Origin of the sequence: Pseudomonas sp. GM30 (assembly GCF_000282275.2) — a bacterium.
Lineage (GTDB): Bacteria > Pseudomonadota > Gammaproteobacteria > Pseudomonadales > Pseudomonadaceae > Aquipseudomonas.
On the sequence record NZ_AKJP02000028.1, the window covers coordinates 57672 to 173014 of the forward strand.

At 60.7% G+C, this 115343-nt stretch carries 101 protein-coding genes and 1 pseudogene (2 of these 102 cut by a window edge); 45 read left to right on the plus strand and 57 right to left on the minus strand.

The features are described from left to right. From PMI25_RS20025 to PMI25_RS20035, 3 genes are all read right to left on the minus strand, one after another. A protein-coding gene (locus tag PMI25_RS20025; RefSeq protein ID WP_007967767.1) for an NADH:flavin oxidoreductase/NADH oxidase crosses the window boundary here: on the minus strand, positions 1-718 show its 5' portion. The gene continues 389 nt to the left of window position 1, outside the view; 718 of the gene's 1107 nt are visible here — the first part of the coding sequence; it begins with the start codon at positions 716-718; its stop codon lies beyond the left edge, outside the window. 363 nt (positions 719-1081) lie between these two features. Further along, a complete protein-coding gene (gene recJ, locus PMI25_RS20030; protein WP_007967769.1) occupies positions 1082-2791 on the minus strand; it encodes a single-stranded-DNA-specific exonuclease RecJ in 1710 nt (569 codons plus the stop codon). Positions 2792-2846: 55 nt separating this feature from the next. Next, positions 2847-3389 carry a YaeQ family protein gene (locus PMI25_RS20035; RefSeq protein WP_003222001.1) on the minus strand — a complete coding sequence of 181 codons (543 nt, stop codon included), beginning with the start codon at positions 3387-3389 and terminating at the stop codon, positions 2847-2849. A gap of 146 nt (positions 3390-3535) precedes the next feature. Here PMI25_RS20035 and PMI25_RS20040 point away from each other — a divergent pair, with 146 nt between their 5' ends. Both PMI25_RS20040 and PMI25_RS20045 read left to right on the plus strand, forming a co-directional pair. Beyond that, positions 3536-4735 (plus strand): CaiB/BaiF CoA transferase family protein, encoded by a 1200-nt coding sequence (locus PMI25_RS20040; RefSeq protein ID WP_007967770.1) that lies wholly within the window; start codon positions 3536-3538, stop codon positions 4733-4735. Then, the gene (locus tag PMI25_RS20045; RefSeq protein WP_007967771.1) at positions 4683-5642 is read left to right on the plus strand and encodes a TIGR02285 family protein; all 960 of its coding nucleotides are present in this window, start codon (positions 4683-4685) and stop codon (positions 5640-5642) included. The genes PMI25_RS20040 and PMI25_RS20045 overlap by 53 nt, the downstream gene beginning before the upstream one ends. 175 nt (positions 5643-5817) lie before the next feature. Here the strand turns inward: PMI25_RS20045 and PMI25_RS20050 are convergent, their stop codons facing one another. From PMI25_RS20050 to xerD, 7 genes are all read right to left on the minus strand, one after another. Next, positions 5818-6099 carry a DUF3509 domain-containing protein gene (locus PMI25_RS20050; protein ID WP_007967772.1) on the minus strand — a complete coding sequence of 94 codons (282 nt, stop codon included), beginning with the start codon at positions 6097-6099 and terminating at the stop codon, positions 5818-5820. Between the two features lie 162 nt (positions 6100-6261). Then, positions 6262-6669 (minus strand): response regulator, encoded by a 408-nt coding sequence (locus PMI25_RS20055; protein WP_007967774.1) that lies wholly within the window; start codon positions 6667-6669, stop codon positions 6262-6264. A 128-nt stretch (positions 6670-6797) separates the two neighbouring features. After that, entirely contained in the window at positions 6798-8150 is a 1353-nt protein-coding gene (locus tag PMI25_RS20060) for a transporter substrate-binding domain-containing protein (protein WP_007967776.1), read from the minus strand. Positions 8151-8269: 119 nt separating this feature from the next. Beyond that, positions 8270-9679, minus strand: coding sequence for a threonine synthase (gene thrC / locus PMI25_RS20065; protein WP_007967779.1), 1410 nt, complete (start codon positions 9677-9679; stop codon positions 8270-8272). Between the two features lie 66 nt (positions 9680-9745). Next, on the minus strand, positions 9746-11050 hold the full coding sequence (locus PMI25_RS20070; protein ID WP_007967780.1) for a homoserine dehydrogenase: 1305 nt from the start codon (positions 11048-11050) through the stop codon (positions 9746-9748). A gap of 131 nt (positions 11051-11181) precedes the next feature. Beyond that, on the minus strand, positions 11182-11913 hold the full coding sequence (gene dsbC, locus PMI25_RS20075) for a bifunctional protein-disulfide isomerase/oxidoreductase DsbC (RefSeq protein WP_007967782.1): 732 nt from the start codon (positions 11911-11913) through the stop codon (positions 11182-11184). Positions 11914-12213: 300 nt separating this feature from the next. Next, positions 12214-13110 (minus strand): site-specific tyrosine recombinase XerD, encoded by an 897-nt coding sequence (gene xerD / locus PMI25_RS20080; RefSeq protein WP_007967784.1) that lies wholly within the window; start codon positions 13108-13110, stop codon positions 12214-12216. A gap of 108 nt (positions 13111-13218) precedes the next feature. Here xerD and PMI25_RS20085 point away from each other — a divergent pair, with 108 nt between their 5' ends. Next, positions 13219-15027 carry a cation:proton antiporter gene (locus tag PMI25_RS20085; RefSeq protein WP_007967786.1) on the plus strand — a complete coding sequence of 603 codons (1809 nt, stop codon included), beginning with the start codon at positions 13219-13221 and terminating at the stop codon, positions 15025-15027. Positions 15028-15127: 100 nt separating this feature from the next. Here the strand turns inward: PMI25_RS20085 and PMI25_RS20090 are convergent, their stop codons facing one another. The 6 genes from PMI25_RS20090 to ffh all read right to left on the minus strand — a co-directional run bounded on the left by PMI25_RS20090 (position 15128) and on the right by ffh (position 19267). Then, on the minus strand, positions 15128-15541 hold the full coding sequence (locus PMI25_RS20090; RefSeq protein WP_007908981.1) for an acyl-CoA thioesterase: 414 nt from the start codon (positions 15539-15541) through the stop codon (positions 15128-15130). 142 nt (positions 15542-15683) lie between these two features. Next, positions 15684-16034 carry a 50S ribosomal protein L19 gene (gene rplS, locus PMI25_RS20095; protein ID WP_003175895.1) on the minus strand — a complete coding sequence of 117 codons (351 nt, stop codon included), beginning with the start codon at positions 16032-16034 and terminating at the stop codon, positions 15684-15686. A gap of 45 nt (positions 16035-16079) precedes the next feature. After that, the gene (gene trmD / locus PMI25_RS20100; RefSeq protein WP_003221981.1) at positions 16080-16832 is read right to left on the minus strand and encodes a tRNA (guanosine(37)-N1)-methyltransferase TrmD; all 753 of its coding nucleotides are present in this window, start codon (positions 16830-16832) and stop codon (positions 16080-16082) included. Positions 16833-16835: 3 nt separating this feature from the next. Beyond that, entirely contained in the window at positions 16836-17372 is a 537-nt protein-coding gene (gene rimM / locus PMI25_RS20105; protein ID WP_007967789.1) for a ribosome maturation factor RimM, read from the minus strand. Positions 17373-17377: 5 nt separating this feature from the next. Further along, the gene (gene rpsP, locus PMI25_RS20110) at positions 17378-17629 is read right to left on the minus strand and encodes a 30S ribosomal protein S16 (RefSeq protein ID WP_003185073.1); all 252 of its coding nucleotides are present in this window, start codon (positions 17627-17629) and stop codon (positions 17378-17380) included. A gap of 261 nt (positions 17630-17890) precedes the next feature. After that, complete coding sequence (ffh, locus tag PMI25_RS20115) at positions 17891-19267, minus strand: signal recognition particle protein (RefSeq protein WP_007967791.1); 1377 nt, start codon at positions 19265-19267, stop codon at positions 17891-17893. A gap of 195 nt (positions 19268-19462) precedes the next feature. Here ffh and PMI25_RS20120 point away from each other — a divergent pair, with 195 nt between their 5' ends. The 3 genes from PMI25_RS20120 to PMI25_RS20130 all read left to right on the plus strand — a co-directional run bounded on the left by PMI25_RS20120 (position 19463) and on the right by PMI25_RS20130 (position 23199). Continuing rightward, positions 19463-20275, plus strand: coding sequence for a cytochrome C assembly family protein (locus tag PMI25_RS20120; protein ID WP_045122140.1), 813 nt, complete (start codon positions 19463-19465; stop codon positions 20273-20275). A 12-nt stretch (positions 20276-20287) separates the two neighbouring features. Continuing rightward, positions 20288-21520 (plus strand): HlyC/CorC family transporter, encoded by a 1233-nt coding sequence (locus PMI25_RS20125; protein ID WP_007967795.1) that lies wholly within the window; start codon positions 20288-20290, stop codon positions 21518-21520. Positions 21521-21882: 362 nt separating this feature from the next. Next, a complete protein-coding gene (locus tag PMI25_RS20130; protein WP_007967797.1) occupies positions 21883-23199 on the plus strand; it encodes an MFS transporter in 1317 nt (438 codons plus the stop codon). Between the two features lie 118 nt (positions 23200-23317). On the opposite strand, the gene purT is transcribed toward PMI25_RS20130, so the two are convergent. The 5 genes from purT to PMI25_RS20155 form a co-directional block, all read right to left on the minus strand. Then, positions 23318-24499, minus strand: a complete 1182-nt coding sequence (purT, locus tag PMI25_RS20135; RefSeq protein WP_003221968.1) for a formate-dependent phosphoribosylglycinamide formyltransferase — start codon at positions 24497-24499, stop codon at positions 23318-23320. 99 nt (positions 24500-24598) lie between these two features. Next, positions 24599-25066, minus strand: coding sequence for a VUT family protein (locus PMI25_RS20140; RefSeq protein ID WP_007967799.1), 468 nt, complete (start codon positions 25064-25066; stop codon positions 24599-24601). 226 nt (positions 25067-25292) lie between these two features. Continuing rightward, positions 25293-25502, minus strand: a complete 210-nt coding sequence (locus PMI25_RS20145; protein WP_007967801.1) for a DUF1289 domain-containing protein — start codon at positions 25500-25502, stop codon at positions 25293-25295. Then, complete coding sequence (locus tag PMI25_RS20150; protein ID WP_007936184.1) at positions 25499-26023, minus strand: gamma carbonic anhydrase family protein; 525 nt, start codon at positions 26021-26023, stop codon at positions 25499-25501. Before PMI25_RS20150 ends, PMI25_RS20145 begins: the two co-directional genes overlap by 4 nt. A gap of 47 nt (positions 26024-26070) precedes the next feature. After that, a complete protein-coding gene (locus PMI25_RS20155) occupies positions 26071-26670 on the minus strand; it encodes a CoA pyrophosphatase (protein ID WP_007967803.1) in 600 nt (199 codons plus the stop codon). A 146-nt stretch (positions 26671-26816) separates the two neighbouring features. Between PMI25_RS20155 and PMI25_RS20160 the strand changes: the two genes are divergently transcribed. The 7 genes from PMI25_RS20160 (at position 26817) to nagE (ending at position 35742) form a co-directional block, all read left to right on the plus strand. Next, complete coding sequence (locus tag PMI25_RS20160) at positions 26817-27368, plus strand: NUDIX hydrolase (RefSeq protein WP_007967805.1); 552 nt, start codon at positions 26817-26819, stop codon at positions 27366-27368. An 83-nt stretch (positions 27369-27451) separates the two neighbouring features. Continuing rightward, positions 27452-27967 carry a L,D-transpeptidase family protein gene (locus tag PMI25_RS20165; protein ID WP_007967807.1) on the plus strand — a complete coding sequence of 172 codons (516 nt, stop codon included), beginning with the start codon at positions 27452-27454 and terminating at the stop codon, positions 27965-27967. A 457-nt stretch (positions 27968-28424) separates the two neighbouring features. Beyond that, positions 28425-29156, plus strand: coding sequence for a GntR family transcriptional regulator (locus PMI25_RS20170; RefSeq protein ID WP_007967809.1), 732 nt, complete (start codon positions 28425-28427; stop codon positions 29154-29156). A gap of 30 nt (positions 29157-29186) precedes the next feature. After that, a complete protein-coding gene (gene nagA, locus PMI25_RS20175) occupies positions 29187-30293 on the plus strand; it encodes an N-acetylglucosamine-6-phosphate deacetylase (RefSeq protein ID WP_007967811.1) in 1107 nt (368 codons plus the stop codon). Continuing rightward, positions 30274-31296 (plus strand): SIS domain-containing protein, encoded by a 1023-nt coding sequence (locus tag PMI25_RS20180; RefSeq protein WP_007967813.1) that lies wholly within the window; start codon positions 30274-30276, stop codon positions 31294-31296. The genes nagA and PMI25_RS20180 overlap by 20 nt, the downstream gene beginning before the upstream one ends. 181 nt (positions 31297-31477) lie before the next feature. After that, entirely contained in the window at positions 31478-33991 is a 2514-nt protein-coding gene (gene ptsP / locus PMI25_RS20185; protein WP_007967815.1) for a phosphoenolpyruvate--protein phosphotransferase, read from the plus strand. A 35-nt stretch (positions 33992-34026) separates the two neighbouring features. Next, a complete protein-coding gene (gene nagE, locus PMI25_RS20190) occupies positions 34027-35742 on the plus strand; it encodes an N-acetylglucosamine-specific PTS transporter subunit IIBC (RefSeq protein WP_007967817.1) in 1716 nt (571 codons plus the stop codon). A gap of 52 nt (positions 35743-35794) precedes the next feature. On the opposite strand, the gene PMI25_RS20195 is transcribed toward nagE, so the two are convergent. The 5 genes from PMI25_RS20195 to purL form a co-directional block, all read right to left on the minus strand. Continuing rightward, positions 35795-36241: a hypothetical protein gene (locus PMI25_RS20195; protein ID WP_007967820.1), complete on the minus strand. Its 447-nt coding sequence runs from the start codon at positions 36239-36241 to the stop codon at positions 35795-35797. Beyond that, positions 36225-36881 (minus strand): DUF6036 family nucleotidyltransferase, encoded by a 657-nt coding sequence (locus PMI25_RS20200; RefSeq protein WP_007967822.1) that lies wholly within the window; start codon positions 36879-36881, stop codon positions 36225-36227. The genes PMI25_RS20195 and PMI25_RS20200 overlap by 17 nt, the downstream gene beginning before the upstream one ends. A 255-nt stretch (positions 36882-37136) precedes the next feature. After that, complete coding sequence (locus PMI25_RS20205) at positions 37137-37499, minus strand: DUF6124 family protein (RefSeq protein WP_007967823.1); 363 nt, start codon at positions 37497-37499, stop codon at positions 37137-37139. 1011 nt (positions 37500-38510) lie between these two features. Continuing rightward, positions 38511-38822, minus strand: a complete 312-nt coding sequence (locus tag PMI25_RS20210; protein WP_045122142.1) for a Nif3-like dinuclear metal center hexameric protein — start codon at positions 38820-38822, stop codon at positions 38511-38513. A gap of 5 nt (positions 38823-38827) precedes the next feature. Further along, positions 38828-42724, minus strand: a complete 3897-nt coding sequence (purL, locus tag PMI25_RS20215; protein ID WP_007965157.1) for a phosphoribosylformylglycinamidine synthase — start codon at positions 42722-42724, stop codon at positions 38828-38830. Positions 42725-43009: 285 nt separating this feature from the next. Between purL and mltF the strand changes: the two genes are divergently transcribed. Beyond that, the gene (gene mltF / locus PMI25_RS20220) at positions 43010-44470 is read left to right on the plus strand and encodes a membrane-bound lytic murein transglycosylase MltF (protein WP_080593223.1); all 1461 of its coding nucleotides are present in this window, start codon (positions 43010-43012) and stop codon (positions 44468-44470) included. 127 nt (positions 44471-44597) lie between these two features. On the opposite strand, the gene pdxJ is transcribed toward mltF, so the two are convergent. The 8 genes from pdxJ to lptF all read right to left on the minus strand — a co-directional run bounded on the left by pdxJ (position 44598) and on the right by lptF (position 53040). Next, a complete protein-coding gene (gene pdxJ / locus PMI25_RS20225) occupies positions 44598-45344 on the minus strand; it encodes a pyridoxine 5'-phosphate synthase (protein ID WP_007965158.1) in 747 nt (248 codons plus the stop codon). A gap of 39 nt (positions 45345-45383) precedes the next feature. Continuing rightward, positions 45384-46073 carry a DNA repair protein RecO gene (gene recO / locus PMI25_RS20230; RefSeq protein WP_007965159.1) on the minus strand — a complete coding sequence of 230 codons (690 nt, stop codon included), beginning with the start codon at positions 46071-46073 and terminating at the stop codon, positions 45384-45386. A gap of 190 nt (positions 46074-46263) precedes the next feature. Continuing rightward, a complete protein-coding gene (gene era, locus PMI25_RS20235) occupies positions 46264-47166 on the minus strand; it encodes a GTPase Era (RefSeq protein ID WP_003221935.1) in 903 nt (300 codons plus the stop codon). After that, the gene (gene rnc, locus PMI25_RS20240; protein ID WP_024011703.1) at positions 47159-47848 is read right to left on the minus strand and encodes a ribonuclease III; all 690 of its coding nucleotides are present in this window, start codon (positions 47846-47848) and stop codon (positions 47159-47161) included. The genes era and rnc overlap by 8 nt, the downstream gene beginning before the upstream one ends. Positions 47849-48031: 183 nt before the next feature. Continuing rightward, the gene (gene lepB, locus PMI25_RS20245; protein WP_007965160.1) at positions 48032-48886 is read right to left on the minus strand and encodes a signal peptidase I; all 855 of its coding nucleotides are present in this window, start codon (positions 48884-48886) and stop codon (positions 48032-48034) included. A 9-nt stretch (positions 48887-48895) separates the two neighbouring features. Beyond that, positions 48896-50692: a translation elongation factor 4 gene (gene lepA, locus PMI25_RS20250; protein WP_007965161.1), complete on the minus strand. Its 1797-nt coding sequence runs from the start codon at positions 50690-50692 to the stop codon at positions 48896-48898. Between the two features lie 172 nt (positions 50693-50864). Next, a complete protein-coding gene (gene lptG / locus PMI25_RS20255) occupies positions 50865-51926 on the minus strand; it encodes an LPS export ABC transporter permease LptG (protein ID WP_007965162.1) in 1062 nt (353 codons plus the stop codon). After that, the gene (lptF, locus tag PMI25_RS20260) at positions 51919-53040 is read right to left on the minus strand and encodes an LPS export ABC transporter permease LptF (protein ID WP_007965163.1); all 1122 of its coding nucleotides are present in this window, start codon (positions 53038-53040) and stop codon (positions 51919-51921) included. Before lptF ends, lptG begins: the two co-directional genes overlap by 8 nt. Positions 53041-53348: 308 nt before the next feature. Here lptF and PMI25_RS20265 point away from each other — a divergent pair, with 308 nt between their 5' ends. From PMI25_RS20265 to rlmF, 5 genes are all read left to right on the plus strand, one after another. Further along, entirely contained in the window at positions 53349-54839 is a 1491-nt protein-coding gene (locus PMI25_RS20265; RefSeq protein WP_007965165.1) for a leucyl aminopeptidase, read from the plus strand. A 60-nt stretch (positions 54840-54899) separates the two neighbouring features. Continuing rightward, a complete protein-coding gene (locus PMI25_RS20270; RefSeq protein ID WP_007965166.1) occupies positions 54900-55328 on the plus strand; it encodes a DNA polymerase III subunit chi in 429 nt (142 codons plus the stop codon). A gap of 8 nt (positions 55329-55336) precedes the next feature. Beyond that, complete coding sequence (locus PMI25_RS20275) at positions 55337-55723, plus strand: hypothetical protein (protein WP_007965168.1); 387 nt, start codon at positions 55337-55339, stop codon at positions 55721-55723. 252 nt (positions 55724-55975) lie between these two features. After that, positions 55976-58822, plus strand: coding sequence for a valine--tRNA ligase (locus tag PMI25_RS20280; RefSeq protein ID WP_007965170.1), 2847 nt, complete (start codon positions 55976-55978; stop codon positions 58820-58822). A gap of 265 nt (positions 58823-59087) precedes the next feature. After that, positions 59088-60107, plus strand: coding sequence for a 23S rRNA (adenine(1618)-N(6))-methyltransferase RlmF (rlmF, locus tag PMI25_RS20285; protein ID WP_007965172.1), 1020 nt, complete (start codon positions 59088-59090; stop codon positions 60105-60107). Between the two features lie 185 nt (positions 60108-60292). Here rlmF and PMI25_RS20290 read toward each other — a convergent pair whose 3' ends face one another. Continuing rightward, a complete protein-coding gene (locus tag PMI25_RS20290) occupies positions 60293-60574 on the minus strand; it encodes an HU family DNA-binding protein (RefSeq protein WP_003221909.1) in 282 nt (93 codons plus the stop codon). Positions 60575-60970: 396 nt separating this feature from the next. Between PMI25_RS20290 and yejK the strand changes: the two genes are divergently transcribed. Continuing rightward, positions 60971-61975, plus strand: a complete 1005-nt coding sequence (gene yejK / locus PMI25_RS20295) for a nucleoid-associated protein YejK (RefSeq protein ID WP_007965173.1) — start codon at positions 60971-60973, stop codon at positions 61973-61975. Further along, entirely contained in the window at positions 61975-62325 is a 351-nt protein-coding gene (locus tag PMI25_RS20300) for a glutaredoxin family protein (protein ID WP_007965174.1), read from the plus strand. The genes yejK and PMI25_RS20300 overlap by 1 nt, the downstream gene beginning before the upstream one ends. Before the next feature lie 160 nt (positions 62326-62485). Here the strand turns inward: PMI25_RS20300 and PMI25_RS20305 are convergent, their stop codons facing one another. From PMI25_RS20305 to PMI25_RS20325, 5 genes are all read right to left on the minus strand, one after another. After that, positions 62486-63421 carry a glutathione S-transferase family protein gene (locus PMI25_RS20305; protein ID WP_007965175.1) on the minus strand — a complete coding sequence of 312 codons (936 nt, stop codon included), beginning with the start codon at positions 63419-63421 and terminating at the stop codon, positions 62486-62488. Between the two features lie 84 nt (positions 63422-63505). After that, positions 63506-63808, minus strand: coding sequence for a GIY-YIG nuclease family protein (locus PMI25_RS20310; RefSeq protein ID WP_007965176.1), 303 nt, complete (start codon positions 63806-63808; stop codon positions 63506-63508). Positions 63809-63847: 39 nt separating this feature from the next. Next, on the minus strand, positions 63848-64318 hold the full coding sequence (locus PMI25_RS20315) for a nuclear transport factor 2 family protein (protein WP_003221901.1): 471 nt from the start codon (positions 64316-64318) through the stop codon (positions 63848-63850). A gap of 234 nt (positions 64319-64552) precedes the next feature. Further along, the gene (locus PMI25_RS20320; protein WP_007965178.1) at positions 64553-65839 is read right to left on the minus strand and encodes a CynX/NimT family MFS transporter; all 1287 of its coding nucleotides are present in this window, start codon (positions 65837-65839) and stop codon (positions 64553-64555) included. Beyond that, a complete protein-coding gene (locus PMI25_RS20325) occupies positions 65829-66488 on the minus strand; it encodes a FadR/GntR family transcriptional regulator (protein ID WP_007965180.1) in 660 nt (219 codons plus the stop codon). The genes PMI25_RS20320 and PMI25_RS20325 overlap by 11 nt, the downstream gene beginning before the upstream one ends. A gap of 248 nt (positions 66489-66736) precedes the next feature. Here PMI25_RS20325 and PMI25_RS20330 point away from each other — a divergent pair, with 248 nt between their 5' ends. Continuing rightward, positions 66737-68362 carry a S8 family peptidase gene (locus tag PMI25_RS20330; RefSeq protein ID WP_007965182.1) on the plus strand — a complete coding sequence of 542 codons (1626 nt, stop codon included), beginning with the start codon at positions 66737-66739 and terminating at the stop codon, positions 68360-68362. 66 nt (positions 68363-68428) lie between these two features. Here the strand turns inward: PMI25_RS20330 and PMI25_RS20335 are convergent, their stop codons facing one another. The 4 genes from PMI25_RS20335 to PMI25_RS20350 all read right to left on the minus strand — a co-directional run bounded on the left by PMI25_RS20335 (position 68429) and on the right by PMI25_RS20350 (position 72593). After that, entirely contained in the window at positions 68429-69193 is a 765-nt protein-coding gene (locus tag PMI25_RS20335; RefSeq protein WP_003221897.1) for an amino acid ABC transporter ATP-binding protein, read from the minus strand. 13 nt (positions 69194-69206) lie between these two features. Beyond that, positions 69207-70304 carry an amino acid ABC transporter permease gene (locus PMI25_RS20340; RefSeq protein ID WP_007965184.1) on the minus strand — a complete coding sequence of 366 codons (1098 nt, stop codon included), beginning with the start codon at positions 70302-70304 and terminating at the stop codon, positions 69207-69209. Positions 70305-70314: 10 nt separating this feature from the next. Then, positions 70315-71496 (minus strand): amino acid ABC transporter permease, encoded by a 1182-nt coding sequence (locus tag PMI25_RS20345; RefSeq protein WP_007965186.1) that lies wholly within the window; start codon positions 71494-71496, stop codon positions 70315-70317. A gap of 65 nt (positions 71497-71561) precedes the next feature. Beyond that, positions 71562-72593: an amino acid ABC transporter substrate-binding protein gene (locus PMI25_RS20350; RefSeq protein WP_007965188.1), complete on the minus strand. Its 1032-nt coding sequence runs from the start codon at positions 72591-72593 to the stop codon at positions 71562-71564. Between the two features lie 468 nt (positions 72594-73061). On the opposite strand from PMI25_RS20350, the gene PMI25_RS20355 reads away from it, so the two are divergent. From PMI25_RS20355 to PMI25_RS20365, 3 genes are all read left to right on the plus strand, one after another. After that, a complete protein-coding gene (locus PMI25_RS20355; RefSeq protein WP_007965191.1) occupies positions 73062-73718 on the plus strand; it encodes an alpha/beta hydrolase in 657 nt (218 codons plus the stop codon). A gap of 96 nt (positions 73719-73814) precedes the next feature. Further along, complete coding sequence (gene rhlB, locus PMI25_RS20360) at positions 73815-75281, plus strand: ATP-dependent RNA helicase RhlB (RefSeq protein ID WP_007965194.1); 1467 nt, start codon at positions 73815-73817, stop codon at positions 75279-75281. Between the two features lie 136 nt (positions 75282-75417). Further along, positions 75418-76362, plus strand: a complete 945-nt coding sequence (locus PMI25_RS20365) for an ornithine cyclodeaminase family protein (protein ID WP_007965196.1) — start codon at positions 75418-75420, stop codon at positions 76360-76362. Positions 76363-76376: 14 nt separating this feature from the next. Here PMI25_RS20365 and PMI25_RS29995 read toward each other — a convergent pair. Further along, positions 76377-76466, minus strand: a pseudogene (locus PMI25_RS29995) (metal ABC transporter ATP-binding protein); the annotation flags it as partial. 48 nt (positions 76467-76514) lie between these two features. Here PMI25_RS29995 and PMI25_RS20370 point away from each other — a divergent pair. Further along, positions 76515-77642, plus strand: coding sequence for an NAD(P)/FAD-dependent oxidoreductase (locus tag PMI25_RS20370; protein ID WP_007965199.1), 1128 nt, complete (start codon positions 76515-76517; stop codon positions 77640-77642). Positions 77643-77734: 92 nt separating this feature from the next. After that, complete coding sequence (locus PMI25_RS20375) at positions 77735-78361, plus strand: helix-turn-helix transcriptional regulator (RefSeq protein WP_007965200.1); 627 nt, start codon at positions 77735-77737, stop codon at positions 78359-78361. A gap of 109 nt (positions 78362-78470) precedes the next feature. On the opposite strand, the gene PMI25_RS20380 is transcribed toward PMI25_RS20375, so the two are convergent. From PMI25_RS20380 to PMI25_RS20405, 6 genes are all read right to left on the minus strand, one after another. Further along, the gene (locus tag PMI25_RS20380) at positions 78471-79247 is read right to left on the minus strand and encodes an ABC transporter substrate-binding protein (protein WP_007965202.1); all 777 of its coding nucleotides are present in this window, start codon (positions 79245-79247) and stop codon (positions 78471-78473) included. 284 nt (positions 79248-79531) lie between these two features. Beyond that, positions 79532-79984 carry a molybdopterin synthase catalytic subunit MoaE gene (gene moaE, locus PMI25_RS20385; RefSeq protein ID WP_007965204.1) on the minus strand — a complete coding sequence of 151 codons (453 nt, stop codon included), beginning with the start codon at positions 79982-79984 and terminating at the stop codon, positions 79532-79534. 3 nt (positions 79985-79987) lie between these two features. Then, positions 79988-80230 (minus strand): molybdopterin converting factor subunit 1, encoded by a 243-nt coding sequence (gene moaD, locus PMI25_RS20390; protein WP_007965206.1) that lies wholly within the window; start codon positions 80228-80230, stop codon positions 79988-79990. Continuing rightward, positions 80227-80700, minus strand: coding sequence for a cyclic pyranopterin monophosphate synthase MoaC (moaC, locus tag PMI25_RS20395; protein WP_007965208.1), 474 nt, complete (start codon positions 80698-80700; stop codon positions 80227-80229). The genes moaD and moaC overlap by 4 nt, the downstream gene beginning before the upstream one ends. 238 nt (positions 80701-80938) lie before the next feature. Next, complete coding sequence (locus tag PMI25_RS20400) at positions 80939-82333, minus strand: PhoH family protein (protein ID WP_007965210.1); 1395 nt, start codon at positions 82331-82333, stop codon at positions 80939-80941. A gap of 337 nt (positions 82334-82670) precedes the next feature. Further along, positions 82671-83747, minus strand: a complete 1077-nt coding sequence (locus PMI25_RS20405; protein ID WP_007965212.1) for a polysaccharide deacetylase family protein — start codon at positions 83745-83747, stop codon at positions 82671-82673. Between the two features lie 365 nt (positions 83748-84112). On the opposite strand from PMI25_RS20405, the gene yaaA reads away from it, so the two are divergent. The 13 genes from yaaA to PMI25_RS20470 all read left to right on the plus strand — a co-directional run bounded on the left by yaaA (position 84113) and on the right by PMI25_RS20470 (position 102364). Then, positions 84113-84892: a peroxide stress protein YaaA gene (gene yaaA / locus PMI25_RS20410; RefSeq protein ID WP_007965214.1), complete on the plus strand. Its 780-nt coding sequence runs from the start codon at positions 84113-84115 to the stop codon at positions 84890-84892. 811 nt (positions 84893-85703) lie between these two features. Then, positions 85704-87020 (plus strand): nucleotide sugar dehydrogenase, encoded by a 1317-nt coding sequence (locus PMI25_RS20415; protein WP_007965217.1) that lies wholly within the window; start codon positions 85704-85706, stop codon positions 87018-87020. 106 nt (positions 87021-87126) lie between these two features. Next, positions 87127-88608: a glycosyltransferase family 2 protein gene (gene alg8, locus PMI25_RS20420; RefSeq protein WP_219738132.1), complete on the plus strand. Its 1482-nt coding sequence runs from the start codon at positions 87127-87129 to the stop codon at positions 88606-88608. A 35-nt stretch (positions 88609-88643) separates the two neighbouring features. After that, positions 88644-89813, plus strand: a complete 1170-nt coding sequence (locus PMI25_RS20425) for an alginate biosynthesis protein Alg44 (RefSeq protein WP_007965221.1) — start codon at positions 88644-88646, stop codon at positions 89811-89813. A gap of 9 nt (positions 89814-89822) precedes the next feature. Continuing rightward, positions 89823-91334: an alginate biosynthesis TPR repeat lipoprotein AlgK gene (gene algK / locus PMI25_RS20430; protein ID WP_443200892.1), complete on the plus strand. Its 1512-nt coding sequence runs from the start codon at positions 89823-89825 to the stop codon at positions 91332-91334. Beyond that, positions 91331-92812 carry an alginate export family protein gene (locus tag PMI25_RS20435; RefSeq protein WP_007965223.1) on the plus strand — a complete coding sequence of 494 codons (1482 nt, stop codon included), beginning with the start codon at positions 91331-91333 and terminating at the stop codon, positions 92810-92812. The genes algK and PMI25_RS20435 overlap by 4 nt, the downstream gene beginning before the upstream one ends. 26 nt (positions 92813-92838) lie before the next feature. Further along, complete coding sequence (gene algG / locus PMI25_RS20440) at positions 92839-94425, plus strand: mannuronan 5-epimerase AlgG (protein ID WP_007965224.1); 1587 nt, start codon at positions 92839-92841, stop codon at positions 94423-94425. A gap of 10 nt (positions 94426-94435) precedes the next feature. Next, positions 94436-95896 (plus strand): alginate O-acetyltransferase, encoded by a 1461-nt coding sequence (locus tag PMI25_RS20445; protein ID WP_024164482.1) that lies wholly within the window; start codon positions 94436-94438, stop codon positions 95894-95896. An 8-nt stretch (positions 95897-95904) separates the two neighbouring features. Then, positions 95905-97029 (plus strand): mannuronate-specific alginate lyase, encoded by a 1125-nt coding sequence (locus PMI25_RS20450; protein WP_007969544.1) that lies wholly within the window; start codon positions 95905-95907, stop codon positions 97027-97029. Positions 97030-97277: 248 nt separating this feature from the next. Further along, a complete protein-coding gene (locus tag PMI25_RS20455; protein WP_007969546.1) occupies positions 97278-98843 on the plus strand; it encodes an MBOAT family O-acyltransferase in 1566 nt (521 codons plus the stop codon). A 10-nt stretch (positions 98844-98853) separates the two neighbouring features. Continuing rightward, entirely contained in the window at positions 98854-100026 is a 1173-nt protein-coding gene (locus PMI25_RS20460) for an alginate O-acetyltransferase (protein WP_007969548.1), read from the plus strand. 15 nt (positions 100027-100041) lie between these two features. After that, the gene (locus tag PMI25_RS20465) at positions 100042-100698 is read left to right on the plus strand and encodes an alginate O-acetyltransferase AlgF (RefSeq protein ID WP_007969549.1); all 657 of its coding nucleotides are present in this window, start codon (positions 100042-100044) and stop codon (positions 100696-100698) included. 214 nt (positions 100699-100912) lie between these two features. Further along, positions 100913-102364 (plus strand): mannose-1-phosphate guanylyltransferase/mannose-6-phosphate isomerase, encoded by a 1452-nt coding sequence (locus tag PMI25_RS20470; protein WP_007969551.1) that lies wholly within the window; start codon positions 100913-100915, stop codon positions 102362-102364. Between the two features lie 74 nt (positions 102365-102438). Here PMI25_RS20470 and PMI25_RS20475 read toward each other — a convergent pair whose 3' ends face one another. Then, positions 102439-105291, minus strand: coding sequence for an RHS repeat domain-containing protein (locus PMI25_RS20475; protein ID WP_007969552.1), 2853 nt, complete (start codon positions 105289-105291; stop codon positions 102439-102441). Between the two features lie 178 nt (positions 105292-105469). On the opposite strand from PMI25_RS20475, the gene PMI25_RS20480 reads away from it, so the two are divergent. The 3 genes from PMI25_RS20480 (at position 105470) to PMI25_RS20490 (ending at position 108321) form a co-directional block, all read left to right on the plus strand. Continuing rightward, positions 105470-105934, plus strand: a complete 465-nt coding sequence (locus PMI25_RS20480; RefSeq protein ID WP_007969553.1) for a hypothetical protein — start codon at positions 105470-105472, stop codon at positions 105932-105934. A gap of 36 nt (positions 105935-105970) precedes the next feature. Continuing rightward, a complete protein-coding gene (locus PMI25_RS20485; RefSeq protein ID WP_007969554.1) occupies positions 105971-106795 on the plus strand; it encodes an SDR family oxidoreductase in 825 nt (274 codons plus the stop codon). Positions 106796-107031: 236 nt separating this feature from the next. Next, positions 107032-108321 carry a hypothetical protein gene (locus tag PMI25_RS20490; protein WP_081755226.1) on the plus strand — a complete coding sequence of 430 codons (1290 nt, stop codon included), beginning with the start codon at positions 107032-107034 and terminating at the stop codon, positions 108319-108321. Between the two features lie 50 nt (positions 108322-108371). On the opposite strand, the gene PMI25_RS20495 is transcribed toward PMI25_RS20490, so the two are convergent. Continuing rightward, positions 108372-109253 carry a LysR family transcriptional regulator gene (locus PMI25_RS20495; protein ID WP_007969556.1) on the minus strand — a complete coding sequence of 294 codons (882 nt, stop codon included), beginning with the start codon at positions 109251-109253 and terminating at the stop codon, positions 108372-108374. Positions 109254-109362: 109 nt separating this feature from the next. On the opposite strand from PMI25_RS20495, the gene PMI25_RS20500 reads away from it, so the two are divergent. Both PMI25_RS20500 and PMI25_RS20505 read left to right on the plus strand, forming a co-directional pair. Continuing rightward, entirely contained in the window at positions 109363-110733 is a 1371-nt protein-coding gene (locus PMI25_RS20500; RefSeq protein WP_007969557.1) for an MFS transporter, read from the plus strand. Further along, positions 110730-111128 (plus strand): hypothetical protein, encoded by a 399-nt coding sequence (locus PMI25_RS20505; protein WP_007969558.1) that lies wholly within the window; start codon positions 110730-110732, stop codon positions 111126-111128. Before PMI25_RS20500 ends, PMI25_RS20505 begins: the two co-directional genes overlap by 4 nt. A 130-nt stretch (positions 111129-111258) precedes the next feature. On the opposite strand, the gene PMI25_RS20510 is transcribed toward PMI25_RS20505, so the two are convergent. The 4 genes from PMI25_RS20510 to PMI25_RS20525 all read right to left on the minus strand — a co-directional run. Further along, positions 111259-112125, minus strand: coding sequence for an efflux RND transporter periplasmic adaptor subunit (locus tag PMI25_RS20510; RefSeq protein WP_007969560.1), 867 nt, complete (start codon positions 112123-112125; stop codon positions 111259-111261). A 10-nt stretch (positions 112126-112135) separates the two neighbouring features. Then, entirely contained in the window at positions 112136-112336 is a 201-nt protein-coding gene (locus tag PMI25_RS20515; protein ID WP_003221811.1) for a DUF1656 domain-containing protein, read from the minus strand. Beyond that, complete coding sequence (locus PMI25_RS20520) at positions 112326-114518, minus strand: FUSC family protein (protein ID WP_007969562.1); 2193 nt, start codon at positions 114516-114518, stop codon at positions 112326-112328. Before PMI25_RS20520 ends, PMI25_RS20515 begins: the two co-directional genes overlap by 11 nt. Positions 114519-114689: 171 nt before the next feature. Next, positions 114690-115343, minus strand: the 3' end of a protein-coding gene (locus tag PMI25_RS20525; protein ID WP_007967518.1) for an efflux transporter outer membrane subunit. It continues 846 nt past the right edge of the window; the window shows 654 of its 1500 coding nt (coding positions 847-1500); its start codon lies beyond the right edge, outside the window; it ends in the stop codon at positions 114690-114692.

Sequence of the window (115343 nt, forward strand, 5' to 3'; positions counted from 1 at the left end):
CGTCTTCGACCCAATCAGTGGCCGACACCCGAACAAACACCGGCAGCTCTTGCGGCCAGACCTCGCGCACGGCCTCGGTGACTTGCAACACCAGCCGAATACGATTTTCGAACGACCCACCGTATTGATCGCGGCGCTGATTGCTCAGCGGCGACAGAAACTGATGCAGCAGATAACCGTGGGCGGCATGCACCTCGACCACACTGAAACCCGCGGTCAACGCGCGCTTGGCGGCGGCAACGAAGGCCTGTATGACTTCAGCGATTTGCGCTTCATCGAGCTGTTTCGGTTGCGTGTGTTGCGGGTCGAAAGCGATTGGCGAGGGTCCGACCGGTACCCAACCGCCATCCTCCGGTTTGACGCTACCGTGTTTGCCGATCCAGGGCCGATGGGTGCTGGCCTTGCGCCCGGCATGGGCCAATTGAATCCCGGCGACAGCGCCCTGGGCGGTAATGAAACGGGTGATGCGTTGCAGCGGTTCGATCTGTTCGTCGTTCCACAAACCGAGGTCTTCGGCGGTGATACGCCCATCGGCAGTGACTGCCGTGGCCTCGGTGAAAATCAGTCCGGCACCGCCCACCGCGCGGCTGCCCAGGTGCACCAGATGCCAGTCGTTGGCCAGACCGTCGACGCTGGAGTACTGGCACATCGGTGAGACGGCGATGCGGTTGGGCAGGGTCAGTTGGCGAAGGGTAAAGGGTTCGAGCAGCAGACTCATGGGGCACCTCTCAAATCAGTGGGCAGGCTCCAGGGTTCTGTTTGAAAAGTCGACGAGTGACAGGAAAAGGTGCAGTACCCGCCCCCGCGGGCAAAAAATTCGACAAGACGTCACAAGGCCAATCAAGCAGTGCTTAGAGCCTAGTCGACAACCGGGGATGAGGGAGGGTTCAAGACGTTTTCTGTGAGTGCCACCGAACCTGTGGCGAGGGAGCTTGCTCCCGCTCGGCTGCGCAGCAGTCGTAAAACCCTGCACTGTGATTTTCCGGTAGCAACCCGTTTGCAGGGTCTGGGGCCGCTTCGCAGCCCAGCGGGACGGTGCGACGACTCGACAAGCTCCCTCGCCACAAAAGCACGCAGGGGGTCAGCGCGGCTCGATGTGGGCAATCATCAGTTGCACCGTCTCGTTGCCCCGAAACTCGTTGACGTCGAGCTTATAGGCAAGTTCGACCCACTGAATGGTCGGGTTCGGCCACACATCGCGGTCGATACCGAAGGCAATGCCATCGAGCTTCACCGAACCGCACTCGCTTTTCAGCACCACTTTGAGATGCCGCTCGCCGACCACCCGCTGCTCGACCAACTGAAATACGCCGTGGAACAGTGGCTCCGGGAAATGCTGGCCCCAAGGCCCGGCATGACGCAATGCGCGAGCCAGTTCCAGATGGAACTCCTCGACCGCCAACGTACCGTCCGTGAGCATGCGCCCGGTCAGGTCTTCTTCACGAAGTTGCCGACGCACTTCGGCATCGAAAGCCTCGGCGAACAACGGAAAATTCTCTTGCGGCAAGGTCAGACCGGCCGCCATCGCGTGACCACCGTACTTGGCGATCAGGTTCGGATGCTGCGCCGCCACCACACTCAAAGCATCGCGAATGTGAAAGCCCTGTACCGAGCGACCCGAGCCCTTGAGCAGGCCATCACCGGCATCGGCGAAAGCAATGGTCGGGCGGAAATAGCGCTCTTTCATCCGCGAGGCAAGAATGCCGATCACGCCCTGGTGCCATTCGGGATCGAACAGGCACAGGCCGAACGGCATCGATTCCACCGGCAAGTCCTTGAGCTGGGCCAACGCCTCGCGCTGCATGCCCTGCTCGATGGATTTGCGGTCCTGATTCATGCCGTCCAGTTGCGCAGCCATTTCCCGGGCCAGATTGGCATCGGCGGTGAGCAGGCATTCGATCCCGAGGCTCATGTCGTCCAGGCGCCCCGCCGCGTTCAGGCGCGGGCCGACGATAAATCCAAGGTCGGTGGAAGTGATTCGCGCCGCGTCACGCTTGGCCACTTCAAGAATTGCCTTGATCCCCGGTCGTGCACGCCCGGCGCGAATCCGCTCCAGCCCCTGATGCACCAGAATCCGGTTGTTGGCGTCCAGCGGCACCACGTCGGCAACGCTGCCAAGCGCCACCAGATCCAGCAACTCGCCGATATTCGGCTGCGGCTTGCTCTCGTACCAACCGAGGCTGCGCAGGCGCGCGCGCAAGGCCATCAACACGTAGAAAATCACCCCGACCCCGGCCAGCGCCTTGCTCGGAAACTCGCAACCTGGCTGGTTCGGATTGACCAGCGCATCGGCCAGCGGCAGTTCATCACCGGGCAAGTGGTGGTCGGTGATCAAGACTTTCAGCCCTGCGCGCTTGGCGGCCGCCACACCTTCGACGCTGGAGATACCGTTGTCGACGGTGATCAGCAACTGCGGCTCACGCGTCAGGGCGACTTCGACGATTTCCGGGGTCAGGCCATAGCCGTATTCGAAGCGGTTCGGCACCAGATAATCGACATGCGCCGCGCCCAGCAGACGCAAGCCGAGCACGCCGACCGTACTGGCCGTCGCGCCATCGGCGTCGAAGTCACCGACGATCAGAATCCGCTGACGCTGCTCCAGCGCCGTCACCAGCAGATCCACCGCCGCCTCGATGCCCTTGAGCTGCTGGAACGGAATCAGCCGCGCCAGACTTTTATCCAGCTCCGCCTCGGACTGCACACCCCGTGCCGCGTACAAACGGGTCAGCAAAGGTGGCAGGTCACCGAGAAACGGCAGCGTGGCAGGCAACGGGCGAGGATCAATACGCATGGGCTAACGGAAACTTCTCTTGAGTACGTGGGATTAATCAGCCGACGGCGCGGGATCAGCCGCGCTCGCCTGCCAGCCATTCCAGTTGGACTTCGTGCTGACCGCGGTCGTCGGTGACGAAGATCGTGCCTTCGCTGATCATCACGTCCCACTTGATGACACGCGGCATGTCCTTGGCCAGGGTTTCCAGCACTTCCTGCGGCACGGCGGCGATGTTGACGTTTTTCAGGTTCTTGGCCACCGGTACGACTTTGCCTTCCCACACACGCAGGCTGCCATAAGCCAGCAGGCTGGTGCGTTCGGTGCGACGCGAGCACCAGGTCAGACGATCGGCGTCCGGCTGGCCGACTTCGATCCAGTGCAGAACGCGGTCATCCAGGCTTTTTTCCCACAGTGCAGGTTCATCCACATCCGACAGACCACGGCCGAACGACAGCAGTTCGTTGTACCAGAGGGCGTAGGCCAGCAGCCGCACGGTCATGCGTTCTTCGGTTTCCGAAGGGTGACGGGCGATGGTCTGCTTGACGCTCTCGTAGACGCTGCGGTCGAGGTCGGTGAGGTTCAGTTCGAATTTGTAGGTGGTAGACGGCTGGGCCATGGACGGGCTTCTTGATACGAGGAAAGTCGGCAAGTCTAACCGATGCGGTAGGCAATCATCGAATTGATGGCGATCAACCTGCGGCGTCTGACAGCCGGCTATGTTAAAACGCTGTATCCGCTCAGCCTTGTCCTACAGGATTCAGTATGCCGTTCGCCAACAAACCGCTCAGCGGTGTGAAAGTCATTGAATTGGGTACGTTGATTGCCGGGCCGTTCGCCTCGCGCATTTGCGGCGAGTTCGGCGCCGAAGTGATCAAGATCGAATCGCCCGACGGCGGTGATCCGCTGCGCAAGTGGCGCAAATTGTATGAAGGCACCTCGCTGTGGTGGTTCGTTCAGGCACGCAACAAGAAGTCGCTGACCCTGAACCTCAAGCATCCGGAAGGCCTGGCGATCCTGAAAAAACTGCTGGGCGAAGCCGACATCCTGATCGAAAACTTTCGCCCCGGCGTGCTGGAAAAACTCGGGCTGAGCTGGGAAACCCTGCACGCGCTGAATCCGAAACTGGTGATGGTGCGCCTCTCGGGCTTCGGCCAGACCGGGCCGATGAAAGATCAACCGGGCTTCGGTGCGGTCGGCGAGTCCATGGGCGGTTTGCGCTACATCACCGGTTTCGAGGATCGGCCACCGGTGCGCACCGGGATTTCCATCGGCGACTCGATTGCCGCGCTGTGGGGCGTGATCGGTGCGTTGATGGCGCTGCGTCATCGTGAGGTCAACGGTGGTCTCGGCCAAGTCGTCGATGTCGCGTTGTACGAGGCGATTTTCGCCATGATGGAAAGCATGGTGCCGGAGTTCGATGTGTTCGGTTTCATCCGCGAGCGCACCGGCAACATCATGCCGGGCATCACGCCGTCATCGATCCACACCAGCGCCGATGGCAAACATGTGCAGATCGGCGCCAATGGCGACGCGATCTTCAAGCGCTTCATGCTGATCATCGGCCGCGAGGATCTGGCCAACGACCCGACACTGGCGAGCAATGACGGGCGCGACACCCGCCGCGACGAGTTGTATGGCGTGATCGACCGCTGGGTCAATTCGCTGCCGCTGCAAAGCGTGCTCGATTTGCTCAACCAGGCGGAAGTGCCGGCCAGCCGGATCTTCAGTGCCGAAGACATGTTCAGCGATCCGCAGTACCTGGCTCGGGAAATGTTCCTGCAGGCGCAACTGCCGGACGGCAAGCCTTTCAAGATGCCGGGCATCGTGCCGAAACTCTCCGAGACACCGGGCACTTCCGAATGGGTCGGGCCGCAACTCGGTGAACACAATGCGCAGGTACTGCACGATCTTGGCTACGACGAACAGCAGATCGCCCGCTTGCGCGCAGACGGAGCTATTTAAGCTGAAACATTGGCAGACATCGGACGCCAACCGCGCTCACCATTGGTGGACGTGGCGGCTGTTCGGCCTGCTGTTTCTGCTCGCCCTGCCCGCCTGGGCGCAAGCGAAACCCACGCTGGTCTGGCTGTTGCGCGACCTGCCGCCCCTGACCATCTTCGAAGGCCCGAAAAAGGGCCAGGGCGTGATCGATCAACTGCTGCCGATGCTGATCGCCGGCATGCCGCAATACGAACACACGCTGATGCGGGTCAATCGCGCCCGGGGCATGCAGATGCTGCATGAGCCGTCCTTCACCTGCGACCCCTCGCTGATCTGGAGCAAGGAGCGCACGCAATGGATCGCGTTCTCTATCCCGGCGTTTCGCGCTGTCAGTAATGGTCTGGTGGTGCGTCAGAAAGATCGCAACGTACTGGCGCCGTTCCTGATCGACGGTGAAGTCGATCTGACGGCATTTCTGGCCAACGGCGAAACCAAAGTCGGAGTGGTCGCCGAGCGCAGTTACGGCGAGTATCTCGACACGCTACTCAAGCAGGCCCCGGACGGTGCGCTGACGCCGCATTATGGCAACGACGCCCTGAGCAGCCTGCTGTCAATGCAACGCCTGGGGCGTCTGCAAGTAGTGTTGGGTTACTGGCCGGAGATCCGCTATCAGGCGCATCAGGCGCAAATTGCCGAAGATGAGCTGGTGTTCTATCCGATTCGTGGCACCGGCAAGTATCTGTCTGGCTTTGTCGGGTGTTCCGATACCCCCCAGGGCCGTCAGGCGATCAGCGAGATCAACCAACTGCTGCGGACCCTGCCCCATGAGCAAATGAACCAGTCGTACGCCGACTGGCTGGACCCCGAAATGCGCACGGATTACCTGCAACAGGCGCGGAATTTTTTCCAGCAACAGGCCGCGCCATAAAACCTGCGGGCAAAAAGAAACCCCGAGAAGTGGGGAGACGACTCGGGGTTAAACGCGGTCTACATAAAGACCCGTAGCAGCAAGCGACAAGCACCGGAGCACAATGCTTGATCCTGCTGTTATGGGGTCTGACTGACGGGGACGCAGGAAGGTTCCCTCAAAAAATATTTCATCTTCACAATGCTGCACGCTTATCGAGTGCTGCGTTGCGCAAGGCCGCGATCACACAGGGTTCCAGTCGCCCCTCGGCGATCAGGACGTCGCGGTGCAAACCGTCGACCACATCGGTCAGCAGGCGCTTGTCGCTCAACTGCGCCTGATTGAATTCGCGCTCCACTACGAGGGCGCCGCTGCTGTTCTTGAGCGTCACCAGGCATTCGCCATGGGCGCCACACGGAGTCAACGTCACCTGATACGGGCTCAGAGCCTCACCGAGCAATAGACTGATACTTTCCATCTCGATCTCCACTCAATAGTCCGAAAACATTGTGCCTGGGGCGTGTTCACCATAAATGACCACCGGCCCGAGAAGAAAGTTCTGAATACCGCGCTGCTCCCGGAGCAGTGAGCGGTCTGTCAGAGCATGCACGGTGAAGATGACAGAAACATAACCATCGGCTCAAGCCCCCGCCGTATGGGCTGCCGCTTGCAGGTAAGTGTCCAGCAGCCCGCGCATCAGCACTGCCGAGACCGGCGTCTGCAGGCGCCCCAGCAGCGTCAACTCCTGCTCGTGCAGCAGGCTTTCGAGATCGCTCAGCAGACCCGGTGCTACTCGCCCCAGCAGAATGAGCGCGCTGGCCTGTCGTTCGGACGCCAGATGGCGGATCAGCGCCAGGCCTTCCCCGCCTTTCAGCTGCGGATCGCAGATCGCGATGTCGACCCGGGTGCGCCGCTCCAGCGAGCTGCGTGCCGAGGCCAGCGATGGTGCCGTGAGTACGTCATAAATACCGACCGCGTTGAGCATCTGGTGCAACGCCATCATTCGATAAGGATCAGGTTCGAGAATCAGGACTTTGAGCGAGCGCATGGGCGACCTCGGAAACGGCAATCGCGGACGCGTCCGCAGTTGCTGCCCACTTTAGGGCAGCCTCCTTCAGTCCCCCATCGGAAAAAGAGGCGCGTGACATAGGAAATTTCCCTATATCGATGCGGACACTATCCCGCCGCCGCATCACGCTGGGTGATATCCGTCCAGCCCCCGAGCAGACCGCGCAATTCCCCATTGGCGCTGTAGAACGGGACGGTCCACTGGTAGATTTCCCGATTGCCATCGCTGAATTGCAAACGGCGTCGGCTGAAGCGGGTCCTGCGTGTTCTCAACTGAATCATGAACTCAGCATGCAGCATGTCGGCGGTGGCTCGCGGTAGCGCATCGACGTCGATCAAGCGGCATCCCTGCACCTGCTCAAAGCGAAGCGACAATGCCTCTTCGTAACTTTTGTTGCACAGGATCAGGCGCCCTTCCAGGTCACGGACAAATACCGGATCAGGCATGGCATCAATCAATGCGCGCTGGAAGACCAACTGATCGCCGAGTTCGCCTTGCACGTCCCGATGCTGTTTGATCACGGCCGCCATGCGCCGATTCCATAACAGCGACATCACACAAAAGCCGCCCACCAACACCACCCCCCAGCAGCTTGAGCGGAGCCAGTGCTGCCAACCGGCGGCGGCCGGTTTCGGCCCGATGCCGCCCAGCCATTTCAGGCGAATGGCTCGCAGTTCGGAGGCCGGGAACGCTTCGAGCGCCTTGTTCAGAATGCTCAGTAATTGCGGCTGGCCTCTGCGCACCGCCAAAAGATCGGCTTCCCATTTGCCTTCCAGCAGTTCGCCGACCTGGAGCAGGCCTGAGGGATAGAGCTGCGCACCGATTTCATTTTCGATGGTGGCATAGGCCTCACCGCTTTCGACCAGCGCCCGCGCCTCGGCATAGGTTTTCACCGAACGTAATTCGATGGACGGATAATCGCGTCGGATCACCCCCTCCAGGGCATGCCGACCCGGCAATACCAGTACCCGTTTGGCCAACTGCTCCAGCGATTGCACCCCCGGCTCGCCGGCGCGGCCGACAAAAACCCAGCCGGCACCGCCAAAGGCATGACTGAAATCCAGACTCAATCGGCGCTCATCATTCATCGCCAGGGTCGTGCTCATATCGGCGGCACCGGTCTCCAGGCGCTCGAGCATTTGCGCGGTGGAAAACGACTCGCGGTAAACGAATTGCAACCCGGTCATGGCACTGATGCGTTTGAGCACATCGTTGTTCAAGCCGCTCCAATGACCATGCTCATCCAGAAACAGGTACAACGGGTACTGCTCCGCCGCCACGATCACCGTCGGGTTATCGCGAACCCATTGCCGCTCGGCTTCATTCAGCACAACGGTGCCGATGTTCAACTGCTCTTCATCATGCGCCAGATGCGCCGCAACGCCCACGCGCCAGCCAACCAACAGGTACAGCAGAAAAACCCGCTTCAGGGTGTGTTTCCATCCTCTTTCAAACAGCATTGCCACTTCCTTCGAGATCGACTCACCCGTCCTTCATGGGCGAAAACCCGAGCAGTGTGGCAGCACAAACAAAAAAGCCCGTCAGGAGACGGGCTTCAAAATGTGACAGCTTTTTCGGCTTACAGCGGCTTGCCACGGTTGCCATGCTGGCTGACAAAGGCCTGTACGGCTTTCAGTTCGTTCGGCAAAACGGTGCAGCGCTCGTTTCGCTCAAACAAATCAGAAAGATGTGCAGGCAGTTCGAGAGCTTTTCCTACACCCGCTTTCTCCACTGCATCCGGGAATTTCACTGGATGGGCAGTGCCCAGGATCACCATCGGGATGTCCAGGCTGCGACGGCATTCGCGGGCAGCACGCACGCCAATGGCGGTGTGCGGGTCCAGCACTTCGCCGCACTGCGCGTAGACGTCGGCGATGGTTTCGCAGGTTTGTGCATCGTTCACGGCCAGCGAGTCGAACAGTTTGCGCGCTTCGGTCCAGCGCTCTTGCTCGACGCTGAAACCACCGCCCTGCTTGAACGAATCCATCAAACCGGCGATCGCCGCACCGTTGCGACCGTGCAGGTCGAACAGCAGGCGTTCGAAGTTCGACGAGACCATGATGTCCATCGACGGCGACAGCGTGGCGTGCAGGGTTTCCTTGACGTACTGGTTGCCGCTCATGAAGCGGTGCAGGATGTCGTTGCGGTTGGTCGCGACGATCAATTGGTTGATCGGCAGGCCCATGTTGCGCGCCAGGTAACCGGCGAAGATGTCGCCGAAGTTGCCGGTCGGTACCGAGAACGCCACCGAACGCGCCGGGCCGCCCAGCTGCAGGGCTGCGTGGAAGTAGTAGACAATCTGGGCCATGATCCGCGCCCAGTTGATCGAGTTCACCGCCACCAGACGCGTGCCTTTGAGGAAGCTCTGGTCAGCGAAGCTGTTCTTGACCATTTCCTGGCAGTCATCGAAGTTGCCTTCGATGGCGATGTTGTGGATGTTCTCGCCGACAATCGTCGTCATCTGCCGACGCTGCACTTCGGACACACGTTTGTGCGGGTGCAGGATGAAGATGTCGACGTTTTCGCAGTGCTTGCAGCCTTCGATGGCGGCTGAACCGGTGTCACCCGAGGTGGCGCCGACGATGACCACGCGCTCGCCGCGCTTTTCCAGCACGTAGTCGAGCAGACGACCGAGCAGTTGCAGGGCGAAGTCCTTGAACGCCAGGGTCGGGCCGTGGAACAGCTCCAATACCCATTCGTTGCCGTTGAGCTGACGCAGCGGCGCAACGGCGCTGTGCGAGAACACACCATAGGTTTCTTCGAGAATCTTCTTGAAATCGGCGTCCGGGATGCTGCCAGTGACAAACGGGCGCATCACGCGGAAGGCCAGCTCGTGATACGGCAGGCCGGCCCAGGAAGCGATTTCTTCCTGGGTAAAACGTGGCAGGTTTTCCGGGACGTACAGACCGCCGTCAGTGGCCAGACCGGCCAGCAGGACGTCTTCGAAATTCAGGGCCGGTGCCTGGCCGCGGGTACTGATGTAACGCATGACTGACTCCAATGGAGAGTGTGCACAACAGTGGCCCCTTTCACGGGGCCATTGCAGGCCAACGACTTAGTTCAGGTGCTCGACGCGGATCCGTACAACCGGACCATTCACGCCGGCCAGGGCTTCGAGGGCGGCGATCGCATCGTTGATACGCTGCTCGACCACGCGGTGAGTCAGCAGGATCATCGGTACCAGACCGTCGTGTTCCTCGACTTCCTTCTGCATGATCGACTCGATGTTGATGCCGCGCTCCGATAGGATGCTCGCCACCTGAGCCAGAACGCCCGGATGGTCCTTGGCCTGGATGCGCAGGTAGTAGGCGCTTTCGCAGGCTTCGATCGGCAGGATCGGATGCGCCGACAGCGAGTCCGGCTGGAAGGCCAGGTGCGGCACGCGGTTTTCCGGATCGGACGTCATGGCGCGAACCACGTCCACCAGATCAGCGATCACCGACGAAGCGGTCGGCTCCATGCCGGCGCCGGCGCCGTAGAACAGGGTCGAACCAGCAGCGTCACCGTTGACCATCACCGCGTTCATCACGCCATTGACGTTGGCGATCAGACGATCGGCCGGGATCAGCGTCGGGTGTACGCGCAGCTCGATACCGGCAGCGGTGCTGCGCGCCACACCGAGGTGCTTGATGCGGTAGCCCAGCGCTTCGGCGTAGTTCACGTCAGCGGTGGTCAGCTTGGTGATGCCTTCGGTGTAGGCCTTGTCGAATTGCAGCGGAATGCCGAACGCGATCGACGCCAGAATCGTCAGCTTGTGCGCCGCGTCGATGCCTTCGACGTCGAAGGTCGGATCGGCTTCGGCGTAGCCCAGCGCTTGCGCTTCGGCCAGCACGTCTTCGAAGGTGCGACCCTTCTCGCGCATTTCGGTGAGGATGAAGTTGCCGGTGCCGTTGATGATCCCGGCGACCCAGTTGATGCGGTTGGCGGACAGGCCTTCACGGATCGCCTTGATCACCGGAATGCCACCGGCCACAGCCGCTTCGAACGCCACGATCACGCCTTTCTCGCGTGCCTTGGCGAAAATCTCATTACCGTGAACGGCGATCAGTGCCTTGTTCGCGGTGACCACATGCTTGCCATTCTCGATGGCCTTGAGTACCAGCTCGCGGGCAACGGTGTAGCCGCCCATCAGCTCTATGACGATGTCGATCTCAGGGTTCGTGGCCACTTCGAAGACATCGTTGGTAATCGCAATACCGGTCGTCTGGAACTGAGGCTTTGGCGTGCGCGTGGCAATTTGTGCCACTTCAATCCCACGCCCGGCACGACGAGCAATTTCCTCGGCGTTGCGCTGAAGTACGTTGAAGGTACCGCCACCGACGGTCCCTAACCCACAGATGCCTACTTTGACCGGATTCACTGTGAACTCCCCATGAAACGGCCGACGCAAGGTCGGCCGGAAAACAACCGCGTGTTCGCGGCTCTCTATTAATGGCCCGGCGAAGTTACCGCCGGACCATGATCGTCAACGGCGTACCGTGACGATGCGAATTACTTGGCGCCCAGCGCCAGTTTGGCGACTTGTGGCGCCGGCTGGTAGCCCGGAATGACTTGTCCGTCGGCCAAAACGATGGCCGGTGTGCCGTTTACGCCGATCGACTGACCCAAAGCGAACTGTTTGGAAACCGGGTTGGCGCACTTGGCGGCCTTGATTTCCTTGCCATCGACCATTTTGTCCATGGCGGCTTTCTTGTCGGTCGAGCACCACACGGCCTGCAGTTGTTCGTCACCCGGCGAGCCGAGGCCCTGACGCGGGAACGCCACGTAACGCACTTCGATGCCGCGCTTGTTCAGCTCAGGCACTTCGGCGTGCAGCTTGTGGCAGTACGGGCAGGTGGTGTCGGTGAACACGGTGATGTGCGATTTGGTCTCGCCCACGGCAGGGTAAACCACGGTTTCGGCCACCGGAATGGCATTGATCAGTTTGGAGATGCCCAGGCGTTCGGTCTTCTCGGTCAGGTTGACCGGTTTGCCGTCCTTGAGCTGAAACAGGTAGCCCTGAACGATGTACTGGCCGTCGGCGCTGGCGTACAGCACACGGCTGCCCTTGAGCTTGACTTCATACATGCCCGGCAACGGGCTGGCACTGATGCTTTCTACCGGAACCTCGAGTTCGAGTTTTTCCAGGCTTTGACGAATGGCTTTGTCGGCCGCGTCATCGGCGACGGCAAAGGTGCTGACCAACGCAATGGCTGCGGCGGCGAAAATCTGGGTCAGACGCATGAGAACTCCTGAAGGCGGACAAATGAAACGGTCAGAACGCCCGTGCCGGAACACCGGGTCATAACCGTCCATCGTGCAAACCGGCAAAGCCTAACACATAAGGCCCGCATGGCCGAATGCGCCTGTCGCCAGACACTCACTGCAGGGGATGACTCGAATTTCCCTGTGGCGAGGGAGCTTGCTCCCGCTCGGCTGCGCAGCAGTCGTAGATATTGCACAACCGATGCGACTGACAGATTTTGGGGGCGCTTCGCACCCCAGCGGGAGCAAGCTCCCTCGCCACAAAAAGCTGACTTTGCATCAGCCTCTTGGGTGGTGTTTGGCGTGCAGGTCCTGCAGGCGGGCGCGGGCCACATGGGTGTAAATCTGCGTGGTCGACAAATCACTGTGCCCCAGCAGCATCTGCACTACCCGCAGATCGGCGCCGTGGTTGAGCAGGTGCGTGGCGAAGGCGTGACGCAAGGTGTGCGGCGACAGCGATTTGCCGATCCCGGCGACCTTGGCCCAATGCTTGATCCGGTGCCAGAAGGTCTGGCGGGTCATCTGCTCGCCGCGCTGGCTGGGGAACAGCACATCGCTGGGGCGTCCGCCGAGCAGCTCGCTGCGGCCATCGCGCATGTAGCGCTCGACCCAGACAATCGCCTCTTCGCCCATCGGCACCAAGCGCTCCTTGCTGCCCTTGCCCATCACCCGCAGCACGCCCTGACGCAGGTTGACCTGCTCCAGGGTCAGGCTCACCAGTTCGGTCACCCGCAGGCCGCAGGCGTACAGCACTTCCAGCATGGCGCGGTCACGCTGGCCGATGGCTTCGCTCAGATCCGGTGCCTTGAGCAGCGCCTCGACGTCGGCTTCCGACAACGATTTGGGCAACGGCCGACCGAGTTGCGGCATGTCAACACGCAAGGTCGGATCGACCGTAATCAGCTTTTCCCGCAGCAGATAGCGATAAAAACCACGCACACCGGAAAGAAATCTGGCGGTGGAGCGCGGTTTGTAGTTCTGCTCCAGGCGCCAGGACAGGTGATCGAGGATCAACTCGCGACCGGCATTGATCAGCTCGAGATTTTTCTCCTGCAGCCAGCCGTTGAACAGCGCCAGATCGCTGCGGTAGGCGCCGCGGGTGTTGTCGGACAGGCCTTTTTCCAGCCACAGGGCGTCGAGGAATTGGTCAATCAGTGGGTGGTCGATGGCAGGCATGGGCGCTCAAGACACACAACCTCCGGGGCTGTGCGCAAATGTAGAGTGAACTGTAGGAATGGCCGCTAGTCTTTCATAGCCCGCTATTTCAAGGAACAGGGAGCTTCAATGAACGAGCAGCAAATTCTCTTGGCATTTGGCGGGATCGGCGTCGCTGCGCTGGGTTGCCAGTGGCTGGCGTGGCGCCTGAAGCTGCCGGCGATTCTGTTTCTGTTGCTGACCGGGATTCTCGCCGGGCCGGTGCTGGGCTGGCTCGACCCGCAGGAAATGTTCGGCCCGCTGCTGATGCCGCTGGTGTCGCTGGCGGTAGCGCTGATCCTGTTTGAAGGCAGTCTGACCCTGCACCTGTCGGAATGGCGCGAGATCGGCAGCGTCGTGCATCGGCTGGTGACCCTCGGTGCGCTCGTCACCTGGGTGGTAATCGCTGTCGCGACCCACTTCTTGCTCGGCTTCGACTGGCTGCTGGCGATCCTGTTCGGCAGCCTGACGCTGGTGACCGGGCCGACGGTGATCGTGCCGATGCTGCGGGTGGTGCGACCGAAAGCCTCGATCGCCAACATCCTGCGCTGGGAAGGCATCGTCATCGACCCGATCGGCGCCCTGCTCGCGGTGGTGGTCTACAGCTTCATCATCGCCCGCGCCGAGGGCAACGGCCTCGAACAGAGCCTGCTGACCTTCGGCGGCGTGATTGTCTGCGGCAGCGTATTCGGGATGGTCGGCGGCTGGGTGCTGGGCACCGTCATCCGTCGCCAGTGGCTGCCGGAATACCTGCACAACCTTGCCTCGCTGGCGGCGGTGCTGGGGATTTTCATTGCGTCCAACCAAGTGATGCACGAGTCCGGCCTGCTGGCGGTGACGCTGATGGGCATGTGGCTGGCGAACATGAAGGGCGTGGATGTGCGGCACATCCTGCACTTCAAGGAAAACCTCAGCGTGCTGCTGATTTCCGGACTGTTCATTCTGCTCGCGGCGCGCCTGGATCTGCATGCCTTGATCGGCCTCGGGCCGTTGGTGCTGATTCTGTTGCTGGTGATTCAGTTGATTGCACGCCCGTTGAACGTGCTGTTGAGCACGGCCGGCTCCAGCCTGAGCTGGCGTGAACGCGCCCTGCTGTGCTGGATCGCCCCGCGCGGGATCGTGGCGGCGGCAGTGTCGGCGATTTTCGCGATTCGTCTGGATCAGGCCGGGCACGAAGGTGCGCTGCTGCTGGTGCCGCTGACCTTCGCGGTAATCATCGGCACCGTGGTGCTGCAAAGTGCAACCGCTCGACCACTGGCACGCTTGCTGAACGTCGCTGAACCGGCGCCTAGCGGCTTCCTGATCGTCGGCGCCAACGGTCCGGCGCGCCTGCTGGGCAAGTCGTTGCAGCAACTGGGCAGTCGAGTGCTGTTGACCGATTCGAGTTGGGAAAACATTCGTGCGGCGCGCATGGAAGGTTTGCCGACGTATTTTGGCAATCCGGCTTCGCAGCATGCCGATGCGCATCTGGATCTAGTGGGTTTGGGGCACTTGCTGGCGCTGTCGCCTTCAGGCGAGCTGAACACTTTGGCGGCCATGCGTTTTCGTCATGACTTCGGTCATCAACGGCTGTTTGGTCTGGCCAGCGGTCAGGAAAGCCGTCGCAGTGACAAGCACCGGGCGAGTCTTGAGCATCGCGGCAATCAGCTGGGGAGCGAGGCCCTGACCTACGCCAAGCTGGCCAGTCTGATCAGCAACGGTGCCGAGCTCTACAGCACGACGTTGACCGATGGGTTCGGTTGGGAGGATTACCAGGCATTGCATGGTAATCGGGCGACCTTGCTGTTCATGCGCGATGACAGTGGCTGGGTGCATGTGGTGACGCCGGAGACTGCTTTGAAACCGGGATCCGGGTGGACGTTGCTGGCGTTGATTCAGCCTGAGAGCAGCGGCGCCTGAGCTGACGCATTCGCGAGCAAGCTCGCTCCCACAGTGTCCGGGGTGAACACAAAACCTGTGGGAGCGAGCTTGCTCGCGAAGGCCGCGACTCGGTTTCGGATCAGGCTGCAAACCCAGGCAACACCGGTACCGGCCGCTTGTCATCATCAATAGCGACAAAGCTGAACTGCCCATGAATCGCCTTCTCGCGGCCATCACAACTCATGCTCTCGACAAACACTTCCACCTCGACCTTGAGGCTGGTGTTGCCGACCTTGATCACTTTGCCGACCAGCTCGACGATGGAACCGGCCGGGATCGCATGATTGAAGTCGATGCGGTCGGTTGAAACAGTCACCAGCGGCAAACGGCAGAAGCGCGTGGCGGTGATGAACGACACTTCGTCCATCCATGCCAGGGCGGTGCCGCCGAACAGGGTGTTGTGGTGGTTGGTGGTCGGCGGGAAGACGGCTTTGGTTACGCGGGTTACCGAGAGTTCGGTGCGGCGCTGGATTTCCTGGTCGCGGGTGGTCATGAAGAATGGCTCTGATTTCTGGCTCCCGAAACACAAGCAAGATCAAAAGATCGCAGCCTTCGGCAGCTCCTACAGGGGGGTTAAATTACAGGCAACAAAAAAGCAGCCCGTAGGCTGCTTTTTTCTGCATCGGAAGCTGGACTTAAGCCAGTTTTTCCTTGATGCGAGCTGCTTTACCCGACAGGTCGCGCAGGTAGTACAGCTTGGCTTTACGTACGTCACCGCGACGTTTAACAGCCATGCTGTCGATCTGCGGGGAGTAGGTCTGGAAAGTACGCTCTACGCCAACACCGTTGGAGATTTTACGAACGGTGAACGCACTGTTCACGCCGCGGTTGCGCTTGGCGATTACAACGCCTTCGAACGCTTGCAGACGGGAACGATCGCCTTCCTTCACTTTCACCTGAACGACAATGGTGTCGCCCGGGGCAAAGGTAGGGATTTCTTTGGTCATCTGCTCTGCTTCGAGTGCAAGGATGATTTTGTTGGTCATGCTGTGCTCCTAAGGTAAATCAACTGATCTACCATCGATACGTTGTTAACTATCGTCCCGCTCGCGGATGTATTCCTCGAGCAGCTTCTTCTCTTCTCCAGAAAGCGAGCGGCTTTCCAGAAGATCGGCGCGTCGTTCATAGGTCCGACCAAGGGACTGCTGTAAACGCCAACGCCGGATATGCGCGTGATTGCCACTTAGCAACACGTCGGGAACACGCTGATCCGCATACACCTCAGGTCGGGTGTAGTGCGGGCAATCCAGCAGACCATCCGTAAAGGAATCTTCCTCAGCGGAATCCGCATGCCCTAAAGCTCCGGGCAGCAGTCGTGTAACCGCATCGATCATGACCATGGCCGGCAGCTCGCCGCCAGACAGTACATAGTCACCAATCGACCACTCTTCATCGACATGAGCCTCAATAAAGCGCTCGTCAATGCCTTCATAGCGGCCGGCAATCAGGATCAATGCATCTGATTTTGCCAACTCGCGTACCGCCGACTGAGTCAGTTGACGGCCTTGGGGGGACAGGTAAATCACCTTCGCCGCCTCCCCGGCTGCTGCCTTGGCCTGAACCAGAGCATCTTCCAGGGGCTTGATCTTCATCACCATGCCCGGACCACCGCCAAACGGGCGATCGTCCACAGTGTGATGCCGATCCGTCGTGTAATCCCGCGGATTCCAACAGGTCAGCTGCAACAGCCCCTGTTTGACCGCACGACTGGTAATGCCGTACTCACTGATGGCCGAGAACATCTCGGGGAACAACGTTATGACGTCTACGCGCAGGCTGGCCATTGCTTAGAAGTCCGCGTCCCATTCCACCCGCATCACGCCTGCTTCCAGGTCGATTGCCAGCACGCATTGCTCTGTATAGGGCAACAACCGCTCGCGATCATCCAGGCTGCCCGCGCAGGGCTTGACCACCAATACATCGTTCGCGCCGGTCTCCAACAGGTGATCAACCTTGCCGAACAATTGCTCGTCCTGGTTGATGACGCTCAGACCCTGCAACTGGTACCAGTAGTACTCGTCGCCTGTCAGGTTGGGCAAAAGGCTTCGCGAGATGCAAATCTCGTAACCGCTCAGAAGACGGGCTTCATCGCGATCGTCGAGGCCTTTGAGCTTGGCAACCAGATCCTTTTGAGTGGATCGGCCGCTGACCAGCTCGACCTGTTTCACCACGCCTTCGCGCCGAAGCGTCCAGTTGCGGTAGTTCAACAGGTTTTCAATCGGATCGGTAAAGGAAAAGACCTTCACCTCGCCGCGAACGCCGTGAACCGAAAAAATCTTGCCGACAACGATCAGGTCATCAGCTTTTTCTGGCGTCGCGCTCATACTGCTCAGGCTGCAGCCTTGGCAGATTCCTTCAGCAACTGAGCAACACGCTCAGAAGGCTGTGCACCAACGCTCAGCCAGTAGGCTACGCGCTCTTGGTTCACGGACAGACGGATTTCCTGACCACGGGCAACAGGGTTGAAGAAGCCAACCTGTTCTTTGTGGGAGCCGTCACGCGGGTTACGCGAGTCGGTTACGGTCAGGTGGTAAAACGGGCGCTTTTTGGAGCCGCCAAGGGCAAGACGGATTGTTAGCATGTGAACATCGTTCCTGTAGTCGGTGCTGCAAATCTAAATGCACAGCGGGCATGGGTGCCCGAAAGGCCGCATATTCTAAGGAATATCCGGACTTTTGCAAATGACTTTTTCCGGCGCCTATGGCATGCCGTGCGGATTTGCATATAGAGCCGTCGATGAAAACGGCCAGTCAGCTCCCGCCGAGTGCGGGTTTGCTGTTGATCCTGCGTCTTTGCAGGGTCTGCGCCGGTGCGACGACCGGCGAAGTCATGGTGTCCTGAATCACATCTTCGGCATGCCGCCGCCGGGCAACATACCGCCCATGCCGCGCATCATTTTCGCCATTCCGCCTTTGGCGGTGAATTTCTTCATCATCTTCTGCATCTGCTTGTGCTGCTTGATCAAGCGACCGATGTCCTGCACCTGAGTGCCGGAACCCATGGCGATCCGGCGTTTGCGCGAACCGCTGATCAGTTCAGGGTCGCGGCGCTCGGCCGGGGTCATGGAGTTGATGATGGCTTCCATCTGCTTGAACTGCTTCTCTGCGGCGTTCTGGGCATTGCCCATCTGCGACAGGTTGACGCCGCCGATGCTCGGCAGTTTGTCCATGAGGCCGCCGAGGCCGCCCATGTTCTTCATTTGTTGCAGCTGATCGCGGAAGTCTTCGAGGTCGAAGCCCTTGCCCTTCTTCAGCTTCTTGGCCAGTTTGTCGGCCTTGTCCTTGTCGAGGGTCGCTTCGGCCTGTTCGATCAGGCTGAGCACGTCGCCCATGCCGAGGATCCGCGAAGCGATACGCTCAGGGTGGAACGGATCGAGCGCTTCGCTCTTCTCGCCCATACCGATGAACTTGATCGGCTTGCCGGTGATCGCGCGGACCGACAGTGCGGCACCGCCACGGGCATCGCCGTCGACCTTGGTCAGGATCACACCGGTCAGCGGCAGCGCATCACCGAAGGCCTTGGCCGTGTTGGCGGCGTCCTGGCCGGTCATGGCGTCAACCACGAACAGGGTTTCCACCGGGTTGATCGCGGCGTGCAGCGCCTTGATCTCGCCCATCATCTCTTCGTCGATGTGCAGACGACCGGCGGTGTCGACGATGACCACGTCGATGAATTTCAGTTTTGCTTCTTTAATAGCCGCATTGGCGATGTCGACCGGCTTCTGGCTCAGATCGGACGGAAAGAACGTCACGCCGATGTCGTTGGCCAGGGTTTCCAGCTGTTTGATCGCAGCCGGACGGTAGATGTCCGCCGACACCACCATCACCGACTTCTTCTTGCGCTCTTTAAGGAAGCGCGCGAGTTTGCCGGCGGTGGTGGTTTTACCGGCACCCTGCAGACCGGCCATCAGAATCACGGCGGGCGGCACGGCGCTCAGGTTCAGGTCTTCGTTGGCCGCGCCCATCAGGCTTTCGAGTTCGGCCTGGACGATCTTCACGAATGCCTGGCCCGGCGTCAGGCTGCGCGACACCTCGGTGCCGACAGCGCGCTCCTTGACCGAATTGACGAAGTCCTTGACCACCGGCAGGGCGACGTCGGCTTCGAGCAACGCCATGCGCACTTCGCGCAGGGTGTCTTTGATATTGTCTTCAGTCAGCTTCGCCTTGCCGGTGACATGGCGCAGCGTCTGCGAGAGACGGTCGGTTAAGTTTTCAAACATTGCGCGATCCTTTCAGGCCCTGTGTAGACCGGGATAATGGCGGCCCAGACCGGATTCAACATGTGCTCGGCGAGCCTGCGGCGTGGGCAGGTCGCGGATTATAGCGAAGACTGCGTCGGGCGGACACCTCGCACTTTCGTGGTGTGGCGGTTCTATGCCAAACTCAGCGCCTTTCGGGCCTGCCTAACAGGATTTATGCTCCCCTTGTCACCCAGTTTGCTGACTACCATCGCCGCCGCGCTTCTTTATGCCGCTGCGACCCTTTATCAGGGCACCCGCCTGGCCTCCGGTGCCAAGGCGAACAAGCGCCTGCTGGTTACGCTCGGCATCCTCGCCGTGCTGGCCCACAGCGCCAGCCTGCTCACTCACCTGCTGACGCCGATCGGCCTGGGCCTGGACTTCTTCAGCGCCGCCAGCCTGATTGCCGCGGCAGTCATCGCCCTGACGCTGCTGGCCTGTTCGCGGATCCCGGTGGAAAACCTGCTGGTGCTGCTGTTCCCGCTCGGCGCGGCGACGGTGCTGCTGGCGCAGTTCGCCCCGGCCGGCACGGTGCAGATCATTGACGAAGAGCCGGGCATCCTCGCCCACATCCTGCTGTCGATCCTCGCCTACGGCATGTTCACCATCGCGGTGTTCCAGGCCTTGCTGCTGCTGGTGCAGGATCACCAGCTCAAGCACAAGCACCCTTCGGGTCTGATCAAGAACTTCCCGCCGCTGCAAACCATGGAAAGCCTGTTGTTCGGCTTCCTCTGGGCCGGCTGGACGCTGCTGTCGCTGTCGCTGATCTCCGGCTGGCTGTTCGTCGAGAACCTGTTCGCCCAGCATCTGGTGCACAAGACCCTGCTGGCGTGCCTGGCCTGGGTGGTGTTCAGCGTGCTGCTGTGGGGCCGCAATCGCCTCGGCTGGCGCGGCCACAAGGCGATTCGCTGGACCCTCGCCGGTTTCTGCCTGCTGATGTTGGCGTATTTCGGCAGCAAACTGGTTCGTGAATACATCCTGCACATCTGACGGGCGGCATAAATGGACGGTTTGCCCATAGGGCCGATGCTCGCGGTATTTGTCCTGCTGATTTTATGGTCGGGGCTGTTTACAGCCGTCGAAATCGCGCAGCAGCACTTGCTCGCGCAACGCACCGCCTCGCGTGCCAGCGATAAGCCGCTGGCGAAGCTGAGCTTTCCGCTCGACAGTCTGATCCTGTGCAACACTCTGTGCCGCGCCCTCGCGGTGGTCATTGCCACGCTGCTGGCGATCTTTCTTTGCGAAGAAAACGGCCCGTGGGCCGCCTGCCTCGGCGCTGGCGCCGTGTTGCTGGTATTTGCCGATTACTTTCCGCGCACCGTGGCCCAGCGCTACCCGGATGCCGTGCTGTCGTTCGGCAATACCTTGCTGGCCGTACCCCTGAAGATCCTTTACCCGCTGGCCTGGCTGCTGAGCCGCATCAGCGGTCTGTTGCTGCGCCCCTTCGCGCGCAAACCCCAGGTGGTGCAGCAAAGCGAAGACGAAGAACCTGCCGACCCGAACGACGACCCGGAACATCCGTCTCGCACCCACCCGGTTTCCGGGATCCACGCGCTGGACAACATCACGGTCAACGACATTCTGGTGCCGCGCAGCGATGTCGACGGCATCAACCTCGACGACTCGATCGAGGAGATCGTCGAACAACTGCGCCACAACAAGCGCACGCGCCTGCCGGTGTTCCATAGCGACATCAATCAGGTCGAAGCGGTGCTCAACACCCGGCAGATCCGCCATCTGCTCAACGACGGCCAACTGAGCCGCGAAGCGCTGCTGGCCGCCAGCTACGAGCCGTACTTCGTCCCGGAAAGCACGCCGCTGCAACTGCAACTGCTGAACTTCCACAAGCAGCAGCGCCGCCTGGGCATGGTGGTGGATGAGTACGGCGAGGTGCTGGGCATCGTCACCCTGGAAGACATTCTCGAAGAAATCGTCGGCGAATTCGAAAGCGAGCACAGCCTCGACAACCCGCACATCCATCCGCAGGCCGACGGGCGCATGGTGATCGACGGCACCGCGTCGATCCGCGAACTGAACAAATGCCTGGGCTGGCATTTGCCGAGCGACGGACCGAAAACCCTCAACGGCCTGGTGACCGAGGCGCTGGAGACCATTCCGGACAGCGCGGTGTGTTTGAAGATCGGGCGTTATCGACTGGAGATTCTCGAGACCGAGGACAACCGGGTGAGCAAGGTGCTGATCTGGCATACGAGCGCGGTGCCCGCCAAGGTTTAAGCGCTTTTGTGGCGAGGGAGCTTGCTCCCGCTGGGTTGCGAAGCAGCCCTGGCTTTTGATTTACCCACAGATTCATGCGGCCGCTGCGCGCCCGAGCGGGAGCAAGCTCCCTCGCCACAGAAAGCCCGACAGCAGCGATCTTTGCTCTTGTTCATTCGTTACCCCCCTTCCTATAATCGAGCCGCTTACCCAAGCGCTGCCGAGCCCTGTGCTTACCCCGCACTGAAGCGGTTTCGGCCATTTTCCGCATCACCCCGACGACTGTTCCTACTCGAAACAGCGCTCGCGTCTCATCCCACATCCCTGGGTGCTCGACCATAATAATTCGCTCCAACGGAGCCATGACTGTCAGGGATCACCGCATGACGACCAGTACCGCTTACAGCGCCACCGCGCCTGCCCAGCCGACCAACTCCGCCACCCGCGTGGCGACGGCGAGCTTCATCGGCACCGCCATCGAGTTCTACGACTTCTATGTCTACGCCACCGCCGCTGCGCTGGTGATCGGGCCGGTGTTCTTTCCGCAGACCTCTGGCACCGCGCAGATGCTCTCGGCATTTCTCACCTTCGGCATCGCCTTCCTCGCCCGACCGCTGGGGTCGGCATTGTTCGGTCACTTCGGTGACCGCATCGGGCGCAAATCGACGCTGGTGGCCTCGCTGTTGCTGATGGGCGTGTGCACCACGCTGATCGGCGTGCTGCCGGGTTACGACAGCATTGGCGCCTGGGCACCGATTCTATTGTGCGTATTACGCTTTGGTCAGGGGCTGGGCCTGGGCGGCGAATGGGGTGGCGCGGCGCTGCTGGCGACGGAGAATGCGCCTAAGGGCAAACGAGCGTGGTTCGGCATGTTTCCGCAGCTTGGCCCGTCGATTGGGTTTCTCGCGGCCAACGGCCTGTTCCTGACCCTGGCCATGACCCTCAACGACGAGCAGTTCCGCAGCTGGGGCTGGCGGATTCCGTTTCTGCTCAGCGCGGTGCTGGTGATGGTCGGCCTGTACGTGCGCCTCAAGCTTCATGAAACGCCAGTATTCGCCAACGCCATCGCCCGTCAGGAGCGAGTGAAGGTGCCGTTGGTCGAGCTGTTCAGCCAGTACTGGGCGCCCACCCTGCTCGGCGCGGCGGCGATGGTGGTGTGCTATGCGCTGTTCTACATCTCGACGGTTTTTTCCCTGAGCTACGGCGTGTCCACCCTCGGCTACAGCCGTGAGACGTTCCTTGGACTGCTGTGTTTTGCCGTGCTGTTCATGGCCGCCGCAACGCCGTTGTCCGCCTGGGCCAGCGACCGCTACGGGCGCAAGCCGGTGCTGATCGTCGGTGGCGTGCTGGCAATTCTGTCCGGGTTCCTGATGGAGCCGTTGCTGACGCAAGGTTCGACCTGGGGCGTGGCGCTGTTCCTGTGCATCGAGCTGTTCCTGATGGGCGTGACGTTTGCCCCGATGGGCGCGCTGCTGCCGGAACTGTTTCCGACCCACGTGCGTTATACCGGCGCATCGGCCGCTTACAACCTCGGTGGCATCGTCGGCGCCTCGGCGGCTCCGTTCTTCGCGCAGAAACTGGTGGCGATGGGTGGTTTGAGTTATGTCGGCGGGTATGTGTCGGGGGCGGCGGTGCTCAGCCTGATTGCTGTGCTGTGCCTGAAGGAAACGCGTGGCAACGATTTGAATCAGGTTGCCTGACGGAAGATCAAAAGCTTCGCGAGCAAGCTCGCTCCCACAGTGTCCGTGCATTACACAAAATTTGTGAACACCGCCGAACCTGTGGGAGCGAGCTTGCTCGCGAATGCCGCGCCTCGGTTTACAGCTCTACAACAACAGCCTGAGCAGCCCGGGTCGCCTTGGCACGCGCAGCCTCGATCGACTCATCCCGCGCCAACGCCACGCCCATTCGGCGCTGACCGTTGACTTCAGGCTTGCCGAACAGACGCAGTGCCGTATCCGGCTCGCTCAGCGCAGCACCAAGGTTGGCGAACGCAGTCTGGGTCGACTGCCCTTCCACCAGAATCACCGCCGAAGCCGACGGACCGAACTGACGGATCAGCGGCACCGGCAGACCGAGAATGGCGCGGGCGTGCAGGGCAAACTGCGACAGATCCTGAGAAATCAGGGTCACCAGACCGGTGTCGTGCGGGCGCGGCGAGACTTCGCTGAACCACACCTGATCGCCCTTGATGAACAGCTCGACACCGAACAGACCGCGACCACCCAATGCCTCGGTCACAGCCTTGGCCACGCGCTCGGACTCAGCCAGGGCAATCGGGCTCATGGCCTGCGGCTGCCAGGACTCCTGATAGTCGCCCTTCTCCTGACGGTGACCGACCGGTGCGCAGAACGTGGTGCCGCCGATGTGGCGCACGGTCAGCAGAGTGATTTCGTAATCGAAATCGATGAAGCCTTCGATGATCACCCGACCTTTGCCGGCGCGACCGCCCTCTTGCGCGTAATCCCAGGCTTTCTGCACGTCATCGGCGCTGCGCAGCAGGCTCTGGCCTTTGCCCGACGAGCTCATGACTGGCTTGACCACGCACGGGAAGCCCAGGTCCTGAACGGCTTTGCTGTAGTCCTCGAAGGTGTCGGCAAAGTGGTACGGCGAGGTTGGCAGGTCCAGCTCTTCAGCGGCCAGACGGCGGATGCCTTCGCGGTTCATGGTCAGTTGCGCGGCGCGCGCGGTCGGGATCACGGTAAAGCCTTCGGCTTCCAGCTCGACCAGCGTGGCGGTGGCGATGGCTTCGATTTCCGGCACGATGAAGTGCGGCTTCTCGGCTTCGATGACTGCACGCAAGGCCGCGCCGTCGAGCATGTTGATCACGTGGCTGCGGTGCGCAACCTGCATGGCCGGCGCGTTGGCGTAACGGTCGACGGCAATCACTTCAACGCCCAGGCGTTGCAGCTCGATCACCACTTCCTTGCCCAACTCACCACAGCCACACAGCAATACGCGGGTCGCGGTTGGCGACAATGGAGTTCCGATACGGGTCATCTCAGGTCCTCAAAGAAGCGGATCATCGAGGAAAGCAACGCCAGACGCGCTTTCCATGGGGAGAAAGCGCGGCATTTTACATGAACCGCAGGGTTTGGCTCAGCTGGCGACAGCCTGTTTACGCTCGCGCCAGGCCATGATCAGCCAAACGGCAGTGACGCCAGCGAACTTCGAGACCAGCGCGGTGATGATCACCGGTGGCGTCATCAGGTCGATCATGCCGAAAAAGATGAAGGTATCGAGGGGAATGCTCAGCGCCGAGCTGATCCACAGGCGGTCGCGCAACGGCCGTTTGGTGACGCTGAACACCAGCCAGTCGATGATTTCCGACACCGCGAACGCCGTGGCGCTGGCCAGGGCGATGGATGGATCGGAAGTGACGTAGGACAACACCAGCGCCGCCAGCATCGCCACGAGCGCACCGTGGCCGAAGCGGGTTTGCACCATGTCGCGCAACACGAACACCAACCCGCCCCAGGCCGACCAGATGATGTCCAGATGTGGCGCGGTGGAGAAAGCGAAGTTGATCAGCACGACGCTGCTGATGTAGGCGATGAGGAAAATCATGGCGGCGACCTGTCAGATTGGCGCACAGGTTACTTGAGGAGGAGAGTTCGGCCAAGTCGGCAAGCGAACTGTATACAACCGTCGAGCCAAGCGACTTATCTGTGGCGAGGGAGCTTGCTCCCGCTGGGGCGCGAAGCGGCCCCTCTCTTGATGTTGAAAAGCGAGGTCTGCTGCGCAGCCCAGCGGGAGCAAGCTCCCTCGCCACAAAAGCTGTTCAGCCGATCCATCAGCGCTTGGCCGGGATCATCCACACCAACCCACTGGCCTTCGCCCGTTCATGACACAACCCCAGCACCACCCGCCGCTCGTCATTGGTCATCCGCCCCCAGCGCGTTATCTCCGCAACCGTGCGCTGGCAGCCGGTGCAGATATCGTCCTCATCCAGTGCGCAGATATTCACACACGGCGAGGCAACCGGTCTCTCGGGCGTGTTCATTGTTCCTGCTCGACCAGATCACGCGCATAACGCTGCGAGTTATGCACATAGTGCGCAGCACTGGCCTCAAGCATCTTCTTCTGCGGCTCAGTCAATTCACGCACGACTTTGCCCGGCGAGCCCATGACCAGCGAGCCATCGGGGATTTCCTTGCCTTCGCCGATCAGCGAATTGGCGCCGATGATGCAGTTCTTGCCGATTTTCGCGCCGTTGAGGATCACCGCGTTGATGCCGATCAGGCTGTAGTCGCCGACCGTGCAGCCGTGGAGCATGGCGTTGTGGCCGATGGTCACGCCGGTGCCGATGGTCAACGGGTAGCCCATGTCGGTGTGCATCACCGTGCCGTCTTGAACATTGCTGTTCTTGCCGATCAGGATCAGCTCGTTGTCGCCGCGCAGCACAGCGTTGAACCAGACGTTGGCGCCCTCTTCGAGCTTGACCTTGCCCACCAGCACGGCATTGGGCGCAACCCAGCTCTGTGGGTGGGTTTCGACGCGGGCGTCGCCCAGGCGGTATTTCATCTTGTTTTCCTCAGGGCTCACGATGACGGGCCATTCGAACGATGGCTTCAGGTATTGATATAGCTTTTGGGGGGGTGATGCAGGCTGATCTGTTCGTCATAGAGCAGATTGATCAGCTCGACGATCATGATAGCGGTCAAACCCCAGATCTTGAATTCGCCGTAACGATAACTCGGCACGTACCAGCTACGGCCTTGATAGTCGATGCGGTGCGTGTGTTCGCGCGGGTCTTTGCGGAAGAACTCCAGCGGCACATTGAATACCGCGGCGATCTCGGCATCGTTGGCCTGGTATTCGACGAAGTCGGGGATCACCCCGACATACGGCGTAACCTTGATGCCGTGCAGGGAGATCAGCGGGCTGAGCGGGCCGATGACCTCGACCAGCCCCGGTGGCAGGCCGATTTCTTCCTCGGCTTCGCGCAGGGCGGTGAAGATCAGGTCGGGGTCTTCCGGGTCACGGCGTCCGCCGGGGAAGGCCACTTCGCCACCGTGGGTCGAGAGGCCGCTGGCGCGCAGGGTCAGCACCAGCTCGGGCTCGTCACTGCGGGTGATCGGCACCAGAACAGCGGCCTCGGGGAAACGTTTATCGGTCTCCAGCGTGCGCGGTGTGTGGTTGCTTACCCTATGCAGTAGCTCGTCCAGCATGAGTGATCTCGATCTGTGCCTTACCCTGCATCATGCACCAATCATTGCAGCCGCCCAACCCCCTCGCCGGGCCATGTCGCGAAACGACAACTTGCCGACCGGCACCGCTGCACGCCAAGATAGGCGCAGCATTCAGGAACCCCAGCATGAAATTTTGCAGCCAGTGCGGCAACCCGGTGACCCAGCGCATTCCCGAAGGCGACTCGCGGCTGCGATTTGTCTGCGACAGCTGTCAGACCATTCACTATCAAAACCCCAATATCGTTGCCGGTTGCGTCGCGACCTGGGGCAGCAAAGTGTTGCTCTGCCGCCGTGCCATCGAGCCACGCCTCGGTTACTGGACGCTGCCTGCCGGTTTCATGGAAAACGGCGAAACCATCGAGCAGGCCGCCATCCGCGAAACCGCGGAGGAAGCCTGCGCCCGAGTGCGTAATCTGAGCATCTACACGCTGATCGACGTGCCGCACATCAGCCAGGTACACGTGTTCTTCCGTGCCGAACTGGCGGATCTGGACTTTGCCGCCGGCCCCGAAAGCCTTGAAGTGCAACTATTCGACGAAGCCGACATTCCGTGGGACGAGCTGGCTTTCCGCACCGTGGGACGTACCTTAGAATGCTTCTTCGCGGATCGACGGGTCGAGGCGTATCCGGTTCGTTCGGAATCGATTCCGCCGTTGGTCCAGCCTGCCATCAGCTGACTCAAAAAAATCAAAGATCAAAAGATCGCAGCCTGCGGCAGCTCCTACACTTAACATTGCGTCACTCTTGGGGAATCGTTTCAATGCGCTGGTTGCTTGCCCTGCTTTGCCTGTCGTTCGTCACGGTCTCACAAGCCTCCTTCGTGACCACCGTCACGCCGTCGAATACCCCGATGATCGAAAAAATCCTGGTGCTCAAATCGGCGCATCAATTGCAGCTGATTGCCGACGGCAAGCCGATCAAGACCTATCGCATCTCGCTGGGCAAGGGCGCGAAAAAGGGGCCGAAACTGATTGAAGGCGACAAACGCACGCCCGAAGGTTTCTATTGGATCGACTGGCGCAAGGTCAGTGAAAAATTCAACCTGGCGATGCACATCTCCTACCCGAACATCAGCGATTCGGCCCGCGCCCGCCGCGAAGGCGTCGAGCCTGGCGGGATGATCATGATCCACGGCACCCCGGATTCGGAAGAAACTCCCGAAGACCTGTTCCACACCCTGGACTGGACCGACGGCTGCATCGCCATGCGCAACATGGACATGCGTGAAGTCTGGGGGCTGGTGCCGGACGGGACGATGATCGAGATCCGCCCTTAGGCTGACCGAAAACCTGTGGCGAGGGAGCTTGTCGAATCGACGCACCGTCCCGCTCGGCTGCGCAGCAGTCGTAAAAGCCGAACGCGCGGTATGTCAGACAGTTAGCGGAGATAGGGTTTGGGGCCGCTTCGCAGCCCAGCGGGAGCAAGCTCCCTCGCCACAGATATGAGCACTACCGCTACCTTTGGTCGCTCTCGAAAAAATAAATCAAAAGATCGCAGCATGCGGCAGCGCCTACAGGGTTGATACCACTTCCCACTGTAGGAGCTGCCGCAGGCTGCGATCTTTTGCTTTTTAAAGCCCACCACTAATACCACTTCAATACATCACACTTGAAAGCCGCCATTTCATTGGGCTGCACGCCAATTCCCCGCGTTGACATGGTATTCAAGTGGTATTAATTTCCGCCCCACAAGCGAGCCACAACAATCCTATACTCGCGTCGGAAATGACCTACATGAACGACCTCCAGGCCCTACGCCCAGATGACTCCCAGCCGACGCCGCTGTACCTGCAGCTGGCGCGCAATCTGGAATCGGCGATCCATTCCGGGCAGTGGAAGGCCGAGCAGGCCATGCCCTCCGAGCGCAATCTCAGCGAGCAACTCGGCATCTCCCGGGTTACCGCGCGCAAGGCACTGGAAGTGCTGCTCGATCAAGGTCTGATCCGCCGCCTGCAAGGTTCCGGCACCTTCATCACCCCCCGTCTGGAACAACCGCTGTCACGCCTCTCGGGCTTCAGTGAAATGCTGCGCCTCAAGGGTTTCGTGCCCAGCTCAAAGTGGCTGGAGCGTGAAGTCACCCTGCCGACCCACGAAGAACTGATCCGCCTGAGCCTGTCGCCCAACGACAAGGTCGCGCGCATGAAACGCCTGCGCAAGGCCGACGACACGGTGATGGCCATCGAGATGAGCACCCTGCCCGCCTCGATCATGCCCAAGCCGCACCTGGTCGGCGATTCACTCTACGAATACCTCGACGGCATCGGCAAACCGATCGTCCGCGCCCTGCAGCACATCCAGGCGATCAACGCCTCGGACGAGTTCGCCGCGCTGGTCGGCATCGCCCCCGGCACCGCCATGCTGCTGATGACCCGGGTCGGCTACCTGGAAGACAACACGCCGATCGAAGTCACCGACACCTATTGCCGCAACGACTACTACGACTTTGTTGCAGAGCTTCGCCGCTGATCAGCAGCCAGGCCAAACGAGAGAAGCGAAATGTCCGAAGACAACATCCTCACCGCCAGCGGCTGGGTTCGCGGCCGGCTGATCCACGAACACGGCAAAGTCGTGTCGATCGAAGGCGTGCCCTGCGATCCGGCGGACAATGACCTGCCCTACCTGCTGCCGGGATTCATCGACCTGCACGTCCACGGCGGCGGCGGCAAAGACATCATGGAAGGTGCCAGTGCCTTCGAGACCATCACCAAAACCCACGTGCGCTTCGGCACCACTTCGCTGCTGGCCACCACCATGACCGCGCCGAGCGCCGAGATCTCCAGCGTACTGAAAGAGGTCGGCGAGTTCTGCGAACAACGTCCGCACGGCACCGCCCGAGTACTCGGCGTACACCTCGAAGGCCCGTACATCAACCCCGGCAAACTTGGCGCGCAACCGAATTTTGCCCACACCGCGTTGATGGCCGAGGTCGAGGAATACCTGGCGCTGGCGCCGATCCGGGTGATCACCATCGCCCCGGAAATCGCCGGCCACGACGGCTTGATTCGTGAACTGAGCAGCCGCGGCATCCGCATGCAAATCGGCCACACCCTCGGCAGCTACGAGGAAGGCGTTGCCGCCCTCGATGCCGGCGCCACCAGTTTCACCCATTTGTACAACGCCATGAGCCCGCTGCATCACCGCGAACCGGGGATCGTCGGCGCCGCGTTGGCACATGCCAAATTCGCCGAACTGATCCCGGACTTGCTGCACGTGCATCCCGGTGCGATCCGCGTGGCCCTGCGTTCGATCCCGTGCCTGTACTGCGTCACCGATTCGACCGCCGCCGCCGGCATGCCCGACGGTGAATACAAGCTCGGCAGCCACACCGTGACCAAATGCCTGGGCGGCGTGCGCCTGCCCGACGGCACGCTGGCCGGCAGCACCCTGACCATGGATCAGGCGCTGCGCAACCTGGTGAAGATCGGTCTGCCGATCGCCGAGGCTTCGCAGCGTCTATCGCAATTTCCCGCCGACTACCTCGGCATCACTGAACGCGGGCGCCTGCAACCGGGGGCCTGGGCCGACTGCGTGCGCCTGGATCGCTCGCTCACACTGACCGCCGTCATGGTCGAAGGAGAAGACATTGACTTCAAAAATGCTTGAAGAGGCGCTGTCCTCGTTCGAGGCCGTGCAAGCCCAACTGCAACAGCTCGACCCGGCAATGATCGAGATCGCCGGACGCCTGCGCCGTCAGCCGCCGCAAGTGGCGATGACCGTCGCGCGCGGCAGTTCCGACCACGCGGCGAGCTACTTCGCCTATCTGACCATGCAGCAACTGGGGGTGCCGGTGGCGTCGCTGCCGATGTCGGTGGTGACCATGCAGCAGGCGCCGTTGAAGGTCAGCGGCCAGGTGGCGTTCGCCTTTTCGCAATCGGGTCAGAGCCCGGATCTGGTCAACAGTCTGCGACTGCTGCGCAAGCGTGGCGCGCTGAGCGTGTCGATGGTCAACGCCGCCGATTCACCACTGGAAGCCGCGTGTGAATTCAGCCTGCCGCTACTGGCCGGCACCGAAAGCAGCGTCGCCGCGACCAAGAGTTTCATCGCGACCCTCAGCGCCAGTGCCCGCCTGATCGCGCACTGGAAAGAGGACAACGAACTGTTGGAGGCGCACAACTCCTTGCCCGAAGGCCTGCGCGAAGCAGCGAAACAGGACTGGAGCGTGGCCATCGAAGCGCTGCGCGATTGCGAACGCCTGATGGTCATTGGTCGTGGCGCCGGTTTTGCCATCGCTCAGGAAGCCGCGCTGAAATTCAAGGAAACCTCGGCAATTCAGGCCGAAGCCTTCAGCAGTGCCGAAGTCCGTCACGGCCCGATGGCGCTGATCGACGAGCACTACCCGCTGCTGGTGTTCGCCCCGCGCGGTGCCGAACAGGCGGGTCTGATCAGCCTTGCGGCAGAGATGCGTCAACGCGGCGCCCGTGTGCTGCTGGCCGCGCCGGACGACATCCTCGAACGCGACCTGACCCTGAGCCGCGCCGAGCACCCGGCCCTCGATCCGATTCTGGCGATCCAGAGCTTCTACGTGATGGCCGCAGGTTTAGCCGTGGCCCGCGGCATGGACCCGGATCAGCCGCGCCACCTGAGCAAAGTGACCCGTACGCACTGACCACTGCTGAACGATGCACAACCCTGTCGACGGACGCGAAACCGTTGATTGATGCAAACCTCTGCAGGCGCTGCCGCAGGCTGCGATCTTTTGATTTTGACGTTGAAAAAAACAGGATCAAAAGATCGCAGCCTGCGGCAGCTTCTACAGGGGACAGCGAAATTACTGATGAGACCGAGCCATGCACAACAACAATAAAGAGCTGACCCTCAGCGCCCCGCTCAGCGGCCCGGTGCTCACGCTCGCCAAAGTCCCGGACGCGGTGTTCGCCAGCGGCGCGATGGGTGACGGCATCGCCATCGACCCGCTGAATGACACCCTGTGCTCGCCCTGCGCCGGGGAGATCATCCATGTCGCCCGCACCGGCCACGCCCTGACCGTGCGCGCCGACAACGGCGCGGAAATCCTCCTGCATCTGGGCCTGGACACCGTTGAACTGAACGGCGAAGGCTTCTCGATGCTGGTCAAGCAAGGCACCCGGGTCAGCAACGGCCAGCCGTTGTTGCGCTACGACCTGGACAAGGTAGGCCAGCAGTGCAAAAGCCTGGTCAGCCTGTTGATCCTGACCAACAGCCAGGATTTCCAGGTGCGCCCGATTACCCTAAAGGCGGTGAAAGTCGGCGAGCCGTTATTGCACATCGTCGCGCGCAGCAGCTCTGCGGCGACTGCCGAAGCGGTTGGTGGCCCAGAGGTTCAGGGTCAGGTATTGGTCGCTCATCGCGGCGGCTTGCATGCGCGCCCGGCCGCGCTGATTCGCCAGACCGCACAAGGCTTCAAGAGCCAGTCGTATCTGCACTTCGCCGGCAAATCGGCGCCATGCAACAGCCTGATCGGGCTGATGGGCCTGGCCATCGGCGAACAGGATCAAGTACAGGTCAGCTGCCAGGGACCGGACGCCGAAGCCGCGCTGCAAGCGTTGCTCAATGCGTTGGCGACCGCCCTGCCCGACGATCATCACGCCGCTGCTCCGGTCCGTGCCGCACCGCAAAAACGCCCGGCCGAAGCTGGCGTGCTGCAAGGGGTGTGCGCCGCACCGGGCCTGGTCGGCGGGCCGCTGTTTCGCCTGAACGCGATCAGCCTGCCGGCAGATGCGGGCAAGCATGATCCGCTGGTGCAACAGCAAGTGCTTGAGTCGGCGCTGAATCAGGTTCGCAGCGAAATCAACGCGACCCTCGCCCAAGCGAAAAAGCACAGGAACAGCGACGAAGAAGCGATCTTCGCCGCGCATCTGGCCCTCCTCGAAGACCCGGCCCTGCTCGATGCCGCGCAGCATGCTATCGACCAAGGCACGGCGGCGACTCATGCCTGGAGCCAGTCGATCGACGTGCAGTGCGAAGTGCTGCAACACACCGGCAGTGCGCTGCTGGCCGAACGCGCCAACGACCTGCGCGACCTCAAGCAACGGGTGCTGCGCGCCCTGCTCGGCGAAGGCTGGCATTACGACGTGCCGGCCGGCGCCATTGTCGCTGCACATGAACTGACGCCGTCGGATCTGCTGCAACTCAGCGCGCAGGGCGTCGCCGGGTTGTGCATGGCCGAAGGCGGCGCGACGTCGCATGTGGCGATTCTGGCGCGAGGCAAAGGCTTGCCGTGCCTGGTGGCGCTGGGTTCGGTTCTGCTCGATCAGCCACAAGGTCTGTCGGTGGTGCTGGATGCCGATGGCGGCCGCCTCGAACTGACGCCGAATACCGAACGACTGTCCGAAGTCCAGCAGGCGCAAATCGACCGTCAGCAACGCCGCGATGCGCAACAGGCCAACGCTCACTTGCCCGCCGAAACCCGCAACGGTGTGCACATCGAAGTGGTTGCCAATGTCGCCTCCAGCCATGAGGCGGCGGACGCCTTTGCCAACGGCGCCGATGGCGTAGGCCTGCTGCGCACCGAGTTTCTGTTCGTTGATCGCCAAACGGCGCCGGATGTCGAAGAACAGCGTGCCGCCTATCAAAGTGTGCTCGATGCCATGGGCGATCACTCGGTGATCATCCGCACCATCGACGTCGGTGGCGACAAGCAACTCGACTACCTGCCGCTGCCCGCCGAAGCCAACCCGGTGCTGGGCCTGCGCGGCATTCGTCTGGCTCAGGCCCGCCCGGAAATCCTCGATCAGCAACTGCGCGCGCTGCTGCAAGTCAGCCCGCTGTGCCGTTGCCGGATCCTGCTGCCGATGGTCACCGAAGTCGACGAACTGCTGCACATCCGCCAACGGGTCGATGCGCTGTGCCTGGAGCTGGGCATCAGCCAGCGCCCGGAAATCGGCGTGATGATCGAAGTCCCGGCCGCTGCATTGCAGGCCGAACAACTGGCCGAGCACGCCGACTTCCTCTCGATCGGCACCAACGACCTGTCGCAATACACCTTGGCCATGGACCGCGACCACGCAGGTTTGGCCGCCCGCGTCGATGCCCTGCACCCGGCGCTGCTGCGGCTGATCGCCATGACTTGCGCAGGTGCGGCGGTGCACAAGCGCTGGGTCGGCGTGTGCGGCGCCCTCGCCTCCGATCCGCTGGCAACCCCGGTGCTGATCGGCCTCGGCGTGACCGAACTGTCGGTGAGCCCGGTGCAGATCGGTGAAATCAAGGATCGCGTGCGCCAGTTGCACGAGGCCGAATGCCAACGCCTCAGCCACGACCTGCTGAAACTCAACAGCGCTGCTGCGGTACGTCAGGCCTGCCACCAGCATTGGCCTCTGCACTAACAACAAGCTCTGTATAAAGAGCAGGGAGAACCACCATGTACCAACTCTTCATCGAAGGCCTGCAACGCCTCGGCCGTGCGCTGATGCTGCCGATCGCGATCCTGCCGATTGCCGGCCTGCTGCTGCGTCTGGGTGACACCGACCTGTTGAACATCGCGATCATTCACGATGCCGGCCAAGTCATTTTTGCCAACCTGGCGATGATCTTCGCCATCGGCATCGCCGTCGGTTTCGCCAAGGACAACAACGGCACCGCCGGCCTGGCCGGGGTGATCGGTTATCTGGTGATGATCTCCACGCTCAAGGTGCTCGACCCGAGCATCAACATGGGCATGCTCGCCGGGATCGTCAGCGGCCTGATGGCCGGCGCACTGTACAACCGCTTCAAGGACATCAAGCTGCCGGAGTACCTGGCGTTCTTCGGCGGCCGGCGCTTCGTGCCAATCGTCACCGGTTTCGCCGCCGTCGCGCTGGGCGTGTTGTTCGGCTACATCTGGCCGCCGATCCAGCACGGCATCAACAGCTTCGGCGCCTTGATGATGGAAAGCGGCAGCATCGGTGCGTTCGTCTTCGGCGTGTTCAACCGCCTGCTGATCGTCACCGGCCTGCACCACATCCTCAACAACATGGCGTGGTTCGTGTTCGGCAACTTCACCGACCCGACCACCGGGGCGCTGGTCACCGGCGACCTGTCACGCTACTTCGCCGGCGATCCAAAGGGCGGCCAGTTCATGACTGGCATGTTCCCGATGATGATCTTCGGCCTGCCCGCCGCATGCCTGGCGATGTACCGCAACGCCCTGCCGGAGCGCCGTAAGGTCATGGGCGGGATTTTCCTGTCGATGGCGCTGACCTCGTTTTTGACCGGGGTGACCGAGCCCATCGAATTCGCCTTCATGTTCCTCGCCCCGCTGCTGTATTTGCTGCATGCGCTGCTGACCGGGTTGTCGATGGCAATTACCAATGCGCTGAACATCCACCTCGGTTTCACCTTCTCCGGCGGCTTCATCGACATGGTGCTCGGTTGGGGTCGCTCGACCAATGGCTGGCTGGTGATTCCGGTCGGGCTGGCGTACGCCGTGGTGTATTACGCGGTGTTTGATTTCTGTATTCGTCGCTTCAATCTGAAGACGCCGGGGCGTGAGGATGTGGCGGCGGCTGACAAGGCAGTTCTCACCGAGAACGAGCGCGCTGCGGCTTACATCAAGGCACTCGGTGGTGCGGAGAATCTGGTAACGGTGGGTGCCTGCACCACCCGCCTGCGTCTGGAAATGGTCGATCGCAACAAGGCTTCCGATGCTGACTTGAAGGCACTGGGTGCGATGGCCGTGGTACGCCCGGGCAAGGGCGGCAGCTTGCAGGTGGTGGTCGGGCCATTGGCCGACAGCATCGCCGACGAAATCCGCCTCGCCATGCCGGCGCTGGGGCGTGCGTTGGTGGCAGCGCCTGCGGTGGTGGTCGAGGAATCGAAAGCCGTATTGGTCACAGCACCGGAAGCCCAACAATGGCTGACTGCCTTGGGCGGTAGCGAGAATGTGCTGCAGCTGGACTGCATCGCGCTGACGCGTATTCGCCTGCAATTGGCCGATGGAAAAGCGTTGTCCGAGGCTCAGTTGAAAGAGTTGGGTTGCCAGGGTGTAAGCCCGTTGGAGGGTGGGGTCTGGCATTTGTTGATTGGTGAGAAAGCGGCGAGTTTGAGTGGGGCGATTGAGGCGTTGGTTAATCGGAGTGAGGTCAGCGCCAAGGTTTAATCAACACAAAAAAACCGGCTCAGGCCGGTTTTTTATCGCTGACACGTTCGGCTCAGGGTAAATGCTGTTCTGCCTGGTAATGGCGAGTCTGGAATGGCATCAGCGTTTGAACCTTCAATCCAAGGCTTTCTGCTAACCCCCAAGAGACGGCTAATTGATCCTTGCGATTTCGTAACGAAACCATCTTTGGAGGTGCAACATCCTGCTTCGGCGTCGAGTGCGCGAAAAGCTGCAACGCATGCAGCGTTTCCAGCACGCGACTATCAGACACACAAGAGAAGCGCGTAAACCGCTCCAACAGGTAAGCCGCGCGACGGCGTTCTATATCGTCACTGTGATTTTTCAGAAACGCCTTAACCTCGCTTTCAACACTAGAATTCGAGTACCACACTTCTTTCGCAGCGTTCACCAGCGCGACGTCATCGGCCTGATTGAGAGGGCTCCTGACGAGAGTATCCAACGCGGATGAGAGGACGTGCGCGTCATTCACCTTCGTCATCTCCCTTCTCCAGATAGTCTTGCAATATGTTAGTCAGAACCGAAGTCGGCGGCTCTTTGTTGCCAACATATACATCAATGGCCTGCAATGCCAGACGCCGAAGCTCGCTGGTCAGTATGAATCCAAACCTGAGAAGGGCATTGATGTCGGCGATATCGTGATCGGTAGCCCTGCCCAGTTTTGTAATGGCTATGTCGACGGGTGCAGCAATATGTACACGGAGAGGGGACACCCGCGAAAACTCTGGCATGGGAATACTTCGAGACCAATAATCTTCGTGAATCGGGCCAAAGCTAGTGTTGTATTGCAAGTCGTAGTTCAACTCCATCTTTCGCGCAGAACGCTCATCGACAAACGGCTCCGGCACCTCGGCAAGCAGCGTACGCAGGTCGAATCCTGCCGGAATACAAGCCTCATAGATTTCCGCGTCGACGTCCAACGATATGCGGTGATTGGTGTAGAGGTGAACCGCGCATCCTCCAAACACGATGATCTTGACCGCCCCCGGCGCAGCGTTCTCTTGAATCAGTTCCGCCTCGACTGACTTGAACATCGATACCAGCGCCCGCCCCAACGCGGTGTTCGTGTTGATACGGGGCGTAACGACGGGAAGCAATTCCAATTTAAACCTCAGAGTCATAGCGACGGCTCAGTGAAAAGAGCAACATCCCGTTTTCGGTCTATTGCCAAGTTCGCTGTTTGCCAGAGACAACCCAAGGTAGAGAGGCTGCTTCCGAGGGACAACCTGAAAACCCGGTAGGAAAAATCTACTAATTGATGAGGTACAGGAAGTATTCCGACAGCTAGGAAAATGCTTTCGCGAGCAAGCTCACTTTCACAGTGAAGCATTTCAAATGTGGGAACCAGCCTGCTGGCGATGAACGATGGGCGCTCGTCAGGTTTGTGGATCGACCCGATCCAGCGCCCGGTTTACCGCGAGTTCGGCGAGCATGACGATTTGCTGGATCGCCAGTGCGGTGCTGCGTTGCAGGCCGCTGAGTTCGCCGGCGAAGTTGCTGGCCATGGCACTGGCGCAGGCCAACGATTCGTAGGCGTGGGCCAGCAGGGTTTCGGTGTCGATGCTTGGGTTGACCAGGAACATCGTGCTGGGCTGATGCGCCTCAGCGGGTTGCGGGGTGAAGTAGAAATCGACAGCGCGCTTGATGGCTTCACGGTCTTTCGTCAGGTCTTCGACGCGGATGGCGTCTACGGGTGGTGCTGTGGTTTCGTTGGGTGGGTCGGGGATCAGTTTGTCCAAAATTCAACTCCTGCTACGGCGTGTGAAGATGCCATCGTTCGCCGGATCTCACGCGGCAAAGAGGTGGCAGCTATGTGCAGGGTGAGATCCACCGGAGCAGGCAACCGGCCAGACCGAAGTCTGCCCGCACACAGCCGCCATAAAGCAGGCAGCAGATTGAGCTGGCGCCAATTATCGTGGTGTTGGCGCTAGTTGCAAGCATTCCGGGGATCTCACGCCCGGTCGCTGAATTGGCAGCGACAGACAAAGCCTAGAGACCGGGCGTCCGAGGGACAACCTGAAAACCTTGTGGGAAGGTTCTGGTAATTCCCCACACTCTTAAACACAAAACATCCCGTGTAGGAGCTGCCGAAGGCTGCGATCTTTTGACTTTGGCTTTCACAATTCAAAAGCAAGATCAAAAGATCGCAGCCTTCGGCAGCTCCTACAGGAAGTTCGGGTTTATTCAGTTGGAGACCGGTCGGCTGTCAGGCCGCCATCGCTGGCAAGCCAGCTCCCACAGAAGAGCAAAAGCGAACCGCGTCCGCTTCTCACCACTCAATGGTCGAGTGTCAGCTCGCCGAAAGCTCTTGATCTTGATCCACGGGCGACGTCGGAAGGCTGAGTGGAGGGATTGATCCGGGGGTGGGAGCGCAGCGACCGTTTGGCGCAGCCAAACACAGCGAGAGGAGGTGCAGCGAAGCAAACCGTAGGCGCTGCCCCCGGATCAATCCCGCAGCGAAGGGACCCCGAGCCCCAGCGAGCGGGCCGAACGCAGGAGCAAGCGTTTTTTTGCTTACTTTTTTTTGGCGTTTGTAAAAAAAGTGAGTCGCCGTAAGGGCGAAACCCTAAGAAGCCGTTACCGCAGCAACGGATATGTACCCGGTCAGCCAGAACATCATTGCCTGAAACGGCGCCTTCGCGAGCAAGCTCGCTCCCACATTGGAACCCCATCACCCGGAAAATCGCAGCCAACAAAAAACCCGCAGACAATCACTCATCTGCGGGTTTCCCGTTCCAGCGGCAAAAAGATCAGAAATCCTCCAGCCGCCACACCTCATAAGCCGGCGTCTCGTAAGGGTGACTCAACTTCAAAGCCGCCACCACATCACCAATCAACGCGTCACAAACCACAAGCTCAACCTTCCATTCCTCAACCCGCTCAACCCGCCCCGCCTCGCCAATAAACGGCTGACTGCCATCCAACGGTCGAAACTGACCCAAGCCAAGCACCTGCCACGCACAGTGGTCATAGTCCCCGATCCGCCCACCACCGGCAGCGAATACAGCGTCCTTGACCACCTCGACATGACTGTCGGGAACAAAAAACGCGAGCTTGTACACAGGCCTCAGTTCACCCAGACGCGCGCGTTACGGAACATGCGCATCCACGGTGCATCCTCGGTCCAGTCTTCCGAACGCCACGAGTTCTGCACCGCGCGGAACACACGCTCCGGGTGCGGCATCATGATCGTCACACGACCGTCGCGGCTGGTGAGACCGGTAATCCCGCGCGGCGAACCGTTCGGGTTGGCCGGGTAGGCTTCGGTGACCTTGCCGTGGTTGTCGACGAAACGCATCGCCACGCAACCCGACAGATCGGCTTCCAGCAAGGCTTCTTCGCTGGAGAACTCGGCATGGCCTTCACCGTGCGCGATGGCGATCGGCATACGCGAACCGGCCATGCCTTGCAGGAAGATCGAGTTCGATTCCTGGATCTGCACCATCGCCACGCGCGCTTCGAACTGCTCGGAGCGGTTGCGCACGAAGTGCGGCCAGAACTCGCTGCCCGGGATCAGCTCGTGCAGGTTGGACATCATCTGGCAACCGTTGCACACGCCGAGGGTGAAGCTGTCGTTACGTTCGAAGAAGCCCTGGAACGCATCGCGGGCACGGCTGTTGAACAGCGCCGACTTGGCCCAGCCCTCACCGGCGCCGAGTACGTCGCCGTAGGAGAAACCACCGCAGGCCACCAGGCCTTTGAACTCGTTCAGGTCGACGCGGCCAGCGAGAATGTCGCTCATGTGCACGTCGATCGCGTTGAAACCGGCGCGGTCGAACGCGGCGGCCATTTCCACCTGACCGTTGACGCCCTGCTCACGCAGCACGGCCACCTGTGGGCGGATGCCTTTCTTGATGTAAGGCGCGGCGATGTCCTGGTTGACGTCGTAGCTCAGCTTGACGCTCAGGCCAGGGTTGTCTTCTTCCAGCAGCGCGTCGAACTCTTGCTCGGCGCAGTCGGCGTTGTCGCGCAGACGCTGGATCTGATAGCTGGTCTCGGCCCACTGACGTTGCAACAGACGACGCTGACCTTCGAACACCGTGTCACCGTTGAAGGTGATGTTGATCTGGCCATTGTTGATCGGCTGACCGATCACCGACACGCAGTCGCCCAGACCGGCGGCGCTGAACTGCGCGAGGATGTCCGGAGTGGCGTCCTGACGAACCTGAATCACCGCACCCAGTTCTTCGTTGAACAGGATTGCGGCGATTTCGGCCGAGTTTTCGGCAACGCTGTCCAGGTTCAGGCTCAGACCGCAGTGGCCGGCGAACGCCATTTCCACCACGGAGGTCAGCAGACCACCGTCGGAACGGTCGTGGTAAGCCAGCAGGTGACCATCGGCGTTGAGGCCCTGGATCACGGCGAAGAAGGCTTTCAGGTCTTCGGCGTCATCGACGTCCGGAGCCTGCTTGCCGAGCTTGCCGTGCACCTGCGCGAGGATCGAGGCACCCATGCGGTTCTGGCCGCGACCGAGGTCGATCAGGATCAGGTCGGTGGTGCCTTTGTCCATGCGCAGTTCCGGGGTCAGGGTCTGACGGATGTCAGCCACTGGGGCGAAACCGGTCACGATCAGCGACATCGGCGAGGTCACGGTTTTTTCTTCGCCGTTGTCGTTCCAGCGGGTGGCCATGGACATCGAGTCCTTGCCGACCGGAATGGTGATGCCCAGCTCAGGGCACAGCTCCATGCCGACCGCTTTCACGGTGTCGTACAGACGCGCGTCTTCGCCCGGGTGACCGGCAGCGGACATCCAGTTCGCCGACAGTTTGATGTCGGAGATCTTGTTGATGCGCGAAGCGGCAATGTTGGTCAGGGTTTCGCCGATGGCCATGCGGCCCGACGCCGGAGCGTCCAGCAGCGCCAGCGGAGTCCGCTCGCCCATCGCCATCGCTTCACCGGTGTAGACGTCGAAACTGGTGGCGGTGACGGCCACGTCGGCCACCGGAACCTGCCATGGGCCGACCATCTGGTCACGGGCCACGAGGCCGGTGATGGTGCGGTCGCCGATGGTGATCAGGAAGCTTTTGCTCGCCACGGCCGGGTGATGCAGGACGCGCTCGATGGACTCGCTGATGTCGAGGTTCGACGGATCGAAGTCATCGCCCAGCTCGGCTTCGCGAACCACCGAACGGTGCATGCGCGGGGCCTTGCCCAGCAACACTTCCAGCGGCATGTCCACCGGGTTGTTGCCGAAGTGGCTGTCCGTCACGGTCAGTTGCGGCTCGGCAGTGGCTTCGCCGACCACGGCGAACGGGCAGCGCTCACGTTCGCAGATCGCCTGGAAGCGCTCGAAGTCGGCCGGGCCGACCGCCAGAACGTAACGTTCCTGAGATTCGTTGGACCAGATTTCGTGCGGGGCCATGCCCGGCTCGTCATTTGGAATGTTGCGCAGTTCGAAACGGCCACCACGGTCGCCGTCGTTGACCAGTTCCGGGAAGGCGTTGGACAGACCGCCCGCACCCACGTCGTGGATGAAGCTGATCGGGTTCTTGTCGCCCAGCTGCCAGCAACGGTCGATGACTTCCTGGCAGCGACGCTCCATCTCAGGGTTTTCACGTTGCACGGAAGCGAAGTCGAGATCCGCCGAGCTGGTGCCGGTGGCCATCGAGGAAGCGGCGCCGCCGCCCAGACCGATCAGCATCGCCGGGCCGCCGAGCACGATCAGCTTGGAACCGACCAGAATCTCGCCTTTCTTGACGTGTTCTTCACGGATGTTGCCCATGCCGCCCGCGAGCATGATCGGCTTGTGGTAACCACGAACTTCGTCACCGTGCGGGGTGCTGATCGATTGTTCGAAGGTACGGAAGTAGCCGGTCAGGGCCGGACGCCCGAATTCGTTGTTGAACGCGGCGCCGCCGAGCGGGCCTTCGATCATGATGTCCAGCGCGGTGACGATGCGCTCAGGCTTGCCGTACGGCACTTCCCACGGCTGTTCGAAGCCCGGGATCTGCAGGTTGGACACGGTGAAACCGGTCAGGCCGGCCTTTGGCTTGGCGCCACGACCGGTTGCACCTTCGTCGCGAATCTCGCCACCGGAACCGGTGGACGCGCCCGGGAACGGGGCGATCGCGGTCGGGTGGTTGTGGGTCTCGACCTTCATCAGGATGTGCACCGGCTCCTGCACCGCGCCGTACTGGCGGGTTTCCGGGTCCGGGAAGAAGCGGCCGGCGACGTTTCCGACGATCACCGAAGCGTTGTCCTTATAAGCGGACAGTACGCCTTCGTTGTGCATCTGATAGGTGTTCTTGATCATGCCGAACAGGCTTTTTTCCTGGCTCTCGCCGTCAATATCCCAACTGGCGTTGAAGATCTTGTGGCGGCAGTGCTCGGAGTTGGCCTGGGCGAACATCATCAGTTCGATGTCGTGCGGGTTGCGCTTGAGACCGTTGAAAGCGTTGACCAGATAGTCGATCTCGTCTTCGGCCAGGGCCAGGCCCAGCTCGGTGTTGGCTTTTTCCAGCGCGGCGCGGCCGCCACCGAGGATGTCGATCGCGGTCAGCGGCTTCGGCTCGGCGTGACTGAACAGACCGGCGGCCTGTTCCAGATTGTTCAGAACGATCTGGGTCATGCGGTCATGCAGCAAATCGGCAATCTGCTGGGCTTCGGTGTCGCTGAACTGGCCGGCGACGTAGAACGCGATGCCGCGCTCCAGGCGCTGGATCTTGCTCAGGCCGCAGTTGCGGGCGATGTCGCTGGCCTTGCTCGACCATGGCGAGATGGTGCCGAACCGCGGCAACACCAGAAACAGACGACCGGTCGGCTCTTGTACCGGAACGCTTGGGCCGTACTTCAGAAGGCGCGCAAGCACCTGCTGTTCGTCGCCGGTCAGGACGCCGGTGACTTCGGCGAAGTGAGCGAATTCAGCATACAGGCCACTGACAGCTGGAACCTTCTGGCTCAGTTGCTCAAGGAGTTTGCTGTGGCGAAAGGCAGAAAGGGCAGGAGCGCCGCGCAGGATCAACATCTTCGGGACAGCCTCGGGAAGGGGTGTGCTTTGAGGCCGTGCATTCTAGCCTAAACCGCCCTCAACATCACCCGAAACGCTACGCACGGTTGCACTCGGATATCAATCTGTGTTTCTGCCTTTGAAGTCAAATTTCGAGGGTATGCGGGCAGCGCTTATTTTTTCTGTCACAAAATGCCGTTCAGCCCCATTCCTGCGGGGTTTCGTGCAGTTTTGTGATCTCTAGCAGACAAGCCCCTCACTGTCGAGATATGGCGCCCGCAGCCGTTTGCGTATACTGCGCAGATGTTTTTCCCAACGGCTTTGCGTCCGCGATACGCCAAATGGCTGATCGCAACCGGACTCTTCCTGATGCTCGGTGGCTGTGTTGATAAACCCAACACACTCGAGCGCGTAAAGGAGGATGGTGTGCTGCGGGTGATTACCCGTAACAGCCCCGCCACCTACTTTCAGGATCGCAGCGGTGAAACCGGCTTCGAATACGAGCTGGTGAAGCGCTTCGCCGACGATTTGGGTGTTGAACTGAAGATCGAGACCGCCGACAACCTCGACGACCTGTTCAACCAGATCGGCAAGCCGAACGGCCCGGTGCTGGCGGCGGCGGGTCTGGTCAGCAGCGAGGAGCGCAAGAAACAGGTGCGGTTCTCCCACTCCTACCTCGAAGTCACCCCGCAGATCATCTATCGCAACGGCCAGTCGCGCCCTACCGACCCGGCTGATCTGGTCGGCAAGAAAATCATGGTGCTCAAGGGCAGCACCCACGCCGAGCAACTGGCGGAGCTGAAAAAGAAGTTTCCGGGCATCGAGTACGAAGAATCCGACGCCGTGGAAGTGGTCGACCTGCTGCGCATGGTCGATGAAGGCCAGATCGACCTGACGCTGGTCGACTCCAACGAAGTGGCGATGAACCAGGTGTACTTCACCAACATCCGCGTGGCCTTCGACCTCGGCGATGCGCGCAGCCAGAGCTGGGCGGTGGCCGCCGGCGAAGACAACAGCCTGCTCAACGAAATCAACGCCTACCTCGACAAGGTGCAGAAGAACGGCACCCTGCAACGCCTGAAAGACCGTTACTACGGCCACGTCGATGTCCTCGGCTACATGGGCGCCACCACCTTCGCCCAACACTTGCAGCAACGCCTGCCCAAATACGAACAGCACTTCAAGACCTACGCCAAGAAAGAGAAAGTCGACTGGCGCCTGCTGGCGGCCATCGGTTATCAGGAATCGCTGTGGCAACCGGCGGTCACCTCGAAAACCGGCGTGCGCGGCCTGATGATGCTGACCCAGAACACCGCGCAGGCCATGGGCGTGTCGAACCGTCTCGATCCCAAGCAAAGCATCATGGGCGGCGCCAAATACCTGGCTTATATGAAGGATCAGCTCGACGAATCGATTCAGGAGCCGGACCGCACCTGGTTTGCGCTGGCGGCGTACAACGTCGGCAGCGGTCACCTCGATGACGCGCGCAAACTGGCGTCCCGCGAAGGCCTGAACCCGGACAAGTGGCTGGACGTGAAGAAGATGCTGCCGCGCCTGTCGCAGAAGCAGTGGTACAGCAAGACCCGCTACGGCTACGCTCGGGGCGGCGAGCCGGTGCATTTCGTGGCCAACATCCGTCGCTACTACGACATCCTGACCTGGGTGACCCAGCCGCAGCTTGAAGGCGATCAGGTGGCCGAAGGCAATCTGCATGTGCCGGGGATTGACAAGACCAAGCCGGCGCAGGAGCCAGCCCCGCTCTAACCAAGACCCAAAAAACAAATGTGGGAGCGAGCTTGCTCGCGAATGCAGTGTGCCAGTCAACGAACAGGTTGGCTGACACTACGCCTTCGCGAGCAAGCTCGCTCCCACAGGGGTCATGCGCTGACCTTTAGCCTTTCAACGCGGCAGCCAGAATCAGCGCCTTCATCTCGGACACCGCAGACTTGAACCCCACGAACAACGCATGCGCCACCAGCGCATGGCCGATGTTCAGTTCGTTGATGCCCTTGATCGCCGCCACGGCTTCGACGTTGTGATAATGCAGGCCATGCCCGGCATTGACGATCAGGCCCTGCGCCAGACCAAACGCCACACCGTCCGCCACACGCTTCAACTCTTCAGCAACTTCGGTCGGGGTTTCGGCATCAGCGTAGCGCCCGGTGTGCAGTTCGATGGCCGGCGCACCAACGCGCGTCGACGCAGCGATCTGGCGTTCATCGGCATCGATGAACAGCGACACTTCGCTGCCGATCTTCGACAGGCGCTCGACCGCTGCCTTGATGCGCTCTTCCTGCCCCGCTACATCCAGACCGCCTTCAGTGGTCAGTTCCTGACGGGTTTCCGGCACCAGGCAGATATGCGCCGGCCGGATGCGCTCGGCGAACGCCATCATTTCTTCGGTGACGCCCATTTCGAAGTTCATGCGGGTCTGCAGCACATCCTTGAGCAACAGCACGTCGCGCTCCTGGATGTGCCGGCGGTCTTCGCGCAGGTGCACGGTGATGCCGTCGGCGCCCGCCTCTTCCGCGTCCAGCGCTGCCTTGACCGGATCCGGGTAGCGTGTGCCACGGGCCTGACGCAGGGTGGCGACGTGGTCGATGTTCACGCCAAGAAGAATGCGATTGCTGGTGGTCACGGATGCGCTCCTGAAGGGAAAGATTCGGCGCACAGCATATCAGGGCTTGCGAAATAGCTCGCGACTGACGAGGGGACGGCCACCGAGATGCACGGCCAGTGCCTGGCGCATCAGACGCTTGGCCGCCGACAGCGCGCCGGGCGCTGTCCAGTCGGCTTCGGCCATGGCCAGCAGTTCGGTGCCGTTGAACAGCCCCGGCTGCAACAGAAACACCCGTTCAAGCCCGGCGTCCACTTGCAGACGATACAGGCCGTCCGGCGCGACCGGTTCGCTGTGGATATCGGTATTCAGGGAGAAGCCGTAACCGAGATCGTCCAGCAGGCGCCATTCGAACGAGCGCAACAACGGCTCCAGCGGGCGACCTTCGGCCAGGGCCAGCAGTGTTGCAGCGTAATGATCAAACACCGCAGGGTGCGGGTCTTCGGCGGGCAGCAGGCGGATCAGCAATTCGTTGAGATAGAGGCCGCTGAACAGCGCCTCACCGACCATCCAGGTCGCGTTGCCGGCACTTTCCATGCGCCCGACGTTCTTCAGTTCACCCTTGCCACGAAACTCGACTTCCAGCGGCACGAACGGCCGAGCCAGTGTCCCGGCCTTGCCCCGCGCACTGCGCAACACCGCCCGCAGCCGCCCTTGCGGCGTGAGGAAGTCGACCAGCGCGCTGGTTTCGCGGTAGGCGCGCGAATGCAGGACGTAGGCGAGTTGGGCGGGAGGTGGGGTTTGCGACATAAGCCGAAAGATCTCTGAAGATCATCAATTGTGGCGAGGGAGCTTGCTCCCGCTGGGTTGCGAAGCAGCCCCAAGATCAGCGATTTGGTGTGTCAGGCACACCGAGGCGCCCGATTTCACGACTGCTTCGCAGCCGAGCGGGAGCAAGCTCCCTCGCCACAGAAGCCCGCTCGCACAGTGAAACCAACGTTTACAGGTCGCCGTAACCCAGCGAACGCAGTGCACGCTCGTCGTCGGACCAGCCGCCCTTCACCTTCACCCACAGGTTGAGCATGATCTTGGAGTCGAACAGCAGCTCCATGTCCTTGCGCGCTTCGGTGCCGATGCGTTTGATGCGCTCGCCCTTGTCGCCAATGATGATCTTCTTCTGACCGTCACGCTCGACGAGGATCAGCGCGTGGATGTGCAGGGTCTTGCCCTGCTGCTTGAACTCTTCGATCTCGACGGTGATCTGGTACGGCAGCTCGGCGCCCATCTGGCGCATGATTTTCTCGCGCACCAGTTCGGCGGCAAGGAAACGGCTGCTGCGGTCGGTGATTTGGTCTTCCGGGAAGAAGTGATCGTTCTCCGGCAGGTGATCGGCGATGACCTTTTCCAGCGCGTCGAGGTTGTGCCCATGCTGCGCGGAAATCGGGATGATCTGTGCGTTCGGCAGTTGCTCCTGCAACCACGACAGGTGCGGCATCAGCTCGGCCTTGTCTTCGATGCGGTCGGTCTTGTTCAGTGCGACGATCAGCGGGCCGGTCACGTACTGCACGCGCTCCAGAACCATCTGGTCTTCTTCGGTCCACTTGGTGCGGTCAACCACGAAGATCACCACGTCGACGTCTTTCAACGCTGCCGAAGCGGTTTTGTTCATGTAGCGGTTCAGCGCCTTTTCGCCACCCTTGTGCATGCCGGGGGTGTCGACGTAGATCGCCTGCACGTCCCCCTCGGTCTTGATCCCGAGCATGTTGTGACGGGTGGTCTGCGGCTTGCGCGAGGTGATCGCCAGTTTCTGGCCGAGGATGTGGTTCAGCAGCGTCGACTTGCCGACGTTGGGACGGCCGACGATGGCAACGTAGCCACAGCGAGTTGCGTTTGTATCAGTCATTGCCATTCTCCACGCCCAGGGCAATCAGTGCTGCGGCGGCCGCTACCTGTTCGGCAATACGACGGCTCACACCCTGACCTCGGCTTTTTTCATTCAATAAGACCACTTCGCACTCGACGAAGAAGGTACGGCAGTGCGGCTCACCCTGGATATCCACGACTTCATAGCGTGGCAGTTCGCAACCGCGCGATTGCAGGTGTTCCTGCAGGCGGGTCTTGGGATCCTTGTTGGTGTCGACCAGCGTCAGGCCTTCGAACTCACCGGCCAGCCAGGCCAGTACGCGCTCGCGAGCGACGTCCATGCCGGCATCGAGGTAGATCGCACCGATCAGCGCTTCGAGGGCATCGGCCAGAATCGATTCGCGGCGGAAGCCACCGCTTTTCAGTTCGCCCGAGCCCAGACGCAGGTAGTCGCCCAAGTCAAAACCACGGGCCAGCACGGCCAGTGTCTCACCCTTCACCAGACGTGCGCGCAAACGCGACAATTGGCCTTCGCGGGCCAGCGGGAAGCGATCGAACAGCGCCTCGCCGGCGACGAAGTTGAGGATCGCATCGCCGAGGAATTCCAGGCGTTCGTTGTTACGCCCGGCAAAGCTGCGGTGCGTGAGGGCCAGCAGCATCAGCTCCTGATCCTTGAAGGTGTAACCGAGCTGGCGCTCGAGACGGCTTAGAGAAACGCTCACGGTTTACCCACGCTGAGTTCGTGGCTGGATTCCACTGCCATCGCCGGGGTACGGCGCAGGCCTGGGACAATTAACGCTGTGTTCAAAAATGACGTCCTGAATATCGTGGCTTCATGCCCTGGTGCCGATTTGTGGCGACTCCAGAAATGCATTCGGCGCTGTGGTCAACAGCGCCGTGATTGATTACTTGATCAGGCCAACCCGCGAGAAATTCGGCAGGTGGCTGAGTTTCGGTTCCGGCCAGCTCATCCAGACAGCGAAGGCTTTGCCGACGATATTCTGGTCGGGAACCATGCCCAGCAGATCCTTGGGAATGTTCGGATCATCCCAGTAGCGACTGTCGTTGGAGTTGTCGCGGTTGTCGCCCATCATGAAGTAATGGCCGGCCGGCACGGTCCAGGTATGGTCCGGGGTAGCACGGTAGCGGCTCATTTCCTTGCGGATCAGGTGCTCGGCAGCGCCGAGTTTTTCCTTGTAGAGCTCCGCGCTGCCCAGCGTGCCCGGCTCGGAGCCGACCAGTTGCTCGGCAATCGACTCGCCATTGACCAGCAGACGCTTGTCGGCGGTGTAACGCACCGTGTCGCCCGGCAGGCCGACTACACGCTTGATGTAGTTGACGTTCGGGTCGCTCGGGTAGCGGAACACCATCACATCGCCACGCTGTGGATCACCGACTTCGATGACTTTCTTGTCGATCACCGGCAGGCGGATCCCGTAAGAAAACTTGTTCACCAGAATGAAATCGCCAACGTCCAGGGTCGGTTTCATCGAGCCGGACGGAATCTGGAACGGCTCCACCAGAAACGAACGCAGCACCAGCACGATGAACAGCACCGGAAAGAACGACTTGCCGTATTCAACCAGCAACGGCTCTTTGTTCAGCTTCTCGACCACCACGGGCTCGGGCTGGCTGACACTGCCTTGATAGGAGGCAATGGCAGCACGCCGACGCGGTGCCAGGAACAGCAGATCGAGCAACGCCAACAGGCCGCAGACGAACACGGCGATGACCAGCAACAGCGGGAAATTTAGTGACATAGGACCTGACTATTCCAACCTGAGCACGGCAAGGAAGGCTTCTTGTGGAATTTCCACGTTGCCGACCTGCTTCATGCGTTTCTTACCGGCCTTTTGCTTTTCAAGCAGTTTTTTCTTACGGCTTACGTCACCGCCGTAGCATTTGGCCAATACGTTCTTTCTGAGTGCCTTGACGGTTGTCCGGGCAACGATCTGACCGCCAATGGCCGCCTGGATCGCCACGTCGAACATCTGACGAGGAATCAGTTCTTTCATCTTCTCGGTCAACTGGCGACCTTTGAAGTGCGAATTGTCACGGTGCACGATCAACGCCAGGGCGTCGACCTTGTCACCGTTGATCAGCACGTCCAGTTTCACCAGATTAGCCGATTGGTAACGATCGAAATGGTAATCCAGCGAAGCATAGCCACGGCTGGTGGATTTCAGACGGTCGAAGAAGTCCAGGACCACTTCGTTCATCGGCAGGTCGTAGGTCACTTGTACCTGATTGCCGAGGAACAGCATGTCGACCTGTACGCCGCGTTTCTCGATGCACAGGGTGATGACGTTGCCCAGGTGTTCCTGCGGAACCAGGATGTTGGCCCGCACGATCGGCTCGCGCATGTCTTCGATTGTCGACACATCCGGAAGCTTGGATGGGTTGTCGACGTAAATCGTTTCACCGGTTTTCAGCACCAGCTCGAAAATTACCGTTGGCGCGGTGGTGATCAGATCCAGGTCGTATTCGCGCTCGAGGCGCTCCTGGATGATCTCCATGTGCAGCATGCCGAGGAACCCGCAACGGAAGCCGAAGCCCAGGGCGTCGGAGCTTTCCGGGGTGTACTGCAGCGACGAGTCGTTCAGGGTCAGTTTCTGCAGCGCTTCGCGGAAGTCTTCGAAGTCGTCGGAGCTGACCGGGAACAGACCGGCGTAAACCTGTGGCTGGATGCGTTTGAAACCGGGCAGAACCGGCACATCCGGAGTCGAGCTCAGGGTCAGGGTGTCACCGACCGGTGCACCGTGAATGTCCTTGATGCTGGCGATGATGAAGCCCACTTCGCCGGCCTTGAGGTCAGCGGTGGCGGTGTGCTTCGGGTTGAACACACCGACGCTGTCGACCAAGTGAATCTTGCCGGTGGATTTCACCAGGATCTTGTCGCCCTTCTTCACGCGGCCATGACGCACGCGCACCAGGGAAACGACGCCCAGGTAGTTGTCGAACCAGGAGTCGATGATCAGCGCTTGCAGCGGATCTTCGATGTTGCCGGTCGGCGCAGGAATGGTCGCGACCAGACGCTCGAGCACTTCGTCGACACCCAGGCCGGTCTTGGCGCTGCAGGTGACGGCGTCGGTGGCGTCGATGCCGATGATCTTCTCGATCTCGTCCTTGACGCGGTCCGGCTCGGCCTGTGGCAGGTCGATCTTGTTCAGCACCGGCATGACCTCGAGGCCCTGCTCGATGGCGGTGTAGCAGTTGGCCACGGACTGGGCTTCAACACCCTGACCGGCATCGACCACCAGCAACGCACCTTCACACGCGGCCAGGGAACGGCTGACTTCGTAGGTGAAGTCGACGTGGCCCGGGGTGTCAATGAAGTTCAGCTGGTAGGTGACGCCATCTTTGGCTTTGTAATAGAGGGTAACGCTGTGGGCCTTGATGGTGATCCCGCGTTCGCGCTCCAGATCCATGGAATCCAGTACCTGGGCTTCCATTTCACGCTCGGCCAGGCCACCGCACATCTGGATGAAACGGTCAGCCAGCGTCGACTTGCCATGGTCAATGTGGGCGATGATGGAGAAATTGCGGATATGACTCAAATCACTCACGGATCAACACTCAAAAAGGCTGCAGGCTTGGCCCGCCGAAAAATAGCCGGGAATTGTACCTGATACACGGCGCAAGCGTCACGTTCGCCTGTCACCCCGATTGCATACGAAAACGCCCCGATCTGTCGACCGAGGCGTTTTCGCGGTTAAAGCGTTGGCAACAACGCGGCCATCAACCGGCCCGTCGCAGCAACCAGACACCCGCCAATGCACAGACCGTGGCCGGCACCAGCACCGCGAACAGCGGCGAGAAACCGAACACCAAGCTCGACGGGCCAAGCAGATCCTGGACGATGCGGAAGGTGAAGCCCACCAGCACGCCGGTGAACACTCGCTGACCGAGGGTCACCGAGCGCAACGGACCGAAGATGAAGGAGATCGCCATCAGCACCAGCGCAGCGGTGACCAGCGGCTGCAACACCTTGACCCAAAATGCCAGCCAGTAACGGCCATTGCTCAGGCCTTGATCCGCCAGATAGTGGATATAGCCCCACAGACCGGAAATCGACAGCGACTCAGGCGCCATCACCACTGTGTTGAGCAATTGCGGGCTCAGCGACACGTCCCACTCCTCGCTCGGCGCATTCACCACTTCGGTGCTGCGCTCGTGGAACACCGTGGTGGTCACGTCGCTGAGCAGCCAGCGCTTGCCGTCGAACTCCGCACGCTTGGCGAAGCTGGAACTGAGCAAGTGACGCTCTTTGTCGAAGTGATAGCGGGTCACGCCATACAACAGGCCGTCGGGTTGCACGGCGTTGATATGGATGAATTCCTCACCCTGACGGTGCCACATGCCGTGCTTGGCGCTCTGCGCGTCGCCACTGCCTTGCGCCAGCGAGCGATTGGCCTGGGCCATGCTTTCGGTGGCCGGGGCCACGTATTCGCCGATCAGCACGCCGGCCAGCATGAGCACCAGCATTGGCTTCATGACCGCCCAGACGATGCGTCCGATGGACACACCCGCGGCACGCATGACCGTCAGCTCGCTGCTGCTGGCCAGACTGCCGAGGCCGATCAGACAGCCGATCAGTGCGGCCATCGGCAACATTTCATACAGGCGACGCGGCGCGGTGAGCAGGACGAAGCTCAGCACATCGGTCAATGTGTAGGTATCGCTGACGTCGCTCATCTCGTCGATGAAGGCGAACAGGGTCGCCAGACCCAGAATGATCGCCAGCACGGCGATGATCGCCACGAATACGCTGCTGCCGATGTAGCGGTCGAGTTTAACCACGGGCCACCTCCAGCGCAGCGCTGCGACGGCTGGCCAGCTTCAGGCGCATAGGCTCCCAGTACAGCAGGCCGAGACCGATGACCAGGAAGATCCCGTGCACCCACCACAGGCCAAGGGCCGGCGGGATCTTGCCTTTTTCGAGGGCGCCGCGGGCGGCAATCAGGATAGTCAGGTAAGCCATATAAAGAAGAATCGCCGGCAACAGCTTCAGGAAACGGCCCTGACGCGGATTGACCCGCGACAGCGGCACCGCCATCAGGGTCACGATGAAGACCAGCAACGGCAACGAAATTCGCCATTGCAGCTCGGCCCTGGAACGCTCGTCGTCGGCGCCCAGCAGGGTCGCAGTCGGGATCGCGTCACGGTCGGTGACTTCGTCACTGGCATCGGGTTTTGGCAGCAATACGCCGTAGGTGTCGTATTTGATCACGCGGTAATCGGCCTGCCCCGGGCTGCCGTCATAGCGATAGCCATTGTGCAGGATCAGGTAGCGGTTGCCGTCCGAGTGGATCTCCTGACGGCCCTTTTCGGCCACCAGCACGGAAATCCCGCGGTCCTTCTGATTGGCCCCGAGATTTTTCTGCGAGATGAACACGCCGCCGAGGTTGACGCGGTCGTCGGTCAGGCTTTCGGTGTAGGTCACCCGAGTGCCGTCACGCAAAGCCTGAAAACGGCCAGGCTCGAGGGTATCGAACTCGGTCAGGGCGTCCTGCTTGTTCAGCAGCAACTGAAACTGGTTGGCGCCTTGCGGGGCCAGACTCAGGCTCAGCCACGCCACCACCAGTGCCACCAGCGTCGCCGGGAACAGGGTCATGCGCAGCAGACGCTGCTGACTCATGCCGGTGGCCGAGAGCACGGTCATTTCGCTTTCGAGGTACAACCGGCCGTAAGCCAGCAGGATCCCGAGAAACAGGCCCAACGGCAGGATCAGCTGCATGAAGCCCGGCAGACGGTAACCCATGATCAGGAACAGCGATCCCGGATCGAGTTGGCCCGCAGCGGCCTGGGCAAGGTATTTGATGAAGCGACCGCTCATGATGATGACCAGCAGCACGGCGCTGACGGCGCTCAGGGTCAACATCACTTCACGGGACAGATAACGGAAGACGATCAAACCAGACACTCCAGGGTTGTCAGGCTAAGGCGGCCAAACAAGCAAACGTTTCGAGCGACCCGCAAGGCAGAGCCGTCGAAAAAAGATGCGGCATTATCCTGTGATTGAGGGCGCCTGTCACTGCGCACACTCACCCAAGCGTAGATTCCGTTGAAGATCGCACAACCGAGGGTTGTCAGGCGCGGTGAGCGAGGTTCAAACTGCCGCCTTCGTCGCAGGCACAGACCTGCGCCTCTTCTATCTATAAGCAGGCGACTGCGGACACCGTCGAGCGCCTGTGTGTTGACCATTCATTCAGGGATCCGGACATGGAACTGGTTGTAAAAAGCGTTAGCCCAGAAACGTTGAAAACCGCCACCCTGGTGGTTGCCGTCGGCGAAGGCCGCAAACTCGGCGTGGCCGCCAGACAGGTCGACGAGTTGAGCGGTGGCGCGATCAGCGCCGTGCTCAAGCGTGGCGATCTGGCCGGCAAGGTCGGTCAAAGCCTGCTGCTGCATAGCCTGCCGAACCTGAAAGCCGAGCGCGTGCTGCTGGTCGGCGTGGGCAAGGATGAAGAACTGGGCGATCGTCCGTTCCGCAAAACCATTGCCGGCATCCTCAACACCCTGAAAGGTCTGGGTGGCAGCGACGCCGTGCTGGCCCTGGATGAAATCATCGTCAAGAACCGCGACAGCTACGGCAAGACCCGCCTGCTGGCGGAAACCCTGGTGGACGGCGAATACACCTTCGACCAGTTCAAGAGCCAGAAAGCCGAACCGCGCGCCCTGAAGAAAATCACCCTGCTGACCATCAAGGCTGCTCAGGCCGAAGTGCAGCGCGCCGTGAACCACGCGACCGCGATCGCCAACGGCATGGCTTTCACCCGTAATCTGGGCAACCTGCCGCCGAACATCTGCCACCCGACGTTCCTCGGCGAGCAAGCGAAGAACCTCGGCAAAGAGTTCAAGGATCTGAAAGTCGAAGTCCTCGACGAGAAGAAGATCAAATCCCTCGGCATGGGCTCGTTCTACGCCGTTGGCCAGGGCAGCGCCCAGCCGCCGCGCCTGATCGTCATGCAATACAACGGTGGCAAGAAATCCGAGAAGCCTTACGCGCTGGTCGGTAAAGGCATCACCTTCGACACCGGCGGCATCAGCCTGAAGCCGGGCGCCGGGATGGACGAAATGAAGTACGACATGGGCGGCGCTGCCTCGGTGTTCGGTACCCTGCGTGCCGTGCTTGAGTTGAAGCTGCCGATCAATCTGGTGTGCATCCTCGCCTGCGCGGAAAACATGCCGAGCGGCAATGCCTCGCGTCCGGGCGACATCGTCACCACCATGAGCGGCCAGACCGTGGAAATCCTCAACACCGACGCCGAAGGCCGTCTGGTGCTGTGCGACGCCCTGACCTACTCCGAGCGCTTCAAGCCGCAGGCAGTGATCGACATCGCCACCCTGACCGGTGCCTGTGTGGTTGCACTGGGCGCCCACACTTCGGGCCTGCTGGGCAACAACGACGAGCTGATCGAGCAACTGCTCAGCGCCGGCAAAGCCGCTGATGACCGCGCCTGGCAGCTGCCGCTGTTCGACGAATACCAGGAGCAATTGGACAGCCCGTTCGCCGACATCGCCAACATTGGCGGGCCGAAGGCCGGCACCATCACTGCCGCGTGCTTCCTGTCGCGCTTCACCAAGAACCTCAACTGGGCGCACCTGGACATCGCGGGCACCGCGTGGACCAGCGGCGGCAAGGACAAGGGTGCCACTGGCCGCCCGGTTCCGCTGCTGACCCAATACCTGCTGGACCGCGCCAAAGCCTGAAACCGATGAACCTGGGCGGCGTCACTCTACGGTGACGCCGCTCAAGGCTCAGGAACCGCAATGACCAAAGTCGACTTCTACATCCTGCCCAGCGCCGACCCCTCGGCTCGCCTGGACTTTGCCTGCAAGCTCACCGAGAAAGCCTGGCGCATGGGCCACCGCATCTACCTGCATTGCAGCGATGCCGCTCAGCGTGACGATCTCGATGCGCGCCTGTGGGCGTTCAAGGGCGAAACCTTCGTGCCCCACGGCCCTGCCGAGAGTGAAGCGGACGGTTTGATCGTGCTGGGAACGGGCGCTGACTGCGGCGGACATCAGGATCTGCTGGTCAACCTCGACCTGAAAGTGCCGGCCTTCGCCAGCCAATTCGCCCGCGTGGCGGAAGTGGTGGTGGAAGATCCGACGATCCGCGCGGCGGCACGGGAGAGTTTCCGTTTCTACCGCGAACAGGGCTATCCTCTGCAAGATCACCGTTTACAGCGACTCTGAGTACGCCGATGGACACTCCAAAACCGCTGCAAAAGCCTGCACACCTGTTGGACGATCTCGAATCGATCCGCCAGTTGCTCGGCGATGACAACCTGCAACCGCCACTGCTGACCGACACGGTCGAGGACGGCGAACAGGAACAGATTCCGATGTTGTTCGAGGCCGTCGACGCCACGCCGCCCGCCATCGAACCACCCCCCGCTCCGGCCCCGGCACCTGCTGTTGCGCCTGTGGATAAAGGCCCGGACGCCCTGCTGCACCTCGATAGCGAACTGCGCGCCGCCGCGCAATTGATCATGCAGGACGTGCTCGACGACTTCGCGCCGCACATCGAAACCGAAATCAAACGCCGCCTCGAGGCGCGGATGGAACGGTTGCTCAGCCAGTACGAATAACCCGGATGGATCTCCTTGTGGCGAGGGGATTTATCCCCGATCGGCTGCGCAGCAGTCGTGAACCCTGCAAATACGCAGCGTGATTGAAATATCGGGGCTGGTGCACGGCCCATCGGGGATAAATCCCCTCACCACAAAGGTTCCTCCCCAACATTAGTGTCCGCCCAGACTCCCCCCCGCTCGCCCTCGGCCCCATGCCCCGCTATACTTCCCGGCTTTTCCTGAATAAATGCCAATAGGGTCCCGCCGCGCATGGATAAGACCTACCAGCCGCACGCCATTGAAACTTCCTGGTACAACACCTGGGAGTCCGAGAACTATTTCGCACCGCAAGGCGCGGGCGATTCCTACACCATCATGATCCCGCCGCCGAACGTCACCGGCAGCCTGCACATGGGTCACGGTTTCAACAACGCGATCATGGACGCCCTGATCCGATTCCGCCGCATGCAGGGTCGCAACACCCTGTGGCAGCCGGGCACCGACCACGCCGGTATCGCCACGCAGATGCTGGTGGAGCGTCAACTGGAAGCCACCGGCCAGAACCGCCACGACCTGGGCCGCGAGAAATTCCTCGAGAAAGTCTGGGAGTGGAAGGATCAGTCCGGCGGCAACATCAGCCGTCAGATCCGCCGCCTCGGCTCGTCCGTGGACTGGAGCCGCGAGCGCTTCACCATGGACGACGGTCTCTCGGAAGCGGTCAAAGAAGCCTTCGTGCGCCTGCACGAAGACGGTCTGATCTACCGCGGCAAGCGTCTGGTCAACTGGGACACCAAGCTGCACACGGCGATTTCCGACCTCGAAGTGGAAAACCACGACGAGAAAGGTTTCCTGTGGAACCTCAAGTACCCGCTGGCCGACGGCGCGAAAACCGCTGAAGGCAACGATTTCCTGATCGTCGCGACCACCCGTCCGGAAACCATGCTCGGCGACTCCGCCGTCGCGGTTAACCCGAACGATGAGCGCTACAAAGCCCTGATCGGCAAATTCGTCGAGCTGCCACTGGTTGGCCGCCGCATCCCGATCATTGCCGACGATTACTGCGATCCTGAATTCGGCACCGGCTGCGTGAAAATCACCCCGGCCCACGATTTCAATGACTACGAAGTCGGCAAGCGCCACAACCTGCCGCTGCTGAACATCTTCGACAAGAACGCCAACGTACTGCCCGCAGCCCAGGTGTTCAACCTCGACGGCACGCTGAACGACAGCATCGACGGCAAGATCCCGGCCGAGTACGCCGGTCTCGAGCGTTTCGAAGCGCGCAAGCAGATCGTTGCCGCGTTCGACGCCGCCGGCCTGCTGGTCAGCGTCGACGATCACAACCTGAAAGTGCCGAAAGGCGACCGCTCCGGCACCGTGATCGAGCCGTGGCTGACCGACCAGTGGTACGTTTCCACCAAGCCGCTGGCCGAGCCGGCGATTGCTGCCGTTGAAGACGGCCGCATCCAGTTCGTGCCCAAGCAGTACGAAAACATGTACTTCTCGTGGATGCGCGACATCCAGGACTGGTGCATCAGCCGTCAGCTGTGGTGGGGCCACCGGATTCCGGCCTGGTACGACGAGTCGGGCAAGGTCTACGTCGGTCGCGACGAAGCCGAAGTGCGGGCCAAGCACAACCTCGGCCCGGACGTGGCGCTGCAACAGGACAACGACGTACTCGACACCTGGTTCAGCTCGGGTCTGTGGACGTTCTCCACCCTCGGCTGGCCGGAAAAGACCGAGTTCCTGAAGAAATTCCACTCCACCGACGTGCTGGTCACCGGTTTCGACATCATTTTCTTCTGGGTTGCCCGGATGATCATGCTGACGATGCACCTGATCAAGAACGAGGACGGCACCCCGCAGGTGCCGTTCAAGACCGTTTACGTGCACGGTCTGGTGCGTGATGGCCAGGGCCAGAAGATGTCCAAGTCCAAGGGCAACGTCCTTGACCCGCTGGACATCATCGACGGTATCGAGCTGGAAGCCCTGGTGCAGAAACGCACCTCCGGCATGATGCAGCCGAAACTGGCGAAGAAGATCGAGAAGCAGACCCGCGACGAGTTCGCCGACGGCATCGCCAGCTACGGCACCGACGCCCTGCGCTTCACCTTCTGCTCGCTGGCGTCCACCGGTCGCGACATCAAGTTCGACATGGGCCGCGTCGAAGGCTATCGCAACTTCTGCAACAAGATCTGGAACGCCGCGCGTTATGTTCTGGACAAGGGCGAAGACTGCGGTCAGAACGGCGAAGCCTACGAGCTGTCGCTGGCGGATCGCTGGATCATCTCGCAACTGCAACGCACCGAAGCCGAAGTGACCCGTCAACTGGATCAGTTCCGTTTCGACCTTGCCGCGCAAGCGCTTTACGAGTTCATCTGGAACCAGTACTGCGACTGGTACCTGGAACTGTCCAAGCCAGTGCTGTGGGACGAAAACGCGCCGGTCGAACGTCAGCGCGGCACCCGTCGCACGCTGGTGCGCGTGCTGGAAGTGGCGCTGCGTCTGGCGCACCCGTTCATGCCGTTCATCACTGAAGAAATCTGGCAGCGCATCGCGCCGCTGGCCGGCATTCAGGGCAAGACGATCATGCTGCAACCGTGGCCGGTGGCCAATGAAGAGCGCATCGATCCGGCCGCCGAAGACGACATCGAATGGCTCAAAGGCCTGATGCTCGGCACGCGTAACATCCGTGGCGAGATGAACATCGGCCCGGGCAAACCGCTGCCGATCTACCTGAAGAACGTCAGCGCTGAAGACCAGCGTCGCCTGACCGAGAACGAGGCGCTGCTGAAGAAGCTGGCGCGTCTGGAATCGATCACCGTACTCGCCGCTGGTGAAGAAGCGCCGCTGTCCGCCACCGCGCTGGTTGGCGAGATGGAAGTGCTGGTGCCGATGGCTGGTCTCATCGACAAGGGCGCCGAACTGGCACGTCTGGACAAGGAAATCCTGCGTCTGCAGGGCGAAGTCCAGCGAGTTGGCGGCAAGCTGTCGAACGCCGGTTTCGTTGACAAGGCCCCGGCCGAAGTCATCGAGAAGGAACGCGCCAAACTGGCCGAGGCTGAACAGGCCCTGGGCAAACTCGCCGAGCAGCACGCGCGGATTTCCAGCCTGTAAGGGCAATTCGCAATGATAAGGCGCGCCACCCGATTGGGTGACGCGCCTTTTTTTGCCTGATTCCTCTCATCCACCGCCAATCCCTGTGGGAGCGAGCTTGCTCGCGAAGAGGCCGGGTCAGGCGAAAGTGATGCTGACTGAGAGGACGCTTTCGCGAGCAAGCTCGCTCCCACAGAGATCGGTGGTGTTGCTGATATTGAGTTCACAGCGGCTGGATGTGGGACAATACCCGCCACTTTCAGCCATACCCGAATCGATCACACCCATGAACGCCCCCCGCACACCCAAACCTGCGCGCAAGAAGCCTGATGCCGCGACCCCGGCCAAAGCCGTCGAGCCGCGTGAAAAGGCCAGCCTGCACCCGCGCAATCGCCACCAGGGTCGCTACGACTTCCCGGCGCTGATCAAGACCACGCCGGAACTGGCGAAATTCGTGATCACCAACTCGTACGGCAAGGAAAGCATCGACTTCGCCAGCCCCGATGCGGTGCGCGTGTTCAACCGGGCGCTGCTCAAGGTGTTTTATGGCATCGAGCATTGGGACATTCCGGCCGATTACCTCTGCCCGCCGGTGCCGGGCCGTGCCGATTACGTGCACTTCCTCGCGGATTTGCTGGCGAGCATGAACGACGGCAAGGTGCCGCGTGGTGCAATCGTCAACGTGCTGGACATCGGCATGGGCGCCAACTGCGTGTATCCGCTGATCGGTAACAGCGAATACCGCTGGCACTTCCTCGGTTCGGAAATCGATCCGACCGCCGTGGCTGCCGCCCGAGCCATCGTCCAGTCCAACGGGCTGAACAAGGTGATCCAGCTACGCCAGCAGGAAAACCGCAAGCACATCCTGATCGGTTTGCTGGAGCCGGGCGAGCGCTTTGACCTGACCATGTGCAACCCGCCGTTCCACGCATCCATGGAGGAAGCGACCAAGGGCAGCGAGCGCAAATGGCGCGCACTGGGCAAGGCCGATCCAAAACGCAAACTGCCAGTGCTGAACTTCGGTGGTCAGTCCGCCGAGCTGTGGTGTGAAGGCGGCGAAGCGCGTTTCGTGACCCAACTGATCGCCGAAAGCGCGAACTTCCAGCACAAGGTGCTGTGGTTCAGCACCCTGGTGTCAAAAGCCTCGAACCTGCCCGCCATCGAAACCGCCCTGAAAAAGGCCGGCGTGCTGGAGAGCCAGGTTGTGGAGATGTCGCAAGGGCAGAAACAGAGCCGCTTTGTGGCATGGACCTTCCAGACCAAATCCGAGCAGCAGATCTGGCGTCGCGAGCGCTGGGTGCGCTAACACTGAGCTACTTGTGGGAGCGGGCTTGCTCGCGAAAGCGGTATATCAGCCGACATCAAGGTGACTGACACACCGCTATCGCGAGCAGGCTCACTCCTACAAAGGTTCGAGGTGCATCGCCAAATCGCAGGCACAAAAAAACCGTGCCCGGATCGCTCCGGTGCACGGTTTTTTTTCGCTGCGTCTTACTTGTTCACAGCGTCGGTCAGGCCTTTGGCCACAACCAGCTTGATCACTTTCTTGGCAGGGATTTCGATGGCAGCGCCAGTCGAAGGGTTACGGCCAGTGCGGGCAGGACGCTCGGTCACTTTCAGCTTGCCGATACCTGGCAAGGTGATTTCGCCGCCATTTTCCAGCTGATCGGCAACGATTTGGCCCAGTTGGTCCAGAGCGTTACGCGCGGTGGTTTTCGGCGCGTCGATAGCTTCAGCGATGTCGGCGATCAGTTGGTCTTTAGTAAGAGCCATGTAGTGTTCCTTCCCTATCAAATTCATATGGATTGCAGAGTGCAGTGTCAGCCATCGAGCCCGATCTTCTGGATCTGGCACCCTCGGCGATAACCACGACGAGTCGGGGTTATAGATGCCGAAATCAGGGTTTGGTTCGACCTGACAAATGCTGAATGCACGCTTAACGCAGTGACTTCGCGTAAGACCGGGCAAAACTAGCACAGAGACGGGGAAATATCCGCCTCTAGCTACCCATTTGGTCAGCTTTATTGCTCTAAATCGGTAAAAAACTGCATAAGGGCGCCCACCCGCCCTGGATTTGCCCTTCACCCCGCGCCAAAACCAGTGGTTGCGGTACACTGGGCGCTTTTTCGGGGGAGCCTGCCCTCCTCCCTTCCACCAGCCGAGAAGCCCATGCCGATCCGTCATTGCATCGTCCACCTGATCGACAAAAAACCCGACGGCACGCCCGCAGTTCTGCACGCCCGTGATACAGAGCTCGCTGAATCCGCGGCCATCGAGAACATGCTCGCCGACCTCAACGAGAGCTATAACGCCAAACAGGGCAAAGCCTGGGGTCTGTTCCATCCGGAATCCGGCGCGTTTCCGTTCAGCGGCTGGCTGAAGGACTACATGGAAGGCGGCAAGGACTTCACCGCGTTCAGCAAAGTCGCGGTCGAGCATCTGCAGAAACTGATGGAAGAATCGAACCTGTCAGTCGGCGGCCACGTGCTGTTCGCCCACTATCAGCAAGGCATGACCGATTACTTGGCGATCGCCCTGTTGCACCACAGCGAAGGCGTGGCGGTGACCGATGAGCTGGACGTGACCCCGTCGCGTCACCTCGACCTCGGCCAGTTGCACCTGGCGGCGCGGATCAACGTGTCCGAGTGGCAGAACAACAAGCAGTCCAAACAGTACATCTCGTTCATCAAGGGCAAGAACGGCAAGAAGGTTTCGGAATACTTCCGCGACTTCATCGGCTGCCAGGAAGGCGTCGACGGCCCGGGCGAGACTCGCACCCTGCTCAAGGCCTTCAGCGACTTCGTCGAGAGCGAAGACCTGCCGGAAGACTCCGCCCGCGAGAAAACCAAGACCCTGGTCGATTACGCCAGCAGCCAGGCCAAGCTCGGCGAGCCGATGGGTCTGGAAGAGCTGTCGGAGCTGATCGACGAAGAGCGGCCGAAAGCCTTCTACGATCACATCCGCAACAAGGACTATGGCCTGTCGCCGGAGATTCCGGCAGACAAACGCACCCTCAACCAGTTCCGCCGCTTCACCGGCCGTGCCGAAGGTCTGTCGATCAGCTTTGAAGCGCACCTGCTGGGTTCGAAGATCGAGTACGACGAGGAGGCCGGCACCTTGATCATCAAGGGCCTGCCGACCTCGCTCACTGATCAGCTCAAGCGCCGCAACTGATGCTCGGCAATGTGCTGAAGAAGGTAGCGCTGGTTCTGCTGGTGGTGGTGATCTATCAGAACTGGGGCAAGATCGAGCGGGTGTTCAACCCGTCGCAGATGGTCTCTGAGCAGGTTCGCGCCAACGCCCATGTCGTGCTGTATGCCACCGACTGGTGCGGCTACTGCAAGCAGACCAAGCGCTTTCTCGACAGCAAGGGGATTCCCTTCAAGGAGTTCGACATCGAGAAGGACGCCGAGGCGCGCAAGGCGTATGAGGCGCTGGGTGGACGCGGGATTCCGTTGATCGACGTGAATGGCACGTTGATTCGTGGGTTCGACCCGGACGAAATTCTCGCCGCCCTGAAGTAACACAGCTCCTCTGTGGTGAGGGGATTTATCCCCGATCGGCGGCGAAGCCGTCGCAAAATCTGCCTGGTAGGGCGTGCAGTTTTTTGGGGGCGCTTCGCGCCCCATCGGGGATAAATCCCCTCACCACAATTGCCCCCTCCAAGCAAAGGCCGCTTGCTGATCAGCGAGCTTCGATACGGAAACCAAAGCGCGGGAAGTGCACATGCACCACGCCGCCACGCGGGTCTTCGCGACGCAGGATCAGCTCTTCGCGGCCAGCAAACAGCAACTCACCCACCACCGGGTCAACCCCGTAGTCTGTCGCGGCAATCGCCACCTGCTGCCCCGCCTTGAAGCCGTTCGGATCGACAAACTGCTCATCCGGCAGCGCCGCCGGCGTGGAACTGCGCGCGACTTCCAGCGCCTCCTCGGCAGTCATCGCACTCGCTGCACCATGACCAAAGCCCAGCACACGCCCCAGCCATGCAGTCACGGCCGGATATTCATCGACCAACGGCGCAGTGACGTGCGTCGCCTTGAGGAACCACAGCGGATGCGCCAGGGCGAAGTCGGCAATCGACGGCTCGCCGAACAGGAAGTCGCCCTGCTCGCGCTGCAACTGCTGCTCCAGCCGCGCCATGAGCGTTGGCCATTGGTGCTTGGCCTGCTCGGCGGACAGTTTGGTTGCCGTGCCACCACTGAACAATCCAGCACGGTCAGCAATGAACGCCTTGATCGCTTCCGGCGGCAACTTGCCGAAACGCACCGCCACCGATTCTGGCTGGAACACCAGGCTGACCGCGTGCTGGAACACCACCGAATCGGCCCACGCGGCGAAGCTGGCGCTGGTCATTTCCTGGCCTTCCGGGAAAAACGCCGGCAGGGCTTTTTCCTGCTCCAGACGACGGGCAATCAACGATGTGTCGCAATAGATGTCGGCGCCGATCTGCAACACCGGGGTCTTGCGGTAGCCGCCAGTCAGCGCGGTCAGATCCGGCTTGGGCATCACCGGCGAAATGTGCACCGAGCGCCAGGAAAGCCCCTTGAAGCCCAACAGCAGACGAGCCTTTTCGGCAAATGGAGAGGTCGGGTAATGATGCAGAATCAACTCGGACATGCTCGGCTCCGCCGCACAGAAAGTGAGTCCGCAGCTTAGCGTGCATTTGATTAGCAGCCTACAGATCTGCCTGATGGGAACCGATCAGTCAGATTGATAAGACGCGACCAGGCATTCCTTGGCGCTCTTGCGCAGCTTTTTGATCAGCCGTTCCTGGCGCAGCGCGTCGCTCTTGTCGCGGCAACGCTCGGTGTAGACCAGCGCCATCGCCGGGCTGGACAGGAAGAACCGCGCACCCTTGCCGCTTTGATGCTTGGCGAAGCGGCGCACCGGGTCGTTGCTGATCCCGCAGTACAGCGAGCCATTGGCCGCGCGCACGAGGTAGACGAACCAGGATTTGCTCACTGGCTCGACGACTTCAACCGGTTTTTCGCTGAGGCTGGTCACTTCGGGATCTGGACGTGTAGGAAACAGGCCGCGATCTTATCAGCGACCGGCCTGAAATGCCTTCAGCCCTTTCAGCGCCTGCGCCCGGACCGCGTTGCGCACCAGCGGTGTCCAGCCCAGCAGCAGGCCCTTGAACCCCAACGCCTGACGCGACCAGCGCCACAGGTCGAAGTGATCATGGTGCTCGCAGATCTTGCCGTCGCGAAAGACGAAGCGCGCCTGAATGTCGTTGATTACCACGTTGCCGGTCTGGCTGAACAGATACGTCGCCACCCAGTGCGCACCACCGCTGCGCTCGTCGGCGCGGACATTGTCGAAAGTCAGGGAGAAGTCCTTGGCGCGGGTGGTGAGCATGCGCCACATGTCGCCGGCATCGCGCCCGCGCAGCTCACCGAAGGCCGGATCGCTGAACACCACATCGTCGGTGTAGCACGCGGCCATGGCCTCGGCGTCGAGGCGCTGGAAGGCCTGGTAGAAGCGGGTGATCAACGCGGCGTGGGCTTCGCTCATGGGCAAACTCCGGGAAATGGACAGATTGCCAGCACGATAAGCTGAAGGCCGCAGAAACACTATCGGCATTCTCACAGCGAATACCACGCAAGATTTAAAGCACCGCAAAAACTGTGGGAGCGAGCTTGCTCGCGAAGACGCCGGCACATTCAACATGATCTGTGTCTGAACCACCGTCTTCGCGAGCAAGCTCGCTCCCACATGGGATATCACGCCCCAAAAAAGGGTTACGTGTCAGATCTTCTCGCTTTGCACTTGCACGTACAACGCCCGGCCGGCACCCAGCCCGGCAATGATCGCACCCGCGCCAATGATGCCGAAGATCCAGCCCACGGCATTCCAGCCGCCGGTCCAGTCATGCACCACGCCGACCGCGAACGGTCCCATCGACGCCAGGGTGTAGCCGAAGCCCTGGGACATGCTCGACAGGTTCGCCGCGACGTGCGAATCCCGTGAGCGCAGCACGATCAGGGTCAGCGCCAGGCTGAACGTACCGCCCTGCCCCAGCCCCAGCAGAATTGCCCAGCCCCACAGCCCTTCAATCGGCGCATACAGGCAACCGAACAGACCACCGAGGGTCAGCGCCATCACCAGCACGATCGCCAGACGCTGATCCTTGCCCCGGGTCGCCAGCCACGGTGCAGCCAGCGAACTGGCGAGCTGGATGATCACCGAACCGGACAGCACCAGCCCGGCCTGAGTTGGAGTCAGCCCGCGACCGATGAGGATCGACGGCAACCAGCCGAACACGATGTACGCCAGCGACGATTGCAGGCCCATGTACAAGGTCACTTGCCACGCGAGCGGATCGCGCAGCAAACCGCGCACCCGATAGGCGACGTTGTGCGCGCCGTGTTTCTGCCCGACTTGCGGCAACCAGAAGACCGCCGCCACCAACGCAGGGATTACCCAGAAGCCCAGGCCCAGCGCCCAGCTGTGGTCGAAGTGCTCGCTCAACGGCACAGTCGAACCCGCCGCCATCGCCGCGCCCAGGCACAGGGCCATGGTGTACACGCCGGTCATGGTTCCGGCGTGTTTGGCGAAGTCGCGTTTGACGATGCCCGGCAGCAGCACACCGATGATGCCGATGCTCGCACCGCCAAGCACGCTACCTGCAAACAGCCCGATCTCACCGAAGTTGCTGCGCACGATGATCCCCGCGGCCAGGGTCAGCAGAATCCCCAACACCACCCGCTCGGCGCCGAAACGTCGCGCCAGAATCGGCGCCAGCGGCGCGAACAAGCCCAGGCACAGCACCGGCAGCGTGGTCAGCAGACCGGCCTGCGCCGCAGACAGACCAAGGCTTTTCGACACTTCACTGAGCAGCGGCGCCATGCTCGACAGCGCCGGGCGCAGGTTCAGTGCGACCAGAATCAGCCCCAGCAGCAACAGCCACGGCCGGCGCACCAGCGGATGGCTTTGCTGCACTTGCTCGTCGTCGGCCTCGGCGTCGATCAGCAATTCTTCAAGCTCGGCAGTTCTTTTGGGGATGGACAGGTTTTTTTCGCTTTCAAGGTTCATTGATCAACTGCCTCGATATGGCTTTGGCCCGTTCCGGGTCGCGTTGTTCGACGGCATCGAGCAACTCGATGTGCAGGTCGAACACTTCCTGACGGCGCGGGACGATGTTCAGCGTCTGGCGCAATTGCGCGCCGACGATGCTGGAGAAATAGCGATACAACTCGCTGAGGGTCGGGTTGTGCGCGGCGTCCACCAGACGGCGGTGGAACACCAGATCGCAGGCAATGTAAGTGTCGAGATCGCCGTGGTAGTGGCTACCGCTGGTGCCGAGCGCTTCGCGCAGGGCGAGCAGGTCTTCATCGGTGCGACGCAGCGCGGCCAGGCCGATCGCTTCCACTTCGAGAATGTGCCGGGTCTCGCGCGCCTGCTCCAGCGAGCAACGGGACAACGCCTTGAGCGTGTCCATCGGATCGACCACCGCCCGCAGGTAACTGCCATCGCCCTGACGGATTTCGATCAACCCGGAAAACGCCAGCACGCGCATGGCTTCGCGCACGGTGTTGCGACTGATGCCCAAATCGGCGCACAGCTCAGGCTCCGTCGGCAGCCGTTCGCCGACCTGCCACACGCCATCGGTGATGCGTTGGCGCAACTGATCCAGGGCCTGATCGACCAGGGATCGCTTGATCAAAGGTGAGATGTCTGTCATGAAATTCGCCCTTTCATCCAATCATAGGATGAATTTTTTGACATGGTATTCAGCTGAGATGCCGCACACAACCCCAACCGCGGCATAAATCCTACTTGCCGAGCTGTAAAAACTGCTGACAGGCGAGGTGATTTCCCACAATCGCCTGGAATACTGCCGACATCTCTTGCAGACGCTGGACTGCAGACTTTGGACATTGATCCAGGGGCGTGTTGCCCCGTCATTATCCAAAGGAAGATGCACCGCTCATGGTAGAAGTCAATTTCGGCAAGCAGCACGACCGCCCTTTTGTTCTGCAGAAAAATCGCCAGTTGCTGGCAGTCCGCAGTCATGCGGGAACGCAGTTGGAGCAAACGCTTTGCTGCGAATCTGCTCACGCAGCGCTGGAAGGTTGCGAGCTGTTGCTGCATGTCGAGGACGCTGATGTGCAGATTTTCAAACTGCCCGGGCACTCGGACGCATCGCAACGCAAGGCGCGGTTACGCGAATTGCCCGACGTGCGCTTCGCGGGCAGCGTGCTGGTGGATCCCATCACTCAGGAGCCGGTGCTCTATACCGAAAATATCTTTTTGAAGTTCATCGACTCGCTGAGAGCCACTGAGTGCATGGTCATACTTGAAGAGCTGGGCCTGATGATCAAACAAGAAGTGCCGTATGCCAAAAATGCCTTTTTCGTCCATCACCCCGCCACCCATGGCATCGATATCTGCACCCTCACGAGTAAATGGCTGGAACGCGACGAAATCGAGTACTGCCACCCGGAGCTGCTGCGCCAGGGTCAACGCCGAGCGATCCATGCCAATCAGTGGCACCTGAAGAAAACCACCGTGACCTATCAGGTGGAAATCGATGCCAGCGCCAACGTCGAGGCCGCACATGAGCTCGCGCAGGGCGAAGGCGTCGTGATAGCGGTCATCGACGATGCATTTGATATCGACCATCCCGAGTTCGCCGGAGAAGGCAAAATCGTCGGCGCGCAGAACTTCGACCGGCGTAACTCGAAACAGGGCCCACGGCCGAAAAATGCCCAGGAACGTCACGGCACAGCCGCCGCCGGCGTGGCCTGCGCCAATGGTGAGGACGGCGCCAGCGGTGTCGCCCCCAAAGCCAGCCTGATGCCGTTGAAACTCACCAAACCCTTGGGCGCCCGCGCCGAGGCCGACGCCTTTTTCTGGGCTGCCGATCAGGGCGCCGACGTCATTTCCTGCAGTTGGGGGCCGGCTGAAGGGCATTGGGCCGACCCGGCGGACCCGCGCCACACGCAAGTATTCCCCCTGGCTGCCAGCACACGTCTGGCAATCGAATACGCCGCCACCAAGGGCCGCAATGGCAAAGGCTGTTTGATCTTTTTTGGCGCGGGAAACGGTAACGAATGTGCCGACAATGATGGCTACTCCAGCCATCCCCATGTGATTGCGGTAGGTGCCTGCAACGACCAGAACCGGCGCAGTGCCTACAGCGATTATGGCAAGTCACTCTGGTGCTGCTTTCCCAGCGGCGATCAGCAACACCCCGACCCGACGTTCAAACCTGCAACTTCTATCCCGCAGACCCGGGGCATCCGCACCACTGATTTGAGCACACAGTTTGCCGCAGCAAATTTGCCGGCCTACACCGACACCTTCAGCGGCACCTCCAGCGCATGCCCCGGCGCCGCGGGCATCGCTGCGCTGGTGCTCGGCGTCAATCCGGAGCTTGATCGCTCTGCGGTACGCCAGATCCTTGCCGATTGCTGCGACAAGATCGGCCACCCCGATGACGGGCCGCTCGGTCAATACGATGAAAACGGCCACAGCCACTACTACGGGCATGGGCGCCTCAATGCATTGCGGGCAGTGCAAATCGCACTGGAGCTAAAGGCCCGTGCGGTTTGATTCGCAGCATGAAAAAAGCCCCGCCGGGTATCCCGGTGGGGCTTGGTTCACTCAGCCGCTAAGCCATCAATGCAGGATCTGGCTCAGGAACAGCTTGGTACGGTCATTCTGCGGATTGTCGAAGAAGTCATTCGGTGCCGCCTGCTCGACGATCTCGCCCTTGTCCATGAAGATCACCCGATTGGCCACGGTGCGGGCGAAGCCCATTTCGTGGGTCACGCAGAGCATGGTCATGCCGTCTTCGGCGAGGCCGATCATGGTGTCCAGTACCTCTTTGACCATCTCCGGGTCGAGGGCCGAGGTCGGTTCGTCGAACAGCATGATTTTAGGTTTCATGCACAGCGCACGGGCAATCGCCACACGCTGTTGCTGACCGCCGGACAGTTGCCCCGGGAATTTATGCGCCTGCTCCGGAATGCGTACGCGCTCCAGGTAATGCATGGCGATTTCCTCGGCCTTGCGCTTGGGCATCTTGCGCACCCACATCGGCGCCAGCGTGCAGTTCTGCAGGATGGTCAGGTGCGGGAACAGGTTGAAGTGCTGGAACACCATGCCGACTTCGCGGCGGATCGCTTCGATCTGCTTGAGGTCGTTGGTCAGCTCCACACCATCGACGACGATGCGGCCCTGCTGGTGTTCTTCCAGACGGTTGAGGCAGCGAATGGTGGTCGACTTGCCGGAACCCGACGGGCCGCACAGGACGATGCGCTCGCCCTGTTTGACGTTGAGGTTGATGTCTTTCAGCACGTGGAACTGGCCGTACCACTTGTTCACGCCCTGCATCTGGATAATGCCTTCAGGGCCGACAGGCTTTTTGATTGCTTCGCTCATTTACAGAGAACTCCTAACGCTTGTGGCCAGTGTCGAGCTTGCGTTCCAGATGCATGGAATAGCGCGACATGCCAAAACAGAAAATCCAGAACACCAGGGCGGCGAACACGTAGCCTTCGGTGGCCATGCCCAGCCATTTCGGGTCGGCAGCGGCTTGCTTGACGCTGTTGAGCAGGTCGAACAGGCCGATGATGATCACCAGGCTGGTGTCCTTGAACAGCGCAATAAACGTGTTGACGATGCCGGGGATTACCAGCTTCAAGGCTTGCGGCAGAATCACCAGGCCCATGGCGCGCCAATAACCGAGGCCCATCGCCGCTGCCGCTTCGTACTGACCTTTGGGGATCGCTTGCAGACCGCCGCGCACTACTTCGGCGACGTAGGCCGACTGGAACAGGATCACCCCGATCAGCGCCCGCAGCAGCTTGTCGAAGTTCATGCCTTCGGGCAGGAACAGCGGCAGCATCACCGAGGACATGAACAGCACCGTGATCAACGGCACGCCGCGCCAGAACTCGATGAAGGTCACGCAGACCACACGAATCGCCGGCATGTTCGAGCGCCGGCCCAGCGCCAGAATGATCCCCAGCGGCAAGGCGCCGGCGATACCCACGGTGGCGATGACCAGGGTCAGCATCAGACCGCCCCACTGGCTGGTCGCCACGGCGTCGAGGCCGAACACGCCACCGTGCAGCAGGCACCAGGCGACAATCGGGTAGATCACCAGGAAGCTCAGGCCGTACACCGCTTTACGCGGGAAGCGCGAGATGAACAGCGGTGCCACACCGATCACCGCCAGCCACACGGTCAGGTCGACGCGCCAGCGCAGGCCGGTCGGGTAGTAGCCGTACATGAACTGGCCGAAACGCTGCTGAATGAACACCCAGCAGGCGCCGTCCTTGGTGCAGTCGGCGCGGGTGGTGCCGACCCAGTTGGCATCGAGAATCGCCCAACTGAGGATCGGTGGTACCACGAGGTAGATCAGATAAAACGCAAACAGGGTCAGCAGGGTGTTGAGCCAGCTGGAAAACATGTTCGCGCGTATCCATGCCATCGGGCCGAAAACCTTGGCCGGCGGTGGCATGTCGGGTTTGAAAGTATGGGTCGTCATGCGCGTTTCCTCACCGCTCGATCAGCGCAATGCGCTTGTTGTACCAGTTCATCAGCAGGGAAATGCTGATACTGATCGCCAGGTACACGCTCATGGTGATGGCAATGACTTCGATGGCCTGACCAGTCTGGTTGAGCACGGTGCCGGCGAACAGCGAAACCATTTCCGGATAACCGATACCGGCGGCCAGCGACGAGTTCTTCGCCAGGTTCAGGTATTGGCTGGTCAGTGGCGGAATGATCACCCGCAGCGCTTGTGGAATGATCACCTTGCGCAGGGTCGGGCCGTTGCGCAGGCCGAGCGAACGCGCCGCCTCGGTCTGGCCATGGCTGACCGACTTGATCCCAGAGCGAACGATTTCCGCAATGAACGCGGCGGTGTACACGGTCAGCGCCAGGGTCAGCGCCAGCAGTTCCGGGATCAACACCCAGCCGCCGACGAAGTTGAAGCCCTTGAGCTGCGGCAGCTCCCAGTGCAGCGGTGCGCCGAAGATCAGCGCGCACAGGGTCGGGATCACCAACAGGATCGCCAGGCCAGTCCAGAACTTGTGGAACGGTACCCCGGTGTCTTCGAAACGCTTGTTGGCCCAGCGGCACATCAGCACGATGGCAACGATGGCCAGCACCACACTGATGACGAACGCCCAGAAGCCGTCAGCCATTTGCGCGGCCGGCATGTTCAGGCCCCGGCTGCTGACAAAGAAGGTGTCGCCGAAGTTGTGGCTGTTGCGCGGTCCCGGCATGGTCAGGAACACCGCGAAGTACCAGAACAGGATCTGCAGCAGCGGCGGAATGTTGCGGAACACTTCCACATACACGGTCGCCAGTTTGCTGATGATCCAGTTCGGCGACAGCCGCGCCACGCCGATGATGAAGCCCAGCAGGGTCGCCAGGATCACGCCGATAACGGTCACCAACAGGGTGTTGAGCAGGCCGATCACGAACACCCGGGCGTAGCTGTCCGCTTCGGTGTAGGAAATCAGGTGTTGAGCGATGCCGAACCCGGCACTGCGCTCCAGAAAGCCGAAACCGGAGGTGATGCCCCGGTGTTGCAGGTTGGTCTGGGTGTTGTCGAACAGATACCAGCCCATGGCGACGACCGCCACGACGGTGATGATCTGAAACAGCCACGCACGCACTCGCGGATCGCTGAGGCTGAACCTCTGCTTTGGTGCGCCGATTGAATTTTGCATGAAGTGCCCCGGAAAAAATGGAACAGAACATCACCCGGCGGTTGGCCCGCCGGGTGACAGAACCATTAGCGCACTGGTGGTGCGTACTGAATGCCGCCGTTGGTCCACAGCGCGTTCAGGCCACGGTCGATTTCCAGCGGAGTGCTCTTGCCGAGGTTTTTCTCGAAGATTTCACCGTAGTTACCGACCTGCGAAACGATCTTCACAACCCAGTCCTTCGGCAGTTTCAGGTCCTTGCCGTATTCACCGTCAGCACCCAGCAGACGGGCGACGTCCGGGTTCTTGGTGGACTTGGCTTCTTCCAGCACGTTTTTCGAGGTCACGCCGGCCTCTTCGGTGTTCAGCAGCGCGTAACCCACCCAGCGCACGATCGCCAGCCACTCGTCGTCGCCGTTACGCACGACCGGGCCCAGCGGTTCTTTGGAGATGGTTTCCGGCAGCACCACGTAGTCTTTTGGCGAGGCCAGTTTGCTGCGCTGTGCGTACAGCTGCGACTTGTCGGAGGTCAGCACGTCGCAACGACCGGATTCCAGCGACTTGGCGCTTTCATCGGAGGTGTCGAAAGTGATCGGGGTGTACTTCAGGCCGTTGGCGCGGAAGTAGTCGGACACGTTCAACTCGGTGGTAGTACCTGCCTGGATGCAGATGGTTGCACCGTCCAGTTCCTTGGCACTTTTCACGCCCAGCTTGTTGTTGGCCAGGAAGCCCACGCCGTCGTAGTAAGTGATGAAGCCCGGGAATTTCAGACCCATGCCGGCGTCACGCGAACTGGTCATGGTGGTGTTGCGCGAGAGCAGGTCGATTTCGCCGGACTGCAGCGCGGTGAAGCGCTCCTTGGCGTTCAACTGGCTGAACTTGACCTTGTTGGCGTCGCCGAATACGGCAGCGGCCACAGCGCGGCAGACGTCAGCGTCGATCCCGAGGATCTTGCCCGAAGCGTCCGGCACCGAGAAACCCGGCAGACCGTCGCTCACGCCACACTGCACGAAACCTTTCTTCTGCACGGCATCCAGGGTTGCACCCGCCTGAGCGAACCCGCTGACGCCGAGTACTGCTGCTGCAGTCACGACCGCCAGAGTGGATTTCAACATCTTCATTCAAACCTCCAGTTTTGCTCTTGTTGTGTCGGAGCTTGAGTCCAGTCGCACCCTTTTGAGGCGTTGTTGACCCGTGTTGGCTTTTTTTGGGGTCAACCGACGTAAGACCTTCGCTATGAGTCTAGTAGGAGAAAATCCACATCATGGACAACTCACTTCTCACCAATCGGCCGAACGGGCTGTAGCCCTTTCACGTTCGCTTTGCCCGTAGCGGCCATTGGCGAACATCCATCACCGGATTCTTTGCAATCCCGCCGCAAGACGTACACTGATAGTGTTACCGCAAGGCGTAGGACGCTTCGTACAGAATCCTCCATAGCAAAGCCCGTACCACACCGCTTGCTGAAGCGATTGCGCGACAGGTCAATAGCAAAACTTGTAGCCTTGCGACATCTTGTTAACGGATCGACCGGGCGCGCACGCAAATCACGCACTTATTGAGAGCGCCCGCACATTTTTGGAGCAGCCATGACCGAGCCCCTGATTCTTGAACCCGTAAAGCCTGCAGACGCCTGCGTTATCTGGCTGCACGGCCTGGGCGCTGACCGCTATGACTTTTTGCCGGTGGCCGAAGCGCTGCAGGAAAGCCTGCTGACGACACGCTTTGTCTTGCCGCAGGCGCCGACCCTGCCCGTCACCATCAATGGCGGTTATGCGATGCCAAGTTGGTACGACATCAAGGCCATGAGCCCGGCGCGGGCGATTGACCGTGAGCAGTTGGAAGCATCGGCGGATCGCATCATTGAATTGATCGAAAAGGAGCGCGCCAGCGGAATAGACGCTTCGCGGATTTTTCTCGCCGGGTTTTCCCAGGGGGGCGCCGTTGTTCTGCACACCGCTTATATAAAGTGGCAAGGTCCGCTGGGTGGCGTACTTGCCCTGTCCACCTACGCCCCGACCTTCACTGACGAGATGGAGCTTTCAGCCAGTCAGCAGCGCATTCCAGCGCTGTGCCTGCACGGCCAGTTCGATGGCGTGGTGCAGAACTCGATGGGCCGCAGTGCTTACGAGCATCTGGTGAAGCATGGTGTCACCGTGACATGGCAGGAATACCCAATGGAGCACGAAGTGTTACCCGAAGAAATTCGCGACATTGGCGTCTGGCTGAGCGAACGCCTGCGTTGATTCGGCCGCTTGGCGGACCGCTTTGATCATCCCACTACGCCGCGCCCGTTTCTTGCATTACACTGGCCGGCGTACATTCCTTAACCAATTGATGAGATGACCGTGCTCGAAGCACTCAAGAAAATGTTCGGTAAAAGCGAGGCTGAGCAGCTCGCGCCAGTCCCCAGTGCGCCGTCGCACGCCCCCGGCCCTCGCAGCGATGCGCCCAAGGCTGAACGTCCGGCTCCGGTAGCGACACCCCAGCCCGAGCCGAAACCCGCCACCGAACCGGTCCGCGCCGAAGCGCCGAAACCACCCCGGCCGCGCCGCGAACCGAAGCCCAAGGCACCGGTCATTCCCTGGAAACTCGAAGACTTCGTCGTCGAGCCACAGGAAGGCAAAACCCGCTTCCACGATTTCAAACTCGCTCCGGAACTGATGCACGCCATTCAGGATCTGGGCTTCCCGTACTGCACGCCGATCCAGGCGCAGGTGCTGGGTTTCACCCTCGCCGGCAAAGACGCCATCGGCCGCGCGCAGACCGGCACCGGCAAGACCGCCGCGTTCCTGATCTCGATCATCACCCAGTTGCTGCAGACGCCGCCGCCGAAAGAGCGCTACATGGGCGAACCCCGTGCGCTGATCATCGCGCCGACCCGTGAGCTGGTGGTGCAGATCGCCAAGGATGCGGCCGACCTGACCAAGTACACCGGCCTCAACGTGATGACGTTCGTTGGCGGCATGGACTTCGACAAGCAGCTCAAGCACCTCGAAGCACGCCACTGCGACATTCTTGTTGCCACCCCGGGCCGTCTGCTCGACTTCAACCAGCGCGGCGACGTGCACCTGGACATGGTCGAAGTGATGGTGCTGGACGAAGCCGACCGCATGCTCGACATGGGTTTCATCCCGCAAGTGCGGCAGATCATTCGTCAGACCCCGCCGAAGTCCGAGCGCCAGACCCTGCTGTTCTCCGCGACCTTCACCGAAGACGTGATGAACCTGGCCAAGCAATGGACCACCGATCCTGCGATCGTCGAAATCGAAGTCACCAACGTGGCCAACGAAAACGTCGAGCAGCACATCTATGCGGTGGCCGCGGCTGACAAATACAAACTGCTCTACAACCTGGTCAACGACAACGGCTGGGAGCGGGTGATCGTGTTTGCCAACCGCAAGGACGAAGTGCGTCGCATCGAAGAGCGCCTGGTGCGCGACGGCATCAACGCCGCGCAACTGTCCGGCGACGTGCCGCAGCACAAGCGCATCAAAACCCTTGAAGGCTTCCGCGAAGGCAAGATTCGCGTACTGGTGGCCACCGATGTTGCCGGTCGCGGCATCCACATCGACGGCATCAGCCACGTGATCAACTTCACCCTGCCGGAAGTCCCGGACGACTACGTGCACCGCATCGGCCGCACCGGTCGCGCGGGCGCTGACGGTGTATCGATCAGCTTCGCCGGTGAGGACGACTCCTACCAGTTGCCGTCGATCGAAGAGAAGCTCGGTCGCAAGATCAGCTGTGAAACACCGCCGACGCACCTGCTGCGCGCGGTGGAACGCAAGCGTCCGCAGCCGCAGTAAGCGACCCGTAACGCAAAAAGCGCAGCCGGCAACGGACTGCGCTTTTTTTTGCCCGGCGTTTCAGCAGGTGCTTGCGATAGACAACTAAAAGTCCATAATAGACAAATTAGTTTATTTCCAGATGGTGGAGCCTGACATGTCCAGTACACCCTGCGTGATCGACCAAACCCAGGCCCGCGAGCTGCTGGCGCGCATCGACGTGCCGCAGATCCTGCGCAAACTGTTCCGCGACCTCGCCGCCGGTCACGCCGTGCAACCGGCGCAGCAATTGGTGGAGTTTCCGCAGGGCGTCGGCGACTTCATCAACTATCTGGGGGTGCTGGCCGAAGACGGTGTGTACGGCGTGAAAACCTCGCCGTATATCGTGCGCGAGCAAGGTGCACTGGTGACAGCGTGGACACTATTGATGTCGATGAAAACCGGCCAACCGTTGCTGCTGTGCGATGCCGGCGAACTGACCACCGCCCGTACCGCCGCGACCACTGCGGTGGCGGTCGATGCCCTCGCCCCGCTGAATGCCTCGCGACTGGCGATCATCGGCAGCGGCAAGGTCGCTCAGGCGCATCTGCATTATGTGAAAGGTCTGCGCGACTGGCAGCGCATCAGCGTGTATTCGCCGAGCCTGTCTGAAGACGCTGAAACCCGTGCGCAGTTGCACGAGATATTCCCCGGGGTGCAGATCGCCGACCGCCGCGAAACCGCCGTGCACGATGCCGACGTCATCATGCTCTGCACCTCGTCCGCCGGCCAGGTGATCGATCCGGCGACCTTGAGCAAACCGGCGCTGATCACCTCGATCAGCACCAACGCACCACGCGCCCATGAAGTGCCGCCGCAGCGCCTGGGCGACATGCAGGTGTACTGTGATTATCGGCTGACCACACCGGGTTCGGCGGGTGAGATGTTGATCGCGACCGAGCAGCATGGCTGGAGCAAGGATTTGATCGTCGGTGACCTTGCCGATCTGCTCAGCGATAAAGTGCCGCGTCCCGGTTACGACCGTCATGTGTTTTTCCGTTCAATTGGCCTGGGCCTGGAAGACATTGCGCTGGCCAATGCGGTTTATCAATTAAATAACTGACACCACACATCCCATTGTGGGAGCGAGCCTGCTCGCGAATGCGGTCTGACATTCACCGAAGATGTCGACTGATACACCGCTTTCGCGAGCAAGCTCGCTCCCACAGTGGACTAGTGAACGCCTTGATATTGCGTAAACACCGGAGACCTTTCATGAGCCAGGCAGACTTCATCATCATCGGCGGCGGGATTGCCGGCGCTTCCACCGGTTTCTGGCTGTCGCCCCACGCCAAAGTGATCGTGCTCGAACGTGAGTCGCACCCGGCCTATCACTCCACCGGACGCTCGGCGGCGTTGTACACCGCGGCCTACGGCACACCGCAAGTGCGCGCGCTGACTCTGGCCAGCCGTGAGTTTTTCGACCATCCGCCCAGCGGCTTCTGCGAGCATCCGCTGCTCACGCCGCGCGGCGAAATGACCGTGGATTTCACCGGTGATGCCGCCGAACTGAACAACCAGTACCTCAGCGCCAAAGCCACGGTGCCGGAGATGCAGTTGCTCAGCGCTGACGAAGCCTGCGCTCGCCTGCCGATCCTGCGTCGGGAAAAGGTCCACGGCGCAATCTACGACCCGACCGCCAGCGACATCGACACCGACGCCCTGCATCAGGGTTACCTGCGCGGTATCCGCCGCAACAATGGCGAAGTGCACACCGATTGCGAGGTGCTGGGCTTGAGTCGCGACGCCGACGGCCTCTGGCAGGTGCAAACCAACGGCCAGACCTTCAGCGCGCCGGTCGTCATCAACGCCGCCGGAGCCTGGGCCGACCAGATCGGTGCACTGGCCGGCGCGCAAGCGCTGGGCCTGCAACCCAAGCGCCGTGCGGCGTTCATTTTCGCCGGCCCCGAGGGCGTGGACATTCATCACTGGCCGATGCTGGTCAGCCTCGACGAATCGTTCTACATGAAACCCGACGCCGGCATGTTCCTCGGCTCGCCGGCCAACGCCGACCCGGTCGAACCCCATGACGTGCAGCCGGAAGAGCTGGACATCGCCATGGGCATCTACCAGATCGAAGAGGCCACAACCCTGACCATCCGCCGCCCTACCCGCACCTGGGCCGGACTGCGCAGTTTCGTCGCCGACGGTGACTTGCTCAGCGGTTTCGATCCGCAGGTGCCGGGGCTGTTCTGGGTCGCCGCCCAGGGTGGCTATGGCATTCAGACCTCACCGGCCATGGGCCAGGCCAGTGCGGCGCTGGTACGCGGTCAGCCGTTGCCTGAGTCGTTGCAGCAGTTCGGTCTGAGCAGCGCCATGCTCTCTCTTTCACGACTGCGCTGATGGCCCCTGCGGATGACGCGCCCAACGGATTGCGGCACACTCGCAGCGCCCCCGTGCACGGGGGCGCTGACGCCGCCTGGAGCTCCACAATCATGACCGCCCCCGAATTCGATCCGGCACTGGATAACTTCCGTGCCATTGCCGACGCCATCGCCACGCTGTTCTTTCCCCACGCCGAAGTGGTGCTGCACGACCTGCGGACGCAGAAGGTCGATTACATCGCCAACAACCTGTCCAAGCGCGAGATCGGCGACGATTCATCGCTTGAAGACATGCTCAGCGAGGACGTCAGCGAGCGGAACATCGGCCCTTATGAAAAACTGAATTGGGACGGCCAGAAGATCCGCAGCCTGAGCACCGTGCTGCGCGACAGTGAAGACCGGCCGCTGGCGGTGCTGTGCATCAACCTGAATATTTCGTTGTTCGAGAATGCCAAGGCCGCGCTGGACCTGTTCCTGTCGCCGAGCAAACTGATCCCGCAACCGGATTCACTGTTTCGCGATGACTGGCAGGAACGCATCAACACCTTCCTCCACGCCTGGCTGCGCGAGCGCCAGCTGAGCCTGAATCTGCTGACCCGCGATCACAAGCGCGAACTGGTGCTGGCGCTGCACGCCGAAGGCGCGTTCAAGGGCAAGAGCGCCTCGAACTATGTGGCCAATGTGCTGAACATGGGGCGGGCGACGGTGTACAAGCATTTGAAGGAACTGAAGGGCTAGAGGTTTTCATCGGTAGTTCCGGCCTCTTCGCGAGCAAGCTCGCTCCCACAGGGATTTGTGAATGCCATAGATCCAATGTGGGAGCGAGCTTGCTCGCGAAAGCGGTAGATCAGTCGCCGTAGATGTCGGACTTGAAATACTTCTCGGAAATCTTCTGATATTCGCCGCTGGCACGAATCCCGTCGATGGCCGTGTTCAACTCACTGACCAGCTCGGTATTGCCCTTGCGCACCGCAATCCCCGCGCCCTCACCCACGTACTTGGGATCCTTCAGCTCCGGCCCGACAAACGCATAGCCCTTGCCGCGTGGCATCGACAGGAAGTCGGTCAGCGGAATGGTGTCGGCGAAAATCGCATCGAGCCGGCCGGCCGCCAGGTCCATGTAGATTTCTTCGTTGTTGCCGTAGCGCTTGACGTTGATGCCCTTCGGTTCGAACACTTCGGTGGCATAACGGTCGGTGGTGGTCGCGCGCTGGACGCCGACGGTCTTGCCCTTGAGGCTGGCGTACTGGTCATCGACCGTGGCGCCTTCCTTCATCACCAGCCGCGACGAGGTGAAGTAGTACTTGTGGGTGAAATCCACCGACTTTTTGCGGTCTTCGTTGATGGTCATCGACGACAGCGCCATGTCGATTTTCTTCACTTTCAGCGAAGGAATCAGGCCATCGAACTCACCCTCGACCCACACGCACTTGGCCTTCATCTGCGCGCACAGGGCGTTGCCGATGTCGTAATCGAAACCGACGATTTCGCCCTTGTCGGTTTTCGAAGCGAACGGTGGATAAGCGGCCTCGATGCCGATGCGCAGGGTTTTCTCGGCGGCAAACGAGCTGGTGCACGCCAACAGGCTCAGGGCCAGACCGGTGATCAGGGGGAGTTTCTTCATGTTCGTTCTCTCGCGGGTTGTTGTTGGTTTGGCAAGACGAAGAAGAGCAGCTGGGAGCAGGGAGCTACGAGCGGCAAGATTGACGTTTTTTTGTACTTATAAATCCATATTGGACTTATAGGTACAATTCGTCAATTAGGGAAGAGAGTGTGTCTGCGAGGTTTTTGGTGTTACAGATGGCCCCTTCGCGAGCAAGCTCGCTCCCACATTGGATTTGGGAACGACACAGATCCAATGTGGGAGCGAGCTTGCTCGCGAAGGCGTACTGAGGGGCGCTAAAGAAATTACTTCTTCCAGCGATCCGCAGCGGCATGATCACTGTCACGCCCTTCGACCCAACGCGGGCCGTCGCTGGTGTTCTCTTTCTTCCAGAACGGCGCGCGAGTTTTCAGGTAGTCCATGACGAAAGCGCAGGCGTCGAACGCCGCCTGGCGATGGGCGCTGGCAGCGCCGACAAACACGATCGGCTCGCCCGGCTCCAGCGCGCCGATGCGGTGCAGCACTTCGAGCTTCAGCAGCGGCCAGCGCTGCTCGGCCTCGACGGCGATCTTGCCCAAGGCTTTTTCGGTCATGCCCGGATAGTGTTCGAGGAACATCCCGGCCACATCCAGCCCGTCATTGAAGTCGCGCACGTAACCGACAAAACTCACCACCGCGCCGACACCGACATTCGCCGCATGCATCGCGTTGACTTCAGCACCCGGGTCGAATGCCGTGGACTGCACACGAATCGCCATGGCTCAGCCTCCGGTCACGGTGGGGAAAAACGCCACTTCGTCGCCATCGCTGACCGGCTCGTCGAGCTGGCACAGGTCTTCGTTGCGCGCGCACATCAGGTTCTGTTCGCTCAGCACTTCGGCGCCATCGCGCTGTGCGAGCAGCGCACGCACAGCGTCGACCGTGGCGAAATCGCCTTCGACCTCGACCGCGTCCACGCCCAGCGCTTCACGATAACGGGCAAAGAATTTAACCGTCAGCTTCATGGCTGCTCCGCCTGAAAATGCCCGCTCTTGCCGCCGACCTTCTCCAGCAGTTTCACGCTTTCGATGGTCATGCCGCGATCGACGGCTTTGCACATGTCGTAGAGGGTCAGGGCGGCAACACTGGCGGCGGTCAGCGCTTCCATCTCCACACCGGTCTGCCCGGACAGTTTGCAGCGGGCGACGATGCGCACGCTGTCGTCACCTTCGGCGCTGAGTTCGACCTTGACCCCGGTCAGCATCAGCGGATGGCACAGCGGGATCAGATCACTGGTTTTCTTCGCCGCCTGAATGCCGGCAATGCGCGCCACGGCAAACACGTCGCCCTTGGGATGGCCGCCGCTGACGATCATCTGCAGGGTTTCGGGGAGCATGCGCACCAGCGCTTGAGCCGTCGCCTCACGGAACGTCACGGCTTTTTCGGTGACGTCGACCATGTTGGCGCGACCTTGGGAATCGAGATGAGTCAGCACGGGATTACTCCTGATCAGGAGCGTGGATTGTAAACCTGCGGGTCAAATTTCCGCATCACTGATTATGAATTCACCGTTGCCCCTGTGGGAGCGAGCTTGCTCGCGAAGGCGGTGCATCAGGCTACATCGATGGTGACTGACACACCGCATTCGCGAGCAAGCTCGCTCCCACATTGGGTTGTGTATCTATCCATAAAAAAACCGGGCGGCTTTTGGGCCGCCCGATTTGTGGGAAGGGTTACAGATGCGATTCGGCGTATTCGGCCAGAATCGAGCGTGGCACCCCTTGCAGGGTGATGTGCACCCCGTTGGGGAAATCCTTGAAGCGTTCGGTCAGGTAGGTCAGTCCGGAACTGGTCGCGGACAGGTAAGGGGTGTCGATCTGTGCCAGGTTGCCCAGGCACACCACTTTGGAACCGGCGCCGGCCCGGGTGATGATGGTTTTCATCTGGTGCGGTGTGAGGTTCTGGCATTCGTCGATCAGGATCAGGCTCTGCTGGAAGCTGCGACCGCGAATGTAGTTGAGCGATTTGAACTGCAACGGCACTTTGCTGAGGATGTAATCGACGCTGCCATGGGTGTTTTCATCATCCATGTGCAAGGCTTCGAGGTTGTCGGTGATGGCGCCCAGCCAAGGCTCCATTTTTTCCGCTTCGGTGCCGGGCAGGAAGCCGATTTCCTGGTCCAGGCCCTGCACGCTGCGGGTCGCGATAATGCGGCGATAGCGTTTGCTGACCATGGTCTGCTCGATCGCAGCAGCCAGCGCCAGAATGGTTTTACCGGAACCCGCTGCACCCGACAGGTTGACCAGGTGAATGTCCGGATCCAGCAACGCATACAACGCCAGACTCTGGTAGATGTCCCGTGGTTTGAGGCCCCAGGCTTCCTGATGCAGCAGTGGCTCCTGGTGCAAGTCGAGGATCAGCAGCCTGTCTTCCTGGATTTCCTTGATCCAGCCGACAAAGCCTTGTTCGTCAATGATGAACTCGTTGATGTGCACCGCCGGCAGGTTGTCGATCAACTGCACCTGATGCCAGGTGCGGCCGTGATCCTGACGGGTTTCGACTTTGCTGACGCGGTCCCAGAAGGAGCCGGTCATGTTGTGGTAGCCGTTGGGCAGCAGGGACACGTCATCGACCAACTGGTCGGTGCTGTAGTCCTCGGCATCGATGCCGCAGGCGCGCGCCTTGAGGCGCATGTTGATGTCTTTGGTGACCAGCACCACGGCCTTCTTCGGATCACGGGTGTGCAGGTCGATCAACTGGTTGATGATTTTGTTGTCGTTCAGATGCTCGGGCAGAATCAGGTTCGACTCGGCCTGTTTGCTCATCAGAATTGACAGCAAGCCCTTTGGCCCGCCCTTGCCGCGCTGGATCGGCACACCCAGCTCGACGTCCTCGGGGGAGGCATCGCCCAGGGTCTTGTCGATCAGCCGGATCGCCTGGCGGCATTCGGCAGCAACGCTGTGATGGCCGCTCTTGAGCTTGTCCAGCTCTTCGAGCACGGTCATCGGGATCGCGACGTGGTGTTCTTCGAAATTCAGCAGGGCATTTGGATCGTGAATCAATACGTTGGTATCGAGTACATAAAGGATTGGCTGGTTGGAAGAAGGGCTACGTCCGTGATCATCCATACTCGGTCACCTTTGTGGGAGCCATTCGACGCAATACCTGGGCGGTGCTGCGCCTCGAAGTGACTGCCGAATTCATCCACGAGGGCCTGGATGAACTGCACACAAAAGGAGTCTTGGAAGACGCCACCTGTGTTGCAGGTTTCGGCGGTCTGTCTTCGTAATACTCCAAAACCCATGACATAAAAAAGCACTTTGACGGTTTTTTTAAGTTTATTTTGCAGAGTGACGAAAAGCCCTTGGCGGACCGTCCAGACCCCGCTAAAGTCGGAAGTCCGCCTGCATCGAATTTTCTAAAAAAATCGCCCAAAGCCCAATGTTTCCGGGCTTTTGCCGTTTGTCAGCGAAACCCGTCCTGACAGTCTTCAAAGCCGATGCCGCTTTGCGCAGTTTGCGTGATCAGCCACGGCAACGCGGTCTTCACCGCGTCCTGTTTCATGTTGAAATTGATCACTCCGTGACGCCACAGCAGCATCAGGGTCAGCACCCGCTGCGCGCTCTGTGCGCCCTTGAGCTTGCCGGCGCCGTCCTGTGCATCGATATCCCACAGCGCCACTTGCAGGCCCTGACTGCGGAAGAAGCTGCCGGCATCAGGGCGGCGCTGCCCCTCCGGCGGACGAAACAGCGGCACATAGTTCTCCGGCAACTTGTTCTTCACCAGATCGGCGCTGCGGCGCACCGAGTCCTGCCAGTCCTGCCAATAGCTGTGGGAACGGAACTCCCAACCCTGCACGCCCACACACTGTTTCGAGAACTCCGATTGCAGGTTGCTCACCGAGCGATCCGCCAGCCGCGCCTGCACATCCTTGCCCAACAGGAAGAACGTGCCGCTCAGGTTGGACTTGCGCAGGTAATCGGCGATCCAGTCGGTGTTGTCCGGCTGCAGATTGGCGGCGCTGTCGAAACTCAGCAGAAACAGCCGGTCGTGCATCTCGTCGCCGTTGCGCTCGTAGTCGCCAAAACGATCGACTTCGCTGCTGGTCTGCGGCGACAGCGCGGCCTTGCGCATCAGCTCGTCCAGGTACTGCAGATGAAATAGCCGGCTCGGCTCGGCCCACTTGGTGTAATAGCTGTCGTCGCTGACCACGAACTTGGCGGCCTGCTCGCGCAGGGTCGGCAGGTCTTCGACGAGGAAGCAGAACGAGGCATCCTGATCGCAGCTCTGCTGGGCGAAGTTGTAGTTGGCCAACAAACGCTCCCAGAGCCGCTGACGCAGGCTGCTGATCGCGTCGACGTTGATCGTGCGCAGCCCCAGACGCTGGGCCAGCGCAGCCTCGTCCAGCGCCTCGGTGCCCAGCAGCCCACGGGCGAACATGAGTATTTCCGCGCGCGAGGCGACGTCGAACAGCGTCGGGCTGCTCAGTTGTTCAGGCCAGGTGCTGCGATCCAGCGTCGCCACATCACCCGGCGCCGCCATGGCCCCGAAGCTCAACAGCCACGCGGTGAATAAAAGAACAATGCGCAAAGGGGTGTCTCCATAACCAAACCCGCGCGGCACTATAGCTGAAATGCTCCCCACTCCTCCTGAGGGATGACGCATTCTGTGGCGAGGGAGCTTGCTCCCGCTGGGTTGCGCAGCAGCCCCAAGTGCAGCAATCGCATGCGTCCAAGAAAAATGCGTTTAACGGGTTTGCGAGCGCTGCGCACTCGAGCGGGAGCAAGCTCCCTCGCCACAGGGTTATCAGTGAGATGCTTTTGCCGTCGATCACCTATGGGCTTGATAGCTGGAGTCAACCCGGCCAACCCCCTAGAATCGCCCCCACGATTAAAGGAGACGACTTCATGCTGATGGTGATTTCCCCCGCCAAGACCCTCGATTACGAAACACCGCCGGCGACCCAGCGCTTCACCCAGCCGCAATACCTCGATCATTCCCAGGAGTTGATCCAGCAGCTGCGCGAACTGAGTCCGGCACAGATCAGCGAACTGATGCACGTGTCCGACAAGATCGGCGGCCTGAATGCCGCGCGTTTCGGCAGCTGGACGCCCGCCTTCACCCCGGAAAACGCCAAGCAGGCGCTGCTCGCGTTCAAGGGTGACGTGTACACCGGCCTCGATGCGCAATCATTCAGCGAAGCCCAGTTCGACTACGCGCAAAAGCACCTGCGCATGCTCTCGGGCCTTTATGGCCTGCTGCGTCCACTTGACCTGATGCAACCCTATCGTCTGGAAATGGGCACCAAACTGGCCAACGCCCGTGGCAAGGATCTGTACGCGTTCTGGGGCACGCGCATCAGCGAATGGCTCAACGAAGCGCTGGCCGAACAGGGCGATGACGTGCTGCTGAACCTGGCCTCCAACGAGTATTTCTCGGCGGTCAAGCGCAGCGCGCTGAACGCGCGAATCATCAACACCGATTTCAAGGATCTGAAGAACGGTCAGTACAAGATCATCAGTTTCTACGCGAAAAAGGCCCGTGGCCTGATGAGCCGTTTCGTGATCCAGGAAAAAATCAACGATCCCGCCCTGCTCAAGCAATTCGATGTGCAGGGTTATCGCTACAGCGCCGAGCAGTCGAAACCGGACAATCTGGTGTTTCTGCGCGACCACGCCCCGGAATAAAGCATGCCCATTGCACGACTCTTTCTATCGAGAGTCGTGCAGCTCGCACGACGTCAAAAATCCCTCGTCACATTTCGCCGCTTTATTGGCGCCATAAAATCGTCCTCCCCGATTCTAATTTTAGTTTCACTCGACAGCCGCACTTTTTTTCAGTAGTGGCACGTAAATTTTTTTTTGGTAGTGGCACAAAACTATCTAGCTCGATTTCGCATCGATTTATAAAGGCCCAAATCGAAAGTGCTATCAAATTGAGACCAGTGCCATCTTTGTCAATATTTCAAAAAATTTCAGATTTCGCGATGAGCGGGTAGGAACTATGTCCAAATGCATAGCTCATACCACCGGTAACGATTCTCGCCGAGTTTGTACGAGATAACTTACGCAGAGCGGAGAACCATGTAACCAAGTTGTCACAGCAACTTGCCTAGATGGTTCACTCATCTGATCGATTAACGATGGATAGGTGATACGCACCATAAACATCCTCTACAAGGCCAAGGCTGCGCCCCTGTAAACGTGCTCGCCTGAGCACCCAACCCATTGATCTACGGGCGTTATGTCCGACATCAAGCGGACAAGACACATGCACCAGAGTCTTCCACAAAGAAGATCCGCTGCATAACAGGGCAAGTCATAACAACTAAGGCCTAGTTGCGCACATCTTGAGTGCACTTATTTAGACACTCGGAACTTAGTATGCCTGCACACGGCATTGTGGCGCCTGTATGCCGCACTTTCGAGTGCACTATGACCGCTGAACACCATTAACTCCGGCCATCTAATGGCTTGATAAAACACAGAGGTAATTGCGATGCGCATCAGCATATTTGGTTTGGGTTACGTTGGCGCAGTGTGTGCCGGTTGCCTGTCTGCACGGGGCCATGACGTGGTTGGCGTCGATGTTGCCAAAGACAAGATCGACATGATCAACGCCGGCAAGTCGCCGATCGTTGAACCGGGTCTGGGCGAACTTCTGGCTCAAGGTATCGAGACCGGTCGTCTGCGCGGTACAACCAACTTCGCCGAGGCGATCCGTGACACCGACCTGTCGATGATCTGCGTCGGTACGCCGAGCAAGAAGAACGGCGATCTGGAACTGAACTACATCGAGGCGGTGTGCCGCGAGATCGGTTTCGTGCTGCGTGAAAAAACCACCCGCCACACCATCGTGGTCCGCAGCACCGTGTTGCCGGGCACCGTCGCCAACGTGGTGATCCCGATCCTCGAAGACTGCTCGGGCAAGAAGGCCGGTGTCGATTTCGGCGTCGCGGTCAACCCGGAATTCCTGCGTGAATCCACCGCGATCAAGGACTACGACCTGCCCCCGATGACCGTCATCGGCGAGTTCGACAAAGCCTCGGGCGACGTTCTGCAATCGCTGTACGAAGAACTCGACGCGCCGATCATCCGCAAGGACATCGCGGTCGCCGAGATGATCAAGTACACCTGCAACGTCTGGCACGCGACCAAAGTGACCTTCGCCAACGAGATCGGCAACATCGCCAAAGCGGTCGGCGTCGATGGCCGTGAAGTGATGGACGTGGTCTGCCAGGACAAGACTCTCAACCTGTCCCAGTACTACATGCGCCCGGGCTTCGCCTTCGGCGGTTCGTGCCTGCCCAAAGACGTGCGCGCCCTGACCTACCGCGCCGGTTCCCTGGACGTCGAAGCGCCGCTGCTCAACTCGCTGATGCGCAGCAACGAATCGCAAGTGCAGAACGCCTTCGACATCGTTGAAAGCCACGACAAACGCAAAGTCGCCCTGCTCGGTCTGAGCTTCAAGGCCGGTACCGACGACCTGCGCGAAAGTCCGCTGGTGGAACTGGCCGAAATGCTGATCGGCAAGGGCTACGACCTGAGCATCTACGACAGCAACGTCGAGTACGCCCGTGTTCACGGCGCGAACAAGGACTACATCGAGTCGAAGATCCCGCACGTGTCGTCCCTGCTCAACTCGGACTTCGATTCGGTGATCGACAACTCCGACGTGATCATCCTCGGCAACCGCGACGAGAAATTCCGCTCGCTGGCCCAGGAAGCACCGCAAGGCAAACAGGTCATCGACCTGGTCGGCTTCATGGCCAAAGCCACCAACCCGGGTACTCGCACCGAAGGTATCTGCTGGTAAGTCAGCCTTCCGGCCGGGGGATTTGAACCCTCGGCCGGTTCTTCGCCTGCCTTAACCCCATCGGGCCACCCGACAGGCTCGCCCGAGATAGAGACGGATGCAGATTATGCACAGGCTAAAGCACGGCCTACTTCAGGCCGCCGGTTGGCTGTTTTACCTCAGTTTGTTGTTGGGCCTGGCCTTGATGCTGCCCACGTCCACGTTCGACTCCGAGTCGAAGGACTTTATTTTCCTGATTGGCGCCGTGGGTATCTGGCGCTACTCGATGGGTGCAACGCACTTTGTGCGCGGCATGATTTTTCTCTACATCGTTTACCCGCATCTGCGCCGCAAAGTGCGCAAGCTGGGTAAGGCGGCGGATCCGTCGCATGTGTTTCTGATGGTCACCAGTTTCCGTATCGACGCGCTCACCACCGCGCAGGTCTACAGCTCGGTGATCCGCGAAGCCATCGACTGCGAACTGCCGACCACCGTGGTCTGCTCGATCGTCGAAATGTCCGATGAGCTGCTGGTCAAAGCGCTGTGGGCGCGGATGAATCCGCCGGACCGCGTGAAGCTCGACTTCGTGCGCATTCCCGGCACCGGCAAGCGCGATGGCCTGGCCTACGGTTTCCGCGCGATCTCTCGCCACCTGCCAGACGACCGCGCCGTAGTGGCCGTGATCGACGGCGACACCGTGCTCGGCGAAGGCACCGTGCGCAAGACCGTGCCGTGGTTCCAGCTGTTCGGCAATGTCGGCGGCCTGACCACCAACGAGTTCTGCGAAGTGCGCGGCGGCTACATCATGAGCGAATGGCACAAGCTGCGTTTCGCCCAGCGCCACATCAACATGTGCTCGATGGCCCTGTCCAAGCGCGTGCTGACCATGACCGGGCGCATGTCGGTGTTCCGCGCCACCGTGGTGACCGATCCGGAGTTCATCGCCGACGTCGAAAGCGACTCGCTGCAGCACTGGCGCCTGGGCCGTTTCAAGTTTCTCACCGGCGACGACAAGTCGAGCTGGTTCAGCCTGATGCGCCTGGGTTACGACACCTTCTACGTGCCGGACGCCGCGATCAACACCGTTGAGCATCCGCCGGAAAAGAGCTTCATCAAGGCCAGCCGCAAGCTGATGTTCCGCTGGTACGGCAACAACCTGCGCCAGAACTCGCGAGCGCTGGGCCTGGGTGTGAAACGCCTCGGCGCCTTCACCTCGGTGGTGCTGTTCGACCAGCGCGTGTCGATGTGGACCTCGCTGCTGGGCCTGACCGTGGCGATCATCGCCAGCTTCAAGTACGGCGGTGCGTTCATCCTCGCCTACCTGCTGTGGATCGGCATCACCCGCCTGATTCTGACCTTGCTGCTGTCGTGCTCCGGTCACCGGATCGGCCCGGCCTATCCCGTGATTCTGTATTACAACCAGATCGTCGGTGCGCTGGTGAAGATCTATGTGTTCTTCCGCCTCGACCAGCAATCCTGGACGCGCCAACCCACTTCCCTGACCCGTGATCTCGCCAGCTTTCAACGTTGGTTCAACACCTGGTCGTCTCGGACCATGACCTTCTCCGCCGGCAGCATTTTCGTCGCCGTGCTGCTGATGATGGTCTGACCTGCCCCTATTGAATTAACAAGGAAATCGCCCCCATGAATACCGCCGTCAACGCCAACGTAGTGCATGAATCCGAAGCCCAGCGTCAGCACGCCCGAGTGAAAATCCCGGCCAAACTGCGCTTCTTCGGCCCGGACCGGACGCCGGTCGAAGCGCGGGTCCTGGACTTGTCCGCCGGTGGTCTGGCGTTCAACGCCGGGCAACTGCCGCTGACCCTCGGCGAGGTGTACAAGGCACGTCTGCAATTCGTCATCGACAACCTCGGTCTGGCCATGGACGTCGAACTGCAAGTGCGCTCCTACGACCGCCAGACCGGCCGCGCCGGTTGCCAGTTCCAGAACCTGGAGCCGCAGGACATCTCGACCCTGCGTCACCTGATCACTTCGCACCTGGCCGGCGACATCGTGAGCATGGGTGAAGTGCTGGCGACCCTGCAGCGCGACAACTTCACCAAGGCGCGCAAGGTCAAGGACGGCGGCAGCGGCATGACTCCTTTCGGGCGTCTGAAAGCCGTGACCTTCAGCGCCGGCATTTTCGCCATCGGCCTGGTGGCGTTCGGTTTCGTGTTCAAGTCGGTGTACGGCATGTACTTCGTCAGCCATGCACAAGCAGGCCTGGTCAGCGTGCCGGGGATGAACATCACCATGCCCCGTGACGGCACTGTGCAGAGTCTGGTCAAGTCCGACGGCGTCGCTGCCAAAGGCGCCCCGCTGGCGACCTTCAGCACCAGCATGCTCGACGTGCTCAAGGGCCATCTGGACGAAGACCAGTTGCAACCGGCCAAGGTTGAAGAACTGTTCGGCAAGCAGATGACCGGCACCCTGACCTCGCCGTGCGATTGCACCGTGGCCCAGCAACTGGTGGCTGACGGTCAGTACGCGAGCAAGGGCGACGTGATCTTCACCCTGGTGCCCCGCAACACCCAGGCCACCGTCGATGCGCGCTTCTCTTATCGCCAGTTCGGCGACGTGCGTCCGGGTACGCCAGTGAGCTTCCAGATCGCCGGCGAAGACCAGACCCGCACCGGCAAGATCGTCAGCAGCACCAGCCTGAAAAGCGCCGACCTGTCCTCCGACATCCGCGTGCAGATCCAGCCGGACGAACCGCTGGACAGCAGCTTCGCCGGCCGCCCGGTGGAAGTGAACAGCGACCGTGGCCCGAACCTGAACTGGCTGATCGACAAAGCCATGGCTGCCGGTCTTTAAGTCGAGGACATGCCTGTGACTACTCCACCCATCTCGAGCACACCACAATCCCTGTGGGAGCGAGCTTGCTCGCGAATGCATTCTGACATTCAGCCTCAGTGCCGACTGACACACCGCTTTCGCGAGCAAGCTCGCTCCCACATGGGTTCAGTGTGTGCCTTGGCGCTGGCGGTGAGCCTCGCCGGATGCGCCGGCCTGCCCGACCAGCGTCTGGCCAACGAAGCGCTCAAGCGTGGCGACACCGCCACCGCCGCGCAGAACTACCGTGCGCTGGCGGATCTGGGTTACAGCGAGGCGCAAGTGGGCCTGGCCGATATCCAGGTCGACAGCCGCGACCCCGAGCAGATCAAACAAGCCGAAGCCACCTACCGCGCTGCCGCCGATGTGTCGCCTCGGGCCCAGGCCCGTCTCGGTCGCCTGCTGGTGGCCAAACCGGGCTCCACCGAGGCCGAGCACCACGAAGCCGAAAGCCTGCTGAAAAAAGCCGCCGCCAATGGCGAAGGCAACACGTTGATCCCGCTGGCGATGCTGTACCTGCAATTTCCGCACAGCTTCCCGAACATCAACGCGCAGCAGCAGATCGATCAGTGGCGCAAGTCCGGCTACCCGGAAGCCGGTCTGGCGCAGGTGCTGCTGTATCGCACCCAGGGCACTTACGACCAGCATCTGGATGACGTGGAAAAGATCTGCAAGGCCGCGCTCAACACCACTGACATCTGCTACGTCGAATTGGCCACGGTCTATCAGAAACGTGCGCAGCCTGAGCAACAGGCCGAGCTGATCAAGCAGATGCAGGCCGGTTACAGCCGTGGCACGGTCAGCGCGCAGCGCGTCGATTCGGTGGCCCGCGTGCTGGCCGATTCGACCCTGGGCAAGACCGACGAGAAAACCGCGCAGTCGCTGCTTGAGCCAATCGCTCCGGGCTACCCGGCATCGTGGGTGACCCTCGCGCAATTGCTGTACGACTTCCCGGAACTGGGCGACGTCGAGCAGATGATGAAGTACCTGGACAACGGCCGCGCCGCCGACCAGCCGCGCGCCGAACTGTTGCTGGGCAAGCTCTACTACGAAGGCAAACTGGTGCCGGCCGACGCGAAAGTCGCCGAAGAACACTTCCAGAAAGCCGTCGGCCGCGAAGTCGCCGCCGACTACTACCTCGGCCAGATCTATCGCCGTGGTTACCTGGGCAAGGTCTACCCGCAAAAGGCTCTCGACCATCTGCTGACCGCTGCGCGCAACGGCCAGAACAGCGCCGATTTCGCCATCGCCCAACTGTTTTCCCAAGGCAAGGGCACCAAGCCCGACCCGCTCAACGCCTACGTATTCAGCCAATTGGCCAAGGCGCAGAACACCCCGCAAGCTGATGAACTGGCGACCACCCTGGCCGCGCAATTGCCGCCCGAGCGTCTGGCCGAAGCCCAGCGTCTGTTGCAACAGGAACAGGCCAGCCGTGGCGCCCTGAACCAGAACACGCTGCAACTGCACGCCCTGCAAGAAGAAGACGGCGAGGAATCCCTATGAAGTTGAATCCCTTTGTGAAGGCCGGCATTGGCCTCACGTTCGCGCTGATCTGGTCTTGCCCGACACTGGCCGCGATCACTGAAACCAAGAACTTCGGCCTGGAAGTGAAAATCACCGGCCAGTCCGAAGACGACCGCGACCTCGGCACCGCCAGCGGCGGCGACGTCAACGGTGTGGGCCTCGACCTGCGTCCGTGGATCTACGGCGAAAGCGGCGCGTGGAGTGCCTACGCCATGGGTCAGGCCGTGACCTCGACCGACATCATCGAGACCGACACCCTGCAGCAGTCCGACGGTGAGCAAACCACCGACAACAGCGACCGCAAAACCAAGAAAAACTATCTGGCGATGCGCGAATTCTGGGTCGGCTACAGCGGCCTGACGCCGTACCCTGGCGAGATGCTCAAGCTCGGTCGCCAGCGCCTGCGCAATGACGACGGCCAATGGCGCGACACCAACATCGAAGCGCTGAACTGGACCTTCGACACCACCCTGTTGCGCGCCAACGTCGGTGTCGCCGAACGCTTCAGCGAATACCGCACTGACCTCAAAGAGCTGGCGCCGAAAGACAAGGATCGCCTGCACGCCTACGCCGATGCCGCCTATCAGTGGACACCGGGCAACTGGGTCGGCATTCGCGGTCATCACACCCACGACAACGGCAAGCTCGATTACGCCGAACCGGGCGTGCCCCGTGACACCCTCGACAAAACCCAGAACGGCGACATCAGCTGGCTCGGCCTGACTGCCGACAGCGACGCCTACAACTGGCGCAACACCAACACCGTCAACTACTGGGGCAGCATCACCGGCATGAGCGGCGACCTCGATTCGGTCAACCCGCTGAACGCCGATGGCAGCCGCCCGGCACAGGCCAAACACAGCGATGACATCAACGGCTGGGCCACCGACCTTGGCGTGCGTCTGCGCCTCGATCCGCAGTGGCAGGTCGGTGCGGCCTACGCCCGCGCCAGCGCCGATTACCAGCAGAACGGGCTGGAGAGCAACCGCTCCAACTACACCGGTACCCGCTCGCGCGTGCATCGTTTCGGCGAAGCGTTCCGTGGCGAAATGAACAACATGCAGACCGCCACCCTGTTCGGTTCGTGGATGCTCAACGACCAGTACGACGCCAGCCTGATCTACCACAAGTTCTGGCGCGTGGATGGCAACAAGCCGGTCGGCAGCAACGGTATCAACGCCGTGGAAAACAACACCGACGACGTCACCGGCGCGATCCTCTCCAGCACCTCGCTGCCGCTGCAGGATGGCAACAAGGACCTGGGTCAGGAAATGGACCTGGTGGTGACCAAGTATTTCAAGCAAGGCCTGTTGCCAGCGGCGTTGAGTCAGTCGATCGACGAACCGTCGGCGCTGGTGCGTTTCCGTGGCGGCGTGTTCAAGCCCGGTGATGCCTATGGCAGCCAGGTCGATTCGTACATGCACCGCGCGTTCATTGACGTGATCTGGCGCTTCTGATGCAAACCGCCAAGGGAGTGCCCGACATGCACCATGCAAGGAAAGGCTCGCTCAGCCTGTTGGCCGGCGCCATGCTGCTGGCCTCCGCTGGCGCCTTCGCCACGGTGGAACCGGCCGTGCCTCAACAGGGCAAACCGGTGACCGTCGCCAAAGAGCTGCAACAAGCCAAGACCTATACCGTCAGCAGCGCGCCGACCGAAGCGCTGGAACTGGCCAAGCCGAAACTGCCCGACCTGTCCGGCTTCACCGCCGAGGCCGCTGCCGCGAAAATCAATCGCAGTAAACCGGGCAAGATCAGCGTGCGCCGGATGATGCAGGAAGACGCCCTGAAGGACTTCATCGGCGGCGACAACAAGATGGCCGAATGGGTGGTGCGTCAGCACGGCATCCCGCAGGCGATCTTCGTCGACGACGGCTACCTGAACCTCAAGGAGCTGGCGCAGAAGCTGCCCAAGCAGTACTTCAGCGAGACTTCGCCGGGCGTGTACCTGGCGAAGCTGCCGATCGTGGTCGGCCGCAAAGGCATCCTCGAAATCGACGGGCAGACCCAGGAGCTGCGTCTGTCGCAAGAAGCCGGTTCGTTCTTGGTCAACGACGGTCAGCTGTTCGTGCGTGACACCAAAGTCACTGGCTGGCGCGAGAAGGACAACGGCCCGGCAACCTTCCGTTCGCCGAAGGAATTCCGTCCGTTCCTGCTGGCCTGGGGTGGCACCGAGACCTACATCGTCAACAGCAAGATGGCCAGTTTCGGCTACGCCAACAGCAAGTCGTACGGGGTGAGTATTTCCCAGTACACGCCGAACATGGCCAAGGTGCTCAAGCGTCCCGAGCCGACCGGCTGGATCGTCGGCTCCGAGTTCTCGGACATGTGGTACGGCTTCTACTGCTACGAAACCCGCGACTTCGTGGTCAAGGGCAACACCTACAAGGACAACATCGTCTACGGCATCGACCCGCACGACCGTTCCCACGGTCTGATCATTGCCGAGAACACCGTCCACGGTACGAAGAAGAAGCACGGCATCATCATTTCCCGTGAAGTGAACGACAGCTTCATCTTCAACAACAAGAGCTACGACAACCACCTCTCGGGCCTGGTGATCGACCGTAACAGCGTCAACAACATCATTGCCTACAACGAGATCTACAAGAACCACACCGACGGCATCACGCTTTACGAGTCCGCCGACAACCTGCTGTGGGGCAACAAGGTCATCAGCAACAAACGCCACGGCATCCGCATTCGTAACAGCGTGAACATCCGCCTCTACGAAAACGTCGCCATGGCCAACGGCCTGACCGGCGTCTACGGCCACATCAAGGACCTGACCGACACCGACCGGGACATCAAGCTCGACCCGTTCGACGCGCAAGTCTCGCTGATCGTGGTCGGCGGTGAACTGGCGGCCAACGGCAGCGGGCCGATGGCCATCGACTCGCCGTTGAGCGTCGAGCTGTATCGGGTATCGATGCTGGCGCCGACCAAATCCAGCGGCATCAGCTTCAACGGCATCCTCGGCGAGCGCCAGGATGAAATTCTCGACCTGCTGGTGCGCCAGCAGAAAGCCGTGCTGATCGACCCTGTCGAACGCCAGACCGAATTGCAGGACTGAGGATAATTTTATGCACCCACACTTGATCAGATTACTCAGCCTGTCGGCCCTGACCGTGGGCATTCTGGCGGCCAGCCAAGGCGCTCGCGCCGATGCAGCGGCGGGCGCCACCCCGCCAAAATTCAGCGCCGAACCGTGCTGCAACCTGTGCCCGGCCGCCCATGACGCGAAGAACTACACCACGCGCTACCAGCAGAACTTCACCACCCTGGTGCAGGCACAGGGCGACTGGCTGTTCCGTACCCAGGAAGATTTGCGCACCGAGTTCAACACCACCCCGGCCGGCTACAAACGCCTGCAACAGCTGCACGATGCGTTCAAGGCCAAAGGCGTCGAACTGGTGATCGTCTACCAGCCGACCCGTGGCCTGGTGAACCGCAACAAGCTCAACCCGCAGGAAAAAGCCGCGTTCGATTACGAGAAAGCGCTGGGCAACTACAAGACCATGCTCGGCCGTTTCGCGCAGATGGGTTACGTGGTGCCAGACCTGTCGCCGCTGACCAACGAATCGCTGCCGGACACCCTGCCCGCCCACGATTTCTACTTCCGCGGCGACCAGCACTGGACCCCATACGGTGCCCAGCGCACAGCGAAAATCGTCGCCGAGAAGGTCAAGCAGATTCCGGCCTTCGCCGACATTCCCAAGCGTGAATTCGAGACCAAGCGTACCGGGCGCATGGGCAAGACCGGCACCCTGCACAACATGGCCGGCCAGCTGTGCGGCACCAGTTACGCGATCCAGTACATGGACCAGTTCACCACCGAGCCCAAAGGCGAAGCCGGTGACGGCGACCTGTTCGGTGATTCCGGCAACCCGCAAATCACCCTCGTCGGTACTTCGCACAGCGGCAAGAACTACAACTTCGCCGGCTTCCTCGAAGAAGCGATCGGCGCCGACATTCTCAACGTCGCCTTCCCCGGCGGTGGTCTGGAAGGTTCGATGCTGCAGTACCTCGGTAGCGATGAATTCCAGAAGACTCCGCCGAAGATTCTGATCTGGGAATTCTCGCCGCTGTACCGCCTCGACCAGGAGACCATCTACCGCCAGATGATGTCGCTGCTCGACAACGGCTGCGAAGGCAAAGACGCGCAAATGTCCGCCAGCACCACGCTCAAGCCTGGCGGCAAACAGGAACTGCTGGTCAACAGCAAGAACCTGAACCTGCAGAACAGCAGCCATCAGGTCGACATCCGCTTCGCCGACACCTCGGTGAAAACCCTGCAAGCCACCCTCTGGTACATGAACGGTCGCCACGAGGACATCAAGATCGAGAAACCGGAAACCTCCGACACCGACGGTCGTTTCGCCTTTGAGTTGCGCACGGACGAAGACTGGGCCTCGCAAAACCTGCTGGCAGTCGAAGTCCAGGGCCCGGAAGCGGGCACCGCGCCACAAAAAGTCGAAGCGAAAATCTGCAAACGCAACGTATTCCCGGGCGCTGGGCCACAAACCGCTCAGCTCGGGCAATGAGGTCTGCTATGCGAAATCGAACGATCAAACACTTGCTTGCGCCATCCCTGCTGACCCTGGCGATGTTCGCCGGGGCCACTCAGGCCGCCGCGCCACTGCGTCCGCCACAGGGCTACTTTGCGCCGGTGGATAAATTCAAGAGCGGCGACAACAGCGAAGGCTGCGATGCAATGCCGGCGCCGTACACCGGGCCGCTGCAATTTCGCAGCAAGTACGAAGGCTCGGACAAGGCCCGCGCGACCCTGAACGTGCAGTCGGAAAAAGCCTTCCGCGACACCACCAAGGACATCACCACCCTGGAGCGCGGCACCGCCAAACGGGTGATGCAGTTCATGCGCGACGGTCGTCCGGAGCAGCTCGACTGCACGCTGAACTGGCTGACCGCGTGGGCCAAGGCCGATGCGTTGATGTCGAAAGACTTCAACCACACCGGCAAGTCGATGCGCAAATGGGCGCTGGGCAGCATGGCCTCTTCGTACATTCGCCTGAAGTTCTCCGACTCGCATCCGCTGGCCACGCATCAGCAAGAAGCGCAGCAGATCGAAGCGTGGTTCAGCAAGATGGCCGATCAGGTGGTCAGCGACTGGGACAATCTGCCGCTGGAAAAAACCAACAACCACTCGTACTGGGCCGCGTGGTCGGTGATGGCGACCTCGATCGCCACCAACCGTCGCGACCTGTTCGACTGGGCGGTGAAGGAATACAAGGTCGGGGTCAATCAAATCGACGCCGACGGCTTCCTGCCCAACGAACTCAAGCGCCAGCAACGCGCCCTCGCCTATCACAACTACGCCCTGCCGCCGCTGGCGATGATCGCCAGTTTCGCCCAGGTCAACGGCGTCGATCTACGTCAGGAAAACAACAGCGCGCTCAAGCGTCTGGGTGACCGGGTGCTGGCCGGGGTGAAAAACCCGGATCAGTTCGAGAAGAAGAACGGCAAAGAGCAGGACATGACCGACCTGAAAGAGGACATGAAATTCGCCTGGCTCGAACCGTTCTGCACGCTCTACACCTGCCCGGCGGATGTGATCGAGAAGAAGCACGGCATGCAACCGTTCAAGACCTTCCGCCTGGGTGGCGACCTGACCAAGGTCTACGACCCGTCCCACGAGAAGGGCAACAAGGGTTCGTAAGGCTGACGATATTCCCCTGTGGCGAGGGAGCTTGCTCCCGCTCGGCTGCGGAGCAGTCGTAACCCAGTGAACACGGATTGACTGACACACCGTGTGATCAGGTTTTCAGGGGCGCTTCGCACCCCAGCGGGAGCAAGCTCCCTCGCCACAGGTAAGTGCGCAGCATGCAATACAACCACCCCGTTTTTCGTGGGGGGTTTGGGGGGGCTTTGGCCCTTGACTGTTGGTTCAAACATGGAGAGATCGGGATGGTATTTTCATCCAACGTGTTCCTGTTTCTGTTCTTGCCGATCTTTCTCGGCTTGTACTACCTGAGCGGGCAACGCTATCGCAACCTGTTGCTGCTGATCGCCAGCTACGTGTTCTACGCGTGGTGGCGGGTGGACTTCCTGGCGTTGTTCGCCGGCGTCACCCTGTGGAACTACTGGATCGGCCTGAAAGTCGGTGCCGCCGGGGTGCGCACCAAACCGGCGCAGCGCTGGCTGCTGCTCGGCGTCGCGGTCGACCTGTGCATCCTCGGCTACTTCAAATACGCCAATTTCGGCGTGGACAGCATCAACGCGATCATGACCTCGTTCGGTCTGGAACCGTTCATCCTGACCCACGTGCTGCTGCCGATCGGTATCTCGTTCTACATCTTCGAATCGATCAGCTACATCATCGACGTGTATCGCGGCGACACCCCGGCCACGCGCAACCTGATCGACTTCGCGGCGTTCGTGGCGATCTTCCCGCACCTGATTGCCGGCCCGGTTTTGCGTTTTCGCGACCTCGCCGACCAGTTCAACAACCGCACCCATACCCTCGACAAGTTCTCCGAAGGTTGCACGCGGTTCATGCAGGGTTTTATCAAGAAGGTGTTCATCGCCGACACCCTCGCGGTGGTGGCCGACCACTGCTTCGCCCTGCAAAACCCGACCACCGGGGATGCCTGGCTTGGCGCGCTGGCGTACACCGCGCAGCTGTATTTCGACTTCTCCGGTTACAGCGACATGGCCATTGGTCTGGGCCTGATGATGGGTTTCCGTTTCATGGAAAACTTCAAGCAGCCGTACATCAGCCAGTCGATCACCGAGTTCTGGCGCCGCTGGCACATCAGCCTGTCGACCTGGCTGCGTGACTATCTCTACATCACCCTCGGCGGTAACCGCAAAGGCACGCTGATGACCTATCGCAACCTGTTCCTGACCATGCTGCTGGGTGGTCTGTGGCACGGCGCGAACATCACTTACATCGTCTGGGGTGCCTGGCACGGCATGTGGCTGGCGATCGAAAAAATGCTCGGCATCAACACCTCGCCGCGCAGCCTCAACCCGATTCGCTGGGCGCTGACCTTCCTGCTGGTGGTGATGGGCTGGGTGATCTTCCGTGCCGAAAACCTGCACGTCGCCGGGCGCATGTACGGCGCGATGTTCAGCTTCAGCGACTGGTCGCTGTCGGAACTCAACCGTGCCAGCCTCACCGGTCTGCAAGTGGCAACCCTGGTGGTGGCGTACGCAACGCTGGCGTTCTTCGGCCTGCGTGATCTGTACACCAACCAGCCGCCGGTGAAGAGCAAACCTGAAGTCAACGTCGAGGCCAACGGCCCTGCCACCGCGACCCCGGGAATGATCAAGGCAGCCCCCGGCGAAAACCCGGCGAGCATCCATGAGCCTGGCTACACCGTCGGCGTCGAAGCCCAGGTGCAACCGGCTTACTGGACGGCGGACTGGTCGCGCTACGTGATGCGCGGGCTGATCCTGCTGCTGTTCATCGCCTCGATTCTCAAACTCTCGGCGCAAAGCTTCTCGCCGTTCCTTTACTTCCAGTTCTGAGGGATCTGACATGACCCGCTCATTACGCATCTTCTACATCGCGCTGTTTCTGCTGACCCTGCTGGTGCTCGGTCTGTGGTCGGTGCGCAGCTTCTTCGGCTTCAGCACCAACGCCGATGCGACCGTGCTTAACGGTCGCTGGACCAAAGCCGTGGAAACCCACTACGACGATCAGTTTCCGATCAAGCGTCTGGGCACCAACCTCTGGGCGGCGCTGGATTTCAAACTGTTCAACGAAGGTCGTCCGGGCGTGGTGCTCGGTCGCGATCAGTGGCTGTACAGCGATGAGGAATTCAACCCGATCGTCAACGAAGAGCTGAACCTGCAAGGCAACTACGCGCTGGTCGAAGGCGTGCGTCAGACCCTGAAAGAGAAAGGCGTGAAACTGGTGATGGCGATCGTGCCGGCCAAGGCTCGCCTGTACCCGGAACACCTGGGTGAAGTGAAACCGGCAAGCATCCACGCCAACCTCTATCAGGACTTCCACGCCCGTGTCGCGGCGGACAAGATCCTCGCCCCTGACCTGCTCGGCCCGCTGCAAAAAGCCAAGCAGAACGGTCAGCAAGTGTTCCTGCGCACCGACACCCACTGGACCCCGGAAGGCGCTGAAATCGCCGCCAACACCCTGGCGAAAACCATCGCCGACAAGTTCCCGCTCAGCGGCGAGCCGCAACGCTTCGTCACCACGCCAGCGGAGAAGGTCACGCACAAGGGCGACCTGCGTCTGTTCCTGCCGCTGGACCCGCTGTTCGAAAACCTGATGCCGGCGCAAGAGCCGCTGCAAAAGCGCAACACCGTGGCCGCCGAGCAACCTGCCGGTGACGACGCGCTGTTTGCCAGCAGCGAAGTACCGGTCGCGCTGATCGGCACCAGCTACAGCGCCAACCCCAACTGGAACTTCGTCGGTGCGCTGAAACAGGCGCTGCATAGCGACGTCGTGAACTACGCCGAGGACGGCCACGGCCCGATCCTGCCGATGCTCAGCTACCTGAAAAGCGATGACTTCAAGAACAGCCCGCCACAGGTGCTGATCTGGGAGTTTCCTGAACGATATCTGCCTGTGAACAACGAAATCGGCGACGCCGACCCGCAGTGGGTCGCAGAGCTCAAACAAGCCGGTGCTCGCCAACAAAACGTAGCCATCAACACTAAATCCGAGACGCCCGATCGGGCGCAAAACTGAAAGAGAGGTAACACCATGACTTTCACTACTACTCCTCGTCGTCTCGCAAAACGCTTCGCACTGGTTGCTGGTCTGAGCGTGCTGTCGGTCCAGGCTTTCGCCGGTGGTGACGCCGCGCTGTACGGCCCGACCGCACCGAAAGGCTCGACCTTCGTGCGGGTCTACAACGCCAGCAACGCCGAAGTCAGCGCCACCGTCGGCAGCACTAACCTGAGCGACGTTGCACCACTGGCCAGCAGCGACTTCAGCTTCATGCCGGGCGGTGATTACAGCGCCAAGGTCGGCAGCCAGACCCTGCCGGTCAAACTCGCCGGTGACCACTACTACACCCTGGTCAACAACGCATCCGGCGCGCCACAACTGATCGAAGAGCCGCCGTTCAAGAACAAGCAGAAATCCCTGGTGCGCGTGCAGAACCTCAGCGACAAACCGCTGACCCTGAAGACCGCCGACGGCAAGACCGACGTGGTGCCGAACGTGGCCGCCAAGGGCCGTGGCGAACGTGAAATCAACCCGGTGAAAGTCAGCCTCGCGCTGTACGAAGGCGACAAGAAAGTCGGCGACGTAAAACCGGTCGCGCTGGAGCGTGGTGAGGCAGCGGTGCTGTACGTCACCGGTTCCGGCAGCAGCCTGTCGCCAGTCTGGGTGAAACGCCCGGTGTCGACTCGCTGATCATTTTTCCTGACTGACGCATATCCCCTGTGGGAGCGAGCTTGCTCGCGAAAGCGGTCTGACATTCAACAGATGTGTCGACTGATACGCCGCCTTCGCGAGCAAGCTCGCTCCCACAATGAATCGGGTTGTCAGTTCGGATACGAGACAAAAACAAGAGTGAAACGACACAACGTTCGTGCCTCTAACCAATCGATTTTATGGAGTAAACAATATGATTCCGGTGATCTTGTCAGGTGGTAGCGGTTCACGTCTTTGGCCGCTTTCGCGCAAGCAATTCCCTAAACAATTCCTCGCCCTGACCGGTGAACACACGCTGTTCCAGCAAACCCTGGAACGTCTGGTGTTCGAAGGCATGGACACGCCGATCGTGGTCTGCAACAAGGATCACCGCTTCATCGTCAACGAACAGTTGGCCAACCGTAACCTCGAATGCCAGCGCATCCTCATGGAGCCGTTTGGCCGCAACACCGCACCAGCGGTGGCGCTGACCGCGATGATGCTGGTCAACGAAGGGCGTGACGAACTGATGCTGGTGCTGCCGGCCGACCACGTGCTGGAAGACCAGAAAGCCCTGCAACGCGCCCTGGCCCTGGCCACTGTCGCCGCCGAAAACGGTGAGATGGTGCTGTTCGGCGTGCCGGCGACCAAACCGGAAACCGGTTACGGCTACATCAAATCCACCGGCGACTCGCTACTGCCTGAAGGCGTCAGCCGCGTCTCGCACTTCGTCGAGAAACCTGACGTCAAACGCGCCACCGAGTACGTCGAATCCGGCGGCTACTACTGGAACAGCGGCATGTTCCTGTTCCGCGCCAGCCGCTTCCTCGAAGAGCTGAAAAAGCACGATCCGGACATCTACGACACCTGCCTGCTGACCCTCGAGCGCAGCCAGCAGGACGCCGACACCATCACCTTTGACGAAGCCACCTTCGCCTGCTGCCCGGACAATTCCATCGACTACTCCGTCATGGAAAAAACCCAACGCGCCTGCGTGGTGCCACTGACCGCTGGCTGGAGCGACGTCGGCTGCTGGTCGTCGCTGTGGGAAGTCAACGAGAAAGACGCCAACGGCAACGTCAGCAAAGGCGACGTGGTGATCCAGGACAGCAAGAACTGCATGATCCACGGCAACGGCAAACTGGTGTCGGTGATCGGTCTGGAAAACATCGTCGTGGTCGAAACCAAGGACGCCATGATGATCGCCCACAAAGACAAGGTTCAGGGCGTCAAGCAGATGGTCAACACCCTCAACGAGCAGGGCCGCAGCGAAACCCAGAACCACTGCGAGGTCTACCGTCCGTGGGGCTCGTATGACTCGGTGGACATGGGCGGGCGTTTCCAGGTCAAGCACATCTCGGTCAAACCGGGCGCCTGCCTGTCACTGCAGATGCACCACCACCGCGCCGAGCACTGGATCGTGGTCAGCGGCACCGCTGAAGTGACCTGCGATGAAAATGTGTTCCTGCTCTGCGAAAACCAGTCGACCTACATCCCGATCGCCTCGGTGCACCGCCTGCGCAACCCGGGCAAGATCCCGCTGGAAATCATCGAAGTGCAATCGGGTTCGTACCTGGGTGAAGACGATATCGAACGCTTCGAAGATATCTACGGTCGCTCCACCCCGATCGAACGCGGCGTGTCGGTGAAAACCATCGCGCAGTAACGATCTGCAGAACGAGAAGCCCCCGTCCAGCCCGCTGCGTCCCCTATCCGCAGTGGGTTGGGCGGGGGCTTTTTTCAACTCAACGAACGTTGTCGAGTCAGCCTTGGCCGGGAATATCCCCCCAGCGATTGCTGCCTTCCCGCGTAAGGAGCCGGTGCGAGCAGTCCGATAAAGTCCTGGGTCCGCTGCAGGCTCTGCACCGTACTGGACGTTTGCATCGACAAGTCGGAGACCGCTTCGAAAAGCTCCGGGTCCGCGCTGCCGGTGGTTGCCAGCTCGGTGAGGATGGCTTGCGTCCTGAACTCGACCATGTCGATGTTTGCCGAAAGATGTTCATAAGTGTTGCTTAACGCCTCGGCATTCAGTCCCTGCGCTGCATGGATGAATTCCCGCCCCGTCTGGAACAGACCCCGAGTTTCCGCTCCCAGTTTTTCAGAGACTGCCTCGATCACTTTATCCTCGATCTTGGCGCGCGCCATTTTGGTCAAACGAGATCGACCGTCGGCTGTGCGCGGATCATGCGCTGCCAATTCAAGTTTCACTGTGGCAAGACTCAGCTTCTTTTTCGGCTCGACGCTTTCAACCAAAGCCTTGGGATTCAATTCGCTGCCTTTGAAATGGATAGGTCGGTTCAACTGATAGGTGTCCACCAACTTGTCGATGGCTGCACCCGCCAACTTATCGCCGACCTTCGTGCCAATCTTGCCCCCGAGAGAACCGGCTACCGGTCCGAACACGTTGCCCATTGCAGTGCCAATCGTGCCCCCTGCGGCTTGAGCGCCTGCGCTGAACATGCTGCTGGCCAGTTGCGTCCCGACGCGCCTGACAAGGGCTTGAAACCGGTGTCGCGCCTGAGTGTGATTGAGCAATGAATTTCTGACGTCCGCTGCCGCCGAGGTCATCGTGCTCATTAATGCCTGCTGCTTTTGCACACTGTCAGCCAATTCAGATGTGGCGGTCTTCCCGCCACCATCGGTGTCGACATGGCCCATGGGCGAGTTACCCACCATCTGGTACAGGTTCGGCCCGTCGATAAAGCCTTTCGGGTCAGGATTCAACCAGCGCTGCAACCACGGCATGTAATAGCGATAGCCATAATAATAGAGACCTGTGGCATCGCGCTCCTTGCCCGAATAACGCAGGGTTTTGTAACTGGCCTCGGTGTCCTTGCTCCACGCCGTTTCACCGAACGGGAAGAATGTTTCTTGACTGATGAGCCGGGCATCCTCGCCCAGTTCCAGGCAGGTCGATCCGAGATGATCCATCAGCGTGTACCGATAATGGTCATTGGAACCGGTGGGCGGAGCACTTTCCCAGTGCAGCACGTGTACACGGCTGATGTGGCCCTCGACGCAGATCACTTGCAGTTGTTCACCGGTGGCCGTGTCGGTACGTAGCTCCAGCCCAGGCAAATAGCGCACCTGGGCCGTGACGCCGCGGGCATTCGTCTGGAGTGAGCGAATCTTGCGCACACGTTGGCCGGCACCGTCGTAGTAATAGTGTTCACGGTCATTGGGTCCGCTGGCACGTTCGACCGGCGTGACGGATTGCAACTGATTACGCAGATTCCACGCCAATGAACTCCCCGCATACAGCGCTCGCAAATTGCCACGGGGATCGAACGCCGCGGCAATCTCCTCTTCCGACGGTGGCACGCCATTACGGTAAGGCAAACAGCGATTACTTGATCGCGCAGCCTTGAGCTCGCGGCCATTGCGCGCGCCAACATGCGTCAGCAGTAACAGATTGCCGGATTCATCGTAGTTGAAGGTCTGTCGATAATTGCTCACTGCTGCCGGATCGTCACGTCCGATGGAGGCCGGACCTTGAGTAGCAGCACCTGCTTTCCAACCGGTGGCCACATACAACTGGTAGAAGCTGTCGTAATCGAAACGACTGACAGGATCGATACGCTGGTTGGCGAAATACCGGATCGGCAGTACCTTGTCCTCGATGCTCAGCAAGTTGCCCATCGGGTCGTAGTCGTAGATCAGATGTTGCAATACCTCGCCCCCGGCTTTCCTCGCATGGCGGGTTAGCAGGAGACCATCCTCGGGCTGATAGGTCAGCGTCGTCAGCACACCATTGCCCGCCAGTTCCTGAGTGACTTGCCCATCAGCGTTGTAACGAATGTCGCTCACCAGCGTTAGCGCTTTGGTCTGGTGCCGCAATTGCAGATGGCAGGCGCGCAACTGACCGTCGAGCGTCAACTCGCGGCCATGGTGATTATCACGCGCATCGACTTGTTCGAGTACCTGCCCCAGCGGCCCGAAGCGCCAGCGGGTCTTGGCACCGTCGCCGGGTTCCAGCAAGCGCTGGCGGTCATCAACGTTTTGCGGCCAATCGGCGACGCTGGGGTCGAGGGTGAAGTGCCGTGTGCTTTCAATGCACTGCCCACTGATTGCAAAGCTTTGCGAGCACACACTACCCGCCGGATCATCGTGCCGAATCAACTGGCCCAGCTGATTCCGCGAGGTATCACCCGCGCCGGGCTGACCGTAAGTGAGACGTTCGACGCACCGCCGAGGCTCGGATGCACCTTCTTCGAACACGGCAATCGGACGCAGCAGCGGGTCGTGTTGCACCTCGCGCCAGGTTTCTCGACTGTCCCAGTCGTACAGCGTCTCGGCACCGAGCCCGTACAACGCCAGCTGCGTACCGGCATCGACGCTGTCGGAGCGCAGCGTTTGCCCGATCAACGAATAAAGGGTGCTCAGATTCGCAGGCGTCAGCGGCTCGGTCGTTTGCAGTGCCCACAGGCGCGGATCCCACTGTTCAACAACCCTTCCGGCAGCGTCACGCATCGTGCGATTGATGCGGGCTTGAGCAGGGCAAAGGTCTTCGGCACGCCAATAACCAACCGTCCGAATCTGCAATCCGCGCGGGTCGCTTACCGAAAGCGTCGGTGTTTTGCCATGCTTGTTCATCAGCTTGCTCCCGGCACTACCGTTAACCATGCTTCAGGGCATCAGAGCATCCGCGCTTTGCGATTTTCAACTGTCAGAAATTACAGTATCGACTGACGGTACATTCGGAATACGCGCGAATGTCCATTGTGCCGGCCCTCCGGTAGGATGGTACTCACGAACCAAGGAGCGTTCCCTCATGTTCATCGGCATCCTGCTGATCATCACCTGGTTGATTCTGCTGCTGCGCTATCCCGCCAAGGCTGTGCCGGTCTCCGTGGCCGCGGCTATCGGTCTGGGCCTGGTGGCCGTGTGGGTGGTGTGGCTGGACAACCGCGAACTCAAGCAACTGGCGCGTCTGGAGATGCGCATTGCCTACGCTCCTGAACAGTGCCCGGCGGATCGCCCGTTGCAACTGAAAATGAAAAACGGCAACGACGTGCCTTTGACCGAACTGCGCTGGCGCATCGCAGCCTATGCGCCGGGTGACACGGTGAATCTGGCCGACAACCAATACACCGCGCCACGCTATCGCGGCCCCGGTGAATTGCAGGCCGGCGGCGACTGGGAAGACTGCCTGCCGATGCCACCGCTGCGCCCCGGTTATCGCCCGCAAACCCTGGAATTCCGCGCCGAGCGTTTGCAAGGCAGCTTCTCGGACTAATCCCCCTTCCCCACTTTTTTGCACAAGGAATGCGCCATGCCCGTTGCGTTGATTACCGGTTGCTCCAGCGGCATTGGCCGCGCCCTCGCCGACGCTTTCAAAGGCGCCGGTTACGAAGTCTGGGCCACTGCGCGCAAGAGTGAAGACGTCGCGGCGCTGACCACCGCCGGGTTCACCGCGATCCCGCTGGACGTCAATGACAGCGTGGCGCTGGAACAACTCGCGGAACGCATCAACCAGCAACACGGTGGCCTCGACGTGCTGATCAACAACGCCGGTTACGGCGCCATGGGCCCGCTGCTCGACGGCGGCGTGCCGGCCATGCAGCGCCAGTTCGAGACCAACGTGTTCTCGATTGTCGGCGTGACTCGCGCACTGTTCCCGGTGCTGCGCCGGGCCAAGGGGCTGGTAGTGAATATCGGCAGTGTGTCGGGGGTTCTGGTCACGCCGTTCGCTGGCGCCTACTGCGCTTCGAAAGCCGCGGTGCATGCGCTGAGCGATACCTTGCGCATGGAACTGGCGCCGTTCGGCATTCGCGTGATGGAAGTGCAACCGGGGGCAATTCAGTCGAGCTTCGCCAAGAACGCCGGGCATGAGGCCGAGCAGTTGATCAACGAGCAATCGCCGTGGTTTCCGTTGCGTGAGGGGATTCGCGCGCGGGCCAAGGCCTCGCAGGACAAGCCGACCCCGGCTACCGAGTTTGCGGCTGAATTACTCAAAGCGGTGCAGCAGAGCACACCGCCGCGCTTGGTTCGCATTGGTAATGGCAGCCGGGCGTTGCCGTTGCTGGCGACGTTGTTGCCGAAGGGGTTGCTGGAGTCGACGTTGATGAAGCGGTTCGGGTTGCGCGGGAAGCTTTGATACCAAGCTGGCGGGTGCTCGAACAAATTGACGCATGTTTTTTTCGACACCGCACCTGTCAGCATTGACAGTGTACAGCTCTCACCCAAAGTCACAGTATTCAGACCAGAAGGAGAATGGTTGTCCGAGCACAATGGCGTCGCTGATCGACCGTGGTCGCTAGAGATCGAGAACTCTTTCAATTGTTCAACGCCGTTACAGGGTTGAATCCATGAACGTTTATCGATGGGTGACCTATGAACACTTCGCACAAACAAAAAACTCGGCGGCCCGGTGAAGCAGATCCGGATTTCGGAAAGCATGGCTCCGTATCAATGTACGAGCTCGACTTTCCCGAAAAACTTCAGGGAACACGTCTGATCCATGGACTGGCTCATTCAGATGGCAAAGTAATTATCGGTGCCGACCTTTATGACGCCAAAATCCAGCTTAACGTCTATGCCTTGATACGTTTGAACGACGATGGCAGCCTCGACGAAAAATTTGCCGAACTGGGTTTTCACGTTGGCAGTTTTCTCGATGGCCACTCTTGTGGCGCTGGAAAAGTGACCGTACTACACGATGGGAAAATACTTTTGCTGGGGTGGACTCTCTCACCAGCCAATGGCTGGGGGGAGTTGGTCGTTGCGCGTTTTCATGAAAATGGCGGTATCGATGAAAGCTTTGGCGAAAAGGGTCGCCGGATCATACCAAACGCTGAGAACAGCAAGTTCGTAGTTACATCGGAGAGCATTCAGGTCAACTCCCAAGGCACCTTGTTCATTACAGCGAACTACGCCAACCCGGATGCTTCGGATCATTACAGCGCAAGTATTTACAGCATCAAAGCCGATGGCTCATGGAACAACGAGTTCAATGGCACGGGTCACCTCAAGTTCACAGTCGATACTGCGAGCCCGTTTACGGCGGTAAATAGCTGCCTGCTGCAAGGTGACAAACTGCTGATCGCCGGTAACGCGTTGTTGCAAGGGCTGGAAACTGCGTACGTCGCGCGGCTGAATCCGGACGGCAACCCCGATCGCGGGTTCGGCGACATTCGAACCCCGGGCCTGTTTACCCTACGCGTCAATAATCTGAGCAACCGTTTCAACGACCTGAGTCAAGGACCTGATGGCAGCCTGGCCTGTTTCGGACAGAGTGGCGCCGATTGGGAAACATCGGCCAAGGGACTGTTAAGCATGTTGACGCCCAATGGCACACCGCATCGACTTTTCAATAACGGTGAGCCACTGCTCACACAACTTGATAGCTCGCCCACTGGCATTCGCTGGCGTTGTGGCTACACCCAAGAGGACGGCAAATTAGTAGCGTTGTCAGGTGATCAGAACCCGTACCTGGCCCGTCTCCTGCCTGATGGGAAACCTGATGATGGCTTCGGAGAGTCTGGTTATGTAGAGCTGAAAGAAGCAGATGTGGATAAGAAACCTCTCTTCCAGTTAATCAAGGGCTCTGAAAATCGCATCCTTCTGTCATTAAACTATGCGCATCTGAGTGGTTTTGGTCGGATTGATGCCTACTTAGGCTGATATTCGGCAGGCAGACAGCGCTATTCAACGCGCTGTCTGCACCAAAGCCCTTACCCCCAACCTTTCATGAAATCAATAAACGCCCGCACCTTCAGCGGCAAATGCCGGGTATCCGGGTACAGCGCATAAACACCCTGCTGAGCAAAGCGGTAATCGGCGAGCAACCGCACCAGTCGCCCCGCCTCCAGATCCTCCTGAATCAGCCATTGCGGCAAAATCGCCACGCCTTGCCCGGTCAGCGCAAATGCTCTGAGCGTCGCCGAGTTGTCGGCGACGATGGCGGTGGTTCCCGGTTTTGGCTGGTAGACATGCTCGGTGCCAGCCGGGTCGGTCACGGTCAATTCCGGGACGCGGCCATGGCCCAGCGTCGGCATCGACTCCAGCGTCGCCAGCGTGGCAACCGGCGCGAAGCGCTCGACCAGTTGCGGCGCGGCCACCGCAAACACTTCGAACGTCGACAACTGCACCGCACGCAGATTGGAGTCGTGCATGCGGCCCAGACGAATCGCCATGTCGAAGCGCTCGGAGATCAGATCGGCGTGGGTCGAAGACGTCGACAAGTGAATGTTCAGTTGCGGCTGTTGCTGGCGAAACACCTCCAGCGCCGGCACCACTTGGGCCAGGGCAAACTCCACAGTGGTGGTGATGCGCAACGTGCCCTTGAGTTGCGAATGCTCGGAGCGCGCCTCCTCGATCGCCAGTCGCGCTTCGTCGAGGGTGCGCAGGCAGCGCCGATAGAAGCGCTCGCCGGCATCGGTCAGGGCCAGTTGCCGAGTGTTACGCGTGAGCAAGGTGACGCCCAGTTCTTCTTCCAGGCGCTTGAGATTGAAGCTCACCACCGCCCGAGTTTGGCCCAGCGTCTCAGCAGCCGCCGTCAACGACCCGGCCTCGACCACGGCTTTGAAAGTGTCAAAACGGTCCAGGCTGACCATATCCAGCGCGCTCCCTGTCAAAAATATTTTGACAAACTAGCAGGCAAACCAGCGTTTTCCTAACGTCCGAAGCGCCCTACCCTGCACGTCTCATTACAGGGAAGCTGCCATGGCCTATCGCTCGAAAGTCGCGCTGGTGTATCTGTTCGGGTTCGCCCTCGACCTGCTGAACATGTTCGCCGCGAGCATCGCCTACCCGGACATCGCCCGGGAATTACAGGCCTCGGTGACGCAATTGGCGTGGATCACCAACGCCTACATGCTCGGGCTGACGCTGATCATTCCGCTGAGTGTGTGGCTGGCGGCGCGGCTGGGCGAGCGGCGGCTGATTCTCGGCTCGTTGCTGCTGTTCGGTATCGCTTCCGGTCTGGTGGCCCAGGCCGGGTCGATTGAAAGCCTGATCGGCTGGCGTTTGCTGCAAGGGCTCGGTGGCGGCTTGTTGTTGCCGATCGGTCAGGCCTTGGCCTATCGGCAATTTCCAGCGGCGCAACGCGCGCACCTGACCGGCGTAGTGCTGATGGTCGCGTTAATGGTGCCGGCCCTGTCACCGGCGGCGGGTGGGCTGATCGTCGAGGCGTTGTCGTGGCGCTGGATTTTCTACCTGAACATGCCAATGGCGCTGCTCGCGTCCGGTCTGGGTCTGCTGTGGTTGCAAGCGGATCAACCCGGTACGCAACGCCCGACACTGGATGTGCGCGGTTTGCTGCTGGCTGTGACAGCCCTGAGTCTGTTGTTGATTGCGGTGAGTCTGGCGAGCGCGTCCACGACCCGGAATCTTGCGGGCGGCGTTCTGTTGATCGGCGCCGTCACCTTGGGGCTGTACCTGCGTGATGGCTGGCACAAACCCGACGCGGTGCTCGACCTGCAACTGCTCAAGAGTCCGTCACTTCGTTTGGCAATGCTGATCTACCTGTTCGTGCCCGGGGTGTTTACCGGCACCAACATGATTGCCGTGTTGTACCTGCACGACCTCGGCTTCGGCGCCGCGCAGACCGGTGCGCTGATGCTGTCCTGGGCGGCGGCCTCGGGTGTGGCGATCATGTTGGGCAAACGCAGTTTCAACCGCCTCGGCCCCAAACCGTTGCTGATCGCCGGGATGCTTTTGCAGTGCCTGGGGATTGTCCTGCTGATGCGTGTCGAACAACCCACCGCCACGCCGCTGATCATTGCCTATGCCTTGATGGGACTGGGCGGCAGCCTGTGCAGCGTCACCGCGCAGAGCCTGGCATTTGTTGGCATCGCGCCAGAAAAAATGGGCCATTCCAGCGCTCTGTGGAACATCAACCGCCAGCTCGGTTTCTGCCTCGGCGCGGCGCTGCTCAGTTCGTTGTTGGGCGCTTTGGGCAGCAACGGTTTCCGCTACTGCTTTCTCGCCGCCGCGCTGCTCACATTGCTGCCAATGGTCGCCGTGCTGCGTTTCGACGCCTCCAAAGTACTCGCCCTGCTGAGTCCACCTCCCCTCCAGGAAAAATCCACATGACTGACTACAACGAATATTTTGATGAAGTGATCCAGGCCCATCTGTTGATCGAACGATGGTTTGCCGTGGAACAGGATCCGGCGGAACTTGCGCACTTGCTGGGCCGGTTCGCGGCGGATTTTTCCATGGTCACGCCGCTGGGCCGGACGCTGGATATCGAAGCCTTGCGTGCGCTGTTTCAGGCGGCGGGCGGGAACAAGCCCGGGTTCAGGATCGAGCTCAGTGAGCTGCGCGGGATTGCCCTGCATGCGCATGGCGCAACGCTGAGTTATCGCGAGCAGCAGAGCGATGCGAGCGGGTTGTACACCGATCGCCGGTCGACGGTGGTGTTTGCAAAGACCGAGGCCGAGCGGGTGCTGTGGCGGCATTTGCAGGAGACGTTTTGCGCTGAGTGATTGCTCAGCGCTTTTCTGAAGTAACGAGTCGACCTCTTCGCGAGCAAGCTCGCTCCCACAAGGGATGTTTGTTGCACCCCGGCCCCCCTGTGGGAGCGAGCTTGCTCGCGAATGAAAGCGACTCGGTATTTCAGTTATCCACCGCGTCCTGCTTCACCACCACGGTGCAAGTAATCCCCGCCGCCAACAACACCCCCTCCGGCACTTCATCGATGTGAATGCGCACCGGCACTCGCTGCGCCAGACGCACCCAGTTGAACGTCGGGTTGACGTCGGCGATCAGCTCGCGGCTTTCCGGGTTGTCGCGGTCGTAGATGCCGCGAGAGATGCTCTCCACGTGGCCCTTCAACACTTCGCCGCTCATCAGTTGCATGTCAGCCTTGTCGCCTACGCGCACGTGCGGCAGTTTGGTCTCTTCAAAGAAGCCGTAGACCCAGAACGAGTTCATGTCCACCACGGCCATTTTCGCTTCGCCGATGCGCGCGTAGTCACCGCGATGCACGTTGAGGTTGGTCACGTAGCCGTCCACCGCCGCGCGCACTTCAGTGCGTTTGAGGTTGAGTTCGGCGGCTTCCAGTTGCGCTTGTGCGTGTTGGTAATCGGCGAGCGCGGCGTCGGCGATGTTGCTGGCGTCGTCGCGGTTTTCCTTGGAGATCACCAAGTTGTCGAGGTCGGCACGACGATGGGCGTTGACCTTGCGCATCTCCCAGGTCGACTTGCGCGAAGCCACCAGCGACTGCGCCTGCTTGACCGCGATGCGGTAGTGCTCCGGGTCGATCTGCATCAGCAGGTCGCCCTTCTTCACCAACTGGTTGTCGCGCACCGGCACATCGATGACTTCACCGGTGACGTCGGCGGCGACGTTGATGATGTCGGCACGAACGCGGCCGTCACGGGTCCACGGCGTATTCATGTAGTGCTCCCACAGGGTCCGGCCGATCCACAGCGCCAGGGCCAGCACCAGCAGGGTCGCGAGCAGGCTGAAAAACTTTTTCATCAGAGCGTTCTCAACGGTAGACAGTCAGCGCCATGGCGCCGAACAGACAGGTAAACAGACTCAGGCGCAGCAGCGCCGGGTGCCAGAAAAAACGGTACAGATCGAACCCCGACAGGAACCGGTCCAGCGCCCAGGCCAGCGCCGCAGCGACGAAAAACATCAGGGTCATGGTCGGCATGTACACGCCGTGGAAGGCGATTTCACGAGGCATGGGCAAGTCCTTCGGGCTTGGCGACGGCATAGGCAGCGAGTGGTGATTGCGGGTCGAGCAACGAGGTGCGGATGAAGTGCAGATAGCTCTTCACCCGGCGTAACGCGGACGTGTCGAAGTGCGGCGCAAACGGCTCGTCGGTCGCGGCGACCCGACTGATCGCGTGATCGACCACCACCAGTGCGCGCTCCAGATTACTCGGGTTCGGTTGCAGAAACAGTCGCACCAGCGCCCGGCCCATGACGCGGATCGCCTGACGCCACGGCTGCGATTCGGCATACGCCGGATGCACCGGGAGGATCGCCTGTTCCTTGCGCAATTCGATGATCGCGTGGCCGACTTCGAGCACCACGAACATCCAGCGCAGCAGGTTTTTCTGCACGGTCGGCTGGCCTGCCGCGAGGCCGTATGCCTGATGCAGCAGATCACGGGTGCGGCTTTCGAAACTCGACGCCAGGCCTTTGAGTCTGCCGCTGATGGCGTAGACCACCTGGCCGCGCAGGTCCTGCTCCAGACGCTTCCATAACCAGCGACTGTTCGGCGGCAGAATGATCGCCCCCGCCGCCGCGCACACCAGCATGCCCATGACCATGGCGATGTAGTCATTGATGAAGGTGTAAGGGTTGTAAATGGTCAGGTTGTCCGGCACCGAACCGGTGCTGAAGAAGATCAACAGACCGAGACCGACCCCGGCGTATTGCGGTCGCGAAGCGAGGAACGAGCCGAGCACGATGACTGGCGCGAGCATCACGCACAGCAGCGGAAAACCGTCGATCCACGGGAAGATGAAAAACATCTCGACGAAGCCGATCACCGCTCCGAGGAAAGTCCCGCAGGCCATCTGGAACGCCATGCGTTTCGGGTTCGGCGTGGCGGCAGACAGGCCCACCGTCGCGGCGGCAATCAGGGTCATGGTCGCACCACTCGGCCACGCGGTGGCGACCCAATAGCTGCCCAGCACAATCAGGATGAACGAGGCGCGAATCCCCGAAGCGGCAGCAGCCCACCAGTTGGTTTGCGGGGTGAACGGCTCGTCCCAGCGCTCACGTTCGTGGCGGTGATCGGCCAGCGAGGCGTGGGTCTGTGCATAACTGTGCAGGTCGTCGACGAAACGATAGAGCAGTTCGTATGCGGTGTGAAAATCCAGTTGTTCGGCTTCACTCGGACCGGTTTCCTGGAAAATCCCGCGCAAGGTTCGCACGCGCGTCGGCAGGCCTTCCTTGTACGTGGCCAATGCCGTCGCCAAACGTGCCGCGTCCGGACTGGTCAAGGCGCGGCCACTGAAGCCGTCGAGTACTTCCGCCAGATCCTGCAGGCCCGGCCTGATCGCAGCCACCACGTGTTCTTCGCCGTTGCCACGCAGGCGCTCGAGCAACTGATGCAGCGCATTGAAGCGCGTGGTGATACCCATGAACTCGCTGTTCAAGCGACTGAGGCGACCGTTGCGCCGACGCATGTGCGGGTCTTCGAACACGGTGACGCTGCGCAGCCCTTCCAGGCCCACGGCTTCGGCGATAAAGCGCACGTTGCTCGCTTCGAATGACTCGGCTTTGCTGCGCCCGCGCAGGCCATCGGTGACGAACAGCGCGAATACACCGAAGCGCTGATACAGCGCGTTGCGCATCGCCGCGCTGGCGGTTTGCGGCAGGATCGCCGCGCTGACCACGGTCGAGCAGAGAATCCCCAGCGAGATCTCCAGCACCCGCCACACGGCGGCCATGAACGCGCCGTCCGGATGCGCCAGCGCCGGCAATCCGACCATCGCCGCGGTGTAGCCGGCGAGGACAAAACCGTAGGCGCGAAAGTTACGCCAACGTGCTGCACCGGCCGAGCAGATGCCGACCCAGATCGCCAGCGAACCGAGGAACAACTCGGTGTTCTGCGCGAACAGCGCGATCAGCGTGACCATCATCGCCGACCCGGCCAGGGTGCCAAGGAAACGATAGAAACTCTTGGCGAACACCTGGCCGCTCTGCGGCTGCATGACGATGAACACGGTGATCATCGCCGTACGCGGTTGCGGCAACTCCAGGCGCATCGCCAGCCACAGCGTGAGAAACGCGGCGAGCAAGACCTTGAAGATGTAGACCCAGGTCACGCCATCGCTGCGCGCCCAGTCAAACAAACCCCGACGCCATTCCAGGGAGTAGAGCCAGCGTAGAGGTGCGGGCAAGGGAGTCATTTGGACTTGCTCGATAAATGAAGGAAAAGTCTGTGAATCACGCAATTCCTGTGGCGAGGGAGCTTGCTCCCGCTTGAGTGCGCAGCGCTCACAAGATTTTTGGGGCTGCTGCGCAGCCCAGCGGGAGCAAGCTCCCTCGCCACAGGTTTGCGCATGCCGTCGGGATTGTGTTCACCGCAGCAGGGCCGGGGTTTTCGGGGCTGCCGTTTGCTCGGCCGTCGGCACGTCGTTGCCAGCCCCGAGGCCGCCACCCAGCGCCGTCACCAGTTCCGCATGCGCACTCAAGCGCGCCGCCTGCACCTGCTGCTGCACTTGCTGCTGCTTGAACAACAAGGTCTGCGCATTGAGCACGTTGAGGTAGTCAGTAAGGCCGCGCTGATAAGCGATCATCGCGATGTCGTAAGTCTTCTGCGCGGTGGCCACCGACTCGGCGGCGAAGGCTTGCTGCTTGTCCATCGACTCGCGGCGGATCAACTGGTCGGAGATGTTCTTCAGCGCATTGACCAGCGTCTGGTTGTAATGCGCCACGGCGATGTCATACCCGGCGGACGCTTCGCCCAGCTCACTGCGCAAACGCCCACCGTCGAAGATCGGCAGCGAAATCGCCGGGCCAACGTTGTAGTTGAGCTTCTTGCCGGTCAAAAACTCCAGCGCCCCGCCGCCGGTGGCCATGTAGCCGAGACTGCCGACCAGATCGACGTTGGGATAGAACCCGGCATGCGCAACATCAATGCCGCGCGCCTGCGCCGCCACTTGCCAGCGACTGGCAACCACGTCCGGGCGCTGGCCGAGCAGCTCGGCAGGCAAGGCCGATGGCAGTTTCAA

Coding starts and splice junctions, on each gene's coding strand:
- recJ (WP_007967769.1), bottom strand. CDS start 2,791: ATGCGTATTGATCCTCGCCCGTTGCCTGCCACGCTGCCGTTTCTCGGT.
- PMI25_RS20035 (WP_003222001.1), bottom strand. CDS start 3,389: ATGGCCCAGCCGTCTACCACCTACAAATTCGAACTGAACCTCACCGAC.
- PMI25_RS20040 (WP_007967770.1), top strand. CDS start 3,536: ATGCCGTTCGCCAACAAACCGCTCAGCGGTGTGAAAGTCATTGAATTG.
- PMI25_RS20050 (WP_007967772.1), bottom strand. CDS start 6,099: ATGGAAAGTATCAGTCTATTGCTCGGTGAGGCTCTGAGCCCGTATCAG.
- PMI25_RS20055 (WP_007967774.1), bottom strand. CDS start 6,669: ATGCGCTCGCTCAAAGTCCTGATTCTCGAACCTGATCCTTATCGAATG.
- PMI25_RS20060 (WP_007967776.1), bottom strand. CDS start 8,150: ATGCTGTTTGAAAGAGGATGGAAACACACCCTGAAGCGGGTTTTTCTG.
- thrC (WP_007967779.1), bottom strand. CDS start 9,679: ATGCGTTACATCAGTACCCGCGGCCAGGCACCGGCCCTGAATTTCGAA.
- dsbC (WP_007967782.1), bottom strand. CDS start 11,913: ATGCGTCTGACCCAGATTTTCGCCGCCGCAGCCATTGCGTTGGTCAGC.
- xerD (WP_007967784.1), bottom strand. CDS start 13,110: ATGCCTGCCATCGACCACCCACTGATTGACCAATTCCTCGACGCCCTG.
- PMI25_RS20085 (WP_007967786.1), top strand. CDS start 13,219: ATGAACGAGCAGCAAATTCTCTTGGCATTTGGCGGGATCGGCGTCGCT.
- PMI25_RS20090 (WP_007908981.1), bottom strand. CDS start 15,541: ATGACCACCCGCGACCAGGAAATCCAGCGCCGCACCGAACTCTCGGTA.
- rplS (WP_003175895.1), bottom strand. CDS start 16,034: ATGACCAACAAAATCATCCTTGCACTCGAAGCAGAGCAGATGACCAAA.
- trmD (WP_003221981.1), bottom strand. CDS start 16,832: ATGGCCAGCCTGCGCGTAGACGTCATAACGTTGTTCCCCGAGATGTTC.
- rimM (WP_007967789.1), bottom strand. CDS start 17,372: ATGAGCGCGACGCCAGAAAAAGCTGATGACCTGATCGTTGTCGGCAAG.
- rpsP (WP_003185073.1), bottom strand. CDS start 17,629: ATGCTAACAATCCGTCTTGCCCTTGGCGGCTCCAAAAAGCGCCCGTTT.
- ffh (WP_007967791.1), bottom strand. CDS start 19,267: ATGTTTGAAAACTTAACCGACCGTCTCTCGCAGACGCTGCGCCATGTC.
- PMI25_RS20120 (WP_045122140.1), top strand. CDS start 19,463: ATGCTCCCCTTGTCACCCAGTTTGCTGACTACCATCGCCGCCGCGCTT.
- PMI25_RS20125 (WP_007967795.1), top strand. CDS start 20,288: ATGGACGGTTTGCCCATAGGGCCGATGCTCGCGGTATTTGTCCTGCTG.
- PMI25_RS20130 (WP_007967797.1), top strand. CDS start 21,883: ATGACGACCAGTACCGCTTACAGCGCCACCGCGCCTGCCCAGCCGACC.
- purT (WP_003221968.1), bottom strand. CDS start 24,499: ATGACCCGTATCGGAACTCCATTGTCGCCAACCGCGACCCGCGTATTG.
- PMI25_RS20140 (WP_007967799.1), bottom strand. CDS start 25,066: ATGATTTTCCTCATCGCCTACATCAGCAGCGTCGTGCTGATCAACTTC.
- PMI25_RS20145 (WP_007967801.1), bottom strand. CDS start 25,502: ATGAACACGCCCGAGAGACCGGTTGCCTCGCCGTGTGTGAATATCTGC.
- PMI25_RS20150 (WP_007936184.1), bottom strand. CDS start 26,023: ATGAAATACCGCCTGGGCGACGCCCGCGTCGAAACCCACCCACAGAGC.
- PMI25_RS20155 (WP_007967803.1), bottom strand. CDS start 26,670: ATGCTGGACGAGCTACTGCATAGGGTAAGCAACCACACACCGCGCACG.
- PMI25_RS20160 (WP_007967805.1), top strand. CDS start 26,817: ATGAAATTTTGCAGCCAGTGCGGCAACCCGGTGACCCAGCGCATTCCC.
- PMI25_RS20165 (WP_007967807.1), top strand. CDS start 27,452: ATGCGCTGGTTGCTTGCCCTGCTTTGCCTGTCGTTCGTCACGGTCTCA.
- PMI25_RS20170 (WP_007967809.1), top strand. CDS start 28,425: ATGAACGACCTCCAGGCCCTACGCCCAGATGACTCCCAGCCGACGCCG.
- nagA (WP_007967811.1), top strand. CDS start 29,187: ATGTCCGAAGACAACATCCTCACCGCCAGCGGCTGGGTTCGCGGCCGG.
- ptsP (WP_007967815.1), top strand. CDS start 31,478: ATGCACAACAACAATAAAGAGCTGACCCTCAGCGCCCCGCTCAGCGGC.
- nagE (WP_007967817.1), top strand. CDS start 34,027: ATGTACCAACTCTTCATCGAAGGCCTGCAACGCCTCGGCCGTGCGCTG.
- PMI25_RS20195 (WP_007967820.1), bottom strand. CDS start 36,241: ATGACGAAGGTGAATGACGCGCACGTCCTCTCATCCGCGTTGGATACT.
- PMI25_RS20200 (WP_007967822.1), bottom strand. CDS start 36,881: ATGACTCTGAGGTTTAAATTGGAATTGCTTCCCGTCGTTACGCCCCGT.
- purL (WP_007965157.1), bottom strand. CDS start 42,724: ATGTTGATCCTGCGCGGCGCTCCTGCCCTTTCTGCCTTTCGCCACAGC.
- mltF (WP_080593223.1), top strand. CDS start 43,010: ATGTTTTTCCCAACGGCTTTGCGTCCGCGATACGCCAAATGGCTGATC.
- recO (WP_007965159.1), bottom strand. CDS start 46,073: ATGTCGCAAACCCCACCTCCCGCCCAACTCGCCTACGTCCTGCATTCG.
- era (WP_003221935.1), bottom strand. CDS start 47,166: ATGACTGATACAAACGCAACTCGCTGTGGCTACGTTGCCATCGTCGGC.
- lepB (WP_007965160.1), bottom strand. CDS start 48,886: ATGTCACTAAATTTCCCGCTGTTGCTGGTCATCGCCGTGTTCGTCTGC.
- PMI25_RS20265 (WP_007965165.1), top strand. CDS start 53,349: ATGGAACTGGTTGTAAAAAGCGTTAGCCCAGAAACGTTGAAAACCGCC.
- PMI25_RS20270 (WP_007965166.1), top strand. CDS start 54,900: ATGACCAAAGTCGACTTCTACATCCTGCCCAGCGCCGACCCCTCGGCT.
- PMI25_RS20275 (WP_007965168.1), top strand. CDS start 55,337: ATGGACACTCCAAAACCGCTGCAAAAGCCTGCACACCTGTTGGACGAT.
- PMI25_RS20280 (WP_007965170.1), top strand. CDS start 55,976: ATGGATAAGACCTACCAGCCGCACGCCATTGAAACTTCCTGGTACAAC.
- rlmF (WP_007965172.1), top strand. CDS start 59,088: ATGAACGCCCCCCGCACACCCAAACCTGCGCGCAAGAAGCCTGATGCC.
- PMI25_RS20290 (WP_003221909.1), bottom strand. CDS start 60,574: ATGGCTCTTACTAAAGACCAACTGATCGCCGACATCGCTGAAGCTATC.
- yejK (WP_007965173.1), top strand. CDS start 60,971: ATGCCGATCCGTCATTGCATCGTCCACCTGATCGACAAAAAACCCGAC.
- PMI25_RS20300 (WP_007965174.1), top strand. CDS start 61,975: ATGCTCGGCAATGTGCTGAAGAAGGTAGCGCTGGTTCTGCTGGTGGTG.
- PMI25_RS20305 (WP_007965175.1), bottom strand. CDS start 63,421: ATGTCCGAGTTGATTCTGCATCATTACCCGACCTCTCCATTTGCCGAA.
- PMI25_RS20315 (WP_003221901.1), bottom strand. CDS start 64,318: ATGAGCGAAGCCCACGCCGCGTTGATCACCCGCTTCTACCAGGCCTTC.
- PMI25_RS20320 (WP_007965178.1), bottom strand. CDS start 65,839: ATGAACCTTGAAAGCGAAAAAAACCTGTCCATCCCCAAAAGAACTGCC.
- PMI25_RS20325 (WP_007965180.1), bottom strand. CDS start 66,488: ATGACAGACATCTCACCTTTGATCAAGCGATCCCTGGTCGATCAGGCC.
- PMI25_RS20330 (WP_007965182.1), top strand. CDS start 66,737: ATGGTAGAAGTCAATTTCGGCAAGCAGCACGACCGCCCTTTTGTTCTG.
- PMI25_RS20335 (WP_003221897.1), bottom strand. CDS start 69,193: ATGAGCGAAGCAATCAAAAAGCCTGTCGGCCCTGAAGGCATTATCCAG.
- PMI25_RS20340 (WP_007965184.1), bottom strand. CDS start 70,304: ATGACGACCCATACTTTCAAACCCGACATGCCACCGCCGGCCAAGGTT.
- PMI25_RS20345 (WP_007965186.1), bottom strand. CDS start 71,496: ATGCAAAATTCAATCGGCGCACCAAAGCAGAGGTTCAGCCTCAGCGAT.
- PMI25_RS20350 (WP_007965188.1), bottom strand. CDS start 72,593: ATGAAGATGTTGAAATCCACTCTGGCGGTCGTGACTGCAGCAGCAGTA.
- PMI25_RS20355 (WP_007965191.1), top strand. CDS start 73,062: ATGACCGAGCCCCTGATTCTTGAACCCGTAAAGCCTGCAGACGCCTGC.
- rhlB (WP_007965194.1), top strand. CDS start 73,815: ATGACCGTGCTCGAAGCACTCAAGAAAATGTTCGGTAAAAGCGAGGCT.
- PMI25_RS20365 (WP_007965196.1), top strand. CDS start 75,418: ATGTCCAGTACACCCTGCGTGATCGACCAAACCCAGGCCCGCGAGCTG.
- PMI25_RS20370 (WP_007965199.1), top strand. CDS start 76,515: ATGAGCCAGGCAGACTTCATCATCATCGGCGGCGGGATTGCCGGCGCT.
- PMI25_RS20375 (WP_007965200.1), top strand. CDS start 77,735: ATGACCGCCCCCGAATTCGATCCGGCACTGGATAACTTCCGTGCCATT.
- PMI25_RS20380 (WP_007965202.1), bottom strand. CDS start 79,247: ATGAAGAAACTCCCCCTGATCACCGGTCTGGCCCTGAGCCTGTTGGCG.
- moaE (WP_007965204.1), bottom strand. CDS start 79,984: ATGGCGATTCGTGTGCAGTCCACGGCATTCGACCCGGGTGCTGAAGTC.
- moaD (WP_007965206.1), bottom strand. CDS start 80,230: ATGAAGCTGACGGTTAAATTCTTTGCCCGTTATCGTGAAGCGCTGGGC.
- PMI25_RS20400 (WP_007965210.1), bottom strand. CDS start 82,333: ATGGATGATCACGGACGTAGCCCTTCTTCCAACCAGCCAATCCTTTAT.
- PMI25_RS20405 (WP_007965212.1), bottom strand. CDS start 83,747: ATGGCGGCGCCGGGTGATGTGGCGACGCTGGATCGCAGCACCTGGCCT.
- yaaA (WP_007965214.1), top strand. CDS start 84,113: ATGCTGATGGTGATTTCCCCCGCCAAGACCCTCGATTACGAAACACCG.
- PMI25_RS20415 (WP_007965217.1), top strand. CDS start 85,704: ATGCGCATCAGCATATTTGGTTTGGGTTACGTTGGCGCAGTGTGTGCC.
- alg8 (WP_219738132.1), top strand. CDS start 87,127: ATGCACAGGCTAAAGCACGGCCTACTTCAGGCCGCCGGTTGGCTGTTT.
- PMI25_RS20425 (WP_007965221.1), top strand. CDS start 88,644: ATGAATACCGCCGTCAACGCCAACGTAGTGCATGAATCCGAAGCCCAG.
- algK (WP_443200892.1), top strand. CDS start 89,823: ATGCCTGTGACTACTCCACCCATCTCGAGCACACCACAATCCCTGTGG.
- PMI25_RS20435 (WP_007965223.1), top strand. CDS start 91,331: ATGAAGTTGAATCCCTTTGTGAAGGCCGGCATTGGCCTCACGTTCGCG.
- algG (WP_007965224.1), top strand. CDS start 92,839: ATGCACCATGCAAGGAAAGGCTCGCTCAGCCTGTTGGCCGGCGCCATG.
- PMI25_RS20445 (WP_024164482.1), top strand. CDS start 94,436: ATGCACCCACACTTGATCAGATTACTCAGCCTGTCGGCCCTGACCGTG.
- PMI25_RS20450 (WP_007969544.1), top strand. CDS start 95,905: ATGCGAAATCGAACGATCAAACACTTGCTTGCGCCATCCCTGCTGACC.
- PMI25_RS20455 (WP_007969546.1), top strand. CDS start 97,278: ATGGTATTTTCATCCAACGTGTTCCTGTTTCTGTTCTTGCCGATCTTT.
- PMI25_RS20460 (WP_007969548.1), top strand. CDS start 98,854: ATGACCCGCTCATTACGCATCTTCTACATCGCGCTGTTTCTGCTGACC.
- PMI25_RS20465 (WP_007969549.1), top strand. CDS start 100,042: ATGACTTTCACTACTACTCCTCGTCGTCTCGCAAAACGCTTCGCACTG.
- PMI25_RS20470 (WP_007969551.1), top strand. CDS start 100,913: ATGATTCCGGTGATCTTGTCAGGTGGTAGCGGTTCACGTCTTTGGCCG.
- PMI25_RS20475 (WP_007969552.1), bottom strand. CDS start 105,291: ATGAACAAGCATGGCAAAACACCGACGCTTTCGGTAAGCGACCCGCGC.
- PMI25_RS20480 (WP_007969553.1), top strand. CDS start 105,470: ATGTTCATCGGCATCCTGCTGATCATCACCTGGTTGATTCTGCTGCTG.
- PMI25_RS20485 (WP_007969554.1), top strand. CDS start 105,971: ATGCCCGTTGCGTTGATTACCGGTTGCTCCAGCGGCATTGGCCGCGCC.
- PMI25_RS20490 (WP_081755226.1), top strand. CDS start 107,032: ATGAACACTTCGCACAAACAAAAAACTCGGCGGCCCGGTGAAGCAGAT.
- PMI25_RS20495 (WP_007969556.1), bottom strand. CDS start 109,253: ATGGTCAGCCTGGACCGTTTTGACACTTTCAAAGCCGTGGTCGAGGCC.
- PMI25_RS20500 (WP_007969557.1), top strand. CDS start 109,363: ATGGCCTATCGCTCGAAAGTCGCGCTGGTGTATCTGTTCGGGTTCGCC.
- PMI25_RS20505 (WP_007969558.1), top strand. CDS start 110,730: ATGACTGACTACAACGAATATTTTGATGAAGTGATCCAGGCCCATCTG.
- PMI25_RS20510 (WP_007969560.1), bottom strand. CDS start 112,125: ATGAAAAAGTTTTTCAGCCTGCTCGCGACCCTGCTGGTGCTGGCCCTG.
- PMI25_RS20515 (WP_003221811.1), bottom strand. CDS start 112,336: ATGCCTCGTGAAATCGCCTTCCACGGCGTGTACATGCCGACCATGACC.
- PMI25_RS20520 (WP_007969562.1), bottom strand. CDS start 114,518: ATGACTCCCTTGCCCGCACCTCTACGCTGGCTCTACTCCCTGGAATGG.